The following is a 111,589-nucleotide window of genomic DNA, read 5'->3' on the forward strand; positions in this document are numbered from 1 at the left end:
GCTGGCAAACAGGCCATCGCCGGAGAGCGGCGCGGGGGCCATGGTGAAGCGGCCAAGCTGCGGGGCCATAGGCCATGCGCCCGCCTGCATCATCAGTTCGGGGATATCCCAGATCGCCTGCATCTCGGTGATGCGGCCATCCTCCAGCCGGAAGAACTCGTGATAGCGCATATGCGCGAGGTGGCCGGTAGGCGGGATATCCAAGAAAGGCGCGGTGAAGGTGCCGAGGTAATGGCCCATCGCGCCGATCCAGTGTTGGCCTTGGGGTGTGGTGCCTGCGAGCAGGATCTGATCGCGGCGTTCGAGATCGGGTAGCGCGGCAAGGAGCGGCGCGAAGGCGGCATCGTAGAGCGCGTCCGGGCCTGTTAGATCACCGAAAGGGTGACAGTGGTGCAGGAGCGCATCAGGGGCGATGAGGGAGCGCAACGCATCACGCACCGCGCTTTCGCTGAAATTGATGGCCGCCGCGCGGAAGGGGGCGAAGGCGGCCTTGAGCGCGTCGGGGGTCATATGCGCCTCATTCTGCCGCCGTGCCATAGGCCACATTGCGGTGGCCGTAACGACGGACGCGGATGTTGCACTGTTCGGCGTGGCCGACGAAGCCCTCAAGCATACACAGGCGCGAGCCGTATTCACCCACGAGGGCGGCGGCTTCGTCCGTTACCACGCGCTGATAGCTGTGTGTCTTGAGGAACTTGCCGACCCAGAGCCCGCCGGTGTAGCGGCCTGCCTTCTTGGTGGGCAGGGTGTGGTTGGTGCCGATGACCTTATCGCCATTGGCGACGTTGGTGCGGGGGCCGAGGAACAGTGCGCCGTAGCTGTGCATATTCTCTAGGAACCAGTCATCGCGGTCGGTCATCACCTGAACATGCTCGGAGGCGATATCATTGGCGACGGCGAGCATCTCGTCATAGGTGTCGCAGACGATGACCTCGCCGTAATCCTGCCAGCTGGTGCGGGCGGTTTCGGCGGTGGGGAGGATTTCGAGGATACGCTCGATTTCGACCAAGGTGGCATCGGCCAGTTTGCGGGAGTTGGTCAGCAGCACGGCGGGGGAGTTGTAGCCATGTTCGGCCTGCCCTAAGAGATCGGTCGCGCAAAGCTCTGCATCCACTGTGTCATCAGCGATGACCATGGTTTCGGTCGGGCCAGCGAAGAGGTCGATGCCCACGCGGCCGAAAAGCTGGCGCTTGGCTTCAGCGACAAAGGCGTTGCCGGGGCCGACGAGCATATCAACGGGTTTGACGCTTTCGGTGCCGATGGCCATTGCGCCGACCGCTTGCATGCCGCCAAGGACGTAAATCTCATGCGCGCCGCCCATATGCATTGCGGCGACGATCGCGGGATGCGGTGCGCCGTTGACCGGCGGAGCAGAGGCCACGATGCGCGGCACGCCCGCGACGGAGGCGGTGAGCACCGACATATGCGCGGAGGCGACCATCGGGAATTTACCGCCCGGGACGTAGCAGCCGACCGACTGAACGGGGATGTTCTTATGCCCCAAGATCACGCCGGGCATGGTTTCGATCTCGACATCGGTCATCGAGGCGCGCTGGGCTTGGGCGAAATTGCGGATTTGGGTTTGCGCGAACTTGATGTCTTCCATTTCGCGGGGCGTGACTTTCTGCATCGCGGCTTCGATCTCGGAGGCGGTCAGCAGGAAGTTCTCCGGTTCGTATTTATCGAATTTCGCAGACAGTTCGCGGACGGCGGCATCGCCACGGGTTTCGATGTCGGCGAGCGTGTCCTCGACGATTTTGCGGACCTGCGCATCCTGCGCGGCGACGTCGGCTGCCGGTTTTCCGGTCTTGAGATAGGTAACGGCCATGGGTCTCTCCTCGTGTGTGCGGGGCCGCGCTAGGCGGCGTCTTCGGCGATGAACTGACCGGCGCGGTGGCCGATCATCATGGATGGGGCGTTGGTGTTGGCGGAGGTGACGGCGGGCATGATGCCAGCGTCCGCCACCCACAGGCCCTCCGTGCCACGCAGGGCGAGGCGGGAGGTAACGGGTGCATCAGCGTCGTCGCCCATGCGGGTGGTGCCAACGGGGTGATAGGCGGTGCCGCAATGGGAAAAGATATGGGCGCGGGCGTCATCCTCGGTGGTGACGCGGGCGGCGGGGTAGGCCTCGGGCGCTTTGTGGGGGCCGAGATCGGCCTCTGCCATGAGCGTGCGGAGGCGAAGCCAGCCTGCGGTAAGGGTATCGAGGTCGCGGCTGTCCTGAAACAGGCCGAGGTCGATATCCAGCCCCTCGCGGGTGAGGCGGAGCGCCCCGCGCGACTGCGGGCGGCAGACGCAGACATCGGCAAAGTAGCCGCGACCATAGCTGTAGCGGGAGCCGCTCCAGCTGAGGTTGAACGGGATGAAATGGCTCTGCACATCAGGCGGGCCGTCTTCGCCACGGGCATTGAAGAACGCGCCACCCTCGACGGTGGGGGAGGCAAAAACACCGCGCCGCGAGAGCGCCCAGCGGAACGGGGCGGAGAGCCATTGCGGGGCCTGATCGAGGGTCAGGCCGTAGCCGGAACCTGCGCCCTGATAATGGATGCCCGCGCCGGGGTGGTCATGCAGATTGGCGCCGATGCCGGGCATATCCGCGCGGGGATCGACGCCGGCGGCGCGGAGATCATCAGCGGGGCCAAGGCCGGAGCGCAGGAGGATTTCGGGCGAGCCGATGGAGCCTGCGGACAGGACGATGCCTTTATGCGCGGTGACGCTGCTGCCATCGATGAAATGTACCGATGTAGCGCGGTCGCCAGTGAAGCCGAGGCGGGCGACCTGCGTGCCTTGCACGACCTGAACGCGGCCGGTTGCCAGCGCGGGGCGGAGGAAGGCATCCGCCGCCGACCAACGCCGCCCGTTGCGCATGTTATAGGCAAAGACGCCTGCGCTTTCGCGCTCTGGGGTCGGGATAGCTTGTGGCTCGTTCTGCGGGAACAAGCTGCCGAGTGCTTCGGTTAGCGGGTGTGGCGTGGCGAGGCGGTTGGGGGTGAGGTGGCTTTCGACCTCTTCAAAGGCGGGGCGGACGCTGTCCCATCCCCAGCCATCGACCTGCCATGCGGTGAAATCATCGGCGCGGCCACGGAACCAGACCATTGAATTGATCGAGCCGGAGCCACCGAGCATCCGGCCACGGGGGATTTTCAGCTGTCGCCCACCGAGTGCCTTTTGCGGGGCCGAGGTGAAACGCCAGTCGCGGGTCTTGCTGCCCATCGTCCAGACAAGGCCGAAGGGCATGCGCACCAAGGGCCAACGGTCGGAGGGGCCAGCCTCGATCACCAGCACCGATCCGGCCTCGCGCGTGGCAAGGCCGTGGGCAACGGCGCAGCCTGCCGAGCCTGCACCGATAACGATGAAGTCGTAGGACCGCGTGGCCATCGGGCTACAGCCTTTCGCCGCTTTCTGGGTGGAAGAGGTGACAAATCCCTGCCGGAATGCTGGCGGCGAAAGCGTCGCCGATCTCGGCGCGGAAGTCTTTGTCGGTCTTGATGGAGACAAGCCCGCCGCCGGCGCGCATGGTGATCATCGTGGCGTCGCCCAGAAGCTCGATGGAGTAGATCGGCGCGGCGATCTGGCCGGTATCGGCGGTCGCCATGCTCGCGTCTTCGGCGCGGAAGCCGAGGGTGACGGGGCCGGAATGGGTATCGGGCAGCCCGTCGATGCGGACGTTCTTGCCGGTGAATACGCCGCCGCTGATCTCGCCTTCGAGGAGGTTCATCGCCGGATTGCCGATGAAGCCCGCAACAAAGGTATTGGCTGGATTGTTGTAGATCTCGGTCGGGGTACCGACCTGCTGCACGACGCCTTTGTTCATCACCACGACACGATCCGCCAGCGTCATCGCCTCGATCTGGTCATGGGTGACGTAAATCGTGGTGACCTTCAGCTCGTGGCTGAGGTTCTTGATCTGGGCGCGGGTGGAGACGCGGAGCTTGGCGTCGAGGTTCGAGAGCGGCTCGTCCATCAGGAACACGTTCGGCTCGCGCACGATGGCGCGGGCGAGGGCGACGCGCTGGCGCTGGCCGCCGGAAAGCTCGGCGGGACGGCGGTGCAGGAAATCGTCAAGCTCCACCATCGCAGAGGCGCGGCGAACCTTCTCATCGTGGGTCTTTGGGTCGATGCCGCGGACCTTGAGAGGGAAGCGGATGTTTTCATATACGTTCATATTGGGGTAGAGCGCGTAGCTCTGGAACACCATGGCGACATCGCGGTCTTTAGGATCGAGGTCATTGATCCGCTTGCCATCGACGAGAATATCGCCTTCGGTGGCCTCCTCCAGACCGGCGATCATGCGCATCGTCGTGGTCTTGCCGCAGCCGGAGGGGCCGAGCAGGACGAGGAACTCTTCATCGGCGATCGTAAGGTCGAAATTATCGACGCCAACGAAAGACCCCCAGCGCTTGGAGATATTGCGGAGCTGAATTTCGGCCATAGTACGACTCACCCTATTGCATACGAATGCAAAAACAGTAGGCGCGATTCGTAGCGCTTCGCAAGTATAAATTGAAAGGTTATTTTCAACTTAGCAAATTTAGGGGCTTGCGTGGTGGGTGTTGGTCGGGGTTATTATTGCAAACGTATGCAAGCATTCCGATTCGGGTGCAGCGCATGCTGCGCAGCGTGATGACACGCCAATCAAAGCCCGGCCTGCCGGGAACAGGGAAAACACGGAGGTTCACGATGAACATGTGGAAATCAACTGTGCTGGGGTCGGCTATGGCCATTCTCAGCGGCACCACGGCCATGGCAGGCTGTGGTATTGAAAGCGGCTCTGTCCGCATTCTTTCTAACGACTTTCCGGCGCTTCATGCCGTGGCCGCAGGCGCAGAAGCCTGTGCGGGCGACGGTGTTGAGGTCACGAAGAACCAGACCGCCGATCACCGCGACATTCAGGTGGCCGCGCTGACCGCCAATCCGGCGCAGTATACAGTGGCGGTAGTTGCAAACAGCTCCATCGTGCCGCTGATGAATGACGGCCTGATCCGCCCGCTGGACGATCTGGTCGCGGAACATGGCGGTCAGCTCAACAAATCCCAGCTGATCACCATCGACGGCAAGATCATGGCGGTTGCTTTCATGGCGAACGCGCAGCATCTCTACTACCGCGCCGACATTCTGGAGCAGGTGGGTGTCGATGTGCCGACCACCTATGAAGAAGTTCTGGCTGGGGCTCAGGCGATCCGTGATGCGGGCATCATGGAAAACCCCTATGCGATGAACACCGCCGCAGGCTGGAACCTCGCGGAAGAGTTCGTGAACATGTATATGGGCACGGGCGCGCCGTTCTTTGAGGCCGGTTCTGCGGCTGTGTCGATCAACAACGAGCACGGTGTTGTTGCGCTGAACATGCTAAAGGCGCTCAACGAATATGCCGATCCTGATTTCCTGACGTTCGACTCGAACGCCACGCAGGCGCTTTGGGAAGGCGGGGAACTGGCGCTGTCCACCATGTGGGGCTCTCGTGGTGGGGCGATCCTCGATGACGAGGGATCGACACCGGAAGTGACCGGCACGACCGTACTCAGCGGCGCGCCGACCTTTGGTGGCGGCGATGTTCCGGCCTCGACCCTGTGGTGGGACGGATTCACCATTGCGGCCAACATCAGTGATGAGGATGCGGAAGCGTCCTTCATTGCGATGATGAACGGTATTTCCACCGAGATGGTTCAGGCGAACAATGACAAGGCTGTGTGGCTGATCGACGGATATCAGGCTGGTAAGCCTGCCGAGGGCATCATTGCCACGGCGAATGCAGGCGCGAAGCCGTACCCGATGCTGCCTTACATGGGCATCCTGCACACGGTTCTGGGCAACGAGCTTGCTGACTTCCTGCAGGGCAACGAGAGCGCCGAGCAGGCACTTGCCGACATCGAAGCGGCCTACACGGCTGCTGCAAAAGAGCAGGGCTTCCTGTAAGCTCCTCCCAACTGGAGGGCCGCGCGACAGTGTGGCCCTCCGCCCCCTCTAACTGAGAAGGGAGCCGCGCGATGCCGCATCGCACATTCCTCTGGTTTATTTTCCCCTCCCTGCTGGCGATGATCCTGTTTATCGCGTTGCCGATCGGATCGGTGATCGTGCAGTCGCTCTACATCGAGCACGAACAGGTAGTGAAAACTGTCGAAAATTGTGGCCCGTTCGGCTGCGAAGAGGAAACCACGGTCGATGCGGAAGCCACGGCAGCTATACGCGCAGCCGAGCCGCTTGGCCGCTTCAACGGGCTGGGCACCTATATGAACCGCAGCCATTTGGCGGTGGAAGAGGTGCGGCAAGCCTGGGCGGAGAGCGAGAGCCTTGGCGCATTCTTTGGCAAGTTAATGAACCTGCCGTTCTACAAGGCGCTGGCCTTCACCCTGACATATACATTCGTCGTGACGCCGCTGGTGCTGGTTGCGGGGCTGTTCATCGCGCTGGCGGTGAACTCGATCCCGAGCCGCCTGAAGGGGCCGACGATTTTCGTCTCGCTGCTGCCGATGATTGTGACGCCGCTGATCGGTTCGCTGATCCTGTTCTGGATGATCGACTCGCGCGGCATTATCGGCGCGAGTTTGCAGAGCTTGATGGATGATCCAACCCTGTCGCTGAAAGCATCTCCGACGCTGACATGGCTGACGTTGATCACCTATGGTGTCTGGCATTCGGCGCCGTTCAGCTTCATCGTGTTCTATGCCGGTTTGCAGACCGTGCCGGAGGAAACGCTTGAGGCGGCGATGATCGACGGCGCGAGCCGTTGGGAGCGGGTGCGCTATGTCGTCGTTCCCTATATGGCGCCGCTGGTCGTGTTTATCACGCTGATGCAGTTGATGGACAATTTCCGCGTTTTCGAGCCGATCGTGGGCTTTTCGGCGGCCGCGAATGCGACCTCGCTGAGCTACATCATCTACAATGATTTGCGGGGTGACTATCAGCAGTTCGGCTCTGCTGCCGCGACCTCGGTGCTGACGATCCTCGGTGTGGCGGTGCTGCTGACGCCGGTGCTGATCCGCACATGGCGCGACTTTAACCGCAAGAGGGCTTGATCATGGCTGCTGCTTCTCAACGACGCTCACGCGGGCTTGTCGCGCTGACCACCGGCTTTGTTTTGCTGTGGGTTGTGATCGCCTCTTTCCCCTTCCTGTGGACGCTCTGGGGCTCGTTCAAGGTGCAGGGCGACTTCTTCTCCAAGGCGGACTGGATGAATGCGCTTTGGGGTACGTTCACGCGGGCGGAAACCGGCGGGGCGTTTACCGGCGCGGGATATGAAGGCGCATGGATCGAGCAGGAGTTCTGGCGGGCGGTGCTGAACACGGCGATTGTGGTGTTCTTCACGGTGGTGATTTCGCTGACGCTAGGCACGCTAGGCGGGTTTGCGCTGGCGCGCTCGGGCTATCGCTATGCGTTCTGGCTGTTGATGATCGCGCTGGTGTTCCGCGCGATGCCGCATATCACGCTGGTATCGGGCTACCTGCTGCCGTTCTTTCAATGGAACCTCTGGGGCCATCTGCCGACAACGATCATCGTTCTGGTGGCGATCAACCAGCCGTTCACGCTGTGGATGCTGCATTCGTTCTTCCTCAACATCCCGAAGGACCTCGATGAAAGTGCGATGGTGGATGGCTGCACGCGGTTTCAGGCCTTCTGGCATGTGATCATTCCGGTGATGTGGCCGGGGGTGATTACGACGGGGCTGTTCTCTTTCCTGCTTGCCTATAACGACTTTGCAGTGACGGCGATGCTGCTCAGCCAAGACAACCAGACGATGGTGCCGAAGATCGCGAGCTTCCTTGGGACGACGCAGGTTGAGGGCAATGTGATGTTCGCGGTGGCTGCTGTGGTATCGGCGATGGTGCCGCTGTTCTTCCTGATCATGTTCTTCCAGCGGCAGATCGTCAGCGGGCTGACTGCGGGCGCAGTCAAAGGGTAATCACGCAAGCAAGGCTAACAAACATGAGCGGATTTCAGGCAGAGAAGGCGCTGGTGCGCGCCCATTATGACGCGATGGCGAAGGCCACCCCCGAAACGGTAGGCGCGGCATTGGCCGCGCGGACGGCGGCGGACTGGCATTGGCGGGGAATGCACCCGTTCTATGAGCAGACCGGCGCTGCGGCGGTGGCGGAGGTGTTCTGGGCGCCGTTGATGACAGCGCTGACGCGGATGCAACGGCGGGAGGATATCTTCTTTGCCGGTCGCAACGAGATCGACGGCGAGGCGAGCGTTTGGGTGATCTCGATGGGCCATCTGATGGGGTTGTGGGACAAGCCATTGCTGGGCCTTGGCGGGACGCGCAAGATCGCGATGCTGCGCTATGCGGAGTTTAACCGCGTGGAAGGTGGCGAGATCGTCGAAACGGCGATGTTCTGCGATATTCCGCATCTGCTGATGCAGGCGGGGATTAACCCGTTCCCGCCGCAAACGGCGGCGCATTTGGTGCAGCCGGGGCCGCTGACCCATGACGGGCTGCTATATGACGATGCACCCGCCGAAGAAGGCGCCAAGACGCTGGCGGCGATCAATGCGATGATCGGCGATCTGGGCACATGGCAGTTGGGCCTGCCGCTGGAGGAAGAACTGGCGCGGACGTGGAATGACGACATGATCTGGTGGGGACCGGCCGGTATTGGCGCGAGCTACACGATCGAACGCTATGCCAAGCAGCATTCCGGCCCGTTCCGCGCGGGGTTTACCGAGCGGTCATCGACGGGGCATTTGTGCCGCACCGCTGAGGGGCATTATGGCGGCTTCTTTGGCTGGCCCAATTTCACCGCGCGTTCGACCGGCGGGTTCATGGGGATGCCGGCGATGGAGGGCAAGGGCGAGTTTCGCGTGGTGGATATTTACCGGCGCGACGGTGATAAGCTGGCTGAGAACTGGATCTTCATCGACATTCTGCACTGGATGAGCACGCTCGGCGTGGATGTGCTGGAGCGGCTGCGCAAGGCGGTGTGAGGCATCTCGACAGGCGGTGACGCGGGCGGCATAGTCCCTGTGACAAACAGGGGAGGATGCTATGGCGGCCACTGCGGAGACTTGTGACTTTGACGCGCCTGCGCCGGATTTCACGCTACCAGCAACAGACGGGCGGGTGCTGAGCCGCGCGGATGTGGTGGGGCCGAATGGCCTGCTCGTCATGTTCATCTGCAATCACTGCCCCTATGTGCTGGGCATTCTGGACCGGCTGATGGACGATGCGCGGGCGGTGCAGGAGATGGGGTTCGGCGTGGTGGCGATCTGTGCCAATGATGCGACGACCCATCCGGCGGACAGTTTCGAGAATATGGCGAAGTTGGCGGCGGAGAAGGGCTTTCCGTTCCCGTATCTGCATGACGAGGGCCAGGAGGTCGCGCGGGCCTATGGCGCGGTCTGCACGCCGGATTTCTTTGGGTATAACGCCGAAATGGGGCTGCAATATCGCGGGCGGCTGGATGCTGCCGGCAAGAAGGCGCGACCGGATGACATGCCACGCGAATTGGTGGAGGCGATGCGGATGATTGCCGAAACCAGCCAAGGCCCGTACGATCAGGTGCCGTCGATGGGCTGTTCGATCAAGTGGAAGGCCTGAGCCCGTAGGCTCAGGCGCTGTGATTTAGGCGACAGCGGCGGCGAAGCTGGAGCGATAAATCGCGGCCAGTTCCGCCAGCGGGGCTGAAGTGCCGCCGAAGCTGACAGTATCGCCACCAAACTTGCCGACCATCGTAACTGTCACCCCTGCCTGTGCAGCGGCGGACATCAGCATTTCGGCGGAGTCAAAATTGCAGGCGATGAGGTAGCGGGCCTGATCCTCACCAAAAAGGGTGGGTGTATCGCCTGCGTCCAGCGTGACGCCGACGCCAGCGGCCTCGGCCATTTCGAAGGCGGCCAAGGCGAGGCCTCCATCGGAGAGGTCGGTGCAAGCGCGGATCATCGCGGCATTGGCGCGGATGAAATCGCCATTGCGCTTTTCAGCTTCGAGATCGACATGCGGTGCGTCGCCTTCGACGCGGTTGTAGACCTCGGCCAGAAGGGCGGACTGGCCCAAGTGGCCTTCGGTTTCGCCCACCAGAAGCGCGACATGGCCGTCGCGGGCCTGTCCGGTGATTGCCTCGTCCGCATGGGAGATAAGGCCAACAGCGCAGATCGTGGGCGTGGGCAGGATGCCTTGGCCGTCGGTTTCGTTATAAAGCGACACGTTGCCGGACACGATGGGCGTATCGAGCGCGAGGCAGGCCGCGCCGATGCCTTTGATCGCGCCGACGAACTGGCCCATGATCTCGGGCTTTTCGGGGTTGCCGAAGTTCAGGTTATCGGTGGTGGCGAGCGGTTTGGCACCAACGGCGGTGAGGTTGCGGTAGGCTTCGGCCACGGCTTGCTTGCCGCCCTCAACGGGGTTGGCCTTGACGTAGCGCGGGGTCACATCGGAGGAAAACGCCAGCATCTTTTCGGTGCCATGCACGCGGATAATGCCAGCGCCAAGGCCCGGTGCGCGGTTGGTGTCGCCCATGACCATGTGGTCGTACTGCTCGTAGACCCATTGCTTTGCTGCGTAGTTGGGCGAGGAGAGGAGCGCCTTCAGACCGTCGATCGGATCAACGCCCGGAACATCCGCCAGAGGTTCGGCGGCGGGAGTTTCGACCCACGGGCGGTCATATTCGGGGGCGGAGGAAGCCAGCGTCGAGAGCGGGAGATCGGCCATGATCGTGTTATTCAGAATGATCAGGAAGCGGTCTTCGGCGATGGTTTCACCGACGATGGCGAAATCGAGATCCCATTTCTCGAACACGGCGCGGGCCTCAGCCTCTTTCTCGGGCTTGAGGACCATGAGCATGCGTTCCTGACTCTCGGAAAGCATCATCTCATAGGCTGTCATGTTGTCTTCGCGCTGGGGTACCTGATCGAGGTTAAGGCGGATGCCGAGGTTGCCCTTGTCGCCCATCTCGACCGCGGAGCAGGTGAGGCCAGCGGCGCCCATATCCTGAATGGAGATCACGGCGCCGGTTTGCATCAGTTCCAGCGTCGCTTCCATCAGGCGCTTTTCGGTGAAGGGGTCGCCGACCTGAACGGTGGGGCGTTTCTCTTCGATTGTGTCGTCAAATTCGGCGGAGGCCATCGTCGCGCCGCCGACGCCGTCACGGCCGGTTTTCGCGCCGAGGTAAACCACCGGCATGCCAACGCCGGAGGCGGCGGAGTAGAAGATGCTGTCTGTCTCTGCGAGGCCAGCGGCGAAGGCGTTTACGAGGCAGTTGCCGTTATAGGCGGGATCGAAGCGGACCTCGCCGCCGACGGTGGGCACACCGAAGCAGTTGCCGTAGCCGCCGATGCCTTCGACCACGCCGTTCACGAGCTGGCGGGTTTTGGGGTGTGTCACTTCGCCAAAGGAGAGCGAGTTCATCGCGGCAATGGGGCGGGCGCCCATGGTGAACACGTCGCGCAGGATGCCGCCAACGCCGGTGGCTGCGCCCTGATACGGCTCGATATAGGAGGGGTGGTTGTGGCTCTCCATTTTGAACACGACCGCCTGACCGTCACCGATATCGACGATGCCTGCGTTCTCGCCGGGGCCGCAGATCACTTGCGGGCCTTCGGTGGGCAGGGTGCGGAGCCATTTCTTGGAGGATTTGTAGGAGCAGTGCTCGTTCCACATGGCGGAGAAGATGCCCAGTTCGGTGAAGGTCGGCTCGCGGCCGATGATCTCGAGAATCCGGTCATACTCATCAGACTTGAGGCCGTGGGCTGCGATGAGTTCTGGGGTGATGGCGGGATCCTGCATAATATCCTCTCCGAAAGCGGGGCCAATTGGCGCTCTCATAGGCGATCAGGACAAGCGGGGGAAGAGCAGCAATGCGCAAACTGGCGCGAAAGCGCCGCTCTGCGCTGTTTTTTCGCGCGGAACGTGCGGCCAGAGCCGGTGAGGCCGTTCTGCCAAAAAAAATGCCGGGCACGAGGCCCGGCAAGTCCAACAGGGAGGTATGAAGATGATGAGCGTTTCAGCATCACCGGCTTCATGTGCTCAGATAAGGTGCGCTTCGTGACCAATCAAGAGGAACTAGGGTGTTGTGGGGTCAAACCCGCTATGCGCAAAGTGCATGGCTCTTGTTGGAAGCGTCCCGCTTAGTCATTTTCTGAGGCGTCGCGGATCTTCCGGCGGTGGGTGAAGATCTCGTCTTGCACGAAATCACGGAAGGCGGCGATGCGCTTAGACTGGCGCAATTCCTCCGGATAGGCCAGGTAGACCGGCACTTCGCCGGATTCGACGTTGGGGAGGACGCGTTGGAGGCCATCGAAGTCCTCGGTCACGTAGTCGGGCAAGACGCCGACGCCCAGACCGGAGAGCACCGCCTGAAGCGTGCCGAAGTAGTTGTTCACTGTCAGCAGGCTCGGGATATCGTAGGTGAGGAGGTGTTGCACCAGTGTGGCACCAGCCGCGACCTGAAAGCTGTTGGGGCTTTGGCAGATGAGGCGATGGTTGGAGAGATCCTCCAGCCGTTCCAGCGGTGGATGGGTTTGAAGGTAGCTCTCAGTGGCGTAGAGACGCATCCGCACGCTCATCAGGCGTTTGCGGATCAGATCGGCCTGCGACGGCTCCTTCATGCGGATCGCGACATCGGCCTCGCGCATCGGCAGGTCAAGAACGCGCTCTTCGAGCATGAGGTCGATTTTCAGGTCGGGGTATTTTTCGTAAAGCTTGGGCAGACGCGGGGCGAGCCAGAGCGTGCCGAAGCCTGTGGTGGTGGTGATTTTCAGTTCGCCAAACACCTCCTCCTCGCTGTCGCGAATGCGGGCGGCGGCGGCTTCGAGGCGCTTGTTCATCGAGCGGGTGGCATCAAACAGCAATTCGCCCTGTTCGGTGAGAATCAGGCCGCGGGCGTGGCGGTGAAAGAGCGTGGTGTTAAGGCTTTCTTCCAGCGCGCGAACCTGGCGGCTGACGGCGGACTGGCTCAGGTGCAGCGTGTCGCCGGCATGGGTCAGGCTGCCCGCGTCCGCGACCGCGTGAAATATCCGAAGCTTGTCCCAGTCCATATCTTCTCCCATGCGCGAAAGCGCCGCCAAATTCAGTAAGTTACCCGCATTATTGCCGCAGTATGCAGATTTCAACGGGGTCTGTCAGGTATTTTGATTGCTTCTGCGCCGGTGGCTTAGCAGCGTTCTTTGTCATCTGGGTGACATGCTGCGCTGTTACAAGCGCCACGACGATAATTGCGGGCGGTGATGAGAGGCATCCCCGTACAAAGGATTGGAGGTTGCAAGATGCAACAGGTCGTGACCCAAGACCGACGCCGGATGCGGCAGGTCGCCCGTGATATCAGCTATGCCCATTCCGGCCAGACCCGCGCGGGGCGCGCGCTGATCCGCGCGATGGAGAATGCCACGGGGCGACTGCGTTTAATCCGACGGGCTGACGGCTATGACAAGGACGTGGCCGCAGGGCGCGACTTTTGGGAAGTGATTTGCGCGCGTTACGGGCTGACGCTCGACGTGACGCACGGTGCGCTGGAGGCGATCCCCGCCGAGGGGCCGCTGGTGATCGTGGCCAACCATCCGTATGGCATTCTGGATGGGCTGATGATGGGGCGGATTCTCTCAAAGCGGCGCGGAGGCGATTTCAAGGTGCTGGCCAATGACGTGTTCTGCCGTGCGCCGGATTTGCAGAAGGTGATCCTGCCGATCAATTTTGACGAGAGCAAGGAAGCCGCGCGGGCTAATCTGGCGAGTCGCGCCGAGGCGCTGCGCTATCTGGGCGCGGGCGGGGCGATTGGGGTGTTTCCCGGAGGGACGGTTTCGACGGCAGCGCGGCCTTTCTCGCAGCCGATGGACCCAAGCTGGCGGAATTTCACCGCGAAGATGATCGCGCGGTCGGGGGCGACGGTGGCGCCGATCTTTTTTGAAGGGGCGAATAGCCGCCTTTTCCAGTTGGCGAGCCATCTGCATTATACTTTGCGGATGGGGATGCTGATCCGCGAATTCCGCGCCCGCACCAACGGGCCGGTGCGGGTTGCGGTGGGTGAACCGATCGGGCCGGAAGTGCTTGCCCCGATGGCGAAAGATGCAAAAGCGGTGATGGATTTCCTCCGCAAAGCGACCTATGACTTGAGTCCTGTTCCAGTGGATGCGCGGCGCCTGGGACATGAGTTCGAGGCGAAATATAGGAAACGCGATGGCGGTCGGGGTATTTGATAGCGGATTGGGTGGTCTGACCGTCCTTGATGCGTTGCAGAAACGGCTCCCTGAGGTGCCGTTTGTTTATTTCGGGGACAATGCTCATGCGCCTTACGGCGTGCGGGATGCGGATGATGTTTACGCGCTGACCACCAAGGCCACCGAGCGGTTGTGGGAGGCGGGCTGCGATCTGGTGATTCTGGCCTGTAACACCGCCAGCGCCGCTGCGTTGCGCCGGATGCAGGAGAGTTGGCTGCCGACGGACAAGCGGGCGCTGGGGGTTTTCGTGCCGCTCATCGAGGCGTTGACCGAGCGGCAGTGGGGAGACAACTCGCCGCCGCGCGAGGTGGCTGTAAAGCATGTGGCGCTGTTTGCCACGCCCGCGACCGTTGCCAGCCGCGCGTTCCAGCGGGAGCTGGCCTTCCGCGCGATTGGCGTGGATGTGGAGGCGCAGGCCTGTGGCGGCGTTGTGGATGCGATTGAGGAAGGGGATATGATCCTTGCCGAAGCGCTGGTGCGGAGCCATGTGGACGCGCTGAAGCGCAAGATGCCGACGCCGGGTGCGGCGATTTTGGGCTGTACCCATTACCCATTGATGGAAGATATCTTTCAAGATGCGCTGGGGCCGGAGGTGAAGGTCTTTAGTCAAGCCAATCTGGTGGCCGAAAGTCTTGCCGATTATCTGGAGCGGCGCCCCAATATGCTGGGGGCGGGCACGGAGAGCGGCTATCTGACCACAGGTGATCCGCGGCGCGTATCGGACCGCGCGACGCAGTTTTTGCGACGCAAGGTGACATTCACCGCCGCGTGGTGAGACATTGGGCCGCTTGCGGCCATTGCCTGCGCATCCTAAGTATCCTTCCGACAGCGGAGACTGAGAATTCATGAGCTATAACGTCGCTATCCTTGGGGCATCGGGCTACACCGGTGCCGAGCTTGTCCGGATCATTGCCACCCATCCGCTGATGCGGATTGCGGCGCTCTCGGCTGACCGCAAAGCGGGGCAGAGCATGGCGAGCGTATACCCGCAATTGCGGCATCTGGACCTGCCAACTCTTTGCACCATCGAAGAGATCAATTTTGACGAGATCGACCTCGCTTTTGCGGCGCTGCCGCATGGGTTGAGCCAAGCGCTGGTGCGGGATTTGCCGCGGCATGTGAAGGTGGTGGATCTGGGCGCGGACTTCCGGCTGCGCGATCCGGCGGAATACGAGAAATGGTATGGCGCGCCGCATGTGGCGGTGGAGTTGCAGAAAGAGGCTGCCTATGGCCTGACCGAGTTTTACCGCGACGAAATTCGCAATGCGCGGCTGGTGGCGGGCACGGGCTGCAATGCGGCGACGGTGCAATATGCGCTGCGGCCGCTGATTGCAGGCGGGCTGATTGACCTTGATGACATCATCTGTGACCTGAAAAACGGCGTCAGCGGCGCGGGGCGGAGCCTGAAGGAAAACATGCTCTTTGCGGAACGTTCCACCGATGTGCAGGGCTATGCGCAGGGCGGAAAGCACCGGCATCTGGGCGAATTTGATCAGGAATTCAGTGCCTTGGCAGGGCGGAAGGTGGAGATCATGTTCACTCCGCATCTGGTGCCGGTGAACCGTGGTATCCTCGCTAGTTGCTATGTGAAAGGCGATGCGCAGGCGATCCATGCAGCACTTGAGGCGCAATATGCCGATGAGCCGTTCATCGTGGTACTGCCCTTTGGTTCCGCCCCCGGCATGGGGCATGTGACCGGTTCGAACTACTGCCATATCGGGGTGGTGGGCGACCGTGTGAGCGGGCGGGCGCTGGTGGTTTCGACACTGGACAATCTTAACAAAGGCTCCTCGGGGCAGGCGGTGCAAAACGCCAACCTGATGCTGGGGCTCGACGAAACGGCGGGGCTGATGCTCGCGCCAGTTTTCCCGTAACGGAGGCGAAATGGCGGGCCTGAAAAACCTCAAGAAGCGGCGGCGGGTGCAGGTGATCGTGCTGGCGTTTGTGGCGCTGGCGATCTCGACCGGCTTGATCGGCTATGCGATGCGCGACGGGATCAACTTTTTCCGGTCGCCCACCGAGGTGCTGGCGGAGCCGCCGTCGGAAACCGAGTTGTTCCGGATTGGCGGGCTTGTGGAAGTCGGCTCATTGGTGCGGGGCGAGGGCGAGACGATTGCGTTCAACGTGACTGATGGCGGCGCTGTGGTGCCGGTGACTTATACAGGCATTCTGCCGGACCTGTTTGAAGAGGGTCAGGGCATGGTTGGGCAAGGTCGCTACATCAACGGAACCTTTGAAGCTGTTGAAATCCTAGCGAAACACGACGAAACCTACATGCCGAAAGAGGTCGTCGATGTGCTCAAGGAACAGGGTGTCTGGGAAGGCGAAGGCGGCAGCTAAGCCGCGCGCGGACGGTTCGGGAAGGAGCCGTTAACGGCCTTGGGGTGATCCTGCTGGAAAGAGGCAGGAGACCCAAATGAGCAGTATCTTGGAAATGGCGGAAGCGATTGTCGCCCGTGAGGGCGGCTTTGTGGACGATCCCGACGATCCGGGCGGGGCAACGCAATATGGTGTGAGCCTTGCGACCTTGCGGCGCTTGGGCATCGACCTCACTGGCGATGGCGAAATCACCGTCGCCGATGTGCGCAAGGTCACGCGCAAGGAAGCGGCGGAACTGTTCCTGAAGGAATATTACGACCGCCCGCGTATCAATGTGCTACCCGAGATGTTGCAGGCCAGCGTCTTTGATATGCAGGTCAATTCAGGTGGCAATGCGATACGCATTTTGCAGAACCTTCTCAATGAGATGGGGCACAAACTTAAAGTCGATGGCGTGATAGGACCGCGTACCGCTGCGGCGGCGCGGAAGGCGGCGGAACTGGCGCCGGAGCATTTGTGCGATGCCTACGCGATTGCGCGGCGGAACTTTTACTACAGGCTTGGTGATGCGCGGGTGACGAGCCGCAAATATGTGCGCCGCAATGATGGCGGAAAGGGCGGCTGGATCGCGCGGGCCGAAAGCTTCATGTCCGCGCAGTACCGGCTGAGCGATGAGGAACATGCGCGGAGGGTGGCACAATGGGACTGATGAACGGGATGATGACGCTCTTGTTCGGGGACGGACGGAATGCACTGCGCGAGGCGGCGGAGGTGTTCCGCCCCAATGCGGAGGCGGATGCGCAGCGGGATGCGGCGGCGCGGGCTGCCGCGCTCCAGCAATTTGCCGCTGAGTTCGGCCAGCCGCAGCGCAGTGCCTTTGACCGGCTGATTGACGGGCTGAACCGGCTGCCGCGCCCTGTACTGGCTTTTGGTACGATCGGACTGTTCGGCGCGGCGCTGAGCGATCCGCTATGGTTCGCGGCGCGGATGCAGGGATTGGCGCTGGTGCCGGAGCCATTGTGGTGGCTGATGGGGGCGGTGATCAGCTTTTACTTCGGGGCGCGGCATCAGGCTAAGGGACAGGAGTTTCAGCGTTCGGCGGTTGAAACCGCAGCGCGGGCGCAGGACGTGGCGCAGCGGGTGCAGGCATTGACCGAGGCAAAGGCTGATGGTGCGAAGGCGCAACGCCAAGCTGATGCGACGCCATCACCCAATGCCGCATTGGAGGACTGGCGAGCGGTACATGGTGCGGACGCGGACGCCGGAGTGGCGCGGTGACAGAGGACTGGACGCAGCGGATCGAGCAACGGTTGGCGCAGATGGAGACGCGCCACGCGGTTGGGGACGTGCATCGCGGCAATGTGGAAAAGCGCCTTGCCGCGATTGAGGATAGCCTAAAATGGCTGGTGCGGCTGGTGATGGGCGCCGTGGTGATGGCGCTGCTGGCTTTTGTCATCTCGGGCGGCTTTGCCCTGCCAACACAGATGTGATCGGCCTGAGACGCTTCGTCGCTCCGAATTGGTTTGGCCCTGCCGCGCTATGCATTAAGAAAGGGGCATGATTACAGAACTTGGACATTTCGCGCTGATTCTGGCCTTTATTGTGGCCATTGTTCAGATGATCGTGCCGATGATCGGCGCTCACAAAGGCTGGCGGAGCTGGATGGCGGTGGGAGACACTGCTGCCGTGACGCAGTTTGGCCTTCTGGCGGTGTCCTTCGCGGCACTGACATATGCGTTCGTCGTCTCGGATTTTTCGCTTAATCTGGTGTTCCAGAACTCGCACAGCTCGAAGCCGATGCTCTACAAGGTGACGGGCGTGTGGGGGAACCACGAAGGCTCGATGCTGTTGTGGATTTTGACGCTGGCGCTGTTCGGTGCCTCGGCGGCATGGTTTGGTGGCAATCTGCCGGAGCGGTTGAAGGCGCGGGTGCTCTCGGTTCAGGCGGCGATTGGCGTGGCGTTTCTGGCGTTCATCCTTTTCACCTCCAATCCGTTTTTGCGGCTCGCCTATCCGCCGCTGGACGGGCAAGACCTGAACCCGCTGCTACAAGATCCGGGCTTGGCGTTTCATCCGCCGTTCCTCTATCTCGGTTATGTGGGGCTGAGCATGGCGTTTTCATTCGCTGTGGCTGCGCTGATCGAAGGCCGTGTGGATGCGGCATGGGCGCGGTGGGTGCGGCCGTGGACGCTGGCGGCGTGGTTGTTCCTGACCATCGGCATCGCGCTCGGGTCGTGGTGGGCCTATTATGAGCTGGGCTGGGGCGGTTTCTGGTTCTGGGATCCGGTTGAGAATGCGTCTTTCATGCCGTGGCTTTTGGCGGCGGCGCTGTTGCATTCGGCCATCGTCGTGGAAAAGCGCGAAACGCTGAAAAGCTGGACCATTTTGCTTGCGATTCTGGCGTTCGGCTTCTCGCTTTTGGGGACGTTCATCGTGCGCTCGGGCGTTTTGACCAGTGTGCATGCGTTCGCCAATGACCCTGAGCGGGGCGTTTTTATCCTGATTATTCTGGCGGTGTTTCTTGGCGGGGCGCTGGTGCTTTATTCCCTGCGCGCCGGTGCGATGGAGTCGAAGGGGGCTTTTTCGACGGTGAGCCGTGAAAGTGCGCTGGTGCTGAACAATATCCTGTTGGCGGTGAGTGCTTTTGTCGTTTTCATCGGCACGATCTGGCCCTTGATCGCGGAAATGCTCATGGGGCGGGTGCTGTCGGTCGGGCCGCCTTTCTTTGACGCGGCGTTTACGCCGTTTTTCGTCGGGCTGGCGGTGATCCTGCCGCCGGGGGCGATGCTGGCATGGAAGCGCGGCAATCTGGGCCGCGCGGTGGCGCAGTTGCGCTATGTATTATTGCTGGCGCTGGCGGCTGGTGCGCTGACATGGGCGCTGCAAACCGGCAAAAGCGCGTTGGGGCCGGTTGGCGTGATGCTGGGCGTATGGGTGGTGCTGGGTGCGGCATTCGACCTGTGGAGCCGCAGCGGGCGCGGCGCGGTTGCTGACAGGCTGGGCCGCTTGGTGCGGCTGCCGCGCGCGGATTGGGGCAAGTTCATTGCCCATGCGGGGCTGGGCATTACCATTTTTGGGGTCGCGGCGCTGACCGCTTGGCAGGTGGAGGACATCCGCGTGGCCAAGGAGGGCGAGCGTTTTGACGTGGCCGGTTGGGAGATAGAGCTGCGCGGCGTCGAGCGGGTGCAGGGACCGAATTACGTTTCGACGCAGGCGGTGATGGCTGTTTGGCGTGACGGGCGCGAAGTGACGGTGCTGCGGCCTGAAAAGCGTGTTTATCCGGTAGCCGGAATGCCCACCACGGAAGCGGCCATTCGCAACGGGATTTTGCGGGACATCTATCTGGTGATCGGTGATCCGCAAACCGGCGGCGGCTGGGCTGTGCGGACCTATATCAAGCCCTTCGCGAACTGGATTTGGGGAGGCGCGATCCTGATGGCGCTTGGTGGATTGGTATCGTTGAGTGACAGGCGTTTGCGGGTGGCGGCAGGCGCGGCGAAGCGGCCACGCAATGCGGTTCCGGCGGAATGAGGGCGCTGCTTCTGATCATCGCGTTGATTGCGACGCCTGTTTTCGCGGTGCAGCCGGACGAGGTGCTGGATGATCCGGCGTTGGAGCTGCGCGCGCGGGAGATTTCCAAGGGGCTGCGCTGCCCTGTGTGCCAGAACGAGAGCATCGACGAATCCAACGCGCCGATCAGCCGTGACCTGCGTATCCTGCTGCGCGAGCGTCTTGTGGAAGGCGACAGCGATCAGGAGGTCGTGGACTTTATCGTTGCTCGCTACGGCGAATTTGTGCTTCTGAAGCCCGATACGGGCGGTGCAAACCTGATCCTGTGGCTGGCGGCCCCTGCGATGCTGCTGGTGGCTTTGGGTATCGGATGGGGCACGATCCGGCGGCGCGGGCAGGCGCGTGGTGCGCAGCCGGACGCCTTGAGCGATGCAGAAAAGAAACGGCTGGAAGAAATTCTCGAGCCGTAACGTCACAAGGGCTTTTCTGAACCGTTTGGTTTACTACCTGTCACGCGAGCAAAGCGCATGGCATGGAAGGCGAACCAGTATGTATCAGGCAATCGGTTATGAAGTGCGGGACGACGTGGCGATCATAACGCTGAACCGTCCCGAAGTGATGAATGCGCTTTCCACGCAGATGCGGGCAGAGATTACCCATGCGGTGCGCCGTGCCGAGAAAGAGGCGCGGGCGCTGGTGATGACGGGTGCCGGAACGGCGTTTTGCTCGGGGCAGGATCTGGGTGATAGCGGGCGGTTGTCGAGCCTCGATCTGGAACGGGTTCTGCGTGACGAATATCTGCCGATGGCGCGCGCTTTGCAAAATTGTGAGATCCCCACGATTGCTGCGGTGAATGGCGCTGCGGCGGGGGCAGGAGCCATTCTGGCGCTGTTGGCCGATGTGGCAATTGCCAGCGAAGAGGCGTTCTTTGTTCAGGCGTTTTCGCGCATCGGGCTGATACCGGATTCGGCCGGAACGTATCTTTTGCCTCGCCAGATCGGGCATGCGCGGGCAATGGGCGCGATGCTGTTTGCAGACAGGATCACCGCGCGGCAGGCCTGTGATTGGGGAATGATTTACGAGGTTGTCGAACAAGAGGATTTTGCCGCCCATTGGTGGACCCGTGCGCGGCATTTGGCGGGCGGGCCGAGCGAGACTTACAAGTACATCAAGGAAGCGATGCGCGCGACGTGGAAGAACGATCTTGAGGAGCAGTTCCTGCTTGAAGCACGCTTGCAGGGCAAATGCGCCAAGACGCGCGACTTCAAGGAAGGTGTGCTGGCGTTTTCGCAGAAGCGGCCTGCCCAGTTCGAGGGGCGCTAGGCGCTCAGTTCATTTTAGGCATGGAATGGAGGCCCGCCGCGGGAGCGCCTGTCCGTTCTGGCGGGCTGGCGTTCACGCTCCTCTAGTCACGGTCCAGACGGTAGTAGACGCTATCACACCATTCGTCTCCCAGCAGGAAGGTACGGGAGGCGCGGTGGGTTTCGTGAAAGCCCAGCTTTCCCAGCACGCGGCGGGAGGCGGTGTTGCGGGGATCGACATCGGCTGTGAGGTGGTCCGTATCGGTGACGGTGAACACATGGGCGATGATGGCGGTCATAGCCTCGGTCGCGATGCCTTGGCCCCACGCAGCGGGGTGGAGGAGAAAACCCACCTCGGGCAAGCCGTAGGCGCCAGCCTTGCCAATGACCTGACCCCGATGCTCGATCACGAAATCAGGCTGTGTGCCGTGCCGCATACGGGTGAGCCAGTCGCGGCTGATGGCGAGGCTCTCATGCGGGAGGGTGGACCAGTAGCGCATGGCGCGTGGGTTCGAGAGGATAACGTGGAAGGCCGCGAGATCCGCCATTTCTGCTGGGCGTAAACGTAGGCGGGGGGTGTGGAGAACCGTCATTGGAAAAGGAAAGGGCCACCCGAGGGCGGCCCTGAAATCCTAGCGGTCTTCGATGTTGACGTAATCGCGCGCCGTGTCGCCCAGATAGAGCTGACGGGGGCGACCGATTTTCAACTGTGGGTCCGCAAGCTGTTCTTTCCACTGGGAGATCCAGCCGACGGTGCGGGCCAGAGCGAAGATCGGGGTGAACATCGAGGTCGGGAAGCCCATCGCATCGAGGATGATGCCGGAATAGAAATCCACGTTCGGATAGAGCTTCTTTTCAGCGAAGTAGGGGTCTTCCAGCGCGATGCGCTCCAGTTCCTTGGCGACCTGAAGCGTCGGGTTGTTCTCGATTCCTAAAAGCGCAAGAACTTCGTCGGCGCTCTCTTTCATCACCTTCGCGCGGGGGTCGAAGTTCTTGTAGACGCGGTGCCCGAAGCCCATCAGGCGGAACGGGTCGCTCTTGTCCTTGGCGCGGGCGATATATTCGGGGATGCGGTCCACGGTGCCGATCTCGCGCAGCATTTCGAGGCAGGCCTGATTGGCGCCGCCGTGCGCAGGACCCCAGAGGCAAGCGATGCCCGCCGCGATACAGGCGAACGGGTTTGCGCCCGATGAGGAGGCAAGACGCACGGTCGAGGTCGAGGCGTTTTGCTCGTGATCAGCATGCAGGGTGAAGATGCGGTCCATCGCGCGGGCGAGGATCGGGTTCACCTGATATTCTTCTGCCGGAACGGCGAAGCACATGTGCAGGAAGTTCGATGCGTAATCGAGATCGTTGCGCGGATAGACGAACGGCTGGCCGATGGAATACTTGTAGGCCATCGCGGCGATCGTCGGCATTTTGGCGATCAGGCGGATCGACGCGACTTCGCGCTGGTGCTGATCGTTGATGTCGGTTGAATCGTGGTAGAAGGCCGACATGGCACCGACGACGCCAACCATGGTTGCCATCGGGTGTGCGTCGCGTCGGAAGCCACGGAAGAAGTAGTGCATCTGCTCGTGGATCATCGTGTGATTGGTCACGAGGCTTTCGAACTTTTCCAATTCGTCAGCGCTTGGCAGGTAGCCGTAAAGCAGGGTGAACGCGACCTCGAGGAAATGCGATTTCGAGGCCAGCTGGTCAATCGGGTAGCCACGGTGCAGCAGCTCGCCCTTGTCACCGTCAATAAACGTTATGGTAGAATCGCACGACGCGGTCGAGGTGAAGCCCGGATCATATGTGAACACGCCCGCCTGCGCGTAGAGCTTGCGGATGTCGATGACATCCGGTCCCGCGGAAGGCGAATGGATGGGCAATTCGTATTCTTTGCCGTCAATCGTCAGCTTCGCGGTTTTGGTGTTTTCTGCCATCTCTATATCCCCGTCTCGTGCCTGCCCACGGGATGTGGCGCAGGGTGTTTCTGCATACTGCCTTAGCCCTTAACGTCTGATTAGGACGGTGTTCTTAGGCGGTTGCCTCCTCCAGCCGGGCGATTGTCTCCCCCCGCCCGAGGACTAGCATCATATCGAAAACGCTGGGGGATACTGAGCGCCCGGCCAGCGCGGCCCGTAAGGGACCGGCGAGTTTTCCAAGCTTGGTGTCGTGTTGCTCTGCAAGGGCGGCAACAAGCGCTTCCAACTCTTCGCGATCCCAGCTAGCACTTTGCAGCTGCGGCGTCAATTCCGACAGTATACCACGGGATACAGAATCCAGTTGCGCGGCCGCTTTCTCGTCGATCTCCAATGGCCGAGACGCGAGGATAAAGTGAGCCTTTTCAATGAGTTCAGGAAAGGTCTTGGCGCGGTCTTTGAGGCAGTACATCGCGCGAGACAACCCGTCGCGTTGGGCGTCGCTGAAGGGCGGGTTGCCGGTGGCGGCGTTAAATCCCTCCAATTCATGCAGCAGTGCAGCATCGTCTCCGGCGGCGATGTGCTGGCCGCAGATATTCGCGAGTTTCTTGAAGTCGAAACGGGCGGGTGATTTGCCGATGCCCTCAAGCCCGAACCACTCCTGCGCCTGCGCATCGGTAAAAAATTCGTCATCGCCGTGGCTCCAGCCGAGGCGGGCGAGGTAATTGCGCATCCCCGCCGCCGGATAGCCCATGTGCTGATATTCGGCGGCGCCGGTCGCGCCGTGGCGTTTGGAGAGCTTTTTGCCATCCGGCCCAAAGATCAGCGGGATATGGGCGAGCACGGGCTTTGCCCAACCCATAGCTTCGTAGATCAGGTTTTGGCGGAAGGCATTGGCGAGGTGGTCGTCGCCACGGATGATGTGGGTGACGCCCATGTCGTGATCATCGACCACAACTGCAAGCATATAGACGGGAGAGCCATCAGAACGCAGGAGAATCATGTCGTCGATCTGGTCGTTGGACCATGTGACATCGCCTTGCACGGCGTCGGACAGGGTTGTCTTGCCGTCGCGCGGGGCCTTGATCCGCACCGCGTAGGGCGCATCGGGGTGGGTGGATGGATCCGCGTCGCGCCAAGGCGAGCGGAAGAGCGTAGAACGGCCCTCGGCGCGCGCGGCTTCGCGGGCGGCGTCGATCTCCTCGGGGGTGGAGAAACATTTATAGGCTTTGCCCTCGGCCAGAAGCTGGTGCGCGACTTCGGCGTGGCGGTCGGCGCGTTCGGCTTGGCTGATCGGCTCGCCATCCCAATCGAGGCCCAGCCATGTCAGCCCGTCGAGAATCGCCTGACGGTTCTCGGGGGTGGAGCGGGATTTGTCCGTGTCTTCGATCCGCAACAGGAACTTGCCGCCGCGCCCGCGGGCGAAGAGCCAGTTGAACAGCGCCGTGCGTGCGCCGCCGATATGCAACGCGCCGGTCGGCGAAGGAGCGAAGCGGGTGACGACGGGAAGATCTGCGGACATGCGTTTACCTTTCGATAACTCTGCGCCGGATAGCATGGCGTTGATGCGGGATACTAGGCCGCGCAGGTAAGGACAAGGGCGCGCAATGAGCGGTTTGGCGGGCTGGATGGCGGTGCGTTTGGAAACGCAGCGCGGGCGGTTGCTGCTCTGGGCGCCGGTGCTGCTGGCCTGTGGGATCGGGGCCTATTTCGGGCTGGCGGAGGAGCCGTGGATTGCCGGTTGGGCTGGGCTGGTTGTGCTCGGTTTTGCCGTGGATCGGCTATTGCCAAGCCCGTGGTGCCTGTTGCCGCGGGCGGGGGCCGTGGTGGCGCTGGGGCTTGTTATCGCCGCGCTGCGGGCGCAGGCGGTGGCGGGGCCGGTGCTGGAGTACCGCTTTTACGGGCCGGTAGAGGGGCGGATCGTGGCGATTGACCGCTCCGCTTCAGATGCCGTGCGGTTGACACTGGATCGCGTGATCTTGGGCGATATGCCATTTGCCGACACGCCGGAACGGGTGCGGCTCTCGCTGCACGGGCAGCAGGGGTTCATCGCGCCAGAACCGGGGATGGTGGTGATCACGACTGCGCATCTATCGCCGCCCGCAGGGCCGGTAGAGCCGGGGGGATATGACTTTCGCCGCGCGGCGTGGTTCGACCAGTTGGGCGCGGTAGGGTATACGCGGGTGCCTGTCTTGATGTTGTGGCCGCCTGAAGGAGGGGCGAAGCTCTGGCTGACGCGGCTGCGCACGCGGTTTGCCGCCGCGATCATTGCAAACATGCCGGAGAGCGCAGGGGCCTTCGCCGCTGCGATCATCACGGGCGACCGTTCCGCCATCCCCACGGAGGCGACGGAAGCGCTTAGACGCTCAAATCTGGCGCATCTTTTGGCGATTTCGGGACTGCATATGGGGCTACTGACCGGAGGTGTCTTCGTCATGCTGCGGCGCTTTGTGCTGGCGGCGGCGCTGATATCTGGCAGGCGGCTTGGTGGGCCAGACCGGCAGCGAAAGGGCGCGGCGCTGGCGGCGGTGTTGGCGGGGGCGGGGTACCTCGTGCTGTCAGGCGGCAATGTGGCGACGGAGCGGGCCTTCGTGATGGTGGCGATCATGTTTGGCGCGGTGTTCGCGGGGACGCGGGCGATCTCGTTACGGGCGGTGGCGGTGGCGGCATTGCTGGTGTTGCTGCGGCGGCCAGAGGAGCTGCTGGGGCCGGGGTTCCAGATGTCTTTCGCGGCGACGGTCGCGCTGGTGGCAGGGTTCGAGCGGGGGCGGGGGGTGATGCAAAGGGCGGCGCGGTGGCCCTGGATCGTGCGATGGGGCGGCGGGGTTGCGGCCTCCTCGCTGATCGCGGGGCTGGCGACCGCGCCGGTGGCTTTGGCGCATTTCAATATGAGCGCGCAATATGGCCTGTTGGCGAATGTGCTGGCGGTGCCGGTGATGGGGGCGGTGGTGATGCCCGGTGCGCTGGTGGCGGGGTTCGGCGCGTTGTTCGGGGCCGAGGCGCTTGGCCTATGGGTCATGGCCATTGGCATTGATTGGATCTTGGCCGTGGCGCGGGTGTTTGCGGAGCTGCCGGGCGCTGTGCGGTATGTAAAGGCACCTGCGCCGGTTGTCTTGCCTCTGTTTGCCGCGGGTGCGCTCTGGTGGCTGCTGTGGCGCGGGCGTTTGCGGCATGCAGGGGTGTTGGTGGTGGCGGGAGCCGTGTTGATTTGGGCGCAGACGCCGCGCCCGCTGGTGCTGGTTTCGGATACGGGCGGGTTGATCGGCTGGCTCGGGCCGGAAGGGCGGGTGCTCTCCAAGCCGCGGGGCGACGGGTTTGCCGCCGATATTTGGTTAGAGAATGACGGCGCGCCGGTGCCGCAGGAACTGGCTGCGGGCCGTGACGAGCTACGACGGGACGGACGGCGGATCACGCTCGATATGGAGAGCGGACAGCGGATTGTTTTGGTGACGAGGAAGCAAGCCTTGGCCGCGCTGGACGGGGGGTGCGGCGGCGCGGATGTGCTCATCGCCAATACGGTTGATCCAATCCCAACACGGCCCTGCGACCGCTATGACGCGGCGCGGTTATGGCAGACTGGCGCACTTGCGCTGTTCCCCGGCGTGGAAGGGGTGCGGGTTATCACCGCCCGCGCGATGGCGGGGCGGCGGCTTTGGCATAATGATCAGCGAGATCAGTAGGTGCGCAATAATCCGACGAGGCGGCCCTGAATCTTCACCTGATCATCGCGCAGGAGGCGGGTCTCATAGGCGGGGTTCGCGGCCTCGAGCGCGATCATGCCATTGGCGCGGCGCAGGGTTTTCAACGTGGCTTCCTGCCCCTCGACCAAAGCGACGACGATCTGGCCGTCATCGGCTGTGCTCGTTTCGCGGATGATCACGACATCACCGTTATTGATGCCGGCGTTGATCATCGAGTCGCCCTTAACTTCGAGCGCGTAATGGTGGCCGCGCCCGATCATCGACTGGGGAACAGCGACATTGTGGGACACTTCGGAAATCGCCTCGATCGGGACACCAGCGGCGATGCGCCCCATGACGGGCAGCTCCAGCGCGCCGGCCTGCTCGACCGGCAGGGCGTTGGCGGGGGTTTGATCGGGGCGGTCGCCGTCGATCACGCGGGGGGTGAAGCCGCTGCCGAGACGCTTTTCCAGTGCTTCGGGCATGCGGATGATCTCAAGCGCGCGGGCGCGATGCGCAAGGCGGCGGATATAGCCACGTTCCTCAAGCGCAGTAATCAGGCGGTGAATGCCGGATTTGGACCGCAGGTCGAGTGCCTCCTTCATCTCGTCGAACGAGGGCGGCACACCATCGCGCTGGACGCGGCGGTGGATGAATTCGAGAAGGTCCAGTTGCTTCTTGGTTAGCATGGGCTGTCTCCGGCTGCTCGGGGCGCTTGGGCCATTGGTTTTGCAATTGTTCTACCCATGTTCCCGTTTTGTGTCAATCGGGTGGATAAAATTGCGCTAAAGCCGGATGATTGAAACGGGCGTGCCTGCGGGCTGAGCTGGATCGTGCGGCGGGCGGACAAGGAGGCAATCAGCCGTGGCGAGAACGGTGAGGAGTGCGCTGTCTTGCCGCTCGAACGGGATGACGCGGCCTTCTTCGAGGCGGGCGCGCATGTAGTGCTCGCGGGGGCCGTTGGCGGCGATGTCGCGGCCCACAGGAGCGGTTTGGCGCGGCAGCGCGGCGCGCGGCAGGCCCTGCATCGCGCGGATCACGGGGCGCAGGAACACATGGCCGCAGACCAGTGAGGAAACGGGATTGCCCGGCAGCCCGACCATCATCGCGCCGGACAGCGTTCCCGCCATCAGCGGTTTGCCGGGACGCATGGCGATTTTGTAAAATGCGCGGCCCATGCCGAGGTCGGACGCGACCTTGCCCACGAGATCATGATCCCCCACCGATGCGCCGCCGATTGTCACGATGAGATCGGCCCCTTGGGCCATCTCGAAGGTGAGGCGCAGGGCGCTTTCGGTATCGCGGGCGATCGGCAGGAGGCGGGGACGCGCCCCATGTTCGCGCAGGAGGGCGGCGAGGCCCAATGCGTTGGAGGCGATGATTTGGTCGGGGCCGGGGGTTTCGCCCGGTTGGACCAGTTCGTCGCCCGTGGCGATGATGGCGACCTCTGGCTGGCGGTAGACGGGCACGGTGGCGTGGTTCATCGACGCCAGAAGGGCGATATCGGCGGGGCGGAGGAGGTGCGGCGCGGCGAACGGGGTGCCCTCTGCGAAATCGGCTCCGGCAGGGCGGATGTTGGCGCCGTCGCCGATATCCGGCCCGAGGGTGATGCTGTCGCCTGTGCGGGTGACGTCCTCTTGCAAAACGACCTTGTCGGCGCCTTCTGGAACCGGCGCGCCGGTGAAGATGCGGACGGCTTTGCCGACGGTCACGCTGCCTGAAAAGCCATGCCCTGCGGCGCTTTCACCTATGACGGTAAGGGCTGCGCCGGTGGCAACGTCAGCGGCGCGGACGGCGTAGCCATCCATTGCCGAGGCTGGGAAGGGCGGTTGCGTCAGGCGGGCGGTCAGCGGGCGGGCAAGGACGCGGCCCGAGGCCTCGGCCAGTGGCACGTCCTCCACGCCCAGCACAGGGGCAAGGGCGAAAAGGTGATCAAGCGCCTGCGCGACGGAGATCATTCTGCTTCGAACCTTCCGGATTTGCCGCCTTCTTTCAGGCGGAGGCGGATGTCGCGGATGACCATGTCCTTTTGCACGGCTTTGACCATGTCGTAGACGGTGAGGGCCGCAGTGGAGACGGCGGTGAGGGCTTCCATTTCGACGCCGGTTTGACCGGAGGTTTTCACTGTCGCCGTGATGCGGATGCCGGGGAGGGCGGCGTCGGGCGTGAGGTCGAGGGCGACCTTGGTGATCGGTAGCGGATGGCAGAGCGGGATCAGATCGGCGGTTTTCTTGGCGCCCATGATGCCTGCGAGACGGGCGATGCCCAGAACGTCGCCCTTCTCAGCGCGGCCTTCGGTGACGAGCGCGAGGGTTTCGGCACTCATCTGGATCGCGCCTTCGGCCACGGCGATGCGGTTTGTCACCGGCTTGCCGGAGACATCGACCATATGTGCTTTGCCGCCATCGTCGAAATGGGTGAGCTTTCCGTCAGACATCACTGCCCCCCTGCGCGGAGTGGATTGGCGAGGAGGGTGCGGGTCGCCTCGGCCACGTCGTCCTTGCGCATCAGGCTTTCGCCGATGAGGAAGGTGCGCGCGCCGTAGCGGGCCATATCGGCAAGGTCATCGGGGGTGAAAAGCCCGCTTTCGCAGACGATTAGGCGATCTTCAGGCACGAGGCGCGAGAGGGTGCGCGTGGTGTCGAGCGTGACGTCGAAGGTTTTGAGATTGCGGTTGTTGATACCCATCAGCGGTGATTTGAGCTTGGCGGCACGTTCTAGCTCTTCGGCGTCGTGGACCTCGAGCAGCACGTCCATGCCCCATTCATAGGCGGCGGCTTCAAGCTCTGCGGCTTGGGCGTCCGAGACGGAGGCGAGAATGATCAGGATGCAATCGGCGTGCAGCGCACGGGCCTCGGCCACCTGATAGGTGTCATACATAAAATCCTTGCGCAGTGCAGGCAGGGAGACGGCGGCGCGGGCGTCTGTCAGGTAGCTGTCAGCGCCTTGAAAGCTGGGCGTATCGGTGAGGATCGACAGGCAGGTCGCGCCGCCTTCCTCGTAGGCGCGGGCCAATGCGGGCGGATCGAAATCAGGGCGGATCAGCCCTTTGGACGGGCTGGCCTTCTTGATTTCTGCGATAAGGCCGTAGCCGGTGCGGGATGCCTCCTGCAATGCATTGGCGAAGCCGCGCGGCGCTGAGGCTTCTTTCGCGCGGGCTTCGACCTCGGCCAAGGGCGTTTGCGCCTTGCGGGCGGCGACCTCTTCGAGCTTGTATGCTTTGATCTTGTCGAGAATGGTAGCGGTCATGCGGCCTCTTGGGTGATTTTCGCGAGGGTTTCAACGGCGCGGCGGGCAGCGCCGGAGTCGATGCTTTCGGCGGCGACGGCGACGCCTTCTGCCAGCGATGGCGCACGGTCTGCGACCACGAGCGCGGCGGCGGCGTTTAGCAAGACAGCGTCGCGATACGCGTTCTTGGCACCGTCGAGGAGGGCGGCGAAGGCTTTGCCGTTCTCCTCGGGGCTGCCGCCCAGAATAGCAGAAAGCGGGTGGACAGGGAGGCCAGCGTCTTCGGGGTGAAGTTCGCCTTCGGTCACGGTGCCGTTCTCCAGCTTGGCCACGGAGGTGGCGCCGGTGATCGAGACTTCGTCGGTGCCGTCATGACCGAAAACCAGCCATGCTTTTTCGGAACCAAGCGCCTTCAGGGTTTCGGCCATAGGCACCAGAAGATCGCTGGCGAAGGCGCCGGTGAGCTGGCGCTTGACGCCAGCGGGGTTGGTGAGCGGCCCGAGGATGTTGAAGATCGTTTTGCAGCCGAGTTCCTGCCGCGCGGGCATGACATGTTTGATCGCGGGGTGGTGCATCGGGGCCATCATGAAGCCGATGCCGGCCTCGCGGATGCCACGCTCGACCACATCAGCGCCGACCATGACGTTAATTCCCATCTGCCCGAGCGCATCAGCCGCGCCGGATTTGGACGACAGGTTGCGGTTGCCGTGCTTGGCCACCGGCACCCCTGCGCCTGCGACCACGAAGGCGGTGGCGGTGGAGATGTTAAGCGTACCGATCCCGTCTCCGCCAGTGCCGACAATATCCATCGCGCCAGCGGGTGCGTACACCGGCACGCATTTGGCGCGCATCACGGCGGCGGCGGCGGCATATTCAGTCACGCTTTCGCCGCGTGTGCGCAGCGCCATGAGCAAGCCGCCGATTTGGGCGGCGGTGGCGGTTCCTTCGAAGAGTTCTTCAAAAGCGGCTTCGGCCTGTGCGCGGGTGAGCGGCCCTTCGGAGGCGGCGGAGATCAGGGGTTTCATCGCGTCGCTCATGCCGGTTCCTTTGCGAGATCGAGAAAGTTCTGGAGAAGCTGGTGCCCGTGCTGGCTGGCGATGCTTTCGGGGTGGAATTGCACGCCGTGGATTGGCAGCTCTTTATGAGAGAGGCCCATGATGGTGCCGTCCTCCAGCCACGACGTGACCTCAAGGCAATCGGGCAGGCTGTCACGCTCGACGACGAGACTGTGGTAGCGGGTCGCTTCAAAGGGGCTGGGCAGGCCTGTGAACACGCTTTTGCCCGCGTGGTGCATCTGGCCCATCTTGCCGTGGACGATTTCGTGGCAGCGCACGACTTTGCCGCCGAATGCCTCGCCAATTGTCTGGTGGCCGAGGCAGACGCCCATCAGGGGGGTGCGGGTTTCGGCGGCGGCTTGGGTCAGAGCAAGGCAGATGCCCGCTTGCGCCGGATCGCAAGGGCCGGGGGAGAGGAGGATCATCTCGGGCTTCAACCCAATCGCATCTTGCACGGTCAGCGCATCGTTGCGGCGGACCACCACATCGGCGCCCAGCTCGCCCAGATAATGCACGAGATTATAGGTGAAACTGTCGTAGTTATCGATCAAGAGCAGCATAAGTGACCCTTCGAGAGAAATTGGGGGCTACCGTCGGACCGCCGGGCCGGATTATAGTCTGGGCATACATGGGCCGCGACGGGAACAAAGGTCAAGGCCAAGCGGTGAAAACACTGTAAGCAGGCAAGTGCAAGGGGCGAGGTCCGAAGCGTGTTGAGAGGACTGATCAGCGGAGTTTTCTTCGGGGCCGTGGTTGCGGTTCTGGGGGTGGTGGTGCTTTCGGTTGTGGCGCCACAGCCGCCGGGGCGGGAACCGCCGCAAGCGCCTCAGGTTGATGCGCCCGAGGTCATGGGCGCGCCGACGCCCGAGAGCGCGCCTGTCACGGCGCCTGCGCAACCGGACGCTGATCCGGTGCAACCCGCAACGATACCGGATGTTGTTGCGCCGGAGGCCGAAGCGGGTGCTCCGGTTGCGGATCAGGCCCCCGCGCCGGCGCCTGATCTGTCGCCCGAGCCGGAAAGCGCAAACGAGAATGGCTTAAGTGCCCCTGAAAGCGCTGCCGATGTGGGCGATTTGCCGGAGGCTGCCGCGCCTGTTGCCATTGCTGCGGGGCAAGCACCCGAAGCGCCCGCAGCCCCGGAAAATGAAGCTCTGCCTGATGCGGCCACCGAACCTGCGGCAGCGGCATCCCCGCCGCTGGCAGATGCGGCCGAGCCTGCGCAGCCCGCAGCGGAGGCGGTGATGTCCAGCCCATCCTTGGGTGATGCGCCGTCGATGGCGGAGGACAGCGCACCCGTGCTTGCGCCTGCTGCGACCCCCACCGCACCGACTGCGCCCGATGCGGGTGAGGGTGCCGCGCCGGAGGTGGATGCGACGAGCCGGCCCGTTGCCTTGCCCGGACTGGGCGGCGCGGATACGGCTGAAGAAATCACCGCGCCGGAACTTCCCGAAATCGCGGAAGAGATGGAAAGCCCGCTTGGGACCACCGCGCCGCAAGGCGGGACGCTGGCCGTCGTGACGCCGGAGGAGGATTCCCTTCCCGTGGTGCCGGAAGCCAGCGTTGCCGAGCCGGAGGTGGGCGCGGCGGCTCCTGTAGCGCCGGAAACCCCGCAAGAGCCTACAAATACCACCACCACCGGAGACGCGCCAGAAGTGGGATTGACGGGAACCGCCGCCAGCGTTTTGCCGGAGGGGTCGGGCGCGGTTGTCGTCAGACGGCCGGAAAGTGATGATGACAGCGCAGCAGCCGACGAAATGGCGGGCGTACCCGCGCCGCTTGAGCGGTACGCGGCCGCGGTGCCGCGCGATGCGGCGGGATTGCCGCGCATGTCCGTTGTGTTGATGGATGACGGGCGCTTGCCAAGCGCGGCAACTGTTGTTGGAGCGATCCCGTTCCCGATCTCGGTTGTTCTGAATCCCAGTGCCGCGGACGCCACGCGCCGCGCGCAAGCCTATCGGGAAGCGGGTATCGAAATTCTGGCGCTGGCTGACCTGCCTGAAGGGGCGGCCGTTTCGGACGGGATGGCGGCTGTCGAAACCGCCGACGCGGTGCTTGGTGAACACATCGGCTTGCTCACCCGTGGCAACGTGATGGGTGGGACTGTGACCGCTGATGTGAGCCGCTATTTGGCAGACCGGCTGGCCCGCGACGGACGCGGTTTGGTTGCGCTGAGCGAAGGGTTGGCAACGCCGATGCGCTATGCAGGGGAGGCGGGGCTTCCGGCTGTGGAGGTGTATCGTGATCTGGGAGAGACAACACAAGATGCGCGGGTGATCCGGCGGTTCCTTGATCAAGCCGCGTTCCGTGCGCGGCAGCAGAGCGGCATTGTTGTGCTTGGGCGGCTGAGAGCCGAAACGATCACGGCGCTGATGCTGTGGAGCGGATCGGACCGCGCCAACCAGGTTGGTCTGGTGCCGGTTTCGGCGGTGCTAAGGGGCGAGTAGGCGGGCGCCTACCAGTTCCCCCTGCGTTCGGCGCGGCGGTTGTGGATATCGCCAAGCCGTGCATCGGTGTCATCGGGTGTGAGCGCGATATCGCGCAACATCTCTTCTGAGAGGTCGGCCAGTGCTGTGCGGGTTGTGGCCCGTGCGCGGACGACGGCCAAAAGTGCCGCGCCGTGCGAGAGAACCATGCGCAGACGTTCCATGTGGAATGTGGGGCGGTTCGTATTCGGGATGCTGTGCTGGGTCATGATCTGTCCTTTCAACTGGAGTTGGGGGAATAAGGTCATGCGGACAGACTGCCGGATGCGCGATGCAACAGGGCAGTGTAGAAGGTGAACCAAACCTGATACAAAAGCTGTACTGGCCGCGTTTGCCTTGGGTCGTTAGGGTTGAAGCCCCGATCCGACCGAGGAGGCGTTCGATGAGTGACCGACCGTACGGACTGTTTTGCCCGACATCCAAGGCGACCGAAGTGCTGAACCCGCGCTGGACGATCCAGATATTGGGCGAGCTTTGGGATGGCTCGACACGGTTCAACGAGATCCGGCGCGGCCTGCCCGGAATTTCGCCGACGCTGCTGGCAAAACGACTGAAGGAAATGCAGGAGAACGGGTTGGTGGAGCGGGTCGCGGATCCGGCCAGTGGTGCCATTGACTACATCCGCACCAATAAGGCCGCGGAACTGGACCCGATCCTGCAAGGGCTGGCGCGGTGGGCGCAGCGGCATATTACGGCTGAGATCGCGCTGGAGGATCGCGATGCGGATGTGTTGATGTGGACCGTTCACCGGCGGATCAATCAGGCGGCATTGCCGAAACGCCGGATCGTCATGCGATTCAATTTTACCGATGCCACGTCGCCTGCCAGTACATACTGGCTGATGATCAAGCCCGATGCGCCGGTGGAGCTGTGTGTCTCTGATCCGGGGTTCGAGGTGGATCTGTTCATCGAAACATCGGTGCAGGTGCTCACGGGCATTTATCTGGGGCGGCGGTCTGCCGCGCGGGAGATTGCGGAGGACCGGCTATTTATGAGCGGGGAAGCGCGGCTCGAGCGGACATTCGAGCGGTGGCTACGGATCAGTACCTATGCCGATGTGGAAGGATTGCTGACGGCAGACTGATTTTTGGGGGCGACTCTTCGAAAGGGGCTTGTGCTTTCGATATTATTTCGGTAATTCGCGAAATATGGAAAATACACTCATCACACAGTTATCGACGTTGGGCCATGAGGGGCGACTCGCGGTCTTTCGCCTGCTGATGCGGCGCTACCCTGACGCGGTGCCAGCGGGGGAAATCGCGGCAGCGCTCGATCTACGGCCGAGCACTTTGTCTGATTATCTTGCGTCCCTCAGGGCGGCAGGGCTGATCGGGCAGAGGCGGGAAGCGACATCTCTTTTTTACAAAGTTGATCTAGACGGAGCGGACGGGATGGTTCGCGCGCTCTATCAGGATTGCTGCCGTGGCCGCCCGGACCTTTGTGCGACCGGATCTGATAAGACCGGCGCGGGGGCAGATGAGGGCACGGACATGGCTGGCGCGGTGTTTGACGTTTTGTTTTTGTGTACCGGAAATTCGGCACGGTCGATCATGGCCGAAGTCTTGTTGCGGGATTTGGGCGGTGTGTGGTTCAACGTGCATTCGGCAGGAACCCAGCCTTATTCAGAATTGAACCCAGATGCGCTGCGGCTGTTGGCCCTCAAGGGGCATGACGTGAGCGGCTTGCGGGCCAAGCATGTGGAGGAATTCCGTCGCGCGGGCGCGCCGCAGATGGATTTCGTGTTTACCGTTTGTGATCGGGCGGCGAATGAGGATTGCCCGGCATGGCCCGGTCAGCCGATTTCAGCGCATTGGGGGCAGCCCGATCCGGTGAAGGCGACAGGAACCGAGGCAGAGCGCGCGCTTGCCTTTCAGGAAGTTTATGGCGCGCTTCGCAGCCGGATAGCGGCCTTTACCGCGCTGCCGCTGCACCGGCTGGACCGGCGCACAATACAATACGAGCTGGATGCGCTCGCGATGGAAAAGGAAATGACGTGACCAAAATTGCACTGAACGGATTGGGCCGGATTGGAAAACTGGCGCTGAAGCAGCTGTTGGAAACCGGCGCGGAGATCGCGTGGATCAACGATGCGGTGGGTGATCCGGCGATGCACGCGCATTTGCTAGAGTTCGACACCGTGCACGGGCGGTGGGATGCCGAATTCGGCGCTGACGAGACGGGTATCACGATCAACGGGCGGCGGTTGCCGGTGCATAATGCGCGGCGGATCGAGGATTTGCCACTCGATGGCGTGGATATGGTCATCGACTGCACGGGCGTGTTCAAGACGGAAGCCGCGCTCGCGCCCTATTTTGCAGCAGGTGTAAAAAAGGTTGTCGTGTCGGCACCGGTCAAAGACGGCCCCACGGCGAATATCGTCTATGGTGTGAACAACGAGGTCTATGACACTGCCGCGCACCAGATCGTCACGGCGGCGAGTTGTACGACGAATTGCCTCGCGCCGGTGGTGAAGGTGATCCACGAGGGCTTGGGCATCACGCATGGATCAATCACCACGATCCATGATCTTACGAACACCCAAACGATTGTGGACCGCCCCGCAAAAGACCTGCGCCGCGCGCGTTCCGGCGTGAATGCGCTGATCCCCACGACGACGGGCAGCGCCACGGCGATTACGCTGATCTACCCAGAGCTTAAGGGGCGTTTGAACGGCCATGCGGTGCGGGTGCCGCTATTGAATGCCTCACTCACCGACTGTGTGTTCGAAGTGGCGCGGGAGACGACCGTTGAGGAAGTGAACGCGCTGTTCGAGGCCGCCGCTGCGGGTGAATTGAAAGGCATTCTGGGCTACGAGACACGGCCGCTGGTGTCGACCGATTATGTGAACGACGCGCGGTCGTCGATCGTGGATGCGCCCTCGACGATGGTGATCAATGGCACGCAAGTGAAGATCTATGCGTGGTATGACAATGAATGGGGTTACGCGCACCGCTTGGTTGATGTGGCGATGCTGGTGAGGGACAGCCTGTGACGGCAGCGCCGCCGAGGGCCGGGCTTGCCGCCTATCTGACGGTGACGGCGGCATACTGGGCGTTCATGCTCAGTGATGGCGCGTTGCGGATGTTGGTGCTGCTGCATTTCCATAAGCTGGGCTTTTCGCCGGTGCAGTTGGCTTACCTCTTTGTGCTGTATGAGATCGCGGGCATGGTGACAAACCTTGGCGCGGGGTGGCTTGCAGCGCGGTTTGGCATGGTGCGGACGCTTTACGCAGGATTGGGGCTACAGATCGTGGCGTTGGTGCTGTTGGCGCAGTTGGACGCGGGATGGAGCATCGGGGCATCGGTGATCTATGTAATGCTGGTGCAGGGGCTTTCGGGTGTAGCGAAAGACCTCTCCAAGACCAGCGCGAAATCGGCGGTGAAACTGCTGGCGCCGACGGGCGAGGGCGGGTTGTTCCGCTGGGTGGCCGTGCTCACGGGATCGAAGAACGCGGTGAAGGGGGCGGGGTTCCTCTTGGGTGCGGGGCTTTTGGCGCTGGCGGGGTTTGATGCCGCCGTATGGGGCATGGCGGCAGTGCTGGCGGCGATCTTGCTGGGCGTTGTGTTGTTCATGCCGGCGGGCCTGCCTGCGGGGAAGAAGGGGGTGAAGCTGAAGGAAGTGATCTCCAAATCCCGCGACATCAATTGGCTGAGCGCGGCGCGGCTGTTTCTGTTCGGCGCGCGGGATGTGTGGTTTGTGGTGGGCATTCCGATTTATTTCTATGTAGTGCTGTCGGATGGGACGCCGGAGGGCAACCGCGCGGCGTTTTTCATGATCGGTGGGTTTATGGCGGTGTGGACCGTGCTCTATGGCGTGGTGCAGGCCAATGCGCCGCGCTTGTTGCGGGCGCGGGAGCTGGGTGCTGATGCGCTGATCGCAACCGCGCAGCGGCTGGTCTTGGGGCTGGCCGTGGTGCCGATTGTGCTGGCAGTGCTGGTGTGGCTGGTGCCGGGCGCACCGCTGTGGCTGACGATGATACTGGTGCTGGGGCTTTTGGCATTTGGTGCCGCGTTCGCGCTGAATTCGGCGGTGCATTCCTACCTCATCCTCGCCTTTGCCGAGGCGGAGCGGGTGACGATGGATGTGGGGTTTTACTACATGGCGAATGCAGGCGGGCGGCTGGCGGGGACGCTGCTGTCGGGCCTGTGCTACCAGTGGGGCGGCGTGGAGGCGTGCCTCGCGGCTGCGGGTATCATGCTGATCCTCAGCCGCGTGATGGCGGGGCGGCTGGGAGCCGCCGCCGCCGCGTAACGTCTAAGCCTCGCCCATCAATCGCGGATCGAAGGGGTATTTTGTCAGGTTTTCGAAACCGTCCTCGGTGATCAAGACCTGATCTTCGAGCTTGATGGAGAAATCGCCGCCTTCGGGGCTGGCGAGCACCTCGACGCAGAGGGTCATGCCCGGTTCCAGTTCGTAGTCAAAGGCGCCTTCGACCATCTGATCGGGGTAGGCGACGAGGGGCCACTCGTCACAAAGGCCCACGCCATGCATAAGGCAGCCGTATTTCTGCTTTTGAAATTCGGGGCGCAGGCGGTGGCTGTTGCGGGAGAGGTCTTGGATATTCACGCCGGGGCGGAGCATTTGCATGTTGGTCATGATGTGCTCGTGGGCGTGTTTCATCGTGTCGACCATCGCGGGTGGTGGCGGGCGGTCGCCTATCCACCAGCTGCGGGAAATATCGACGCAGATGCCGTAGGAGCCGACGAGATCAGTGTCGAAGCTGACGATCTCGTTGTTATTGACGATACGGCCACCGCATTCCTGAAACCACGGGTTGGTGCGAGGGCCGGAGGTCAGGAGACGTGTTTCGATCCATTCGCCGCCGCGCCGGATGTTTTCGGCGTGCAAGACGGCCCAGATGTCATCTTCGGACACATTGCCGCGCGGCACCTCCTCGCGGGCGGAATGCTCCATCGCGGCGACGGCGGTTTCGCAGGCATGGGAGGCGCAGCGCATGGCCTTGATCTCGTCCGGCCCTTTGACGGCGCGGGATTTCTCGGTGACTTCCTCGCCTTCCATGATGGTGAAGCCTTGTGCCTCAAGCGCGCGCAGGCCGTGCAGCATGATCTTGTCGACGGCGAGGCGCATGTTGCCGCCGCCGTGTTCCTCGATCAGGAGCCGCACTTCGTTGGAGAAAGTATCGGCAGCCACGTCCACCTTATCGCCCCGATCGAAGTAGAAGAGATCCGCGCCGGAGCGCTGTTCGCGCACGAGCGGGTTGAAGGTGGAGAGGAAGGGCGAGTTCTTGTAATCCCAGATCACCATGTAGCCGTCAGCGCAGAGGAGCACGGCGCGGAACGGGTTGTGGGTGTTCCAGAGCTGCATATTGGTGGAATCGGTGGCGTAGCGGATATTCAGCGGGTCGAACATGAGAAGGCCGCCGTAGCCGCGGGCGACCACATGGGCGGTGAGCCGTTCCCAACGGTACCGGCGCATGGCCTGAAGATCGGGAAGCGCGAGGCCAGCGGCCTCCCATTCGCGGTAGGCAAGCTGGGTCGGGCCGATTTCGATGCGGTCGGCATCGTTGGGGGTGTTGTCGCCGAGCGTGTCGCCACGGGTCGGGTCGATCTTGCGCCGGTCACGATAGGGGCTGTTCATGGGAGCATCCGCTGATAGGAATATGCGGAAATGATGCGCGCGGATTTTGCGGGCGTCCTGCAAGAAACCGTCATTTCCTGTTCTGATTTGACACCAAAAGAGGAGGCCCGCCGTGACGCGCCCGCCCGTATTGCAACGAGAAATACCCGCCCAGCAACGCGAGGTCGCGGCGGTGGGCCTGCCGAAGATGCAGCAGGTTGCACCAGGGGAATGGCTGCGGGTAGACGAGGCGTATGAGGCGCAACTGGCCGAAAAAGCGCGGCTTTTGCGCAAGCGAGAGGCGGATGTTCTGGCGCTGCTGCCCGAGGCGCAGGATGCAGCGGCAGAGCTGCTGACGGTGGTGCTGGCCGAAATAGCGATGCGCAATGACTTCAAGCTGGAGGCGGGCGGCATTCGGCGCCCTGACGGGAAGCTTGTGGACCCTGACCCGCGCCGCCCGTTGCGGACGCTTGCGGCGCTTGTGCAGGAGGATTTCTGCCTCTTGATGAAAGAGGGTGATGAACATGTGCTGAAGGGGGCGCTGCTGTGCTTTCCGGCGAGCTGGACGCTGGCGGAAAAGATCGGCCGGCCCTTGCTGCGCATCCATGCGCCGGTACCTGACTATGATCCGTCAATCGCGGCGCGGGTGCAGAGGCTGTTTGATGGCGTGCAGCCGGGGCGGCCGATCTGGCGGGCAAACTTATTGGAATATCATGATCCGGCGCTGCATCATCCGCGCCGCGAGGGCGAGGGCGCGCGCGATACAAGCGGTGACCCGCAGTACGAGCGGAGCGAACGGCAGACGGTGCTGAAACTCCCCGGTACAGGAGCGGTGGTGTTCTCTATCCATACGACAATTGCGCGAAAAAAGGCGGGCTAGAGCGCCCGCCTTTGGTGACTTGGCGTGTTGAAGCTGGCTCAGGTGAGCATACTGATTAGTTGCGCGCCGATCTCTGTATTGGTGAAGCCGATCCCTGTGCCGGTCACGGCCATCGCGCGGGCGGCCATGTTGAGGCTTTCGCGGCCGAGCATGAAATAGGTCATCATCGCAGCGCCAACTGGCAGCGAGAAAGCCAGCACCGAGGCGCTGATCGAATAGATCGCAAGGCGGTGCGGGATGCTGCGCTCGTTGGCGGCTTCCGGCGGGGCGTCGTTATAGATTGCCTCGCGGAACATGGAGAGCGACGGATCGCGGCCATGCAGCACCGGACGGGCAACCGTGTTGGGCGAGATCGGCCCCTGACGGCGGGATTGGGGCATCTGCGGATGCGGGACGCCTTGGACATCGACGCTTGGTTGGGCGCGGTTGTCGAATGTGGGCAGCACGAGGCGGTTCCGGCGCGGGCGCGGGGTATTGGCCCATTCGGACTTGCGCCGTGGCTTCGGCATTTCGACGATATTTTTCTTGCTCTCTTCCGCGAAGAGATTGTGCATGTCCTCATCGGTGACAACCGGATGGTCGCCGCGAGCCTCTGCTTCGGCCTCGGCATCGGCAAGGGCAATGGATTCTTCGGTTTGGGCCTCGCGTTGGGCGATTTCGGCATCGAAGCGTGCGGCGAGCTCGTTGAGTTGATCATCAGGGCTCATGGCCTCGCGGAGGCGGCGGGTCTTCTCGGTTGCCTCTGAGGGGACGCTGGGAAGAGGCTGGTCGGGCCACAGATCACCGCAGATATTGCTGATCGCGGAGAGCGTTTCGGCGCGCTCGCCTGTCGGGTCTTGCACCTCCGCTACTTTTCCGGACAGTTCGTCCATATTGTCGCGTGCCATATCGAACACCTTTTCAAGAACCGTGTCGTAGACGTCTTCGGTGAAGACCTCATCGACATCGAGCCAGATCAATTCATCCCCGGGAGCGCGGCTTTCGACGCGGTCAACCAAGCGCTGGCAGAGACGACCGCGCGCCTTGCACAGGATCTCGTCCTTTGCGTAATCGCCGGTCAGCCCTACCGAGATCACAAGGCTTGCCGCCATCGGGGGGCGGGCCTCGGCATCAGGGAAGTCGGCCTCGACATCGCAATAGGCGAGGCAGATGCGCATAGGTGTCAAATCGTACACGGCGAAGTCTTGATAGCTGCTGGAGGCGGTGCAGTTGATGCGCGGGTCACTCTTGAGGGCCTCACCCAAATCGCGGGTGAGGTCGGGGAACTCGAAATCCGGCTTTTTGACAAAACATAAGGCCGCGATCGTACTGGTTGCGAAACTGCTCATCGGACTCCTCCGTGAAACGAGACAACCTTAGTAAACAATTCAAATTTGATGGGATTAGGCGCGAACTGTGGAAATTTCGAGAACAGTTGACCAAAAGAACAGGTTCAAGTTGGCGACAATCGGTTTGTCTGGCGCACAGTGTTTCCCGAATGAAATATAAGCATGGGGGCCGAATCCGGTTTTCGCGCGCGGTTTCGGTGCTGCGCAAAGGTGTTCAGAATGTGGCATGGGTGAGCGATCGTCGCAAATACACGCAAAACGGGAATACCTGTCGGTTTTTTAATATGATTGTCTGCGGAGGGGCGACAATACGCCGGTGGTGGGCTGTGAAGGGTGCGCGGCGGAGTGATTCTTTTCAGGTCGCGGTGGGCGCTTGGAGACGCGAATGTGACGACTGCGGGAGGCTAGAAACGACGGGTCCGTGGAGGGGCGTGATCGGACCGCGTTTGGCTGCTCAAGGCGCAAATTGAGATCTGCGATGGCGCGGGGCAGGGTGCCGTAAATTGAAAAAGGGCGCCCGAAGGCGCCCTTTTGTATGCGTATCCGCTGTGGAATTAGCAGCTGTAGTAAAGCTTGAATTCCATCGGGTGCGGAGTGTGCTCGTAGGCGTAGACCTCTTCCCACTTAAGATCGACATAGCCCTGGATCTGGTCCTTGGTGAACACGTCACCGGCCAGCAGGAACTCGTGATCCTTCTCGAGCTCTTCGAGCGCTTCGCGGAGGCTGGCGCAGACGGTCGGGATGTCTGCCAGTTCTTCCGGCGGAAGATCGTAGAGGTCCTTGTCGGAAGCCGGGCCCGGATCGATCTTGTTCTTGATGCCGTCAAGGCCAGCCATCAGGAGTGCCGAGAAAGCAAGATACGGGTTTGCTGCCGGATCGGGGAAGCGGGCCTCGACGCGCTTTGCCTTCGGGCTTTCGGCCCACGGAATACGGACGCAGCCGGAACGGTTGCGCGCGGAGTAGGCGCGCAGCACGGGGGCTTCGAAACCGGGGATCAGACGCTTGTAGGAGTTGGTCGCCGGGTTGGTGAAGGCGTTCAGCGCTTTCGCGTGCTTCAGGATGCCGCCAATGAACCACAGAGCCTCATCGGAGAGATCGGCGTATTTGTCGCCAGCGAAGAGCGGCTTGCCGTCTTTCCAGATCGACATGTTGACGTGCATGCCGGTGCCGTTGTCACCTGCGATCGGCTTCGGCATGAATGTTGCCGACTTGCCGTAAGCCTGTGCCACGTTGTGGATGACGTACTTGTACTTCTGAATCTCGTCTGCCTGCTTGGTGAGCGAGCCGAAGATCAGGCCCAGCTCGTGCTGACAGGAGGCCACCTCGTGGTGGTGCTTATCGACCTTCATGCCCATCCGCTTCATGGTGGAGAGCATTTCGGAGCGCATGTCTTGTGCATCGTCGATCGGGTTGACGGGGAAGTAGCCGCCCTTAACGCCCGGACGGTGGCCGGTGTTGCCCATTTCGTACTCGGTGTCGGAGTTCCAGGCGCCGTCGATGGCATCGACCTGGTAGGACACTTTGTTCATGGTGACGGAGAAGCGCACATCGTCGAAGACGAAGAATTCAGCTTCGGGGCCGAAGAAGGCTGCATCGCCGATGCCGGAGGACTTCAGGTAGGCCTCGGCCTTCATTGCGGTGCCGCGCGGGTCACGGTCGTAGGCTTCGCCGGTGTCGGGCTCGACCACGTTGCAGTGCAGACAGATGGTCTTTTCTGCGTAGAAGGGGTCCACATAGGCGCTTTCGGTGTCGGGCATGAGTTTCATGTCGGACTGATCGATGGACTTCCAGCCAGCGATGGAGGAGCCGTCGAACATGAAGCCTTCCTCGAGGAAGTCTTCGTCAACAAGATCAGACACGATGGTGACGTGCTGAAGCTTGCCGCGCGGGTCGGTGAAACGGATGTCGACGTATTCGACGTCTTCGTCCTTGATGAGATTGAGAACGTCAGCTGTGCTCATGAGTGTTCCTCTTGGCTGAATATCTGTTGAAGTTGTGCGGATCAGAGGGCGTCGTCGCCCGATTCACCGGTGCGGATGCGGATCGCCTGTTCGACGGGCGAAACGAAGATCTTGCCGTCGCCGATCTTGTCGGTCTTGGCAGCATTGATGATGGCCTCGATGGCGCCATCGACCTGATCGTCGGCCAGAACGACCTCGATTTTCACTTTCGGGAGGAAGTCCACGACATACTCGGCACCGCGATACAGTTCGGTATGGCCTTTCTGGCGGCCGAAGCCCTTGACCTCGATGACGCTAAGACCCTGAACGCCCACGTCTTGCAGCGCTTCCTTGACCTCATCAAGTTTGAACGGCTTGATAATCGCCTCGATCTTTTTCATGGCCGACTCCCTTTGTCCCATGGTTTCGCTCCTCTGACCACTTCCCTCAGGCAGGCACAATTGGATAGGCTTCGAGCGACGGGTACAGGGATCGGAAAATTGGGGTTGTGCCTAATTTTTGTGCAAGCTGCACCTTTCGTGCGCGTTTTGAAAACTTTTGGAGCCTAATTCATGATCGAGTCGCTCACCGCCGCCCAAATGCGCGCCATTGAGGCGCGTGAAATCGAGTCGGGGCGGGTCACAGGGGCCGGTTTGATGGAGGTGGCCGGCGAAGGCGTGGTCGCGGCTGTTTTTGCGGCTTGGCCTGATCTTGCGCAAAGCCCGCAGAAGGCGGTGATCCTCTGCGGGCCGGGCAATAACGGCGGTGACGGGTTCGTGGTGGCGCGGCTGTTGCGGGGCTGGGGCTGGGAGGTCGAGGTCTTTCTCTATGGAGAGCCGGGGCGGCTGCCGCCTGATGCAAAACTGAACCATGATCGGTGGGCGGCCTTGGGGCCAGTGCGGTTGCTTGGCTTCCCGCAGGTTATTGCGGAGGCGGCGCAGATGGTGCGGGCCGCGGCTGATGGTGCGGCACTGGTGGTTGATGCGTTGTTTGGAACGGGGTTGACGCGAGCGCTGGACGGGCTTGCGCCGGTGATTGACGCGGTGCAGGACGCGCGGGTTGTGGCCGTTGATATCCCGAGCGGGCTGTGCGCCGATAGTGGGCGGGTGATCGGTGGGCATGTGGTGCGGGCTGCGCTGACTGTGCCGTTTCATCGAGCGAAGCTTGGGCATTATTTGGCGCAAGGGCCGGAGATATGCGGTGCGCTTGATGTGCGAGACATCGGGCTGCGGCACACTGAGGACCGCCATGAGGTGCGACTGGCGGTGCCGGATGCAGAGCGTTTGGCGAAGGAGGCTGGTGCCCATAAATTCGGCCACGGGCATGCGCTGGTGCTGACGGGCGGCGCGGGCCGGACGGGCGCTGCCCGCCTCGCGGCGCGGGCGGCGTTGCGGGTTGGGGCAGGGTTGGTGACGCTCGGGGTGCCGGGCGCTGCACAAATGGAAGTGGCAAGCCAGATCACCGCACTGATGCTGACGCGGATCGATGATGCGGCTGCTATGGCTGAGGTGCTTGAAGATGTGCGGATCGGTGCGCTGTGCCTTGGGCCGGGATTAGGGCTGGAGCGGGCCGAAGCGCTGGTGCCGCAAGCTTTGGGCGCGGGGCGGAATGTCGTTTTGGATGCGGATGCGCTGACGGTTTTTGCAAGCCAACCGGATGCGCTTTTTGACAGGCTACATGATGGTTGCGTGCTGACGCCACATATGGGCGAGTTTGCGCGGTTGTTTCCTGACTTGGCGGCGGAGATTTCGGGTGCCGTCACGGTTGGGCCTGCGCCATCCAAGGTCGAGGCGGTGCGCAAGGCGGCCCATAGGGCGGGGGCGACGGTTCTTTTGAAAGGAGCGGATACGGTGATCGCTGCGCCGGACGGGCGCGCGGTGCTTTCAGCGGCCTGTTACGATCAGGCCGCGCCGTGGCTCGCGACCGCTGGCTCGGGCGATGTGTTGGCGGGGCTGATCACTGGATTGCTGGCGCGGGGCATGGCGCCGCTGGAAGCTGCGAAAAACGGCGCATGGTTGCATGCCGAGGCCGGGCGGGTGCTGGGCGCCGGATTGATTGCTGAAGATCTGCCGGAGGCGCTGCCAACGGTTTTAAAATCCATAGGGATTTAGCCGACAGATGCGCCGATTTCGAGGCCGTCTGCGTAGATGATTTCGGGCTTCTCGAAAACCAGATCATAAAGACGCATTGTGACTTCCTCCTCGGCGCGGGTGATGAACTCGCCGTCACAGAGGCGCGACACGGGCACCATTGCGGAGGGTTTGTCATAGAGCGCGCGGGCGCGCCAATCGCGAATATGGATGAAGGTATCTGGCCCGAGTGTCAGGGTTTCATCGGGGCGGTCATAGCCAAGAGCGCCGGCGCTGATCTTGACGGGGTGCATCGCCACCTCACGGACACGGATGGCGCGCAGCGTGGCGCGGCCACTGCCACGGGTGATGATCCGATCACCGGGTTGTAGATGCTCGACGGGGAGGATGCCTTCCATCGTCATGATGTTTGTGCCAGCGGTCAGACCCTTCTGTACAACATGTACAGGGGCCGTGACCGCGAAACGGTCGGTAACTTCAGTGTGCATGGCGGTTCCCGCTCTTGCTGTATCTGCCTCAATATTTTCAACCAGAGTATGTCAAAATTAGGTTCATGTCTCGCATTTTATTGGGCGGCTGTGGATAAATCCGTCTCTTGCAGCCGCGAAAGACGGTGCTATAGAGGCTCTCGGATCGCGGGTGTGGCGAAATTGGTAGACGCACCAGATTTAGGTTCTGGCGCCGCAAGGCGTGGGGGTTCAAGTCCCTCCACCCGCACCACAAAAACTTTCTAAATCTCATAATATCAATTACTTCAGGTATTGGTGGTTGCAGTTATCCACCTTATTATCCACCTTTGTGCTTTTGCTGCTTGAAGTGTTTCCTGTGCACGTATGCGCGAGCGTCATTAACACTTCGGTAGGTATAACGCCCTCTGCGGTCCAACTCACCCTACCGGAGATATAACGTGCCCCAAGGCAAAACCGCTGGCTAACGGCTCTTCGCGGTGCGAAACTAACCGCTGTAAAGGTTTCTCCAGAGGGCCTACCTACTCTAAAATCACCAAAAAACAATCGATGGGTAACTTATGAGAGCTTTTTCCTACGTTTTGATTCTCTTGGGGGCAATGGGGGTTGTGGTCGTCTGGTCCAGCTTGCCCTATGAATTGAGAAGAGTTGCTCTGGGCGAGGGTATTATAGGTGCAGGTGCTGCCGCTATGGTGCTTGGTCCATTGGCTTTATTGGGTTTGATTTTTAAAAAACGAAAAATAGGTTTTTGAAGTCAACAAATCAAAGCTCGAAATCAGATCAACTATTTGAAGCGCCGCATGAGCGAAAGTTGGAGGCTTGTGCTTCGTCCAATGGAAACGATTCCAGCATTGTAGAAGGTCAGCCGATTGGGGGGGAGCAGCTCAGTGCTTTGGGCTACCGCCCACCGGCACCAGAAACCATCGTTCCGATGGAAACCAGGCCGATCATGCACTAACATTCAAACTGGACCACTCTGGTGGGGCTGATCAGTGATGCAGCGAGTTTCGTCAAACTGGACACCGAGCGATATCTGGAATTCACTGACTGAATGCCAGAACAACAGGCAAGGCGACAGGCCTTTCACAATGATCAAACAGTCAATTTTTTACGGAAATCCTGCGGTAAGCAATAGTCAAAGGCTATACGCGAGGCGCAAACCAGTGTGGCTGGCGGCGGTGTCCGGGGCGCGGCCTGACCTGGCGGCGATGCGGTAGCGCCAGCAGTAGCTTGCGTGGCACAGGAATGAGCCACCCTTCAGAACACGTTCGCCATCTCGCTTGGCCTGTGCATTCCGGGCCTTCGCTTTTGCCTTGAGCGATGCAACACGATAGCAATCCGCCGTCCATTCCCAGACGTTCCCGGCGGCATTGAACAGGCCGACCGGGTTTGGATCGAATGCATGGACTGGCGCGGTGCCATAGTAGCCGTCGCGGCAGGTGTTTGTCTCGGGAAACGCGCCTTGCCAGATATTGCAATAGATGTCTTCATCGGCGGGCTCCATATTGCCCCAAGGGTAGCGCCGCTCATCCAACCCACCCCGCGCCGCGTGCTCCCACTCGACCTCGGTTGGTAATCGTCCACCGGCCCAGGTTGCGAAGGCTTGCGCATCATTCCAGGAAATCTGTGTCACCGGATGGTCAGGTTCGGCCGGGGCTTCCCCCTGACCCGTTGGGTGGCGCCAGTTGGCCCCCGTGATCGCCCACCACCAGCCCGCCTTGTCATAGCCGCCTAGAACATCCGCTGTAGCCGGGTCCGACAGAAGGCCACGAAAGACATAACTCCATCCGATCTGCTCGGCCTCGGTCACATAGGCGGTCTCGGACACGAAGGTGCCAAAGCGCGCAACGGAAACGCAATGCGCCTCCATACCAAAGGCCCGCAGGGATGCGCGGCGAATGATGCCTTCGCCGTCATCGGGGATCACCGGACTTGTCGTGCCGGCCCAGCTCTTGCCAGCGGGAAACCGGATGAGTGCAGGTTTTTCATCAGGCACTTAGCCATTCCTTCCTGTTCAACGGTCCGGTGCAGCAAAGGCCGGCAACGTTCGGACCAACTCCTTGGCGTGATTGACCAAAGCCTCGGCCACCGGGTGATCCCGGTTGGTGGTCAGCAACGCAATCCCGGAATCGAGCTCCCAAATCGGCTCGCTGGTGGCGTGAAGCCTGTAGCCACGCTTTTGTAACCAGTCCCGCAGGGCTGTCGGGACAGACATGACCATGCCTTCGCTCGACAGCATTTCTAGCCCAAGCTGGAGCGATGACGTGACCAAGCCGATCCGCGGCGGTGCAAGGCCAAGTTGATAGAACCTTTTTTCCATGCTCAATTTCAGCTGTGGTTCGATCTGGAACAACACCCAGGATTGATCTTCAAGCAGGTCCATTGGCATTTTCTCGTCGCCCGGAATGTCAGGCAACCCACCCGGCCAATGGGCCACGCCGTGTTCGATCCGGCACAGTTTTGTCACTTCGATCAGCGGGTCTTCGACCTTGTCGATGGCCGCCGTGATGACGAAATCAAGCTCCCCATCGCGCAGTGCACGGGCATGATCGTCGGCAGAGCCGGTATGAACCTGAAAAGAAGTCTGCGGAAATTCGCGCCAAAGCCTGCGAAGGATTTCGGGCATCAACAGCAATTGGTAGGTCAGCCCGCATCCGATGCGGACCACATCGTGAAAGCCGCGTTTTACGGTGTCCACGTCCCGCAAAGCGCGGTTATAGACCGCTTCCATTTCCTTGACATGTCGATAAAATACGCGCCCGGCCTCTGTCAGGACCATCCCGCGTGGCAGGCGCACGAAAAGTTTGGCCCCGAACATTTGTTCAAGCGAGGCGATTGTTCTGGTCAGGCTTGGCTGAGCGATGTGCAGCTCATTTGCGGCGGCTGTGACGTTGCCCAACTCGGCGACCTTGAGAAAAACAACGTGTTTACGATCCATTCATCTCTCGCGCGCATTCCGTAATTGCCGAAATCATAGCGAAAAGGCATGGAGGCTGCCAGCATTGATGCCTTGCGGCCTTGTTCCTCCTATCCAGTCGGTTCAACAACTTGTCTCGGGGCAGCCGCCGCACCCGAAAGCAAGGTGGGCCCCGCGTTTCGGGGCATAGGCAATCCAAGCCGGGCATAGAGTTCCGCGGGCGTATCATGCCGGAGCAGCTGCGTCCGCATCGCAATTGTCAGTTCCAGTTCGACGTCGGTGTTTCGATGCGGGTTTTCTTGCTTCGGATCGTTCAACAGATCGAAGAGAACCGTCTCGGTATCAAAAAACACCATCGGGCCAAAGAACGGGTTGAACGGCGACTTTTCCAATGCCGGCGTGCGAAGAAGGCGCGCGCCCTTAGTAAAATTGAACGGCGCAACCAATTCTGCCTGCGCCAGTTCGTCGACGTCGAACAGATCGTTCAGTGTCGTCGGCATGACCGTGTATTGGAACAGCCCCTCGGTCGTCACGTGTTCCGGATACAGCATGAAAACATGCCGCCCATCGCAAACATTCACCGCGCTACCGAAGGTGCCGAAGATGACGACATCACGCTCTGAAGGATTGCCCGCGAGCACAGGCAACAAGGAATGCCCGGTGACTTCGTCAGGCACATCGCAACCGTGCGTCGCGAGGAATGTCGGCATCAGATCGGTCGTCTGCGTCAGCCCGGCACGCCGCGTTCCGGCCTGATCCGCATAGGCAGGGTGGTGCACAAACAGGGGGATATGCGCAATTTCTTCATAGATCGGCATACGGTTTTTGGCCCACCAGTCATGTTCGCCCAGCAAAAACCCATGATCCGTCGACACGATCAATGTGGTGTCGTCCCACAGACCGTGCGCGTCGAAATAGTCGAGCAATTGTCCGAGCTGTTCGTCACAAAACGCGAGGTTCGCGCGGTAATGTGCATCCAGTTCTGCGCATTCCTCTGGGCTTTCCTGCACGCGGCCATAGGGTGGCCAGTCAAGAACCGGGCCATCATAATCGGTCGGGAAATCCTCTTTGAAACGCTCGGGCGCGTTGAAGGGTTCGTGCGGATCGAAGGTTTCGATCTGCAGGAACCAATCATCCGCCGCGCGGTTCCTGTCGAGAAATTCCCTGGCAGAGTCGAAGCATTTCGTCAGTGGATAGTCGCACTCTTGCTTCAGGTGCTGGCGATTGATGATGTGATGGTATTGATCGACGCCGCGGGTCTCGCTGTATTGCAACGGGTGATACTTCTGTTTCAACTTTGGCCAGTCTGGCGCGACATCGGCTTTCCACGCATCGCCATGCTGCCCGCGCAGGTATTCGTAAGTTGTATAGCGCGTGTGATATGTAGCCCCGCCATCACGAAAATACTGAAGATGGTCTGTGATCAGATGCGAATAGACCCCCGCGTCCTCTAGGATTTCAGGGAAGGAATTGTCGAACGGTTCCATCGGGCCCCAGGAGCGGTGCATGAAGTTGAGACGTCCGGTCTGCATGTCTCGGCGAGCGGGTATACAGGGCATCGATCCGACGTAGTGATTGTCAAAAGTCACTGAACGCGCCGCTAAACGATCGAAGTTGGGTGTCTTGATTGTTTTGGCGCCGTAGGGACCAAGCGAAAGGCGATTGAGGGAGTCAAAGAGTAAGAAAACTGTTCGCATGGGATCCTTTCCAACCAGTGACAGGTTGCGCCGAGGCATTTGCCCTGCAACGTAGCAATGCTCAAAATGCATGAATAATATCGTTTTTACATTCAGGCATGCCAAATAGGCATGATTTCCTAGCTAGAGCATTTCTTGAAACCAAGGCATGAGCGTCGAAGCGAGGTATGCAAAAAAGGTATGGATGTAGCGCAAACTGATATTTGTTTGACAGCTACCACGATGCCTAGTGTTGGCCAGCGGTGAATAGACGACGGATAATTCGTCCCGCCAAAAGTCAACACAAGCCCTACATGGGCATCCTATGGGAGGAAATGAAATGCCGATCAAGAATCTCAAGACAGCTTTGTCAGGGCTGGCCCTCGCCCTTGCGGCGACGGCAGCTCAGGCCGAATTCCCCGAGCGTGACATCGAAGTTATTTTTCCCTGGCCTCCGGGCGTGACAATGACATCGAGCCAGGTGATGGCCGAAGCCATGAGCGATGAACTGGGCGTCAATGTGACGGTGATCTCCACCCCCGGCGCGACCGGCGTCAAGGCAATGGAGACGGCGATGAACCGCCCGGCCGATGGTTATACGATTTTCGACGGCTGGGTGGCACCGATGGTTGTGCAATCGCTCCTCGGAAATGTGGACGGCGATCACACTGATTTCACCCCGCTCTACGCTCTTGGTGCGGTTCCGAACTCCGTAATCGTCCGCGCCGACGATGATCGGTTCCCGGATCTGCAATCGCTGATAGACTACATGACAGAGAACCCGGGTGACCTACGGTATACCTCAGGCGCTTACGGCAACCTGCCGCATGTGGACCTGGCGAACATGTTCCGTGCAACGGATACAGTCGCACAACACGTTCCCTATGACGGGCTGGAAGAAGCGCTGAAAGACATGCGCGGTGGCATCCTCGACTTCATGGCGGGCAACCCGGGCTTCGTGCGGGCCAATAGTGATCATGTGCGGGTTCTCGCGGCCTTCAGTGACCTGCAATCTGTCCAGGATATTTTCGGCGGGGTGCCGCTGATCTCTGAAATCGAAGGGATCGACTATCCTCTGACTGGCCTCGCCCCGATGGGATGGAGCTGGTACGTGGTACCAAACGGGACACCCGAAGAGCATGTCGAAGTGCTGCGCACAGCCATGGCAGCCGCGCTGCAAAAGCCAGAAGTTACAGAGTATTTCGAAAGCATCGGCCGTCCGCTTCTGGGCTACCCGCCAGAAGACTACATGTCGACCGTTGATGCAGTGCGCGAGCAGCTCTCCACAGCGACAGACGCCGTTGACTGGGAAGCCCAAAAGCTTGAAGCCCTGCAATAAAAGCGGCGAACTCCTCCGCGCCGTATGAATGTTGGCCCGATCGTTCCTCTTCCGGTCGGGCCAACATCCTGATTTCAGACACCCCGGCAGATGCTATGGTTTGACAAAGCCAATCCATGGCCACGACCGACACGCCGCCGCAGACCCTGCCCGTTTATTGCGCTTAACATCGAAGGACCTGCCCTGATGCCCCCACAAAGCGCCAGCTCCAATCCGAATAATACCGCGGTCGATACGCGCTGGCACCTCGTTTCACGGCACTTCCCGGTGATCCTCTTTGCGATATTGTCTGGCGTGGTGTTGTACGAAGCCGCCACGACGTTGACAGAACAGGGCCATGCCTCCGGCTCTGCAATCAGAAATGCCGCCCTCTATCCCCGGCTACTGGCGGGCTTGCTGTTGTTTCTCGTGTTCCTTCAGGTCATTTCCGACTTCAGACTGTCGGGACCGGTGCCCGGCGCCGAAGAGCCCGCGGAGCCCGGACAGGATCGACTGACCGTCTTCGCAGCACTGACGCTGGTGGCCTACATCATTCTATTGCCCATAATGGGCTTTCTCCTGACAACACCGGTTTTTGTACTGGCCTTCCTTTTGCTGCTTGGGGATCGCAACTGGAGGACACTGTCCTTTGTGCCGATGGCAACCACGGCCGGATGTTTTGTGGTCTTTCAGATGATGTTCAACGTGAACCTCCCGCGCGGCCTGTTTGGGCTGGCACTCAACTTTTAGCGAGGAGATCGGAATGGGTATCGACGCACTGATTGCCGGCTGGGATCTGTTTGTAACCCCGCTCGCGATCGCCATGACGGTCTTTGGTTGTTTCCTGGGACTGATCATCGGGGTGATGCCAGGGCTTGGCCCATTGATGGGGATCATCCTGCTCCTGCCGGCAGTGTTTCATCTGCCCCCCATCGCGGCCATGGGGGCCCTGATTGCGATCTTTGTGGGGGGATCATGTGGTGGGGCTGTCTCGGCCATCGTTCTGCGGATTCCCGGAACACCGATCGCCGCGGCCACGTTGCTGGATGGCTATCCCATGGCGCAGGCCGGCCGCGCAGGCGAAGCGATCGGGCTGGCGATTTCGGCCTCGGCCATCGGTGGCATCATTGGCGGGATCATCTTGATCACGATGGCGCCGGTTCTGGCGGACTTCGCGCTGCGCTTCGGGCCCCCGGAATACTTTGCCCTGACCCTGATGGGCCTGATCGCGATTGCCGTCGTCGGGCGTGAGGCGCCCCTCAAGGGGTTCATGACCGGGGTTCTCGGCCTGTTGATCGCCACAATCGGCACTGATGCCATCTCGAACGCGCAGCGCTTTACCTTCGGGCGTTTCGAGCTGTCCAGCGGCTTTCACGTCGTGGCGGTTGTCGTCGGGCTCTTTGCGGTCTCCGAAGTCTTGCTCCAGATCCGCGCCGGCAAGCTGCTCGATGCGCCGGACGTGCCGAAGGTCAGGATTTCGCTATTTTCGCTGGTTCTGCTGTTCCGTCATCCCGTCAATCTGCTGAGATCCAGCGCCATCGGCACTTTCTTCGGCTCCCTGCCTGGCGCGGGCGGCGTGATCAGTGCCTTCAGTTCGTACGCCGTCGCAAAGGCACAAGCACGGCCTCATGAACGCTATGGTGAAGGCGAAGAAGGCGGCGTGATCGCAACTGAGGCCGCAAACAATGCCTCTGCCGGCGGTACCTTGATCCCGACAATGGCGCTTGGCGTGCCCGGCGATGCCTCGGCGGCCGTTCTGATGAGTGCCTTGATCCTGTTTGGCTATTTCCCGGGGCCAGAGCTGTTCGAACAGCATCTGGACGTCGCGGGCGGTATGTTTCTGGCGTATATATTTGCCAATATCGCATTGGTGTTCCTGGGCTTCCTCATGACACCGGTGTTTCTTTCGGTGTTGCGCCTGCGTAAAGTCCATCTTCTTCCAATCGTCATGATGCTCAGCGTCATGGGGACGTTTGCCCTTCAATCTTCCATGTTCGATCTGTGGAGTATGCTTGGCTTCGGCGCACTCGGGTATTTCCTCCGTTTGCACGGTTATCCGCTCGCACCAATCGTGATCGGTGTCGTCCTTGGTCCGATTTGCGAAGCAAACTTTCGTCGCTCCCTGCTTATCTCGAGGGATGGTCTGTCGATCTTCTGGGAGCGTGAAATAGCGTTCACAATTCTTTCTGTCACCGCAATTCTCGTCATTTGGGGCTTGTTTGGCAAAGGCTTGTCCAACTGGCTAAAGACGCAGTTCCGGCGAACACGATAGACATCGTTAACGGGACGAGCTTCACGTTCTCTTGGCTCTTCAAATGGCGGGCTGCCAGCAAGCTGCGCAAACGACGCCGTGTCATCACCGCGAATTGCATGAACGTCTGGTTTTTCTGCCGCGACACAGCACCAATTTTATTGCACCTACGGTACTCTCGACTCTGCGAGCGCATGCAGCATGAAAATCGAACTCACAGAGTGGGCTCGTTCCGGCCGTTAGCTGCGTTTTGCGTTAAGGTCCGGTTCAGTTGAATGATCTGAGCAACGTGGTGGTTCGGTCCGCTCATCTTCATAAAGCGCTGCCTGCGTCTCGCCGTTGTCCCACCGATAATGCGGACCGAACCGGTCGATCTGGGGGCGATGATCCTCCCCCCATGAAGTGGTCCGCCCGTATATTTAGGAAACGGAGGATCAGATATGGGAATCAAACGACATAAGCCTGAAGAGATTGTCACGAAATTACGGCAGGTTGAGGTGCTTTGCGGCCAAGGGATGCCGCGCTTAGACGCCTTCAGGCAAGTGCAGATAACAGAACAGACCTTTTACCGCTGGCGTAAGCAGTATGGCGGAATGGGAACCGACCAACTGAAGGAACTCAAACGGCTTCAGAAGGAGAATGACCGGCTGCGGCGGGCGGTATCGGATCTGACGCTGGACAAGCTCATCCTATCGGAGGCCGCACGGGGAAACTACTGAGCCCCTCACGCCGTCGTGCCTGCATTGATCATGTGCGCAGCCAGTTCGACATCTCGGAGCGTCGTGCTTGTCGTGTCTTGGGACAGCATCGGTCGACACAAAGGCGGTTACCAGTTGGGTGTGCTGATGAAGACCGCCTGGTTGCCGATATGGTCGAGCTGACACGTCAGTATGGACGATATGGTTACCGTCGGGTTGCCGCTCTGCTGAGAGGCGCAGGTTGGCAAGTGAACGACAAACGTGTCGAGCGTCTATGGCGGCGGGAGGGGTTAAAGGTTCCAATGAAACAACCTAAGAAAGGGCGGCTCTGGATGAACGACGGATCATGTATCCGGCTGCGTCCGGAGTACCGCAATCACGTCTGGTCGTATGACTTCGTGCACCATCGAACCGATGACGGGAAAGCGTTCCGAACGCTCAACATCTTGGATGAACACACCCGGGAATGCTTGGCTATTCGGGTGAAACGGAAGCTGAACTCAACCGAGGTCATCGACGCGCTGACGGACTTGTTTATCTTGCGCGGCGTTCCTGCCTTCATTCGGTCAGACAACGGCCCAGAGTTCATTGCTCAGGCCGTCCGCGATTGGATTGCAGCGGTCGGCGCTAAGACCGCCCACATTGAGCCGGGATCGCCTTGGGAGAACGGATACTGCGAAAGCTTCAATGCAAGGCTTCGAGATGAACTTCTGAACGGCGAGGTCTTCTACTCGCTGAAAGAGGCACAAATCCTGATCGAAGAATGGAGAAAACACTACAACACTAAACGACCGCATAGTGCTTTGGGCTACCGCCCACCGGCACCAGAAACCATCGTTCCGATGGAAACCCGGCCGATCATGCACTAACATTCAAACTGGACCACTCTAGTGGGGCTGATCAATCTCCTATGGCGTAGGGGGCTGGACCGCCTTTGCCGCGTTGATTGCGGCGGGCCTGTTCGTGATGTGGATGGTTAACCTCTCCGGCGCAGCAGGGGAGAAATACGGCATTCCTTACCCCGTGTTCGCGCGGGCGAGCCTTGGCACCCAAGGGGCCAAGCTTCCGGCAATCTTGCGGGCGACGGTCGCGGTCTTTTGGTATGGCGTTCAGGTTTACTTCGCTTCGACCGCTCTTGCGCTGCTGATCCGCTCGCTCACTGGCATCGAAGGTGGCAGCGAGATCTTTGGCATGACCGGCATCGACTGGCTGTCATTCGTGATCGTTTGGGCGTTTCATATCATGATTTTCTGGCGCGGCATGAACTGGGTTGAGAGCTTTCTCAACATCGCAGGGCCGTTCGTTTACTTGGTGATGATCGGTCTTGTGATCGTGTTGTGGCAGCGCTCTGACGGGCAGCTTCTTTCAGCTACGGCGACGATCTTTGCCAATCCTGAAGGCACTTTTGCGACCGAATTCAAAGGCTTCATTGCCATTGTTGGCACGATGGTGGCCTATTTTGCGGCGGTGATGATCAACTTCAGCGACTTCTCGCGCTATGCGAAGGACGACCGGACCATGCGGTTGGGCAACCTTGCTGGTCTGCCGTTCAACATGATCCTGTTCTCGGCGCTTGCACTGCTGACCACAGGTGGCGCGGCTGTTGTGTTTGGCGAAGAAATCATCAACCCGACCGAGATCGTCGAACGGACGGACAGTGTGCTCTTGGGTGTGATTGCGGCTGTGACCTTCTTTGCCGCGACGGTGGGCATCAACCTTGTGGCCAACTTCATCCCTGCGGTGAACGGCATTGCCAACCTCTCGCCGGAGAAGTTGAGCTTCCGTAAGGCGGGCCTAATCACTTCGGTTTTTGCTCTGGTGATCGGTGGCTTCTGGAACAGCTTCATCAGCCAGTTCGGCATCAGCGGCTTTGTGAACACGCTCGGCGCAACGCTGGCGCCGATCTTCGGGATCATGATCGTGGATTATTACTGGCAACGTAAGCAGCAGCTGAATGTTGATGACCTCTACAACATGGATGGCGGCGCTTACCACTTTGACAATGGTTGGAACAGCGCGGCTGTGAAAGCCTTCGGTCTAGCGGCGATCTTCTCGGTTGCGACCGTGTGGGTGCCGTGGTTCGCCTTCCTGTCCGGTTACAACTGGGTGATTGGCGCGGTTCTTGGTGGCCTCGTCTATAACGCGATGGCGAAAAACAGCTAAGGCTGGACGTCTCTTCCAGCCTCAGGGGCCGGTGATGCAGGTAGCGTCATCGGCCCTTTTTTATGCCCGATCCGTGGGTTGTTGGCGGGCAATGGCATATTTGCCCAAGGAAACCGGGTAGGAACCGTTATATTGGGCATTTCAGGGTTGATCCCGCGTTCCGGCCAAATTAGGAAGACGCAAATTTTCCGGGCCACCAGAGGGTGGCCTGTCATCTTATGCGAGGACAAAATGGACGTCACCGAAACCCTGAACGAAGGCCTCAAGCGTGGATACAAGATCACCGTTACGGCGGCAGAGCTTGAAGCCAAGGTGAATGAAAAGCTGCTCGAAGCGCAGCCGGAAATCGAAATGAAAGGTTTCCGTAAGGGTAAGGTGCCAATGGCGCTGTTGAAGAAGCAGTTTGGTCAGCGCGTTTTGGGCGAAGCCATGCAGGAAGCCATTGATGGCGCGATGAACCAGCATCTGGAAGCATCGGGCGACCGTCCGGCCGCGCAGCCGGAAATGAAGATGGCTGACGAGAACTGGAAAGAAGGCGACGACGTTGTAGTCGATGTATCCTACGAGCGCCTGCCTGATGTGCCGGAAGCTGACTTCGGCAAAATCAAGCTGGAGAAGATGGTTGTGAAGGCTGACGATGAATCGGTCAACGAGGCGCTCGAAAACCTCGCCAACTCCGCGCAGAACTTCAAGGATCGCCGCAAGGGTTCCAAAGCGAAGGATGGTGATCAGGTTGTCATCGACTTCGTTGGTAAGATCGACGGCGAAGCATTTGACGGCGGCACCGCTGAAGACTACCCGCTGGTGCTGGGTTCCAACTCCTTCATCCCCGGTTTCGAGGATGGCCTCGTTGGTGTGAAAGCTGAAGAGGAGAAGGACGTTGAAGTGACCTTCCCCGAGAACTACGGCGCAGAAAACCTCGCAGGCAAAGCGGCTGTGTTCTCCGTCACTGTGAAAGCAGTGAAAGAGCCGGTGGCTGCCGAGATCGACGATGAGCTGGCGAAGAAGTACGGCGCAGAGGATCTCGACGCGCTGAAGGCGCAGATCACCGAGCGTCTGGAAGCAGAGTACAGCCAAGCCTCCCGCGCTGTTACCAAGCGCGCGCTGCTCGATGCGCTTGATGGCGCTGTAGAGTTCGACCTGCCGCCGAGCATGGTAGAAGCCGAAGCGGGCCAGATCGCGCACCAGCTGTGGCACGAGGAAAACCCTGAAGTGCAGGGCCATGACCACGGTGAGATCGAAACAACGGAAGAGCACAAGAAGCTTGCTGCGCGTCGCGTGAAGCTGGGCCTGCTGTTGGCTGATGTCGGCCAGAAGGCGGAAATTCAGGTGACTGACGCAGAACTGACGCAGGCTGTGATGAACCAAGCCCGCCAGTATCCGGGTCAGGAGCAGCAGTTCTTCGAATTTGTGCAGCAGAACGCGCAGTTCCGCCAGCAGATCCAGGCGCCGATCTTCGAAGACAAGGTTGTCGATCACATCATCGAGCAGGCAAAAGTCACCGAGAAAGATGCCAGCAAGGACGACCTCCAGAAGGCTGTCGAGAAGCTCGAAGAAGAATAAGTCCGGTCACATCACCGGAATGAGAAGGGCGCCCGTTGCGGCGCCCTTTTTTGCGTTTGCGGGTATGTGCGGGCTGGACGCGGCATGGACCCAATAAAAAAGGCCGCTCCGAGGAGCGGCCTTTTGAATGCTGTGAAAGCGGAAGCTTAAGCGTCGTCGTCTTCGTCGGAACCGGCGGCGCCGATGTCGTCGAACAGTTCCTGAATTTCGAATTCAGCGGCGGCTTCTTCCTCGGCGGCGGCGTCCTGAATGGATTTGCCGGAGGCCTGAAGCTCTGCTTCTTCGACGGTGCGTGCGACGTTGAGGTTAACCTGAACGGTCACTTCGGGGTGCAGCACCACGTCAACGGCATGAATGCCGAGTTCTTTGATAGTTGCACCGAGCACGACTTGCTTGCGGTCGACGGTGAAGCCGCCTTCGCTGGCCACGTCAGCGACATCACGCGGGGTGACGGAGCCGTAGAGCGAGCCGGAGTCGGACGCGGAGCGAATCACAACGAAGGTCTGACCGTCGAGCTTTTCGCCGAGGGATTCGGCTTCTTTGCGGGTTTCGAGGTTGGTCGCTTCAAGCTGCGCTTTTTGCGCTTCGAAACGGGCAAGGTTAGCGTTGTTGGCGCGCAGCGCTTTTCCCTGCGGGAGCAGGAAGTTGCGTGCGTAGCCTTCTTTAACGCTCACCACTTCGCCCATTTGGCCGAGCTTGGCGACACGTTCGAGAAGAATAACGTCCATCTCTAGGTCTCCTTACTTAACGGCATAGGGCAGAAGGGCCAGGAACCGTGCGCGCTTGATCGCCTGAGCGAGTTTGCGCTGGTTCTTGGCGCCGACCGCGGTGATGCGGGACGGAACGATCTTGCCGCGCTCGGAAATGTAGCGCTGCAGAAGCTTGGTGTCTTTGTAATCGATCTTCGGAGCGTTATCGCCCTCGAACGGATCGGACTTACGACGACGGAAAAATGGTTTGGCTGCCATGACTTAGCGTCCTTTCCTGATCAACTTAGGCGCGGCGCTCGCGGCGCTCGCCACGATCGTCACGTTTTTGCATTTGCACGGAGGGGCCTTCCTCGTGTGCGTCGACCTTGATGGTCAGAACACGCATGACGTCATCATGCAGACGCATCAGGCGCTCCATTTCCTGAACGGCGGCGGCAGGTGCGTCGCTGCGCAGGAAGGCATAGTGGCCCTTGCGGTTCTTGTTGATCTTGTAGGCCATCGTCTTGACGCCCCAGTACTCATTTTCAACGACCTTTCCGCCATTGTCCGACAGGACTGCGGAGAAGTGTTCGATGAGACCTTCAGCTTGCGCGTTGGACAGATCCTGACGCGCAATGAAGACATGCTCGTATAGCGGCATGTGCACTCCTATTTCTTCGCGGCGCATTTCAAAGGACAGGGTCTTGAAGCCTTCCGCACCCCGTCCACGAGAGTCTGCGCGGTTCATAATGTCCACGGAAGGATGCGGCCTTATACATGGCGTGCCTTTGTTGGCAAGGCGGAACGTGGTTTAGGTGCGGGAATTCAGGCCATCGGGCTGGGATGCACCCATTGGTTGCACATAATGGCCCTGTCCATGTGCGACGGGCGCCCGAGTTTTGCCATATTACCCAAGTTTACCTTCCGGCATGGGAAGTATGGAGAGCGTCATGACGATGCCAATACGCAAAATGACTGCCAACTTGCCGTTTGCAGCAGCGACCGCCAGCCCGCGTATCAGCGAGGTGGTGCCGGAGACTGCGGCGCATGAGTTCGTTGGAACGGCTGTCATCATCCCGACCTATTGGGGCTATCTGGTGCGGGATACCCGCCCTGAGGAATTGTTGGCGCAACTGGCGCAGGCCTCCGGCTGGGTGATTGGCATGCTGTTGATGATGTCCGCCTTCGGCGTTTGGTTGTTCCCCTCAGCGATTGCCATGGAGAGCGAGATGTTCGGCTTCCGCATGGCCGTGACGACAGCGCTCTTTGGCGGTGGTTTGCTGATGCTCTGGTACGCCAGCCGTGGTCGCCGTGCAGAGGTGCAGGTGGATACGTCCCTCGCGGAAGTGCGGGAAGTGCTGCGCCATAAAACCAACCGCGCGAACCTTTTGGGGCGGTTTCGATTTGAGGATATCGGTGGTGTTTTCATTGATCGGCGCTCTGCGGGAAAGGGCCACACAACGCTTGTCATGCGCGTGGGTAACAGCCATCGGCTGATCTATGTGGCGAAAGGCAGCGAAGCAGACATGATAACGCTGCGCGACAGGATCGGACGCGACCTAATCTCGGCGCAGATGCAGCGCCAAATGCCGCGCGTCGCGCCGCGCAGGCCGGTTTCAGGGCAAGGGCGGGCCGTCAGAGCCTCCTAACTCTTAAAAAATCTTTGACGGAAATGCCCGCTGTTCCAGCGGGTTTTCTTGTGATGGGCGGCATGACGCGCTAGAGCAAGGAAAACAGATCCGAAAGGGAGGGACTATGCACGCATTCGTGTTTCCGGGGCAGGGCGCCCAGACGATTGGGATGGGCAAGGCGTTGGCCGATGCATTTCCGGCGGCGCAGGCCGTTTTTGACGAGGTTGACGAGGCGCTTGGCGAGAAGCTTTCGAGCCTGATCTGGGAAGGCGAGATCGAAGAGCTGACGCTGACGAAGAACGCCCAGCCTGCGCTGATGGCGACCTCGATCGCGGCGCTGCGGGCGCTGGAATCGGAAGGGCTGAATGTGGCGGATGCCTCTTTTGTGGCGGGCCATTCGCTTGGCGAATACTCGGCCCTTGCTGCAGCTGGCGCGATCAGCATCGCGGATACGGCGCGCCTGTTGCGGACACGGGGAACGGCGATGCAGGAAGCCGTGCCGGTTGGCGTAGGCGCGATGGCCGCGCTGTTGGGGCTCGATTTTGAGGCGGCGCGTGCCGTGGCCGAAGAAGCTGCACAGGGCGAAGTCTGCCAAGCCGCGAATGATAATGACCCGAGTCAGGTGGTTGTATCAGGCCACAAGGGGGCCGTTGAACGTGCCGTCGAGATAGCGAAGGCGAAGGGTGCCAAGAGGGCGCTCTTGTTGCCGGTGAGCGCACCGTTCCATTGCGCGTTGATGGAACCTGCCGCGCGGGTGATGGCGGATGCGCTGGATCATGTGGAAATCCGCACGCCATCAGTGCCTTTGGTGGCCAATGTGGTGGCGCATTCGGTCGAGGAGCCGGCTGAGATTCGCTCCTTGCTCGTTGAGCAAGTGATGGGATCGGTGCGTTGGCGCGAGAGTGTCAGCTGGATTGTAGCGCAGGGCGTGACCGAGATGTGGGAAATTGGCGCGGGTAAGGCGCTCTCTGGCATGATCAAGCGGATTGATCGCAGCGTTGCGACGCGGGCTGTTGGCACGCCGGAAGATGTGGCTGCGGCGATTGCCGCGCTGAGCGCATAACGCGAAAAGCGAAAGGAAGAGGGATGTTTGATCTTACGGGCAAGAATGCACTGATTACGGGTGCGTCGGGTGGTATTGGCGGGGCTATTGCCAAGGCACTGCATGGCGCTGGCGCGACTGTGGCGCTGTCTGGCACGCGGGTAGAGCCGTTGGAGGCGCTGGCGGCGGAACTGGGGGATCGGGCGCATGTGCTGCCGTGTAACCTCAGCGACGCGGATGCAGTGAATGCGCTGCCGAAAGCGGCGGCGGATGCGATGGGATCGGTTGATATCCTCGTCAACAATGCAGGGATCACACGCGACAACATCTTTATGCGGATGTCGGAGGAGGAATGGTCCAGCGTGCTGGAGGTGAACCTCACATCGACGATGCGCCTGTGCAAAGGCGTGATCCGTGGGATGATGAAATCCCGTTGGGGGCGCATTGTGAATATTTCGTCGGTTGTGGGGGCCACTGGCAACCCCGGTCAGGCGAATTATGCCGCCTCGAAAGCGGGTATGGTCGGGATGTCAAAATCCATCGCCTATGAAGTGGCGAGCCGTGGCATCACGGTGAACTGCGTGGCGCCGGGATTCATCACCACGGCGATGACCGACAAGCTGAATGACGACCAGAAAGCCGGTATCCTTGGTCAAGTGCCTGCGGGACGGATGGGGGATGCAGACGAGATCGCGGCGGCGGTTCTCTACCTCTCCAGCCAAGAGGCCGGATATACCACGGGGACAACTTTGCATGTGAATGGCGGAATGGCGATGCTCTGAGGCTTTGCAAGCGCGAAGTTCTGGTGCATGTTAGCGGTACACGGCTGGATTGAACCGGTTTTGCCGTGAGAAATCGAAAGCGTTTGCCTAACGGGGAATCTCTGCTATAGGCGGCGCAGATTTGCCGGAAGGCGCCGTGGCGCTGGTCGGTTTGCCCATCGCGGGCAGTTGAGCCGCCCCGCGGGGCACGCAAAAAGAACGGGCAAAATGCCCAAAGGATCGTGAGGAATTTAATATGAGCGACGTTGCAGATCGCGTGCGTAAGATCGTTGTTGAGCATCTGGGTGTAGAAGAGGACAAAGTCGTCGACGGCGCGTCCTTCATCGACGATCTGGGCGCTGACTCGCTGGACACTGTTGAGCTGGTTATGGCCTTCGAAGAAGAGTTCGGCATTGAAATCCCCGATGACGCAGCAGAGACGATTCAGTCTTTCGGCGATGCGGTGAAGTTCATCAGCGAAGCTCAGTAATCTCCTAAGAGATTTTGACAGTTTGGCGGCACCCTTTTGGGGTGCCGTTCTCGTTTCTAGGGCTGTTCCGGCCTTGCCCCAGACGATTGCGCTGGGGTATCAGTACGGAAAGCAAACCATTAGGTGAGGGCAGATCATGCGGCGTGTGGTTGTGACAGGGTTGGGTCTTGTGACCCCATTGGCGGACGGCGTCGAAGCCACTTGGGAGCGGCTGTTGGCCGGTCAATCGGGGGCGGGGCCAATCAGCCTGTTTGATGCCAGCGGTTTGGCGACCACCTATGCTTGCGAAGTTAAGCGCGGCGACGGCAGCGACGGGACATTCAACCCTGACGCCTATCTCGCGTCGAAAGAGCAGCGCAAGGTGGATGAGTTCATCCTATTTGGAATCGCTGCCGCGCAGCAGGCGATCGAGGATTCCGGCTGGGTGGCTGATACGGACGAAAAACAGCACCGCACCGGCGTTATGATCGGCTCGGGCATCGGTGGCTTGCAGACGATTGCGGACACCGCCGTGATGATCAAGGAAAAGGGTCCGCGCCGTGTGTCGCCTTTCTTTATTCCGGGCGCGCTGATCAACCTGATTTCCGGTCAGGTGAGCATCAAGCACGGGTTCAAGGGGCCGAACCATTCGGTGGTGACGGCCTGTTCGACGGGTGCGCATGCGATTGGCGACGCGAGCCGCCTGATCAAATACGGCAGCGCGGATGTGATGGTCGCCGGTGGTGCTGAGGCTGCGATCTGTGAGATTGGCATTGCGGGATTCAATGCGTGTAAAGCGCTTTCGACAAAGCGCGGCGATGATCCGAAAGCGGCGAGCCGCCCCTATGATGCGGACCGTGACGGCTTTGTCATGGGCGAGGGTGCAGGTATTGTCGTGCTTGAGGAATATGAGCATGCCAAGGCACGCGGCGCGAAGATATATGCCGAGGTGATCGGCTATGGCCTGTCGGGTGATGCTTATCACATCACCGCGCCTTCCGAGGATGGCGAAGGCGGCGAGCGCTCCATGCGTGCAGCCCTTTCCGACGCGGGTATCGAGCCTGCCGATATTGATTACATCAACGCGCATGGCACCTCGACGATGGCGGACACCATCGAGCTGGGCGCTGTCGAGCGGATGATGGGCGATGCGGCTGCGAAGGTGACGATGTCATCGACCAAATCGATGACGGGCCACCTATTGGGCGCTGCGGGCGCGATCGAGGCAATTTTCTCGATCCTCGCGATCCGTGATCAGGTGGCGCCGCCGACGATCAACCTCGACAATCCGGCAGTGGAAACCAAGGTCGATCTGGCGCCGAATGCGAAGCGGGAGCGGGAGATCAACGTCGCGCTTTCCAATTCATTCGGCTTTGGTGGCACCAATGCGAGCGTGTTGTTCAGGAAAGTGAGCTGATGTGGCGGCATATCGCCTCTAATGCATTAACATTTTTCACGGTCGGCCTCTTCCTTTTGGGAGGGGTCGTTCTGTGGGCGGATCGTAGTTTTCGCGCGCAAGGGCCGCTTGAGCAGGCGATTTGCGTACAAGTGCCGCGCGGGGCGACGATGCGCCGGATGGCGGATGACCTCGTGGAAAAGGGCGCCATCACGTCGGCGGCCGTTTTCAACATTGGGGCGGATTATGCGGGGCTTTCCGACGATCTGAAGGCGGGGAATTTCCTAGTTTCGGAAGGTGCGTCGATGGAGCAGATCGTCGATGTGCTGACCCGTGGCGGGCAGAGCACCTGCGGCACGGAAGTCGTTTACCGTGTGGGCGTGGCGCGCACGGCGGTGCAGGTGCGGGAACTGGACCCAGTTTCGGGGCGTTTCGTTGAGCGGCTTGATTTTGTGCTCGGTGAGGATGAAGTGCCGGTCGATTACATTGAGGTGCGCGAGGAGCCGGATACGCGCTACCGCGTTGCCTTGGCAGAGGGTGTGACCAGCTGGCAGGTTGTTTCGGCGCTGAATTCGATTGATGCGCTCACCGAGTATACGGATTTGCGGCCTGACGAGGGCATGCTGGCACCAGATAGCTACGAGTTTGTCCCAGGCGATACGGTGACAAGCATCGTGGACGAAATGCAGCGGCGGCAGGCGTTGATCCTTGAGGAAGAGTGGCTCAATCGCGCCGATGATCTGCCAGTGACAACGCCAGAGGAGGCGTTGATCCTTGCCTCGATTATTGAAAAGGAAACCGCCGTTGCGGATGAACGCGGCTTGGTGTCGAGCGTCTTTGTCAACCGTCTGAGGCGGGGTATGCGCCTGCAAACAGACCCGACGGTGATTTATGGCGTCACGGGGGGCGAAGGCGTGCTTGGGCGCGGGTTGCGGCAAAGTGAATTGCGCCGCGAGACGCCCTACAACACTTATGTGATCGACGGATTGCCGCCAACGCCGATTGCAAACCCGGGGCGGGCGGCGATCCGTGCGGCGCTTAATCCGGATGACTCTGATTTCATCTTCTTTGTGGCGGATGGAACCGGCGGGCACGTCTTTGCGGAAACACTAGCCGAGCATAACCGCAACGTGGCGCTCTGGCGGGAAATCGAGGCTCAACAGCGCCGCGACGCTGCGGATGGTAACGAATAATTACCAAAATATATCAGTGATTTAATGCACCGGCTCGGTGTCAAATAAATTGACCGGCTCTGAATGGGCCGGCAACATCAGTCATTGCTAGACATGACATCCGACGGGCAAAGCCGCATCGGATGGCACGCACCTGCGACGGGTAACACGCAGGAAAGAACAGGCATGACACACACTCCAGAACCTGAACGGCTCGCGCCGGTGCTGGCGCATTTAAGGCGCTTCGTTGCGGATGAAGGCCAGCTAGAGGACCGCTTGGCGGTGATCGAAGCCATGCGCATGGCATATGAAATGGTGATACAGGCACAGGAGACACTGAACAATGAGCAGAACGCCAGATCCGCTGATGACGCCGACACTGGCGATGACCTCGACACATTGCGGGCCGATATCGGGCGCAAGCTGGATCGCCTCAGAAGCTGTGGCGGTTCAGGAGGCGTTTCTGGAGGACTTAAGCCCGAGTGAACTCCGCGCCTTACCGCATTTGTTCGAGTTCTGGGCGCTGCCGCATCAACTGCCGCCGAGAAATGAATGGCGGACATGGATCATTCTGGGCGGGCGCGGCGCGGGCAAGACGCGGGCCGGCGCCGAATGGGTGCGCGCAATGGTTGAGGGGGCGACGCCGCGCATGGCGGGGCGGGCGCGGCGGGTCGCCTTGGTGGGGGAAACCATTGATCAGGCGCGGGAGGTGATGATTTTTGGCGATAGTGGCATCATGGCGCTTGCGCCGCCCGACAGGCGACCGGAGTGGCTACCCGGTCGGCGGTTGTTGGTGTGGCCCAATGGGGCGACGGCGCAGCTGTTCTCGGCGCATGATCCGGAGTCGCTGCGCGGGCCGCAATTTGACGCGGCGTGGGCAGATGAGTTGGCCAAATGGAAGAACGGGCAGGAAACATGGGACATGCTGCAATTCTGTCTGCGGCTCGGCGATGATCCTCGCGCGGTCATCACCACGACGCCGCGTAAATCCCCAGTGCTGCGCGAAATACTGGCGCGACCGAGTACGGTAACGACCCATGCGCCGACCGACGCCAACCGCGCCAACCTTGCTGCCGGTTTTCTGGAAGAGGTGACACGCCGCTACGGGGGGACGCGGCTTGGGCGGCAGGAGCTGGAGGGCGAACTGCTCGATGATCTGGAAGGGGCGCTGTGGACCGCGCAGATGTTGGGGCAGGCGCGCGTTTCGGCGGCACCTCCCCTGTCGCGGATCGTGGTGGCCGTCGATCCGCCGGTCAGCGGGCATCAGGGATCGGATGATTGTGGAATCGTCGTCGCCGGGATCGTCTGCGAGGGGCCGCCGCAGAGCTGGTGCAGTTATGTGCTGGAGGATGCAACTGTCTCGGCGGCGACGCCGGAGGTCTGGGCGCGTGCTGCGCTTGAGGCGGTTGCACGACATGGTGCGGACCGATTGGTCGCGGAGGTTAATCAAGGCGGCGCGCTGGTTGAGACGGTGATCCGGCAGATTGATCCTTTGGTGCCGTTTCGCGCGGTGCGCGCAACGCATGGGAAGGCCGCGCGCGCCGAACCAGTTGCGGCGCTTTATGAGCAAGGGCGTGTGCGCCATCTGGAAGGGCTGACCGCGTTGGAGGATCAGATGGGCCAGATGTGCCGCACAGGCTTTGCCGGACGGGGTTCGCCGGACAGGGTGGATGCCTTGGTCTGGGCATTGCAGGAGTTGGTCATCGACCCTGCGCGCCAGTGGCGGCGGCCGCGCATGCGCGTGCTATAGAGGTGTTGCCGATCCCACCGCGCGGTGGGGTCGGATTATCGCAGGGATTGTCGGGCAATCTTTCCTCATCGACGGGCGCAAAGCGGTGCCTGTGCAGATGGGAGAGATGCATGTTTGACTTTCTGAAGAGGGCCGATGCCGAGGGAGATGGCAGGCCAGAAGGCGGTGCCGTGGAGGCGAAGGCCTCTGCCGCGGGGCGGGTGGCTGCTTGGGGCAGCAGCGGCCGTGTGGCATGGAGCCCGCGCGATGTGGTCACGCTGACACGGATTGGCTTTACCGGAAATCCTGTCGGTTACCGTGCGGTGACACTGATTGCCGAGGCGGCTGCGGCGGTTCCGCTGGTGCTGCAAACGCCTGAACGCCGCTATGAGACGCATCCTGTGCTGGCCCTGTTGGCCCGCCCGAACGCGGCGCAGGGGCGGGCTGCTTTGCTGGAAGCGATTTACGGGCATCTGTTGCTGACGGGTAGTGCCTATCTAGAGGCCGTCGGCGGGGACAGTGCTGGCGTGGCGCCCGATGAATTGCATGTACTGCGCGCAGACCGGATGCATGTGGTGCCCGGCGCAGAGGGATGGCCGGTCGCTTATGACTATGTCGTGAACGGGCGCAAGCACCGCTACGCAGTGCGGGAAAGTGCCAGCCCGATTTGTCATATTCGTGGCTTTCATCCACAGGATGATCATTACGGGCTATCAGCTTTGCAGGCAGCGGCCACGGCACTGGATGTGCATAACGCGGCGTCGCGCTGGTCAAAGGCTTTGCTGGACAATGCAGCGCGGCCATCGGGCGCGATTGTGTATCGCGGGGGGGACGGGCAAGCGCCGCTGAGCGCGGACCAATACGACCGGCTGCTCTCGGAAATGGAGAGCCAGCACCAAGGCGCACGCAATGCAGGCAGGCCCATGTTGCTGGAAGGCGGTTTGGACTGGAAGCCGATGGGTTTTTCACCCTCGGACATGGAATTTCAGAAAACCAAGGAAGCGGCGGCGCGGGAGATTGCCACGGCATTTGGCGTGCCGCCAATGCTCCTTGGCATACCGGGTGACGCGACCTACGCGAATTATCAGGAGGCCAATCGTGCCTTCTATCGCCTGACCGTTCTACCGCTGGCGGCGAAGGTATCGGCGGCGATCGGGACGTGGCTTGCTGGGTTCCTGAACGAAGATTTCGAGCTGCGGCCGGATCTGGATCAGGTGCCTGCCTTGGCGCCCGAACGGGAGGCGCAATGGCGGCGCGTGGCGGCCGTAGACTTCCTCAGCGAGGCTGAAAAGCGGGTTCTGTTGGGACTTCCTGCGCGGGAGGTTGGTGATGACCGGTGATGTCTTGAGCATGAGCCGGCAGGCGCGGGGCGGTGGCGATGGGCCAGTGACCGATTTCTGGCTTGCGACGGTGGATGTCCGGTTGAGCCGGATCGAGCGGATGATGGAGCGCATGGAAAGGCAGGTCTGGGCCTTGGCGGCGGTGGCGGGTGGCCTGCTGTTGGTCGACTTGATGCGGATGATCCTGCAACTGAGAGGGGGATTGTGATGCAGCTTGAGCGCAAATTTACGCAACTTACCAATGGCTTGGAGGTGAGTTCTGGCCACGAAATATCTGGCTATGCATCACACTTCGAAGCCAAGGATCAGGGGGGTGATCGCGTGGCGCGGGGTGCCTATGCGGCATCTCTCGCGCGGCTGGAAACGTCTGGCGGCAGGGTGAAAATGCTCTGGCAGCATGATCCGACGCGGCCCATCGGTGTTTGGGATGAAGTGCGCGAGGACGGGCGCGGTCTGTGGGTGAGCGGGCGCATCTTGACCAAGCTGGAACAAGGGCGCGAGGCAGCAGCGTTGATCGCGGAAGGAGCGATTGACGGTTTGTCGATCGGATACCGCACAGTGCGCGCGGAAAAGGCGCAAGACGGATCACGCCGGTTGCTGGAGGTGGACCTCTGGGAAGTGTCGCTGGTGACGTTCCCGATGCTGCGGGAGGCGCGGATCGACCGGAAAGAGGCGCCTTATATCAAACCACCGGAAACATGGGCAGAGGGATTGCGGATCGCGGCGGGGGTGATGGCCGAGACGCGCAGAGAACTTTCTTTTGAGCAAAGGAGCAGGACGAGATGAGCGACACAGAAGCGGCGGTGATTGCGACCGATCGAGATGCCGAGATCAAGGGTGCGATAGATGATTTCACACATGAAATCAGAGAGTTCACCAGTTCAGTTAAACAGAAACTTCAACATCAGGAAGAACGAATGACCCATTTGGACAAGAAGATGATCCGCGCAGCGCGGCCCGCTTTGGCGGTGAATGCGGAACCGGGACAGCCACATCAGAAGGCTTTTGCTGCCTATGTGCGAACCGGCGAGGATGATGGCCTGCGCGGGCTTGATCTGGACGCGAAGGCGATGTCCACGGCGGTGGCGGCGGATGGTGGCTATCTTGTTGATCCGCAGACATCCGAGACGATCCGCTCAACGGTCAGCGCAACCGCCTCGCTGCGGTCAGTGGCGAGCATCGTGTCGGTTGATGCGACCTCTTACGACGTTCTGGTGGATCATGCGGACATAGGCGCGGGGTGGGCTTCTGAAACAGCGAGCGCGACGGAAACCGCCTCCCCGCAGATTGACCGCATCTCCATCCCGCTGCACGAGCTTTCGGCGCTGCCGAAGGCATCCCAACGGTTGCTGGACGACAGCGCATTCGACATAGAAGGCTGGTTGGCGCAGCGCATTGCTGACAAGTTCGCCCGTTCGGAGGCGGCTGCTTTTGTGAACGGCGACGGCATCGATAAGCCGACCGGCTTCCTGAGCTATCCGACGGTGGATAATGATGTCTGGGCATGGGGTAATCTGGGCTACGTCACCACGGGCAGCCTTGGGGCGATTACCGATGGCGATCCAATCATTGAGTTGGTCTATGCCCTTGGGGCGCAATATCGCGCGGGCGCAAGTTTTGTGATGAACTCCAAAACCGCAGGCACCGTGCGCAAGCTGAAGGATGCCGATGGCCGCTTCTTGTGGTCTGATGGGCTTGCCGCGGGGGAGCCGGCGCGGCTGATGGGCTATCCGGTGCTGATCGCCGAGGACATGCCCGATATCGCGAATGACAGCTTCTCGATTGCTTTTGGTGATTTTGGAGCGGGTTACACCGTGGCCGAGCGGCCTGATCTGCGGGTTCTGCGCGATCCGTTCTCTGCCAAACCGCATGTGTTGTTCTACGCCACCAAGCGCGTGGGCGGGGCGGTAAGCGATTTCAGCGCGATCAAGTTGCTGAAGTTCGGCACCGCTTAAAGCGGACCGGACGGGGCGTCGCGCTGTATGGCCGTCGCTCCCGGGCGCGCACCAATTTGCGACCGTGGTGTCTAGCAACTCCTTCCGTCCGTGCGGCACGGCCGGTGCGCGCCCTTCCCAAATGCGGTCCTGACGGAGACCGAGAACCGGAGATGTCTATCAATGTTAGTTGAAGAAACAGTTGTGACCGATGCAGCCCTGCCGGTGGTCGCGTTCCGCGAGCACCTCAGGCTGGGGTCCGGTTTCGCGGAGGACGCGCTTCAGGACGGCTTGCTGGCGGGGTGTTTGCGGGCGGCGTTGGCGGCCATCGAGGCCCAGACGAACAAGGTCCTGCTGACGCGCCAGTTCAGCGCCACAGTTCAGAACCCACCGCGCGGTGCGGAGTACACCTTTGCGGTGGCGCCTGTTGGGCAAGTGTTGGCACTGACACAGTTGGCTGCCGACGGCAGCGAGACGGCGCTTGAGGTTATCGCCCACAGGCTTCTGCCCGACGCGCATGCGCCACGGTTGGTGCCGCACCCGCCAGTGCCGGTACGCGGGCAACTGAAGATCAGCTTTGAGGCCGGAATGGGGGCCGCCTGGGCTGATTTGCCTCATGATCTGGCACAGGCAGTGATGATGCTGGCGGCGCATTTTTACGAGACACGCAACGCCAGTGGCGGGGCGACGGCGGAAGCATTGCCTTATGGTGTGAATGCCTTGATCGCGCGCTACCGCGTGGTGCGCCTTTCGGCTGGCCGGAGATGGTCATGAGCAGGGCACCTGAGTTGACCAGAAAGCTGGTGCTGGAAGCGCCGCTTGAAACCGAGGACGGCGCGGGCGGGCGGCGGCGCGTTTGGCAGGAACTGGGTGTTCTATGGGCAGAGGTTGATGGGCGCAGTGGACGCGAGGTGCGGGGCGTCGCGGGGGCGCTAAGCCGCGCGCGCTACAAGATCACCGTGCGGGCGGTACCAGAAGGGCATTCAGGGCGACCGGCAGCAGGGCAACGCTTCAGGGAGGGGAGCCGAACTTTTGACATTCTGGCGGTGACGGAGCGGGATGCGGCAGCGCGCTTTCTCATCTGTCATGCGGAGGAGGAGTTGGCGACATGAGTTACGGGCAATCAGCAGCGTTGCAGGCGGCGGTCTACGCGCATCTCGCGGGCGACGCGACCCTTGCGGGGCTTGTGAACGGAGCGATCTATGACGCGCTTCCGAGCGGTACCTTGCCAACGACCTATGTGACGCTCGGACCGGAAGAGGCGCAAGCGCGCGGCGACAAGACGGGCAGCGGTGCCTTGCACCGGTTTGGCGTGACCGTGACGACCTCTGACGCGGGGTTTGCCGATGCCAAAACAATCGCTGCGGCAATATCCGACAGGCTGGATGGAGCGAAGCCTGCTCTGGTGCGTGGGGCCATCAGCTTCATGCGGTTCCGCCGCGCGAAGGCCGCGCGGCTGGGGAGCGGGAACCAGCGGCAGATTGAACTGATCTTCGAGGCAAGGCTGGACGACAGCTGAGGCCGGAAATGCAATGCAAATAAAGGACATGAACCATGGTGGCACAGAGCGGGAAGGACCTGTTGATCAAGGTCGATCTGACGGGTGGCGGGCAATTCGAAACGATGGCGGGCCTCAGGGCGACGCGGATCGCTTTCAACGCGGAGACAGTGGATGTCACCAGTTTGGAGAGCAGCGGAGGCTGGCGCGAGTTGTTGGCCGGAGCGGGGGTGAAAACGGCGGCAATCTCGGGCTCCGGGGTTTTCAAGGACGGTTCCAGCGATGCGCGTGCGCGGCAGGTTTTCTTTGACGGTGAAGCGCCGGCATTCCAGTTGATTATCCCCGATTTTGGCACGGTCGAAGGGCCGTTTGTCATCTCCGGTCTGGAGTATTCCGGCAACTACGATGGCGAGGCGACATACGAGCTGTCGCTTGCATCGGCTGGCGTGTTGACCTTCACGGCGGCCGTCTGATGGGGCGGGGCGGTCCTTTGGGAGGTGATGTCCTCATCGTAATTGACGGAGAGACATTGCCGGCACGGCTGACCCTGGGGGCATTGGCCGAACTGGAGGACCGCCTCGGCGAGGAAGGACTCGGTCCGCTTCTGGAGCGGTTCGAGGGTGGTGCGGTGCGAAGCAAGGACATTGCCGCGTTGCTGGCAGCAGGGCTGCGTGGGGGCGGCTGGACCGGCACGGAGGCGGATCTGATGCACGCGCGGCTGGGGGGCGGGGCAACAACGGCGGCGCGCCATGCGGCGGAACTGCTGATCCAGGCCTTTCGGTTGCCGGAGTGAACGGCGTGATTCTGGATTGGGAAGGCTTGATGCGGGCGGGCATTGGACAGCTGAAACTGCATCCCAAGGATTTCTGGGCGCTGACGCCGTTGGAGCTGATGTTGCTGCTGGGGTGGGAACCGCGCGCTGCGGGCGCCGGAGCAACCATGCGGGAACGGTTTGAGGCGCTATGCGCCGCCTATCCCGATGAGGAGAGACATGATGGAAAAATTTGAGGACGAGATGAACGCCTTTGAGGAGAAGCTTGCGCAGCTTGGCGAAAGCATGGCGGAGAGCGGAACGATTGCGCATGCTTTCCGCAGCGAGATGGACGGCATGCGCAGGAGTATGGCGCAGACGACCCGCGATCTGGGCAATCTAGAGCGCGGATTTTCCAGCGGGCTGCGCCGCGCGATTGACGGGCTGGTGATCGACGGGCGCGGCTTGGGCGATGTGCTCAAAGGGCTTGGAAATTCGATCTCGCAAACCGTTTATGCCGCGGCAATGCGGCCTGTGACCGATCATTTCGGGGGAATGATGGCAGAAGGGCTGAACGGGATCGTTTCATCAGTGATGCCCTTCGCGCGCGGCGGGGTCTTTCAAAGCGGGCGACCCTCCAGCGCGGGTGGCGGTGACGTGGTATCCGGCCCGCAGACGTTCGCCATGCGGGGGAGCAGAAGTGGGCTGATGGGGGAAGCAGGGCCAGAGGCGATCCTGCCGCTGACGCGCGGTGCGGATGGGCGGCTTGGTGTGCAATCCGCTGGGGGATCGGGCGCGGTTAATGTGACCATGCATATCACTACACCGGATGTTCAGAGCTTTCAGCGCAGCCAATCGCAGATTGCGGCGCGGCTCGGACGGGTCATCGGCCACGGACAACGGAACCGTTAGGGGGGTATGATGGGTTTTCATGATATTCAATTTCCGCCGTCGATCAGCTTTGGCGCGCTTGGTGGGCCGGAGCGCCGCACAGAGATCGTAGCGCTTGTTTCGGGGCATGAAGAGCGCAACACGCCGTGGGCCCATTCGCGCCGGCGTTATGATGCGGGTGTCGGATTGCGGTCGCTTGATGATGTGGCTTTGCTGATCGATTTCTTTGAGGCGCGGCGCGGTGCGCTGCATGGCTTTCGGTGGAAGGACTGGATAGACCACAAAAGCTGCGCGCCTTCGGCCACGCCAGAACCGCTGGATCAAATCCTCGGGTTTGGTGATGAAGTGCGAACTGACTTTCAATTGCAGAAACTTTATCGCTCAGGCGCTGATCACTACCTGAGGCCAATTTCAAAGCCAGTGGCGAGCTCGGTCATGGTGGCCGTGGGGGGCGTACAGGTTTGGCCAGAGGTTGATTTTACTCTCGATGCGCTCACCGGCATGGTGCATTTTTTCACGCCGCCGGACAACGGAGCAGAAGTCACGGCGGGATATGAATTTGATGTGCCGGTACGGTTTGACACGGACCGGCTGGAAACCTCGCTCGCGACGTTCGAGGCGAGCGCGGTGCCGGATGTGCCGGTGGTGGAGCTGCGCCAATGACCGGCTTGGTGGCACATCTGGCAGAAGGGGTGACGACTGTTTGTCGTGCGTGGGAACTTGCCCGTGCGGATGGGGTGAGGCTGGGCTTTACCGATCATGACGAGAGCCTGAATTTTGATGGGCTGACCTATTCGGCGCAGAGCGGGTTTGACGCGCGAGCGCTGGAGTATGGGCTGGGGCTCGCCGTGGGCAATAGCGAAGTGCTCGGTGCTTTGAGCGATGCCGCGATCCGCGAGGAAGATATCGCGCTTGGGCGCTACGATGGTGCGGAGGTGACCGAATGGTTGGTCAACTGGAACGACCCGACCATGCGGCGCATCCGGTTTCGTGGCCGTCTTGGTGAAATCCATCGCGAGGATGGACGGTTTCGCGCTGAACTTCGCAGCTTGAGCGCTGATTTGGGAACGCCCATTGCGAGGACCATTCAGCCCTTGTGCTCAGCACGGTTGGGCGATGCGCGCTGTGGTGTCGATCTCACTGCGGGGGAGCGGCAGGTTGAGGGCGCGGTTGTATCGGTTTTTGACGATCGCATCGCATTGAACCTTGACGCCGCGCCGGAAGAGGGTTGGTTCGCGCGTGGGGTGTTGCAGGTACTGAGTGGGGTGGCTGTTGGCATTGAAACAACTGTTCTGAGCGACAAGATTGCCGATGATGGGTTGCGCGAGATCGCGCTCGAGGATGCTTTGCCATTGGTGGGTGGAGATCGGCTGCTGCTAACGGCAGGCTGTGATGGTACCCCCGATAATTGCCAAGCCAAATTTGACAATTTCATCAATTTTCGGGGCTTTCCGTATGTGCCGGGTGAGGATTGGCGCATGCGTGTGCCGCGCGCGAGCGGCGCGAATGATGGCGGTGCCTTGCGATGACTGGGGCTTCCGAGCGCGGACATGAGGTTCTGAGTGAAGCACGTTCATGGCTGGGAACGCCGTACCGACATCAAGGGCGGTGCCGTGGTGCAGGCGCGGACTGCCTTGGCCTCGTGCTGGGGGTTTGGCAGGAGGTCATCGGACCGCTACCGGAAATTCCGCCCAGCTACAGCGCTGATTGGGGCGAGATGGGACGGCAGGAGGATTTGTGGGACGCAGCGCTCCGGCATTTGTGCTGTGTCGATCCCGCGGACGTGCAGATCGGGGACGTGCTGTTATTCCGCATGATGCCAAACGCCATTGCTAAGCACTTGGGCATCCAGAGTGCCGATGGCGCGATGGCGCAGTTCATTCACGCATATTCTGGGAGGGGTGTTGTTGAGTCACGTCTCTCCGGCTTTTGGGAGCGGGCGCTTTGTGCGCGCTTCCGTTTTCCCAAAGGGACGAAATAAATGGCGACGATACTTCTTTCTTCCGTTGGAATGGCAGCGGGTGGCGCGATTGGTGGCTCGGTTCTGGGGCTTGAAACCGCCGTGATAGGCCGGGCTATCGGTGCCGCGATGGGGCGCCGCATTGATCAAGGGATTATGCAAGGAAGAGCAGAGGCGGATGGCGATGGGCCGGACCGCTTCCGCCTCTCGGGCGCAAGCGAGGGGCAAGTATTGCCGCAGGTGTTCGGCCAAGCGCGGATCGCGGGAACGATTGTTTGGGCGAGTGATTTCAAACGTGACCTTGACGGCAGCGCAGGCGGTAAAGGGGGCGCATCTGCGGCCAACGACGGGAGCTATTCGGTGAGCCTCGCATTGGCGCTGTGTGAGGGCGAGATCAGCCGCGTTGGCAGGATCTGGGCCGAAGGGGAGGAAATTGCCCCCTTGAGCCTGAATATGCGGGTTTATACGGGTTCTGAGACGCAGTTACCCGATCCGTTAATAGAGGCGGTGCAAACAAATGCGCCGGCCTTTCGCGGTACGGCTTATGTAGTGATCGAGGATTTGAACCTTGGCCGGTTTGGTAACAGGGTGCCTTCGTTCTCGTTCGAAGTGACACGGCCAAGCCCCGCCGCGCTTCCGCTGTCACAATCCGATCCGGCACGCTTTATCGAAGGCGTGGCGCTGATCCCCGGAAGCGGGGAATACAGCCTTGCATCAACGCCACTCTACGGTGCGGAGGGGTTTGGTGAGACACGTCCGCTGAACGTCAATACGGCCGCTGATGAATCCGATTTTTCGACCTCGCTTAGCGCACTTGATTCCGAGTTGCCGCGCTGCAGCTCAGTGTCGTTGGTGGTGTCCTGGTTCGGGACAGATTTGCGCTGCGCAGACTGCCAAATCGCGCCGCGGGTCGAGCCCGAAGGTATTGACGCTGAGACAATGCCATGGCGCGTTTCGGGTTTGTCGCGGGGAGTGGCGGATGTTGTGCCGGTGGAAAATGGCGTTGCGCTCTATGGGGGAACGCCAACGGACCAGAGCGTTATTGAAGCGATTGTTGCGCTGAAGGAAAAGGGTAAGGCCGTTCTTTTCTATCCGTTCATCCTGATGGCGCAAACTGAAGGGAACGGCCTGACCGACCCTTGGACGGGACAGGCCGGGCAGCCGGCTCTGCCGTGGCGCGGGCGAATTACGACGAGCCGCGCGCCTAATGTGGCAGGCTCACCTGACGGGACTGCGGCGGCGGCGGCCGAAATATCTCAGTTTCTGGGGGCGGCGCAGGCTGGCGATTTCGTATCAGGTGCTGGTACGGTGGACTATAGCGGCGCGGCGGATTGGGGTTATCGCCGTTTCATTCTGCATTACGCGCATCTTTGCGCGCTGGCGGGCGGGGTCGATGCGTTTTGCATTGGCTCAGAAATGCGCGCCCTGACCCAAACGCGCGACGACACGGGAAGTTTCCCATTTGTTGAGGGTTTGCGGGCGTTAGCGGGGGAGGTCAGGTCCATCCTCGGGCCAAATTGCAGGATCAGCTATGCAGCGGATTGGTCGGAGTACCACGGCTATCAACCGGCGGGCACTAGCGACAAGCTTTTCCACCTCGACCCGCTCTGGGCGGATGAGAATATCGATTTCATCGGCATCGACAATTATATGCCGCTTGCGGACTGGCGGGCGCAGACTGACCATCTGGATGCGGCAGCGGGCGCGATCCACAACTTGGATTATTTGACGGAGAATGTGGCCGGTGGCGAGGGGTATGATTGGTACTACCACTCTCCCGAGGCGCGCGGCGCGCAGATCCGTTCGCCGATCAGCGATTATTGGGGAGAGGATTGGGTCTGGCGCTATAAGGACCTTAAAGGTTGGTGGCAGGCTCAGCATTTTGACCGGATCGGCGGCGAAAAAGCGGCGGTTGCGTCTCCTTGGGTGCCGGAGAGTAAACCGATATGGTTCACCGAACTAGGATGCCCTGCGGTGCATCTGGGAGCCAATCAGCCGAATGTTTTCGTTGATCCGAAATCGTCTGAATCTGCGTTGCCGTACCAGTCGGACGGGACGCCGGACGCCTTCATGCAGGCGCAATATCTGCGGGCAGTCATTGGCTATTACGCTCAACCTGAGCACAATCCCATTTCCTCTTTGACCGGCGCGCCGATGCTGGCATTGGATCGGTGCCATGTTTGGGCGTGGGATGCACGGCCTTATCCGGCTTTTCCGGCGCAGGGGGATGTTTGGTCGGATGCGGCGAATTACCGGCTAGGGCATTGGATCAACGGGCGCACCAGTGCGCGAGGGATGGCAGGGATCGTTGCTGAGCTTTGTGACAGGGCAGGGATCACACGGTATGATGTCTTTGGTCTATACGGGCAGGTCATTGGTTTTGTCGCTGATCGCGGGCAATCGGCGCGGGAGATTTTGGAGACCTTAGCGGTGCTTCAGCCTTTTGACGTGTTGGAGCGTGAAGGGGTGCTCGTCTTTCGCAGTGCGGCGCATCGGGAACATTATGCCATTGCGCGTGAGGCGGTGGTGGATATGGGCGCTGACGCGCCAGCAATTACCCGTCGGCGCGGCGCACAGGAGGAGGGGCTTGGTGCTTTTCGGTTGACCCACTGGGAAGGGCAGGCCGAATACGCAACGCGGGCGGTTGACGTGCGCAAATCACGCGGCGGGGGGGCGGCTGGGCGCGCCGCGCTCACCGCGGTGCTTACGGCGGAGGATGCCTATCGGTGCGCCGAGCGGCTTCTTGCCGAGGCCAGTGCCGGGCGCGAGGCATTGGCGTTGGCATTGCCGCCCTCTGCCTGCGTGGTGAACACTGGCGATGTTCTAACCCTCGACGGGGATCAGTCGCGAGAATATCAGGTGACTTCGGTTCTGGATGAAGGGCACCGGACGATTGAGGCGCTGGCGGTCCATACGGCGCAGGCATCTGAAAGAACGCCCGCGATGCCAGCGCCTGTCGTTGCGAAACGGGTGACAGCGCGGCCTGTGGACGGGGTTTTCCTTGATTTACCTTTACTGCGGGAGGGAGACAGCGCCCATCAGCCGTGGTTTGGCGCGACGAATGCACCTTGGCCCGGGGGAGTGGGGCTGTGGGCATCTGATGCAGGGGATCAGGATTATGCCCTTGTGCGCGCGGTGGATCGCCCTGCGATTATCGGCAAGCTGCTCGACCCTTTGCCCCGTTCCGAGGCGGGACTTTGGGATCGGGGCGCTGCGGTGCGGGTTAAGTTGGTGAGCGGTCATTTGTCTAGTGTTCCGGCGGCGCAGCTTCTGAGCGGGGCGAATGCGGCGGCGATTGGGGACGGGCAGAACTGGGAGGTGATGCAGTTCGCGCAGGCCGCGTTGGTCGGGGTAAATACCTATGAATTGGCCGAACGGCTGCGCGGGCAGGCCGGCACTGATGGTGTGCTGCCGGAGGCTTGGCCCGTTGGCAGCTATTTTGTGCGGATCGATGACAGGCTCGCACAGGTGCCTATGGCGCGGGACTGGATCGGCGTGACACGAAATTACAGATATGGGCCTGAAGCATCAGGGCTTGCCAGCCCTGCGATGCGCCATGAGGTGCGAGCGTTTTCTGGTGTTGGTTTGCGGCCGTATCGCGTTTGTCATTTGCGCGCCATGCGCGATGGCAGCGGAGACATCCGGTTGAGCTGGATCCGGCGCACGCGTAGCGGCGGTGATCACTGGTCCGAGGCCGATGTGCCATTAGGCGAAGAGCGCGAGGAATATATTATCGAGGCGGTCACTGGTTCGACTGTTTGGCGTCGTTGGGTCGTGGGAACATCTCAAACCACTTACAGTGCCGCGCAGATGGCTGAGGACGGTGCGAGCGGCGCAATGCGCTTTCGGGTCGCGCAAATGTCCGCGCTTTTTGGCGCGGGGCCAATTTCCGAGGTGGCCGCGCCGTGAGGCAGTGGTCGGTTTCGATCTGTGATCTGGATTTCCTAGTGCGGGCTGCGCTCTGCTGGCAGGAACAAGACCGTGAGGCGAGGATTGAAGAAACAGTCGCATCAGCCGCTGAGGCGCATCTCTATCGTTCGTCGCGGGGCAGGCCGCATCCGGCATTTGGCAGCGGCGCAATTATGGATATTCTAGGCGCTTGTCCCCGAAAACCAACGCAGGTTGGGCTTGATTTCGCTTATCTGGAGATAATGCAGCGCGTCATTGGAACGGTATTGGAGCACTATCCGCGGGTACAAGACATGCAGCGCGGGATGGTTGGATCAACGGATAGGCGCGCTGGTTCGAGATCCTCGCCACAATCGGAGCAGTAACCGAATTCATCGCTTTCGATCCGTGCAAGGGCGGCCATGAGCCTTTGCCGCTGCGCCGCGCGGCGCGTGGCTTGTGCCTTCGCCATTGCTTGGTTTTGCAGCGCATCCATGCGCGATAAGCGCCCGACAGCTTGTTGATCCAGCTCGACGGTTTTTTGTGCATCCTTGCCACGCGCGTCTTCAACCTTCAGTTCCTCAAGGCGTTGGTGAATTTCGGCGCGGTAGACTTCGAGATCAGGAGCGGGCATTTGGATTTATCCGCTTTTCGGTTTAAACTTTCATTTCACACCCTATCTGCGATAGACAGCAGGCGAAAGAGAGGGCCGAACGATGGCAAATCTGCATAGCAAATTGGCAAAAGTGGACCCGGTGTGGGATCGCATCTGCTCTGAGGCAGAAGCTGCCATTCGTGAGGAGCCGCTCATGGGGAGCCTTCTGCATCAGGGTGTGCTGCATCATGGCAGCTTTGAATGTGCGCTTGCCTATCGGATCGCCATGAAGCTCGCTTCTGAAGAGATGTCAGGCCAGATTCTGCGCGAAATTGCAGATGAGTTGTTGAAGGATGACCCCTCGATTTCGGCAGCAGCGCGGGCCGATCTGGTCGCGGTGAATGAGCGCGACCCTGCCTGCCATCGCTTCATGCAGCCGCTGCTCTATTTCAAAGGATATCAGGCTGTGCAGGCCTACCGTCTTGGTCATGCGTTGTGGAAGCAGGGGCGCAAAGACCTTGCATATTTCATCCAGATGCGGGTGAGCGAAATCTTTGGGATCGACATCCATCCTGCCGCGAAGATCGGCAAGGGGATCATGATTGATCACGCACACTCGATCGTCATCGGCGAAACGGCGGTTGTCGGTGATAATGTCTCGCTCCTGCATTCAGTGACGCTTGGCGGAACTGGAAAAGAGGACGAGGATCGTCACCCCAAGATTGGCGACGGGGTACTTATCGGTGCCGGTGCGAAAGTGTTGGGCAACATCACCATTGGCTGCTGTAGCCGTATCGCGGCTGGCTCTGTGGTGTTGAAGGATGTCGCGCCGAATACGACCGTCGCGGGGGTTCCTGCGCGGGTTGTTGGTGCGGCAGGTTGCGACCAACCGTCGGTCGCGATGGATCAGCTTTTCAAAGATCAGACCTAAGACAGCTTCGTCATTCTGTGTTATCGTCTCGAAAGTGCAAAAAATTTCGGGAGAGACGAATGACTGGATTTTCGACAAATGGGCGCGGGCAGAAATATGCGTCGATCGTTGAGACGGTCGGCGATACGCCTGTTGTACGGATCAACAAGATCGCCCCGAAAAATGTTACGATTTATGTGAAAACAGATGCCACCAATCCCGGTGGCTCGGTGAAGGACCGCCTTGCGCTGTCCATCATTGAGGCTGCTGAGCGAGAGGGCGCGCTCAAGCCCGGCCAGACCGTTGTTGAAGCAACATCGGGCAACACCGGCATCGGTCTGGCGATGGTATGCGCCGCGAAGGGGTATCCGCTCGTGATTACGATGGTGGAAACCTTTTCAGTAGAGCGGCGCCGGCTGATGCGCTTCCTTGGCGCGAAGGTGATCCTGACCCCGAAAGAGCAAAAGGGTTTTGGGATGTACCGCAAAGCGGAAGAACTGGCCAAGGCAAATGGCTGGTTCTTCGCGCGGCAGTTCGAGACAAAAGCAAATGCCGATATTCACGAGCGCACGACCGCGCGCGAGATTGTCAAAGACTTCGAGGGTGAGCGCCTCGATTATGTGGTGACCGGCTACGGGACCGGCGGCACCGTGACCGGCATCGGGCGCGTGTTGCGGAAAGAGCGACCCGAGACAAAGATCATTCTTACCGAACCTGCAAATGCCGAGATCGTAGGCTCGGGTTCAGCGCAAGAACGGCTTGATGATGGCTCTCCTGCTGGCAGTCACCCAAGTTGGCAGCCGCATCCCATTCAGGGGTGGACGCCTGATTTCATTCCGCTCGTGTTACAGGAAGCGATCGACAAAAATTACTACGATGAGCTGCTGCCGGTCGCTGGGACGGACGGCATGGCGTGGTCGAAACGTCTTGCGGCGGAGGAGGGCATATTCACGGGTATTTCGGGCGGATCAACCTTTGCAGCGGCTATCAAGGTTGTCGAGGATGCGCCGGATGGCTCGGTGATCTTGTGTATGCTGCCCGATACCGGCGAGCGCTACCTTTCAACTCTCCTATTCGAAGATGTCGAAGCGGTTATGACGGAAGACGAAATAGCGTTGATGAAATCAACGCCCGGGTATCACTTCGGCGGTTAAATATCTGACTCAAAAAGAAAAAGGGCGCCAAAAAGGGCGCCCTTTTTCTTTTTATAACGGTTTTTAGGCCAACATGGCCATTGGATTTTCAAGCCCGTCTTTGATCGCTGCCAGAAGCTGTGCGCCTAGTGCACCATCGATCACACGGTGATCGACCGAGAGCGTAACCGACATGACCATAGCGACGGTGAGATCACCATCCGGCCCGACAACGGGTTTTTTCACACCTGCGCCGACGGCGAGGATCGCGCCATGCGGCGGGTTGATCACCGCGTCGAAATTGTCGACGCCGAACATGCCGAGGTTGGAGATTGCAAAGCTGCCGCCTTGGTATTCGTGCGGCGCGAGCTTGCGATCGCGTGCGCGGGAGGCGAGGTCTTTCATCTCTGCGGACAAGACGGAAAGTGATTTTTGATCTGCGTCCTTCAGGACCGGGGTGAAAAGGCCGCCTTCGATCGCGACAGCAACTGCGACGTCGGAGGGCTTGAGTTTCAGCACACGATCACCCGCCCACACGGCGTTCGCTTCGGGCACCTGTTGCAGAGCCAGCGCACAGGCTTTGATCACAAAGTCGTTGACCGAAAGTTTGACACCGCGCACTTCGAGTTGCTTGTTCAACTGGCCTCTGAAAGCGAGGAGATTGTCCAGTTGGATGTCGCGCCGTAGGTAGAAATGCGGGATCGTCTGCTTTGCCTCTGTGAGGCGCGCCGCGATTGTCTTGCGCATCCCGTCAAGCTTGCTTTCCTCGTATTCCCGTCCTTCGTACATCTTGAGGACGGCGTCGGTGGACGGGCCTGCCGGGAGTGCGGCGGGTGCGGTTTGTGCGGCTGGAGCCTCGCTTGCGGCGGCTTGCGGGGATGCGGTCGCGCCTTCAACGTCCACTTTGATGATCCGGCCGCGCGGGCCAGAGCCTTTCATCGACGCAAGATCAAGGCCCTTTTGAGCAGCGATCCGACGTGCCAGCGGAGAGGCAAAGACCCGCTCTCCGTCCGCCGAGACCGGCGCGGCGGGTGCAGGAGACGCAGCAGGTGCGCTTACTGCGGCTTCGGTTTGGGGTGCCGGTTCAGCGGGCGTTTCTGGTGCGGTGGGAGCCGCCGTTGCTGACCCGATATCATCAGCGCTTTCGCCGTCTTCGAGAAGTACAGCGATGACGGTGTTAACTTTGACGTTTTCGGTGCCCTCTGGGATCATGATCTTACCGACGACACCCTCATCGACGGCTTCAAATTCCATCGTGGCTTTGTCGGTTTCGATCTCGGCAATCAGGTCGCCAGAGGAGATGGTATCTCCTTCCTTTACGAGCCATTTTGCCAGAGTGCCTTCCTCCATCGTCGGAGAAAGAGCGGGCATCAGAATTTCTGTTGGCATCTCCGGTTCTCCTTAGCGGTAGGTCACTTGTTTGACGGCAGCGATGACCTCGTCCGTAGTGACGAGCGCATGTTTTTCGAGGTTAGCGGCATAGGGCATCGGTACATCCTTGCCGGTGCAGTTCAGGACCGGCGCATCGAGGTAATCGAATGCGTTGGTCATGATGTAAGCCGACAGATGGTTGCCGATGGAGCCGACGGGCCAGCCTTCCTCGACGGTAACGACGCGGTTTGTCTTCATCACGGAGGCGATGATCGTGTCGTAGTCGATCGGACGCAGGGTGCGCAGGTCGATGACCTCGGCGTTAATGCCTTCTTCGGCCAGTTTTTCTGCGGCCTCAAGCGCGTAGGTCATGCCGATGCCAAACGAAATGATTGTGACATCCTCGCCTGCGCGCGCGATGCGGGCCTTTCCGAACGGAACGGTGAAATCATCGAGAACCGGAACGTCGAAGCTCTTGCCGTAGAGGATTTCATTTTCGAGAAAGATTACAGGGTTCGGGTCACGAATGGCGGATTTCATCAGGCCTTTGTAATCGGCAGCTGTGTAAGGCATGACGACCTTGAGGCCGGGGATTTGGGCATACCACGCGGCATAATCCTGGCTGTGCTGCGCGCCGACGCGCGCTGCGGCACCGTTCGGGCCACGGAACACCATCGGCGCCCCCATCTGACCACCGGACATGTAGAGCGTTTTGGCGGCCGAGTTGATGATGTGGTCAATCGCCTGCATGGCGAAGTTGAATGTCATGAACTCGACAATTGGCTTCAAGCCGCCAAAGGACGCCCCAACAGCGATACCGGCAAAGCCGTGTTCGGTAATCGGTGTGTCGATAACGCGCTTGGAGCCGAACTCATCAAGCAATCCTTGTGAGATCTTATACGCGCCCTGATATTCGGCGACTTCCTCGCCCATCAGGTAGACGTCCTCGTCGCGGCGCATTTCTTCGGCCATTGCGTCGCGCAGCGCTTCGCGGACGGTTTGGGTTTTCATTTCCGTGCCTTCGGGCCAGTCGGGGCTTGTGTCTGGGCTTGGCGCGGCAGGAGCGGCTGCGACCTTCGCTGGCGCGGGCTCTTCGGCGGCCGGAGTTGGCTCCGACGCGGGAGCAGCAGGTGCTGACGATGTTTCCGCGGGGACGTCTTCACCTTCCTCGACCAAAACGGCGATCGGGGTGTTGACCTTCACGCCTTCGGTGCCTTCCGAGATCAGGATCTTGCCGACCACGCCCTCATCGACGGCTTCGAATTCCATCGTGGCTTTGTCGGTTTCGATCTCGGCGATGATGTCGCCAGAAGAAATGGTGTCGCCTTCCTTGACGAGCCATTTTGCGAGGGTGCCTTCCTCCATCGTGGGGGAGAGGGCGGGCATAAGAATTTCAGTCGCCATGTCTTAAGCCTCCTGCGGGATTTCAGCGGCGTAAATATCAGTCCAAAGCTCTTCGAGCGCAGGCTCGGGGCTCTCTTTCGAGAACTCGGCGGCTTGGTTGACGATATCTTTGATTTCTTTGTCGATCGCCTTCAGATCTTCTTCGGAGGCATGTTTGCCGGTGAGGAGGATCGAGCGCACATTTTCAATTGGATCACGTTCTTCGCGAATCTTCTGAACTTCCTCACGAGTCCGGTATTTTGCAGGGTCGGACATCGAGTGACCGCGATAGCGATAGGTTTTGACCTCGAGGATGTACGGGCCTTTGCCGGAACGGCAATGCGCAACAGCGCGTTCGCCGGCGTCTTTCACCGCGAGCACGTCCATACCGTCAACCTCTTCGCCTTTAATCCCGTAGGCGGCGCCACGTTCCCAGAGGGATGGCGACTTGGTTGAGCGCTGGACGCTGGTACCCATGGCGTAGTTGTTGTTTTCAATGACGAAAACGACCGGAAGATCCCATAGTTGGGCCATGTTATACGTCTCGTAGACCTGACCCTGGTTGGCAGCGCCATCGCCGAAATAAGCGAAGGTGACGCGGTCGTTGCCTTTGTATTTGTCCGCAAAGGCGAGGCCCGCGCCGATCGGCACCTGCGCACCGACAATGCCGTGGCCTCCATAGAAATGCTTCTCTTTCGAGAACATGTGCATGGAGCCGCCTTTGCCCTTCGAGTAACCGCCTTCGCGGCCCGTCAACTCGGCCATGACCCCTTTAGCGTCCATGCCGCAGGCAAGCATATGGCCATGGTCGCGGTAGGAGGTGACGCGCTTGTCGCCTTCCTCGGCTGCGGCCTCAAGCCCGACAACAACGGCTTCCTGACCGATATAGAGGTGGCAGAAACCACCGATAAGGCCCATGCCATAGAGCTGGCCTGCCTTTTCTTCAAAGCGCCTGATAAGAAGCATCTCACGGTAATAGGTGAGTAATTCATCCGCAGATACATTAGGTTTTTGCGCTGGTTTCTTCGCGGCCATAGGTCCTCCGTCTGTCGCTAGAAGAATTGTTTAGCGTTAAACTATCTCATAAAGCATTCAGTTTCAAAAAGCGAGAGGCAATGACATTTTGATGTTCATAGGTGGGTTGCGGCAATTGCAACCCTGCGTGTTTAGATGAAATTGATCTGTCGCAATGCCGGTTTTGGAGGCGTAGGCTAGGTTCGTGATGCTGAATAGACTGGAGGGCCGACATGAAAGTTGCAATCGTATTTGGAACAATCGAGGGGCAAACAGGAAAGATTGCGCGCTTTGCGAAACAGCATTTGCGGGCATTGGGGCACGAGGTCGCGACGTTCGATGTCGCTGATCATACCGCTGTGATCGATATCGAAAGTGCCGATAAGGTCATTCTCGCCGGATCGGTGCATGAGCGGCGACATCCGGAAGATTTTGAAGTTTTTCTTCTGGCGCAAAGGGACGCCCTAAACGCAAAAGGGCCGTTATTGCTGTCGGTGAGCTTGAATGCTGCCTTCACGGCGGGGCGAGAAGAGGCGCAAGAATACGTCACCGAATTGACTATGCGAACGGGCTTGGAGCCAAGGCAGGTCGCGTTGGTAGCGGGCGCGGTGCGGTCAGGTAAGTACGATTATTTTGCATCGATGGTGTTGCGGCACGTCGTTTTGAAAGATCGACCGAGCGTTCCCGCCGATGAAACACATGAGTTCACGGATTGGGACCAGTTGCGGGCGGCAATTGACCTATTCGTCGAGGGTTAACACCTTAGCGGATGATGATTTCGTCCGTGCGGATGAGGCCCAAAACGTCACGCGCTTGCTGATCCAGAAGATCGAGATCCAGATACTTATCTGAGAGACGCAAGGTGAGGTTTTCCATTTCGGCAACCTCCGACTGAAGCTTTGATAGCTCGTCTTGCAGGTCTGTCTTCTCTGCGCCGACCTCAAGATGACGCAGTACGCCGAAATCACCCTGAATGGCCGAGTAGATGAAATAGAGGCCCAAGCAAAATGCTCCTGTAAAATACAGGGCTGCACCAAAGCCGTTCTTACCGAAAACACTCATCTCTCTGCCTCACTGGGCCTCTTCGTGCCCTATGAGACAGAGAATCGCACATTAGCGCGGACTTGTGAATCCCCTAAACGTATATAGAGGCTATTTGTTTCAGGCGCGCCCGCGATAGATGTCGACCAGTTTGCCGAGCATATCCAGTGCGTCCTCGCGGGACCGCTGGAACGAGTTGCGTCCGATGATCGAGCCGTTGCCGCCGCCGTCACGGATCGCGCGCGCGTCGTCATAAACGCTATCTGTGCCCTTTTTGGCCCCGCCAGAGAACACGACGATGCGGCGACCGCCGAACGAGGACTCCATGCAATGACGCACCCGTGCGGCTTGGGTGGCGATGTCGATGTTCTGGGCTTCGTAAACCTTTTTCGCTTCGCCAAGTTCAAGGTGATCGGTCGACAATTTGATCTTGATGATATGTGCGCCGAGAAGGGCGGCGATCTGGGCGGCATAGGCGGCGATATCGACGGCGGTTTCGCCATCATTGGAAATCGCCTCACCACGCGGGTAGGACCAGATCACGGTAGCGACGCCTTTGGCGGCGGCTTCCTTGCGCATCTCGACAATCTCTTCAAACATATCGAGGGCCATGTCAGAACCCGGATAGATCGTGAAGCCGATGGCGGCACAGCCGAGGCGCAGCGCGTCATCGACGCTTGCAGTCACGGCTTGGTTCTTGCCAGCGGTATCCGACATGAGCGAATTGGCAGAGTTCGCTTTCAAAATGGTTGGGATTTGGCCTGCGAAGGTATCTGCGCCCGCTTCTATCATTCCAAGCGGGGCGGCGTAGGCATTCAGCCCTGCGTCGATTGCCAATTGGTAATGGTAATGCGGATCATAGCCTGCTGCGTTAGGCGCGAAGCTGCGGGCAGGGCCATGCTCGAACCCTTGATCGACGGGGAGGATGATCATTTTGCCGGTGCCGCCAAGCTTGCCGTTCATTAGCATGCGCGCAAGATTTGCTTTCACGCCAGGTGTTTCGCCTTCGTAGTTAGCGAGAATTTTCTGAACGGTGCGGGTGGTTTTCATGGCGTGCTCCTCGAGTCGCGGGGGTGTTTCGTCCCGCATATGACGAGGAGGGCAAGGGCGCAAATGTGTTAGCGCCAACGACCCCTATGTTAGCGCAACCGGCGCGATAACCACCGCACCGGAGCTTGTTTTATCAACATTTTCAGTTGCTTTGGAGTGCTGCGACCCCAGGCAAGGTTTTGCCTTCCATCCATTCGAGGAAGGCGCCGCCAGCGGTGGAGATGTAAGTGAAATCTGACGCGACACCGGCTTGGTTCAGAGCGGCCACGGTATCGCCTCCACCTGCGACGGAGATCAGTGCACCTTTGACCGATTGCGCGGCGGCAAATTTGGCGGCGGCATTGGTGGCGGCATCGAACGGGGTCAGTTCGAACGCGCCGAGCGGTCCATTCCAGATGAGCGTGCGGGCCGATGCAATGACTTGCGTGATGTAGGTCACGGTATCTGGCCCTGCGTCGAGGATCATCGCGTCGCTGGGGCAGGCGGTTGCTGCGACGACCTCATGGTCCGCGTTGGCTTTGAACTCACGCGCAACGACGACGTCGCGCGGGATAATGATCTCGCATCCGGCCGCGTTGGCTTTTTTCAGGATCTCAAGCGCTGTCTCCGCCAAATCGTGTTCGCAGAGCGATTTGCCGACGTCGATGCCTTGGGCGGCAAGGAATGTGTTCGCCATGCCGCCACCAATTACCAGATGGTCCACCTTGCCGACGAGGTTGCCCAGAAGATCAAGTTTCGTTGAAATTTTTGCACCGCCGACCACGGCCACCACGGGCCGCTGTGGGGTGCCGAGGGCCTTTTCGAGTGCCGCGAGCTCTTCGGCCATCAAGCGGCCCGCGCAGTTTGGAAGGAGGCGTGCGACACCTTCGGTAGATGCATGGGCACGGTGCGCTGCTGAGAAAGCGTCATTGACAAAGACATCTCCCAGCGAGGCCAGAAACCCTGCCATTTGCGGATCGTTCTGCTCTTCCATCGCGGTGAAGCGGGTGTTCTCTATCAACACGACAGAATCTTGGGGCAGAGCGTCGATCATTTCGCGGCTTGGGCGTTCGATGAAGGTAACATCGCGGCCGAGCGCGGCTTCAAGCGCTGGCAATGTGACCCGCAGGCTCATCTCGGGTACGACCTGCCCCTTGGGACGGCCGAAGTGGGCCAGCATGATCGGCGTGCCACCCTTTGCGAGAATGTCTTTAAGCGTCGGAATGATGCGTTCGATCCGGGTGGCGTCCGTTACGCGGCCATCCTCTACCGGAACGTTGATATCGACCCGGACAAGCACCCTTTTGCCGTTAAGATCGAGGTCGTCGAGGGTCTTCCAGCTCATGGTGATGCTCCGTGTAGGTGAATTAACGCTTAGGTGCGGGATTATCGACGTAAGGTCAACATCTCGTGGCTTGCATTTCGGGTTTCGCAAATTAAGAAAGGGGTCTCATTCCCAAGGAGGAAACGCACAGTGGCCGAAATTAAAGATCCAGAGAACACCGTTATTATCGAGCTGAAAGATGGCAAAGTGGTCATCGAACTTCTGCCAGATGTGGCGCCGCATCATTGCGAGCGGATGAAAGAGCTTGCGCGTAGCGGGCAATATGACAACGTGTGTTTCCACCGCGTGATCGACGGGTTCATGGCCCAGTCTGGCGACGTTGCTAATGGGAATATGGAAAGCGGTTTTGACCTGCGCCGTGCGGGGACGGGCGGGTCTGACCTTCCTGATCTTCCGGCAGAGTTTTCGAAGCTACCCCATGACCGCGGCACCTTGGGCGCAGCCCGTTCCGCGAACCCCAATTCGGCGAATTCTCAGTTCTTCATCAATTTCAAGGACAATCACTTCCTAAATGGTCAGTATACCGTTTATGGCCGCGTGATCTCCGGCATGGAATTTGTTGACAATATCAAGCGCGGCGAGCCGCCTGCGGAGCCTGATCGGATGATCAGCGTCAAGGTTGCCGCCGATGCGTAGCGCGTTCTTGGCGCCGCTGCTTCTCGCGGCTGCACCCGCTTTCGCGACCGGGTTGGAAATCCGCGTTGCTGGTGAGGCCAATGGCGTGATCAAGATCGACTTGTTTGAAGATGTTGCGCCTTTGCATGTTGAACAGATCACGACGCTGGCCTCTGAGGGGGCATATGATGGCGTGGTGTTCCATCGTGTGATCGAGGGCTTCATGGCCCAGACCGGCGATGTTGAATTCGGTCGTATCGGTCAGGACCTGTCCATGGCGGGGCGCGGAGGATCGGCGTTGGACGATCTGCCGGCCGAGTTTTCGGATCTCCCCTACGAACGTGGGACCGTCGGCATGGCGCGGTCGCAGTCACCTAACAGCGCGAACAGCCAGTTCTTCATCATGTTTGCGCCTGCACCGCATCTGAATGGTGGCTATACAGTGGTTGGTGAGGTTACCGAGGGCATGGAAATCGTCGATGCGATCAAGCGCGGCGCCGGGTCAAACGGTTCGGTTATCGGCAGACCAGACGTCATGGAGGCGGTTACAGTTACCGAATAAGCTTTCACGCGCGCTCACATCTCAGAGAGCGTGGATATGAAAGTGGACGCAGGTGAGGCACCCTTCGCCACGGGGGGTGCCTTATGCGTTATATAATCGGTTTTCTTGCTATTGCTCTGTTTGGCAACGTAGCTGCCGCTGAACCACGGTTCTGGGTTCATGAGTGGCCAAATACAGATTTCGCGAGAAGTGCTGTTCAGAGTTGGGTTGAAATCCGCTCCGGAGGGCCGCCGAAAGACGGAATTCCTGCACTCCTTTCTGTAGACTTTGGCCCTGCCGCGCAGGAGCGTAGTTTGTCGCCGCGCGAACCTGTCATTACAGTCGAACTGGAGGGTCAAGCCCCAAGGGCGTATCCGGTGCGTTACTTGATGTGGCATGAGATCGCCAATGATACGATTGGCGATGTGCCAGTTGCGGTGACGTTCTGCCCGCTCTGCAATTCCGGAATTACCTTTGACCGGCGCACCGATGCAGGGGTTCTGAGTTTCGGGGTGTCAGGCAAGCTGCGTAATTCCGATATGATTATGTATGACCACCAAACTGAAAGCTGGTGGCAGCAGGCCATCGGTGAAGGGATCGTTGGTGAACTTACCGGCATGGAGCTGCAATCTCTACCGAGCTGGATGGAGAGCTGGGAAGTTTTCGTGTCTCGTAATCCGGAAGGGTTGGTGATGCAGCAGCCGGAGGGGCATCTGCGCAACTATGGCGAGAACCCTTATGTGCGGTATGACAGTTCGGTGCGACCGTTCCTCTATAATGGTGAAGTTCCGCCGCATGATATTCCGGCACTGGCGCGGGTCGTGCGGGTAGGGGAACGCGCATGGCCGCTCGAGCGGCTCTCGGAAGAGCGGGATATTCGAGAAGAAGGCGTCGTGCTCACATGGGAGATGGGCCAAGCCTCGGCTCTGGATACCCGTTCGATTGGCGAGGGGCGTGAGGTGGGCAATGTAAGGGTGAAGGATGGCGCAGGAAACGATCTGGCGCATGACATTCTCTTCGCCTTCGCCTTTCACGCTTTTTGGCCGGACGGGAAATGGATGATCGGCGGCGGCAAACGTGATTGACAATCGGTTGTGGCGGCAGTCTTGTCGCCGCGATGAGCCGTAAGACAGAAATAGACCTCTTTGGTGCAACAGCGCTGACTGGATTCGCCATTTTGCTGGCGTTCAATCAGGTTGTTATCAAAGTCACCAATGGCGGCATCCAGCCAGTATTCTTTGCGGCCCTCCGTTCGTTTGGCGCCTTGTTCTGCCTCTTGCTCTGGCTCCGTTGGCGTGGGGTGAGCCTGCATTTCCCCAAGGAAACACTGCTCCCCGGTGTGGTGACGGGTGTATTCTTTGCGCTGGAGTTTTTCTTTCTTTTCATTGCCTTGGATTATACGACCGTGGCGCGGTCTGGGATTATCTTTTATTCGATGCCGGTCTGGCTTGCGCTGGCGGGGCATTTCTTTCTGGCAGACGACCGGCTGACGCCTGCAAAGCTGATCGGATTGATCGTGGCCTTGTGTGGGGTTGCGTGGGCGCTTTTCGGGCGCGACCCCGAAACCGGCGGGAGCATTTGGGGTGATCTTGCTGCGCTGATAGCAGCCTTTGGCTGGGCTGGTTTGACCTTGGTGACGAAAGGCTCTGCGTTGAACAAGGTGCGCCCTGAATTGCAGCTCTTGGTTCAGCTGGCCGTCTCAGGGCCGCTTCTACTTTTACTGTCCTTCTTCATGGGCGATCTCATCCGCGATTTGGGGCCGATCCATTTGGCAGGGCTGGCGTTCCAGATCATTGTGGTGGTGGCGGCGGGTTATGTTTTCTGGCTTTGGTTGCTGTCGATCTATCCGGCGTCGCGCGTGGCATCGTTCAGCTTTTTGTCGCCGGTCTTCAGCGTGATCATGGGCGGGGGGCTTTTGGGTGAGGCGCTGTCGGGGGACATCCTCTTTGCGCTGGTTCTTGTCGCGATCGGGATATTCTTGGTGAACCGCCCGCGCAAGAAGACCTATGTGCCGCAGAACGTTTGAGTGACCCTTTCTTCACGGAGAGGAATAGCGGCGAAGGGGCGGGTTGCGTCGGTCAGTTGTGAAAAAGGGGCCGTTACAGCAGCGAGCATGTTTCTGAACGGTTCGAAATCGCCCGCGACACCTGATTGGATAATCTGTTCGAGCAGATGATTGCGTGGGATGAGCTGCGGATTTGTCCCCTGCATTACGGTTTCATCAGGTCTAAGGGCGCGCCAACGGGCCTTCCAATCCTCATAGCTGGCATGTCGGTCCAATGGGGCAACGCTTGCGTCGGTTGAAAGGGCGGCAAATGTCTGAGTGAAATCGGCTTCGGAGTCTGCCATCAAGGTGAGAAGCTCATTAGAAAGCCGCTCGGTGGCGTCGTCTGCGGCGGAGAAACCCAACTTCGCGGCAAAGATCTTGCGGCGTTCTGCATCGTAGATGCCGCCAAAGCCATTGATAATCAGCGTAAATTCCTCGACGGCGGCATCCTGATTATCTTCCAGCGGTATGAGGGCCGTGGCCAATTGGGCGAGGTTCCAAACCGCAATGCGCGGTTGATTGCCGTACGCATAGCGGCCTTGACGATCAATCGAAGAGAAGACCTTCGCGACATTGTATTCGTCGAGAAAAGCGCAAGGGCCAAAATCGATTGTCTCACCCGACACGGTCATGTTGTCGGTGTTCATGACGCCGTGAACAAATCCCACACCGATCCATTTGGCGATCAGCTTGGCTTGGCGTTCGACGATCATGCGTAGGAGATCCGCGACAGTGCCTGCCGATGGATAATGGCGTGCGGTTACATGGTCAGTTAGTGCTTGAAGGGCTTCTCTGTCTTGGCGCGCTGCAAAATACTGGAATGTACCGACCCGGATATGGCTGGACGCGACGCGCGTGAGTATGGCCCCGGGCAATATGGCATCCCTATAGACCGGATCGCCTGTCGTCACAGCTGCCAAAGCGCGGGTTGTGGGAATGCCGAGAGCATGCATCGCTTCGCTGACGATGTACTCGCGCAGTACCGGCCCGAGCCATGCTCTCCCGTCTCCCGAGCGCGAAAACGGGGTGCGGCCGCTGCCCTTGAGCTGCATATCGAAGCGCTGGCCGTCCGGCGCGACGACTTCACCCAGAAGCACAGCGCGCCCGTCGCCGAGTTGAGGGTTCCAATTGCCAAACTGGTGGCCGGCATAGGCTTGGGCCAATGGCGGATGGGTTCCATCGACCTGATTGCCCGAAAGGAGCACCAAGCCATCGGGGCTTTGGAGTGTTTCTTTATCGAGCCCGAGGCGCTCTGCCAATGCGTCGTTAAACTGGATAAAAGCCGGTTTCGAAACCGGCGTCGGCGCGACGAAGGCAAACATCTGCTCCGGCAGGCGGGCATAGCTTGTATCGAATGGAAGGGGCAATGTCATAAAGCAGAAATGGGGTCATGCGCAGCGTTTTCTAGAGCAAATCGGAAAGAATGCGGGTCTGATCCTCAATTTTCCAGCCAAGCTTTTCGCAAAACCGGCGCGCTCGGACGTCTTGGATATTGACCCGCGCATGAAATGCTTTCAGCCCTGCCTTCGTGAGGCTGACGGCAATCGCATTGGTTACCTCCTTGGCAATGCCGCGATTGCGCACCGAGGGGCGAATGAAAATCTCGTCAAGCCACGCTTCGCGGCCGCCGAGCGAACGGCTCCAGCCAAAGGTCACGAGCACATAGCCAAGCGGCGAGCGGCGCGGGCCGATGAGCCAGATTGCCCCATGCGGTTGACCTTCCAAGAGCGGCTGGACGGATTCTGCGAGCTGCACGTTATCAGTGGAATTCCGGCGCTCTTCGTCATGACGTTGCAGGAGCGGGAGTAGGGCGTCGATATCCGCAGTCGTGGCTAGGCTGATTGCTGTGCTCAAAGCCGTCCTATCCTTTCAACGAGGAGATCATAAAATCCATCTGCGTCCAGATCCCCTATGAACAGCGCATTTTCGGGTTTGCCGGTAACGCGCCACCAATCTGCAACCGTCATTCCCCGCGTCAAAGGCGAATTGGTTTCAATCTCGACGTTGATATTTCTGCCTGAGAATAACTCGGGCCGGAGCAGGTAGGCGATGACGCAGGGGTCATGCAGCGGAGCGCCTTCGGAGCCATATTTCTCCATATCGAAACGTTCAAAAAAATCGGTCCACGCTGCAACCATGTCGCCAGCCTTGGTCCCAAGTGAACGGAAGCGATCGATGCGGGCACGCGTTGTCAGCGCCTTATGCGTAACGTCGAGCGGCATAACGGTAATCGGGCGGCCGCATGCGAAAACTACTGCCGCGGCTTCCGGATCGACATAGATGTTAAATTCGGCTGCTGGCGTAATATTGCCTACCTCGAAATAGGCGCCACCCATCAAGACGATTTCTTGCACGCGCGGAACGATGTCCGGTGCCTTGCGGAAGGCCATTGCGATATTTGTCAGCGGCCCGAGGGGGCAGAGTGTTACCGTGCCTGACTGTTCATTGCGTAATGTGTCGATAATGAAGTCAACAGCATGCTGTTGCTGTAAAGGCATCACGGGGTCATCGAGTTTTGGTCCGTCCAACCCGGTTTTACCGTGGACATGCTCTGCCGTCACAAGCGGTTGCATCATCGGTGCCTCGCAACCCGCAAAAACGCGCGTTTCAGGCTTTCCGGCGAGCTCGCAAATAATCCGCGCATTTTTCTGAGTGAGCGCGAGAGGTACATTTCCTGCCACGGCTGTTACGCCGAGAACGTCAATCTCCTCTGGGCATGCGAGCGCAAGGAGAATGGCTACGGCATCGTCCTGTCCGGGATCGGTGTCGATAATGATTTTGCGGGGGGTCATGACTCGCTCCGTTTGGTTGGAGCGAGAGTGCTGGACTGGCGCGTCGGACGCAAGGGCGCGATCGCTAGATCCTGTCGTGCTGGCGCAGTTCCGCGTGCAGTTTGGGCGTCAGCGGATGGTTCATTTCCAAGCCGAAGATGTAGGCATGGGTCAAGTAGAAGCAGGACGCATCAACGGAATTAGCTGTGCGTCCTGCCTCGGCATATAATTCGACCAAGGCATGCCGATCGTCGCGCACATGCGCGTCCAGCAGGCGTTCGTCGAGATCACTCATACGGATTGCCGGTGCTCCTCAAACTTGCCTGCGACCCAGTCATGGAAACAATGCGTCGGCCCATCCATCGCAGGGCTGAAGCGCCCGCCATCGAAATGCGGCGCAAGGCGGCCTTTCTGCATTCCCTCAACGACAAAAACATCCTCTTCGAAAACGGTTTTCCAAAGGGCTGCGTTCTTGGCGCGCATGCCTTCGTCAGTGTTCGGTTGCGAATAGTAGAGGTGGATATGTTCTACGGTTCTGTCCTGCGCTTTGGGCTCAAGGATGATTGCGAATGCGTGATCGCGCTGAACGCCGAGAAGCACGTTGGGATACACAGCGACATATTCTGCGCCTTCATCCCATTTCTCAGAAAGGTTCGGGAAATCAGGGAACACTTCTTCGTTCACGCCGCGTAACTGGCGGTAAACAAGCGTGCCTTGACCGGAATACTGACCTTTCGCCTCGATATGATAGTGGTCTTCAAGGCGGGAATAGCTGTTCAAACCGGGATGTACCCAAGGAAGGTGATAGCTTTCGCAGTAGTTTTCGACCGCGAGCTTCCAATTCGTTTGAACATCAAGGTGGAAGAAGCTGTCTGCGCCGCCGTGGTAGAGTGGTTGTTCATGTTCGGACCAGCGGGCGATGAGATCGGCATGGACCTCTTCAAATGGTGCGGCACTGCCATCGACATTGATGAAAACGACATCTCGCCAGATATGACTGCGCACCTCAATCAGGCCCAGATCTTCTTTGACGATTGCTTCGTGTTTATTCTGACCCGGTCCTCCAACATGGGGCGTCGAGACGAGACGACCATCCGTGCTATAGCACCACGAGTGGTAGGGGCAGCGGATGGCGCCTTCGATCTTTCGTGGCTCCTGAACAAGGATCATACCGCGGTGGCGGCAAATGTTTTGAAAGACGCGAACTTCGCCGCTGCGGTCGCGCACGAGCAGAAGTGGCATGCCCAGGAATTCGATCGGCTTCGCATCGCCATTTTCAGGCACATCGGCGGCGACGGCGAGGCCGGCCCAAGAGGCAAAGAGAACAGCCTTTTTCTCCTCCTCCCAAACGGTCGGGTCGACGTAATATGCGTTTGGCAGTCCTTGCGCGGTATCAACGCTGCGGCGAACCGCTGACAGATCGCTATCAGGAATATCTTTTGCCATCGAAGCCTCCGGAAATTGAGTCTCTCTCAACTATCACGGAGGGTGCGCGTTCTATATTCCAGTCGCGACCTGCACTTTCATTACCGCGACCTGTCGTTTGGCTTATTCAGTGCCCCGCGAAAGGGCCGCGACGCCGGTGCGGGCTGTCTCAACGAGGCCAAGTGGCCGCATGAGTTCCGCGAATGCGTCGATTTTGTCTGAGGGGCCGGTGATTTCGAATACGAAGCTCTCAAGCGTCGAATCGACAACATTTGCGCGGAAAATTTCTGCAAGCCTGAGGGCTTCAATACGCGCGTCGCCGGTGCCGGCAACTTTCAGCAAGGCAAGCTCACGCTCGACTGCTGGGCCTTCTGCGGTGAGATCGTGAACATCGTGCACAGGAACAATACGGCCGAGTTGCGCATGAATTTGCGCGATCACTTGCGGTGTTCCGGTGGTCACGATTGTGATGCGGCTGAGGTGGCCTGCGTGATCCACCTCGGCAACGGTCAGGCTTTCGATGTTGTAGCCACGCCCAGAAAAGAGGCCAATGACACGCGCGAGCACGCCGGGCTCGTTTTCGACCAGGACCGCGAGTGTATGGCGCTCTACTTCTTCGCTAAAATTGGGGCGAAGATTATAGGCTGAATGGCTCGTGGAGCCTTTTTTGATACGGAGTGCGGACATCTTATCTGCCTTATCTAGTCAACTCTTTGGAGGAAGGGCGCGCGGGTTAGACCAACACCGCGCCTCCAGCCTGAATAGCGCCTTCTGTGGACGCATCGCCCAACAGCATTTCATTATGCGGCTTGCCTGATGGGATCATCGGGAAGCAATTTTCATGTTTTTCGACGAGGCAGTCGAAAAGAACCGGACCGTCATAGTCCAACATTTCCATGATCGCGTCATCGAGGTCTTTGGGATCTTTGCACAGGATACCCTTCGCTCCGAATGCTTCCGCCAGTTTGGTGAAATCGGGCAGAGCCTCCGACCATGATTGCGAATAGCGCTCGCCGTGCAGCAGTTGCTGCCACTGACGTACCATGCCCAAACGCTCGTTGTTAAGGATGAACTGTTTCACCGGCAGGCGGTACTGCACAGCGGTGCCCAACTCTTGCATATTCATGAGCCAAGACGCTTCGCCGGCGACGTTGATCACCAATGCGTCGGGATGGGCCAGTTGCACACCGATGGACGCGGGGAAGCCGTAGCCCATCGTCCCGAGGCCGCCGGAGGTCATCCAGCGGTTCGGGTCTTCAAAGCCAAGATATTGAGCCGCCCACATCTGGTGCTGACCCACCTCTGTGGTGATGTAACGGTCGTGTCCTTTGGTCAGTGCTTCTAGCCGTTGCAGCGCATATTGCGGCTTAATGACCGTGTCCGAGTTGCGATAGTTCAGGCACTCGACTGCCTTCCACTCGTTGATTTTCGCCCACCATTTCGCGAGGTTTTCTTTGTCGGTGACGCGCCCGCGCGATTTCCAGACCTTTAACAAGTCTTCGAGCACATGAGCGACGTCGCCGAGGATCGGGATGTCCACATGGATGACCTTGTTGATCGACGATGCGTCGATGTCGATATGCGCTTTCTTGGATTTCGGCGAGAATTCAGAAATCAGGCCGGTGATACGGTCGTCAAATCGCGCCCCGATGTTGATCATCAGATCGCAGTCATGCATCGCCATATTGGCTTCATAAAGCCCATGCATGCCCAGCATGCCGAGCCATTTCTCACCAGAGGCGGGGTAAGCACCCAAGCCCATCAGGGTGGACGTGATCGGGAAGCCTGTTGCGTCAACGAGTTCGCGCAGCAGTTGGCTCGCTGCATCACCGGAATTGATGACGCCGCCACCCGTGTAGAATATTGGGCGCTTCGCCTTTTCCATTGCCTTGGCCAGCTCGGTGATGGCGTCGATATCGCCCTTCAGTTGTGGTTGGTAATGGCTCTTGGTTTTGGTCTTTTCGGTGTAGGTGCCAGTTGCGAACTGAACGTCCTTGGGGATGTCAACAAGAACAGGACCCGGCCGCCCCGACGTGGCCACATGGAACGCTTCATGAATGACCTTGGGGAGGTAATCAGTTTCTTTCACGAGCCAGTTATGCTTTGTGCAAGGGCGGGTGATGCCAACGGTATCGGCCTCTTGGAACGCATCCGAGCCGATCATGAACGTGGGAACCTGACCAGTAAGAACGATGATCGGGATCGAGTCGAGGAGCGCATCCGTCAGGCCTGTGACTGCATTCGTCGCCCCCGGACCGGAAGTAACCAAAGCAACGCCCGGCTTGCCGGTCGAGCGGGCATAACCTTCTGCCGCGTGAATGGCGCCTTGTTCATGGCGCACCAATACATGCTTGATGTCATTTTGCTGAAAGATCTCGTCGTAGATAGGTAGGACAGCACCGCCGGGGTATCCGAATACCGTGTCCACACCCTGATCTTTCAGGGCTTGAACTACCATTTTCGCTCCGGTCATCTGACGTGTCATCGCTCTTTTCCTTATCTTGACGTCGTCTTTACTAACAAAAAAGCCCTCGGCGGTTGTCCGAGGGCGCATGGGGTTCCGAATGGAATACCGTTACCGGCCCATGCGCCATTTTCCCACTACTAGGAGTACGTCTGTCATCCCCGAAAGCCTTCAGTTTGTCGCGAAACCTTATGCATGTGCAGCGAGGAGCGTCAACACGACTTTTGGAGAAAATGTCGTGAAGTGAGCTTTTTTTGGAATTTTCTTTCTGAGGTTGCGATTTAACGTCGCGCTGGTTGCGCGCCAGGCAAAGAGATCTTGGCAACTTGTTCAGCGATGGGGTCCACGTTCAGGGGGTGTACGCTTCTGTGATAAGCTTCAGGATCACCAAGCGGCTGCCATGCACTGCCAAAATACACTTCCACTGCCTTGAACTTGGCCTTGTAATTCATCTTGCTGCTGCCCGGGACCCAGTACCCAAGGTACACATAGGGCAGGCCAATCTCAGCTGCCAAGGCGATGTGATCCAGGATGATGTAGCTACCAAGGCTATTCTTGGCGAGGTTTGGGTCGAAGAAGGAATAGACAAGCGAAAGTCCGTCTTCGAGTATGTCTGTCAAGCAAACCGCTGCAAGTTCTTCGTCACCATCATCAGTGGTCTTCGCATATTCAATGACGCGCGAACGGATCGGGGTCTCTTCTATCATTGCGGCGAACTCAAAAAGATCCATGTCCGCCATGCCGCCTTCAGCATGTCGGTCATCGAGGTAACGCCGGAAGAGGTCGTATTGCTCTTCTGTCGCCCAAGGAGAGCGGCTCTGCCGTCTGAGATCCTTGTTCTTTTTCAGAATGCGCTTTTGGCTCTTGCTCGGGGTAAAATCCGCAACGCGAATGCGTGCTGAAAGGCACGCCGAGCAATCGGGGCAAGAAGGCCGATAAAGCACATTTTGCGAACGCCTAAATCCTTGCTGGGATAGCGTATCATTGAGCTGGTCGGCGCTATCTCCTTGCAGTGCGGTAAACAGCTTTCTTTCCATGCGCCCTTCGAGATAGGGGCAGGGCTGGGGAGCCGTCACATAAAACTGGGGCGCGATGGGAAGTGTATGACGCATGAAGGCAGTAACGTGGTTAACCCGAAAAAGGTTAGCATTCACGCACTGTTTGGCAAGCTTCAAATCGGGATTGGCGCCCGATGCGCGCTAATCCCCCTGTGATTAGAGCGGTTTCCGGATCATCGCCGTCCCGAGTATGTGGTCGGTCAGGCCTTGTTTGCGCGTTGAGATCAGCATCAATAGAGCGGATACCAGTTGAAGCGGTGAAACGAGGACCGAAACCGTGTAGCCTGCGGTGTGCAAGAGTGCGGTCTGGTTGTCGAACCGTGATCCATCCTGAGAGCGCAGTTCAATTGCAAAGATGCGCATGCCCCATGTAGAGGACGAGGCCGCCAGCGTCCACCAGCGATACAGAAAACCAGTGACAAGCATTAGAAACGGGAAGAAAAACAATCCTGTGAACGCGGTGAACGGAACGATCATTGCGCTTAAAACCGCGATCAGGATGCTGTCGACAATCCAGGCCAGCAGGCGCTTCGTTCGCACACGTTCGTAGAACTGTGGCTCGGTAAACGGGTCTGGCAGACCGGAGAAGTGTTCTTGCGCGGTCATGGTCATGTTCTCTACCTTGGTTGATCGTGTGGCGCCCCTCAGGGCGCCCCACTGATCAGACTTCTTCAGTTGTATTTGAAGCCGGCGTTTTTCGCTCCGCCATGAATTGATCAAACTCGCGTTTGTCTTTAGCCTCTCTCAAGCGTTCCATGAACTCTTCAAAGCTTTTTTGCTCTTCTTCGAGCCGGCGCAGTGTGTCGGCTTTGTAGGAATCAAAGGCCGAATTTCCCGACGACCTCATCGCTGATGAGAAATGGCTGCGGGCACACCGTGTTCTTTGGCTGTGTGTATTGAACATGCGTTTGCTCCAAATCATGTAAGCAAGGAGAGCGAGGCCAATGGGCCAGAATATGATCAAGCCAAGGATGGTCGCACCTATCCATGCATATTTACCGCGGGCGTCGAGCCATGCCTCGGCTTGCGAAAATGGCCCCGGCCTGTGGCGCTCTCTACTTGAATGAAAATTTGTGGCCGCGTCAGTCATTGTAAACTCCCTTTCTATAATGTGAATACCTTTCACATGACCAATATCGGAATTCATATCCGGCATTCAAGGGGGTATGTTAAGATTTTTTACATTACGAGTTGGCAACCTGCAATGTCTTTAGCGGACTCGATTTTTCTAAACGGCTATTGGTTCGCCCCGTCGATAAATTCTGCTGTTCCTAATGCCGGCCGGGCGTGCAAAGTTTGAAGAACGCAAAGACCTGTTCATTTAGGAAGACGACAGAATGACTTTCTCTGACCGGATCAGACGGGCTCCATACAGTTTTGATGCAGAACGCGGTGCTGAGTGCGCGGCTTTGTTTACCGATTTTGATAAGAATATGAGGGATCTGGTGTCAGGCGCGGCGGGGTGCAGCCCTTTTTTGGCGGGTTTGCTTGCTAAAGAGCGGGATTGGTTGGCGAGCCATATCGATGCTCCGGAAGCGGCCCTGGCCAGCATTTTAAAAGAGGTGGCGGAGCTTTCGCCTGATGCATTGTCGACGGGGCTCAGAGTGGCAAAGCGGCGTGTGGCACTTTTGACCGCCTTGGCCGATTTGGGAGGGGTTTGGACGCTCGAAGAAGTAACACGCGCGCTGAGCGATTTTGCGGATGCTGCAGTTGATGTGATTTTGAAATCGTTGGTGGCCGCGGACATTCGAAGGGGAAAAATTCCTGGTCTTGTTGAAAAGGACGCAGCGGTCGCAGGCGGGCTCGTTACGCTTGCCATGGGCAAGATGGGGGCAGGGGAGCTCAACTACAGTTCCGACATTGATTTGATCATCTTGTTTGATGAGAGCCGCTTTGACGAGGACAGCTATCACGACGCGCGTGCCTCTTTCATTCGTATCACGCGCAAGATGACGGGGCTGCTTTCGGACCAGACCGCTGATGGCTATGTGTTCCGTACCGATCTGCGCCTCCGGCCGGATGCTTCGGTAACGCCGGTTTGCCTCTCAATGGGGGCGGCTGAATCTTATTATGAAAGCGTCGGGCGAACATGGGAACGCGCCGCCTATATCAAAGCCCGTTCCTGCGCTGGTGACATTGCGGCCGGGGAGCGGTTCTTGGAGACGCTCCGGCCGTTTGTATGGCGCAAGCATTTGGATTTTGCCGCCATTCAGGATGCGCATGATATGCGCCTGCGCATTAGGGATCACAAGGGGCTGCACGGACCGCTCAAGCTTACCGGTCATAATGTGAAATTGGGGCGTGGTGGCATTCGCGAGATCGAGTTCTTCACCCAGACCCGTCAATTAATTGCAGGTGGCCGTGATCCGAGCCTGCGTGTGCGCGATACCAAGACCGGACTTGCGCGTCTGGCAGAGGCTGGGTGGGTTCCAGAGGACACCGCGAACGCGCTTTATAAACACTATGCAGCGCACCGCGAACTTGAGCACCGATTGCAGATGATCGGCGATCAACAGACGCAAACCATGCCCACCACAGATGAGGGGTTGGCACGACTTGCTGCGTTTTGCGGCCGCGACCTCAACGGATTTTTGGACGACCTTGAGGAGCGGTTTGAAGAAGTTCACGAACTGACTGAAGGGTTCTTTGCGCCCGGGCAGGGGCAAGCCGAGCCTGTTGATGATTTCGGCACCGATATAACTGCGCGATGGCCGTCTTATCCTGCGCTGAGGTCAGCACGGGCTGGTGAGATATTCAAGCGGTTGCGGCCAGAAATCATGTCGCGTTTGAAAGAAGCTGCAAAACCCGACGAAGCGCTTCAGCAATTTGATGCGTTTCTTTCTGGCTTACCTGCTGGCGTGCAGTTGTTTTCACTGTTTGAGGCCAATCCGCAATTGACGCAAATGGTCGTCGATATATGCGGCACTGCACCTGCGCTTGCGCGCTACCTTTCTCGAAATGCAGGGGTTTTTGACGCGGTTATCGGCGGGTCATTTTTTGCGGAGTGGCCTTCGATGGCTGGACTAACGACATCGCTGGCGGAGGTCATGACCCTCGCTGACGATTATGAACTTAAGTTGAACGCTGCGCGCCGCTGGCTGAAGGAATGGCATTTCAGGGTCGGCGTCCATCATTTGCGAGGGTTGATAGACGCGGAGGAAGCAGGGCAGCAATATGCTGATTTGGCCGAGGCCGTTGTGTCTGGGGTGTGGACCGAAGTTGTAGCTGAGTTCAGCCGGAAACACGGGAAACCGCCAGGGAGGGGTGCTATCGTTGTTGGTATGGGGTCTTTAGGGGTGCGCAGATTGAATGCTGCGTCCGATCTCGACCTGATCATGATTTATGATCCGGACGGAGCTGAGAGCTCAGACGGACGGCGCCCGCTGGCGGTACGGACCTATTATGCGCGACTGACGCAAGCTTTGGTAACCGCGCTGACCGCCCCGATGGCGGAAGGGAAGCTTTACGAAGTCGATATGCGCCTGCGACCATCGGGCCGCCAAGGGCCGGTCGCGACGGCGTTGGCCAGCTTCGAGAATTATCAAATGCACGAAGCCTGGACATGGGAGCACCTTGCATTGACACGCGCCCGCCCGATCGCGGGAGCGGTCGCGCTCATGGCCGAAGTTGAGCGGATCCGGCAAGAGGTGATCAAGGCAAAGTCGGGCAGGGCAGAGATCTTGTCAGATGTGGCTGAGATGCGCCGACGGATCGCTGAGGCCAAGCCTGCTGAGGGTGGTTGGGATGCCAAGGTCGGGCCAGGCCGGCTGCAAGATGCCGAGTTGATTGCGCAGACGGCAGCATTGCGCGCCGGAAGTCCTGCGCAAACGGTTTCGGATCAGATCGCGGCAGGTGTCGCCTCTGGCTGGTTTGATGCCGCAGATGCAGCAGCGTTGGAGGCAGCGCTGGGGCTTTTCTGGCGCTTGCAGGCCTCGGCGCGACTCCTGACCGGAGGGCGACTTGATCCTGAAGAACTTGGCGAAGGCGGCCGCCGCTTTATCTTGAGGGAAACCGATCATGATACGATCAACGCACTCTCAAAGGCGATGGACGAGATCAGCGCGGCGGCGGAGCAGGTGGTCAACCGGCTGTTGTAGAACTAGGGCGAACAGAAGGCGGATGATTATGGTACGAGACCCATCGGATCTCAGAGGGTTAATCCGGGAAGCCTATCGCATCGAGGGGATCGGTGCGTCGGAATGCCGGTCAATTTTCCTCGATTGGGCTTTGGGTGTCCCTGCTGGCGAAGACCCGAAAGAGCATGTGCGGCGGCTGCTGGGGAAATATGGTTCTGATTTTCCAGATCATCCAATGACGGAGACGCTGCGCGCTGCTTTGGATGAGATTGCGGCTCCGCGCCGCCGCGGTGGGCGGGCGCGGAGGATCAGTCCAGACGGTTAACGCGCTAGTGTGGCCGCTGCACTTGCGAGCGTTTCGATGCCTTTCCAATCTTCTGCCGCGATAAGGTCTTTCGGGGCGACCCAGCTACCTCCGACGCAAAGCACATTGGACAGGGACAGGTAATCACTTGCATTCCTTGGACTGACCCCGCCAGTGGGGCAGAAGCTGACCTGCGGAATAGGGGCCCCGGTGGATTTCAGTGCAGGCGCGCCGCCGTTCGTTTCAGCGGGAAAGAACTTTTGTACCGTGTAGCCGCGCTCCAAAAGACGCATGGCTTCGGTTGCGGTCGCGCTGCCGGGGAGAAGAGGCAGGTCATTTGCTTCGCAGGCATCAAGGAGGCGGTCGGTCGCGCCGGGAGCGACGCCGAATTTGGCACCGGCGGCTTTTGCGTTTTCTACGTCTTTGGTGGTCAGAAGTGTGCCGGCCCCAACGACCCCGCCTTCAACCTTGGTCATCTCGCGGATGACATCCAGCGCGGCTGGTGTGCGCAGGGTGACTTCGAGCGCAGGAAGGCCGCCACGCACGAGAGCAGCGGCGAGTGCCTCTGCCGTCGCGGCGGAATCAATGACCAAGACAGGGATAACGGGCGCCAGTAGGCAAATTTTCCGATTGAGCTCTGAAGCGTGTTCTGGTGTCATCACCAGCTCCTTTTCGTTTGATTAGACGACGACCGCAGCGCCGTTGGAAGATTGTCCGACGGTTTGACGGAACATCTCAAACAGTTCGCGACCGACGCCGTTTCCATTGCCTGTCAAATCGGCGACTGCTGGTGTACGGGTCGACAGATCGACGTCGCATACTTGCAGAGTTCCGGTTGTTGCATCCAGTTCGATGACGTCACCATCGCGGAGATAGGCAAGCGGGCCATTATCAGCGGCCTCTGGCGAAACATGGATCGCTGCGGGAACTTTGCCTGAGGCGCCAGACATGCGCCCATCTGTAACCAATGCAACTTTCAGTCCGCGATCTTGAAGCACAGCGAGCGTCGGCGTCAGGGAATGCAGCTCAGGCATTCCGTTGGATTTTGGGCCCTGAAAACGCACCACGATGATAGTGTCTTCGGTGATTTCGTTTGCGCGGAAGGCGTCCTTGACCGCTTCCTGATCAGGGAAGATGCGGGCGGGTGCCTTGATGATGTGGCGCTCCGGAGCCACTGCAGAAACCTTGATGACGCCGCGCCCGAGATTGCCGCTGAGCTGGACGAGGCCGCCTTGTTTCTGGAAAGGGTCAGATGCGGGGCGCAGAATCTTGTCGTTCAGGCTGTCTGTCGGGCCGGCGACATAGGTGACTTTGCCATCGGTGAACTTCGGCTCTTGGGTGTAGAGCGCAAGGCCGTCACCTGCAACGGTCTTCGTGTCGGGGTGGAGAAGACCCGCATCAAGCAGCTGACCGATCATGTAGCCCAAGCCTCCGGCGGCGTGGAAGTGGTTCACGTCAGCAAGTCCGTTCGGATAAACCTTTGCCATCAAAGGGGTGACAGCCGAAAGATCGGAGAAATCCTGAAGATCGAGGGCAATACCGGCCGCACGCGCCATAGCTGGGAGATGCAGCACAAGGTTCGTCGATCCCCCCGTTGCCATCAGACCGACCATTCCGTTTACGAAGGTGCGTTCGTCGAGGATGTCGTAGACGGGGCGATAATCATTCCCCAGCGCGGTTATGGCCAGCGCGCGTTCAGTTGCTGCGGTGGTGAGCGCCTCGCGCAAAGGCGTGTTCGGGGTGATAAAGCTTGCACCCGGCAAGTGGAGCCCCATAAACTCCATCAACATTTGGTTGGTGTTGGCAGTGCCGTAGAATGTACATGTCCCCGGCCCGTGGTAGGAGGCCATCTCCGCCTCCATCAACGTATCGCGACCAACCTCGCCGACCGCAAATTGCTGGCGGACCTTGGCTTTTTGATCGTTGGGAATGCCGCTGGTCATTGGCCCTGCGGGAACGAAGACGGAGGGTATATATCCAAAGGTCGCGGCAGCCATAACGAGGCCCGGGACAATCTTATCACAAACGCCGAGATAAAGAGCGGAGTCGAATGTGTTGTGCGAGAGGCCTATGCCAGCCGCCATCGCGATGACGTCGCGCGAGAACAGCGACAATTCCATGCCCGTTTGTCCTTGGGTCACGCCATCGCACATGGCGGGCACGCCGCCTGCAACCTGTGCTGTCCCACCGGTTGCGCGGGCGGCTTCACGGATCAGGGCGGGATATGTCTCATAGGGCTGATGCGCCGACAGCATATCGTTATATGCGGTGATGATGCCGATATTCGGTGCGCGGCCTTCTGCGAGCGTGCTCTTGTCATCGCCCATTGCAGCATAGGCGTGGGCTTGGTTGCCACAGCTAAGATGCGCGCGGCGCGGACCTTCCGCAGCGGCGGCTTTCATACGTTCGAGATAAGCTGCGCGGGTCGCTTCGCTGCGTTCGCGGATGCGATCGGTGACGGCGTTAATGGTACGGTGCAGAGACATATCATGCTCCTAAAGCTCGAATCTTGGATGTGCCCTAACATGTTGAGTTAGCGCTAACAATGGGGGCTTGCACATATTCCCGCTCAGATTGTTCCCCCGAAATGACCACAACCTGCCATATTCACGCCCCAGTTTGGCGCAATCTTTCGAACATGAATTCGTTTGGCTGAAGAAAACGCAGCCTGAAAGGATCGACGAAATGGTACGCATCATCGCTCTCCTCACTTTGGCGCTTGGCATCGCTGGTTGCACGTCAACTGTCGACACGGCATCGCGTGCGACGCCGCTCGATATGCCACTCACGGCAGAGACGACGGCTTTCCAGCATTCGTATGCGGTAGAGGACGTACAGGTGTTTGTACCTGAGTCATTGTCAGTATCTGAGGCAAACAGCTTCTATCCGATCGCTGATATCGTTTGGCGCGGTGATCTCTTTGGTGATCGGCACCAGCAGGTAGAAATGCTGTTTGAGGAAGCAGCCTCCCTTGGTGCAGAAACCTTGGAAGGGGATATCCCTGTCTATGTGCAGCTGGTCGTAAATCGGTTTCATGGCGTCACAGAACGCACCCGTTATTCGGTCGGTGGTAGCTATCACATGGTCTTTGAAATGACGGTGTATAACGCCGAAACAGGCGTTGCGATTGAAGGACCGCGTATGATTGACCTAAACCTGCCCGCCCCGGGTGGCCAAGCGGCAATCGAGCTGGAACGCATGGGCCAGACCGAGAAAGTCCGTGTTGTCAGCTACCTGACCCAACAGCTTTTTGAACAGCTTGGTGGAAACGGAACGGCGCCTGCGATCATGGCGGCGAGCAGTTGACAGATTTCGCTTCCGAAATTCCGGTTTAAACTTTAGGAGGACGGCATGACGCTGTCCTCTTTGCCTATTGTCCGCCTTATGCCCAAAGCTGATGTTCGTGCCATCCGTCACGGATTTCCTTGGGTGTATTCCAATGAAGTTGTTTTGGATCGCCGCACAAAGGCGCTCCCCGCCGGAACAATCGTTTTATTGCAGGATGCCGAACGGCGCGATCTGGCTGTTGCTACTATCAACCCAGCTTCGAAGATTGCTTGCCGTGTACTGGATCTCGACCTAACAGCGCAAATTAATGCCACTTGGATTGCAGACCGGATTTCGCGTGCCTTGGCGCATCGGGAGGGGATGTTCGCAGAGCCATATTACCGCCTGATCCATGCAGAAGCAGACGGTTTTCCCGGTGTGATTGTTGATCGTTTCGGTGACGTTGCGGTGTTGCAGCCAAATGCGGCATGGGCTGACGCTATGGCGCGTTCGTTCGCCGAGGCGCTGCGCGATATTGCCGGCGTTACGACGGTTATTCTCAATGGCAGCGGGCGAGCGCGTGGTCTTGAGGGACTGGATGACCGTACGGAAATCCTCCTCGGTACAGCGCCGCAGGCTCCGATTCACGTTCCAATGAACGGAGCCACTTATATGGCGGATGTCATGGGCGGGCAAAAGACGGGGCTGTTTTTTGATCAGCGTCCCAATCATGCGTTTGCGGCGAGCCTGGCAAACGGAGCGGAAGTGCTTGACGTTTTTAGCCATGTGGGCGGTTTTGGGTTGGCTTGCCTCGCGTCGGGGGCGAAATCGGCGCTTTGCGTTGACGGCTCAGAACAGGCGCTGTCATTGGCCCAAAAAGGGGCTGAGGCGTCGGGCATGGCGGAGCGCTTCGCGGTACGGCAAGGGGATGCGTTTGAGGTGCTCGCGGCGCTTGCTGTGGAAGGCGCCAGTTTCGACGTTGTGATTTGTGATCCGCCTGCGTTTGCACCGTCCAAGAAAGCATTGGACGCGGGATTGCGGGCTTATGAGCGCATTGCGCGACTGGCCGCGCCGTTGGTGCGGGAAGGTGGCTACCTCGGTCTATGTTCCTGTTCGCATGCGGCCGACCTGAGCAAATTCCGCAACGCGAGCGCGCGTGGAATTGGCAAGGCCGGTCGGCGTGGGCAGATCATCTACACCGGGTTTGCAGGCCCCGATCACCCACAATTGCCGCAGCTTGCGGAGTCCGGCTACCTGAAGTCGGTGTTTTTCCGGCTATGAAGCTGGTCCTAGATGCCTGTGTCATGTTTCCGACCGTGATGCGGGAGGTTCTTCTCGGTGCGTCGGAGGCGGGGTTCTTTGAGGCGCTTTGGTCACCGCGGATCCTGGAGGAATGGGCACGGGCCGCCGCGCGATTGGGACCAGAAGGTGAGGCCGTCGCGCGCGGGGAAGTGGCGTTGCTGGCGGCACGGTTCCCAAATGCGAGCATTTTGGTGCCTGATGGCTTCGAACGGCGGTTCTGGCTACCTGATCCGGCCGATATTCATGTGCTTGCGGCGGCGGTCTTTGCATCGTCTGATGGGATCGTGACCTTGAACCGCGCCGATTTTCCGAAGTCGATACTGGCGGAGGAAGGGCTTCAACGGTTGGAGCCTGACGGGTTGCTCTATGGCTTTTGGTTGAAGGATGCCGCAGGGATGGAGACAGTCTGCGGTAGAGTGCTGGAAAAAGCGCGTGCTCTTTCTGGCGCCGAATGGACAAGCCGGAGCCTTTTTAAAAAGGCGCGATTGCCCCGATTAGCAAAAGCGTTGAGTGCGAATTAGTCAAGCCAGCGGGCTTCGTTTTTCTCGATAGCGGCAATACGTTCGGCTGTTTTCGGATGACTCAGAAGCCAAGCTGGCGCTGCGCCGCCTGCGCCGCCCGTTAATGCCTCCAGCTTTTGAAACAAGGACTTTTGCGGGGCGGTTCCGATGCCCGCTTTGACAAGCAGGGCGGAGGCGTAAGCGTCCGCTTCATATTCGTCAGAACGCGAAAGGCGGGCCATCAGAAGGCTGGAGAGGCCATTGGCTATATAGACGCCAATGCCGGGGAGGAAGCGGCTCAAGACCATTGCCAGTGCGGTGCGCAAGGCGTTCTGACCGGAAAAGTCGATCATCCGCCGCCGGCCGTGACCGAGCGCAACATGGCCGAGTTCATGTGCGACGACGGAGGCCAGTTCATCGGCTGTGACATGGCCGCTGCTGTATTTGCGGTAGAAGCCGCGGGTGATGAAAATGCGCCCGTCTGGTGCCGCGAGGCCGTTGACGGGGTCGATTTCATAAAGGTGCACTTTTATGCGCGGAAGATCGAGCGCGGTAGCGAGCCTTTGGAAGGTGTTTTGAAGCGTCGGATCGGCCAGCTCGGATGAACGGCTGTCGAGCTCCTTGCCAAGCCGCCATGATGAAAAGCGGTACATCGCGACGGCGTAGAGTATGGCGAGAAGGATCGGCGTGAATTTCAACATGAAGGTGATATGGGGCTGTTAGCGCGGTTTGCCAAGCGCCGAGGGGCGGCGACGACGGCCCAAGCGGCGGGCGCGCATGGCGTGGCGAAGCCAGAAGGCAAGAAGCGCGGTCACGGCAAGCCCAGCCAGCAGGCCGGAGATATCGGAGGCGAGTTCGGCTACGAGGCCGATATTGCTGGTGAAAGCGGTGCCAAGCGTGATGTAGAGGAGCACCCAAACCACCTCACCCGCTGCGCCCCAGATGGTGAACTGAAGCCAGCGCAGCCGTGTCGCTCCAGCAACAAAATTTGCATAGGGGCCAAGAGGTGACACCAGCCATCGGCTGAAGAAAACACCCGGCCCACCGTAGCGGTTGATCTGAACTTGGGCCTTTTGCATCAGTCGTGCGCTGCGCGGGTGTTTTGCGAGATACTGATCCAACCACCTGCTGCCCCAACGACCGATGCCATAGCCCGCCTGATCGCCCAGTATTGCTCCGCTGAGGGCGGCGGCAACTGCTGTGGAGAAGGGGATATCGCCTGCTGCAACGAAGGCACCGCTTGCCAACATCACCAGTGAGGCCGGAATTGGCATTGCAATGCAACTGAGAAAGGTCGTGATGAACAGCAGCGTTGCGCCGTAGTAGGAAAGCTGCGGGAGGATCCAGTCGGTCATTGCTGGCGCTCTTGCTCCGCAAGGATTTGCGCAACATCTTCAAGCAGTTCATCAGTTGATATATTGAGGAGCGTGGCCAGTTCTTCTAAGCGCATTCGAGGTGTGACCCTCGCGTCTGTGCTCAATGCGTCAATCAAGACATCGGGCGGAATGCGCCAGCTCTTTGAGATGAAGCCAATGGTCATCCAGCCGGCCGGTTCTTCCTGCCAATGGCTCGGATCGCTCCAGAACAGCGTGGCGACAACCATCCGTGTGCCGAAGCCTGCCGTCAGAACCAGCGCCAGCAATAGGCCGATGCTGGCGATGCGATGACGCGCCCATAACTGACGAATGATCCGGCGTCGTGCCATTGATCTTTCCTCCTTCAAGGATGGCTAGCGCAACAAAGCCATGCCG

Annotated in this window: 114 protein-coding genes, 1 tRNA gene and 1 pseudogene (2 of these 116 only partly in view); 66 read left to right on the forward strand and 50 right to left on the reverse strand. The window is 59.9% G+C overall.

The window, feature by feature from the left end:
• The 4 genes in view from AB1E42_RS06950 to AB1E42_RS06965 are tightly spaced (at most 29 nt apart) and all read right to left on the reverse strand, a layout consistent with a single transcriptional unit that may run on beyond the window.
• Positions 1-510 carry the beginning of an ester cyclase gene (locus AB1E42_RS06950; protein WP_368346259.1) on the reverse strand. 531 nt of this gene lie to the left of the window's left edge, so only the first 510 of its 1,041 coding nucleotides appear in the window; it begins with the start codon at positions 508-510; its stop codon lies beyond the left edge, outside the window.
• 7 nt (positions 511-517) lie between these two features.
• Entirely contained in the window at positions 518-1,828 is a 1,311-nt protein-coding gene (hisD, locus tag AB1E42_RS06955; RefSeq protein WP_368346260.1) for a histidinol dehydrogenase, read from the reverse strand.
• 29 nt (positions 1,829-1,857) lie between these two features.
• Positions 1,858-3,378, reverse strand: a complete 1,521-nt coding sequence (locus AB1E42_RS06960; RefSeq protein ID WP_368346261.1) for a GMC family oxidoreductase — start codon at positions 3,376-3,378, stop codon at positions 1,858-1,860.
• Positions 3,379-3,382: 4 nt separating this feature from the next.
• Positions 3,383-4,432, reverse strand: coding sequence for an ABC transporter ATP-binding protein (locus tag AB1E42_RS06965; RefSeq protein WP_368346262.1), 1,050 nt, complete (start codon positions 4,430-4,432; stop codon positions 3,383-3,385).
• A gap of 248 nt (positions 4,433-4,680) precedes the next feature.
• Between AB1E42_RS06965 and AB1E42_RS06970 the strand changes: the two genes are divergently transcribed.
• The 5 genes from AB1E42_RS06970 to AB1E42_RS06990 all read left to right on the forward strand — a co-directional run bounded on the left by AB1E42_RS06970 (position 4,681) and on the right by AB1E42_RS06990 (position 9,535).
• Complete coding sequence (locus AB1E42_RS06970; RefSeq protein WP_368346263.1) at positions 4,681-5,916, forward strand: ABC transporter substrate-binding protein; 1,236 nt, start codon at positions 4,681-4,683, stop codon at positions 5,914-5,916.
• 71 nt (positions 5,917-5,987) lie between these two features.
• The gene (locus AB1E42_RS06975; RefSeq protein WP_368346264.1) at positions 5,988-7,016 is read left to right on the forward strand and encodes a carbohydrate ABC transporter permease; all 1,029 of its coding nucleotides are present in this window, start codon (positions 5,988-5,990) and stop codon (positions 7,014-7,016) included.
• Between the two features lie 2 nt (positions 7,017-7,018).
• Entirely contained in the window at positions 7,019-7,900 is an 882-nt protein-coding gene (locus tag AB1E42_RS06980) for a carbohydrate ABC transporter permease (protein ID WP_368346265.1), read from the forward strand.
• A gap of 23 nt (positions 7,901-7,923) precedes the next feature.
• The gene (locus AB1E42_RS06985) at positions 7,924-8,922 is read left to right on the forward strand and encodes a nuclear transport factor 2 family protein (RefSeq protein WP_368346266.1); all 999 of its coding nucleotides are present in this window, start codon (positions 7,924-7,926) and stop codon (positions 8,920-8,922) included.
• A 61-nt stretch (positions 8,923-8,983) separates the two neighbouring features.
• Positions 8,984-9,535, forward strand: coding sequence for a thioredoxin family protein (locus tag AB1E42_RS06990; protein WP_368346267.1), 552 nt, complete (start codon positions 8,984-8,986; stop codon positions 9,533-9,535).
• 24 nt (positions 9,536-9,559) lie between these two features.
• On the opposite strand, the gene purL is transcribed toward AB1E42_RS06990, so the two are convergent.
• Positions 9,560-11,719, reverse strand: a complete 2,160-nt coding sequence (gene purL, locus AB1E42_RS06995) for a phosphoribosylformylglycinamidine synthase subunit PurL (protein WP_368346268.1) — start codon at positions 11,717-11,719, stop codon at positions 9,560-9,562.
• Positions 11,720-12,060: 341 nt separating this feature from the next.
• Positions 12,061-12,969 carry a LysR family transcriptional regulator gene (locus tag AB1E42_RS07000; protein ID WP_368346269.1) on the reverse strand — a complete coding sequence of 303 codons (909 nt, stop codon included), beginning with the start codon at positions 12,967-12,969 and terminating at the stop codon, positions 12,061-12,063.
• A gap of 228 nt (positions 12,970-13,197) precedes the next feature.
• Between AB1E42_RS07000 and AB1E42_RS07005 the strand changes: the two genes are divergently transcribed.
• From AB1E42_RS07005 to AB1E42_RS07050, 10 genes are all read left to right on the forward strand, one after another.
• Positions 13,198-14,124, forward strand: a complete 927-nt coding sequence (locus AB1E42_RS07005; protein WP_368346270.1) for a lysophospholipid acyltransferase family protein — start codon at positions 13,198-13,200, stop codon at positions 14,122-14,124.
• Positions 14,105-14,920: a glutamate racemase gene (locus AB1E42_RS07010; protein ID WP_368346271.1), complete on the forward strand. Its 816-nt coding sequence runs from the start codon at positions 14,105-14,107 to the stop codon at positions 14,918-14,920. The genes AB1E42_RS07005 and AB1E42_RS07010 overlap by 20 nt, the downstream gene beginning before the upstream one ends.
• Before the next feature lie 70 nt (positions 14,921-14,990).
• A complete protein-coding gene (argC, locus tag AB1E42_RS07015; RefSeq protein ID WP_368346272.1) occupies positions 14,991-16,019 on the forward strand; it encodes an N-acetyl-gamma-glutamyl-phosphate reductase in 1,029 nt (342 codons plus the stop codon).
• Between the two features lie 19 nt (positions 16,020-16,038).
• A complete protein-coding gene (gene ccmE / locus AB1E42_RS07020; protein WP_368346385.1) occupies positions 16,039-16,485 on the forward strand; it encodes a cytochrome c maturation protein CcmE in 447 nt (148 codons plus the stop codon).
• Positions 16,486-16,561: 76 nt separating this feature from the next.
• Positions 16,562-17,173 carry a holin-associated N-acetylmuramidase gene (locus AB1E42_RS07025; RefSeq protein WP_368346273.1) on the forward strand — a complete coding sequence of 204 codons (612 nt, stop codon included), beginning with the start codon at positions 16,562-16,564 and terminating at the stop codon, positions 17,171-17,173.
• The gene (locus AB1E42_RS07030; protein WP_368346274.1) at positions 17,164-17,742 is read left to right on the forward strand and encodes a holin family protein; all 579 of its coding nucleotides are present in this window, start codon (positions 17,164-17,166) and stop codon (positions 17,740-17,742) included. Before AB1E42_RS07025 ends, AB1E42_RS07030 begins: the two co-directional genes overlap by 10 nt.
• A complete protein-coding gene (locus tag AB1E42_RS07035; RefSeq protein WP_368346275.1) occupies positions 17,739-17,954 on the forward strand; it encodes a pseudouridine synthase in 216 nt (71 codons plus the stop codon). Before AB1E42_RS07030 ends, AB1E42_RS07035 begins: the two co-directional genes overlap by 4 nt.
• 67 nt (positions 17,955-18,021) lie before the next feature.
• Complete coding sequence (locus AB1E42_RS07040; RefSeq protein WP_368346276.1) at positions 18,022-19,995, forward strand: heme lyase CcmF/NrfE family subunit; 1,974 nt, start codon at positions 18,022-18,024, stop codon at positions 19,993-19,995.
• Positions 19,992-20,444, forward strand: coding sequence for a cytochrome c-type biogenesis protein CcmH (locus tag AB1E42_RS07045; RefSeq protein WP_368346277.1), 453 nt, complete (start codon positions 19,992-19,994; stop codon positions 20,442-20,444). The genes AB1E42_RS07040 and AB1E42_RS07045 overlap by 4 nt, the downstream gene beginning before the upstream one ends.
• A gap of 79 nt (positions 20,445-20,523) precedes the next feature.
• A complete protein-coding gene (locus tag AB1E42_RS07050; protein WP_368346278.1) occupies positions 20,524-21,297 on the forward strand; it encodes an enoyl-CoA hydratase-related protein in 774 nt (257 codons plus the stop codon).
• Positions 21,298-21,379: 82 nt separating this feature from the next.
• Here the strand turns inward: AB1E42_RS07050 and AB1E42_RS07055 are convergent, their stop codons facing one another.
• From AB1E42_RS07055 to gltX, 3 genes are all read right to left on the reverse strand, one after another.
• On the reverse strand, positions 21,380-21,823 hold the full coding sequence (locus tag AB1E42_RS07055) for a GNAT family N-acetyltransferase (protein WP_368346279.1): 444 nt from the start codon (positions 21,821-21,823) through the stop codon (positions 21,380-21,382).
• A gap of 84 nt (positions 21,824-21,907) precedes the next feature.
• The gene (locus AB1E42_RS07060) at positions 21,908-23,203 is read right to left on the reverse strand and encodes a citrate synthase (RefSeq protein WP_368346280.1); all 1,296 of its coding nucleotides are present in this window, start codon (positions 23,201-23,203) and stop codon (positions 21,908-21,910) included.
• Between the two features lie 94 nt (positions 23,204-23,297).
• Complete coding sequence (gene gltX / locus AB1E42_RS07065) at positions 23,298-24,704, reverse strand: glutamate--tRNA ligase (protein ID WP_368346281.1); 1,407 nt, start codon at positions 24,702-24,704, stop codon at positions 23,298-23,300.
• An 85-nt stretch (positions 24,705-24,789) separates the two neighbouring features.
• Here gltX and AB1E42_RS07070 point away from each other — a divergent pair, with 85 nt between their 5' ends.
• Positions 24,790-26,862 (forward strand): ComEC/Rec2 family competence protein, encoded by a 2,073-nt coding sequence (locus AB1E42_RS07070; protein ID WP_368346282.1) that lies wholly within the window; start codon positions 24,790-24,792, stop codon positions 26,860-26,862.
• On the opposite strand, the gene lexA is transcribed toward AB1E42_RS07070, so the two are convergent.
• The 6 genes from lexA to AB1E42_RS07100 all read right to left on the reverse strand — a co-directional run bounded on the left by lexA (position 26,856) and on the right by AB1E42_RS07100 (position 31,705).
• Positions 26,856-27,551, reverse strand: a complete 696-nt coding sequence (lexA, locus tag AB1E42_RS07075) for a transcriptional repressor LexA (protein ID WP_368346283.1) — start codon at positions 27,549-27,551, stop codon at positions 26,856-26,858. The genes AB1E42_RS07070 and lexA overlap by 7 nt on opposite strands.
• A gap of 96 nt (positions 27,552-27,647) precedes the next feature.
• Complete coding sequence (glp, locus tag AB1E42_RS07080) at positions 27,648-28,820, reverse strand: gephyrin-like molybdotransferase Glp (protein ID WP_368346284.1); 1,173 nt, start codon at positions 28,818-28,820, stop codon at positions 27,648-27,650.
• Complete coding sequence (gene moaC, locus AB1E42_RS07085; RefSeq protein WP_368346285.1) at positions 28,817-29,299, reverse strand: cyclic pyranopterin monophosphate synthase MoaC; 483 nt, start codon at positions 29,297-29,299, stop codon at positions 28,817-28,819. Before moaC ends, glp begins: the two co-directional genes overlap by 4 nt.
• On the reverse strand, positions 29,299-30,111 hold the full coding sequence (trpC, locus tag AB1E42_RS07090) for an indole-3-glycerol phosphate synthase TrpC (RefSeq protein WP_368346286.1): 813 nt from the start codon (positions 30,109-30,111) through the stop codon (positions 29,299-29,301). Before trpC ends, moaC begins: the two co-directional genes overlap by 1 nt.
• Positions 30,108-31,127: an anthranilate phosphoribosyltransferase gene (gene trpD, locus AB1E42_RS07095; RefSeq protein WP_368346287.1), complete on the reverse strand. Its 1,020-nt coding sequence runs from the start codon at positions 31,125-31,127 to the stop codon at positions 30,108-30,110. The genes trpC and trpD overlap by 4 nt, the downstream gene beginning before the upstream one ends.
• Complete coding sequence (locus AB1E42_RS07100) at positions 31,124-31,705, reverse strand: aminodeoxychorismate/anthranilate synthase component II (RefSeq protein WP_368346288.1); 582 nt, start codon at positions 31,703-31,705, stop codon at positions 31,124-31,126. The genes trpD and AB1E42_RS07100 overlap by 4 nt, the downstream gene beginning before the upstream one ends.
• 150 nt (positions 31,706-31,855) lie before the next feature.
• Here AB1E42_RS07100 and AB1E42_RS07105 point away from each other — a divergent pair, with 150 nt between their 5' ends.
• Positions 31,856-33,589 (forward strand): divergent polysaccharide deacetylase family protein, encoded by a 1,734-nt coding sequence (locus tag AB1E42_RS07105; RefSeq protein WP_368346289.1) that lies wholly within the window; start codon positions 31,856-31,858, stop codon positions 33,587-33,589.
• Between the two features lie 8 nt (positions 33,590-33,597).
• Here AB1E42_RS07105 and AB1E42_RS07110 read toward each other — a convergent pair whose 3' ends face one another.
• Positions 33,598-33,837, reverse strand: coding sequence for a DUF1127 domain-containing protein (locus AB1E42_RS07110; RefSeq protein WP_368346290.1), 240 nt, complete (start codon positions 33,835-33,837; stop codon positions 33,598-33,600).
• 173 nt (positions 33,838-34,010) lie between these two features.
• On the opposite strand from AB1E42_RS07110, the gene AB1E42_RS07115 reads away from it, so the two are divergent.
• The 4 genes from AB1E42_RS07115 to arsJ all read left to right on the forward strand — a co-directional run bounded on the left by AB1E42_RS07115 (position 34,011) and on the right by arsJ (position 37,879).
• Entirely contained in the window at positions 34,011-34,712 is a 702-nt protein-coding gene (locus AB1E42_RS07115) for a winged helix-turn-helix transcriptional regulator (protein ID WP_368346291.1), read from the forward strand.
• Between the two features lie 64 nt (positions 34,713-34,776).
• Positions 34,777-35,625 (forward strand): helix-turn-helix domain-containing protein, encoded by an 849-nt coding sequence (locus AB1E42_RS07120; protein WP_368346292.1) that lies wholly within the window; start codon positions 34,777-34,779, stop codon positions 35,623-35,625.
• A complete protein-coding gene (locus AB1E42_RS07125; RefSeq protein ID WP_368346293.1) occupies positions 35,622-36,620 on the forward strand; it encodes an ArsJ-associated glyceraldehyde-3-phosphate dehydrogenase in 999 nt (332 codons plus the stop codon). Before AB1E42_RS07120 ends, AB1E42_RS07125 begins: the two co-directional genes overlap by 4 nt.
• Positions 36,617-37,879, forward strand: a complete 1,263-nt coding sequence (arsJ, locus tag AB1E42_RS07130; RefSeq protein ID WP_368346294.1) for an organoarsenical effux MFS transporter ArsJ — start codon at positions 36,617-36,619, stop codon at positions 37,877-37,879. The genes AB1E42_RS07125 and arsJ overlap by 4 nt, the downstream gene beginning before the upstream one ends.
• Before the next feature lie 3 nt (positions 37,880-37,882).
• Here the strand turns inward: arsJ and dddP are convergent, their stop codons facing one another.
• Positions 37,883-39,226: a dimethylsulfonioproprionate lyase DddP gene (gene dddP, locus AB1E42_RS07135; RefSeq protein WP_368346295.1), complete on the reverse strand. Its 1,344-nt coding sequence runs from the start codon at positions 39,224-39,226 to the stop codon at positions 37,883-37,885.
• 112 nt (positions 39,227-39,338) lie between these two features.
• Here dddP and AB1E42_RS07140 point away from each other — a divergent pair, with 112 nt between their 5' ends.
• Positions 39,339-40,085, forward strand: a complete 747-nt coding sequence (locus AB1E42_RS07140; protein ID WP_368346296.1) for a DUF3445 domain-containing protein — start codon at positions 39,339-39,341, stop codon at positions 40,083-40,085.
• A 38-nt stretch (positions 40,086-40,123) separates the two neighbouring features.
• On the opposite strand, the gene AB1E42_RS07145 is transcribed toward AB1E42_RS07140, so the two are convergent.
• From AB1E42_RS07145 to AB1E42_RS07155, 3 genes are all read right to left on the reverse strand, one after another.
• Entirely contained in the window at positions 40,124-41,413 is a 1,290-nt protein-coding gene (locus tag AB1E42_RS07145) for a hypothetical protein (protein ID WP_368346297.1), read from the reverse strand.
• A gap of 554 nt (positions 41,414-41,967) precedes the next feature.
• Complete coding sequence (glnA, locus tag AB1E42_RS07150) at positions 41,968-43,374, reverse strand: type I glutamate--ammonia ligase (RefSeq protein WP_368346298.1); 1,407 nt, start codon at positions 43,372-43,374, stop codon at positions 41,968-41,970.
• A 41-nt stretch (positions 43,375-43,415) separates the two neighbouring features.
• Positions 43,416-43,754, reverse strand: coding sequence for a P-II family nitrogen regulator (locus AB1E42_RS07155; RefSeq protein WP_368346299.1), 339 nt, complete (start codon positions 43,752-43,754; stop codon positions 43,416-43,418).
• 171 nt (positions 43,755-43,925) lie between these two features.
• Between AB1E42_RS07155 and AB1E42_RS07160 the strand changes: the two genes are divergently transcribed.
• Positions 43,926-45,464, forward strand: a complete 1,539-nt coding sequence (locus AB1E42_RS07160) for an NAD(P)H-hydrate dehydratase (RefSeq protein ID WP_368346300.1) — start codon at positions 43,926-43,928, stop codon at positions 45,462-45,464.
• On the opposite strand, the gene AB1E42_RS07165 is transcribed toward AB1E42_RS07160, so the two are convergent.
• Positions 45,461-45,931 carry a Hint domain-containing protein gene (locus tag AB1E42_RS07165; protein ID WP_368346301.1) on the reverse strand — a complete coding sequence of 157 codons (471 nt, stop codon included), beginning with the start codon at positions 45,929-45,931 and terminating at the stop codon, positions 45,461-45,463. The genes AB1E42_RS07160 and AB1E42_RS07165 overlap by 4 nt on opposite strands.
• Before the next feature lie 147 nt (positions 45,932-46,078).
• On the opposite strand from AB1E42_RS07165, the gene AB1E42_RS07170 reads away from it, so the two are divergent.
• Together AB1E42_RS07170 and AB1E42_RS07175 are read left to right on the forward strand one after the other, a co-directional pair.
• Positions 46,079-46,163: transfer RNA gene (locus tag AB1E42_RS07170), tRNA-Leu, on the forward strand.
• 307 nt (positions 46,164-46,470) lie between these two features.
• Positions 46,471-46,662 carry a hypothetical protein gene (locus AB1E42_RS07175; RefSeq protein WP_368346302.1) on the forward strand — a complete coding sequence of 64 codons (192 nt, stop codon included), beginning with the start codon at positions 46,471-46,473 and terminating at the stop codon, positions 46,660-46,662.
• Positions 46,663-47,045: 383 nt separating this feature from the next.
• Here the strand turns inward: AB1E42_RS07175 and AB1E42_RS07180 are convergent, their stop codons facing one another.
• From AB1E42_RS07180 to AB1E42_RS07190, 3 genes are all read right to left on the reverse strand, one after another.
• Positions 47,046-47,906, reverse strand: a complete 861-nt coding sequence (locus AB1E42_RS07180) for an SUMF1/EgtB/PvdO family nonheme iron enzyme (RefSeq protein ID WP_368346303.1) — start codon at positions 47,904-47,906, stop codon at positions 47,046-47,048.
• A gap of 18 nt (positions 47,907-47,924) precedes the next feature.
• On the reverse strand, positions 47,925-48,848 hold the full coding sequence (locus tag AB1E42_RS07185) for a LysR substrate-binding domain-containing protein (protein ID WP_368346304.1): 924 nt from the start codon (positions 48,846-48,848) through the stop codon (positions 47,925-47,927).
• A gap of 89 nt (positions 48,849-48,937) precedes the next feature.
• On the reverse strand, positions 48,938-50,596 hold the full coding sequence (locus AB1E42_RS07190) for a sulfatase (RefSeq protein WP_368346305.1): 1,659 nt from the start codon (positions 50,594-50,596) through the stop codon (positions 48,938-48,940).
• A 247-nt stretch (positions 50,597-50,843) separates the two neighbouring features.
• On the opposite strand from AB1E42_RS07190, the gene AB1E42_RS07195 reads away from it, so the two are divergent.
• From AB1E42_RS07195 to tig, 6 genes and pseudogenes are all read left to right on the forward strand, one after another.
• On the forward strand, positions 50,844-51,842 hold the full coding sequence (locus tag AB1E42_RS07195) for a Bug family tripartite tricarboxylate transporter substrate binding protein (protein WP_368346306.1): 999 nt from the start codon (positions 50,844-50,846) through the stop codon (positions 51,840-51,842).
• Between the two features lie 186 nt (positions 51,843-52,028).
• Positions 52,029-52,571 (forward strand): tripartite tricarboxylate transporter TctB family protein, encoded by a 543-nt coding sequence (locus AB1E42_RS07200; RefSeq protein WP_368346307.1) that lies wholly within the window; start codon positions 52,029-52,031, stop codon positions 52,569-52,571.
• Positions 52,572-52,584: 13 nt separating this feature from the next.
• Positions 52,585-54,093, forward strand: a complete 1,509-nt coding sequence (locus AB1E42_RS07205; RefSeq protein WP_368346308.1) for a tripartite tricarboxylate transporter permease — start codon at positions 52,585-52,587, stop codon at positions 54,091-54,093.
• A gap of 419 nt (positions 54,094-54,512) precedes the next feature.
• A protein-coding gene (locus AB1E42_RS07210) for an IS3 family transposase (RefSeq protein WP_368346309.1) occupies positions 54,513-55,639 on the forward strand; the annotation gives its coding sequence in 2 pieces (ribosomal slippage) (positions 54,513-54,777 and positions 54,777-55,639; 1,128 coding nt in all).
• Between the two features lie 34 nt (positions 55,640-55,673).
• Positions 55,674-56,933, forward strand: a pseudogene (locus AB1E42_RS07215) (NCS1 family nucleobase:cation symporter-1); the annotation flags it as partial.
• Between the two features lie 231 nt (positions 56,934-57,164).
• On the forward strand, positions 57,165-58,496 hold the full coding sequence (tig, locus tag AB1E42_RS07220; RefSeq protein ID WP_368346310.1) for a trigger factor: 1,332 nt from the start codon (positions 57,165-57,167) through the stop codon (positions 58,494-58,496).
• Between the two features lie 146 nt (positions 58,497-58,642).
• Here the strand turns inward: tig and rplI are convergent, their stop codons facing one another.
• Genes rplI through rpsF form a run of 3 tightly spaced genes read right to left on the reverse strand, consistent with a single transcriptional unit; the run spans position 58,643 to position 59,846 of the window.
• Positions 58,643-59,224 carry a 50S ribosomal protein L9 gene (gene rplI / locus AB1E42_RS07225; RefSeq protein ID WP_368346311.1) on the reverse strand — a complete coding sequence of 194 codons (582 nt, stop codon included), beginning with the start codon at positions 59,222-59,224 and terminating at the stop codon, positions 58,643-58,645.
• Between the two features lie 12 nt (positions 59,225-59,236).
• Positions 59,237-59,464: a 30S ribosomal protein S18 gene (gene rpsR, locus AB1E42_RS07230; RefSeq protein WP_368346312.1), complete on the reverse strand. Its 228-nt coding sequence runs from the start codon at positions 59,462-59,464 to the stop codon at positions 59,237-59,239.
• 25 nt (positions 59,465-59,489) lie between these two features.
• A complete protein-coding gene (gene rpsF / locus AB1E42_RS07235; RefSeq protein WP_368346313.1) occupies positions 59,490-59,846 on the reverse strand; it encodes a 30S ribosomal protein S6 in 357 nt (118 codons plus the stop codon).
• A gap of 289 nt (positions 59,847-60,135) precedes the next feature.
• On the opposite strand from rpsF, the gene AB1E42_RS07240 reads away from it, so the two are divergent.
• From AB1E42_RS07240 to AB1E42_RS07350, 23 genes are all read left to right on the forward strand, one after another.
• Positions 60,136-60,834 (forward strand): hypothetical protein, encoded by a 699-nt coding sequence (locus AB1E42_RS07240; RefSeq protein WP_368346314.1) that lies wholly within the window; start codon positions 60,136-60,138, stop codon positions 60,832-60,834.
• 106 nt (positions 60,835-60,940) lie between these two features.
• Positions 60,941-61,879, forward strand: a complete 939-nt coding sequence (fabD, locus tag AB1E42_RS07245; protein ID WP_368346315.1) for an ACP S-malonyltransferase — start codon at positions 60,941-60,943, stop codon at positions 61,877-61,879.
• Between the two features lie 23 nt (positions 61,880-61,902).
• Complete coding sequence (gene fabG, locus AB1E42_RS07250) at positions 61,903-62,640, forward strand: 3-oxoacyl-[acyl-carrier-protein] reductase (protein ID WP_368346316.1); 738 nt, start codon at positions 61,903-61,905, stop codon at positions 62,638-62,640.
• 235 nt (positions 62,641-62,875) lie between these two features.
• Positions 62,876-63,109: an acyl carrier protein gene (locus AB1E42_RS07255; RefSeq protein ID WP_368346317.1), complete on the forward strand. Its 234-nt coding sequence runs from the start codon at positions 62,876-62,878 to the stop codon at positions 63,107-63,109.
• 136 nt (positions 63,110-63,245) lie between these two features.
• Complete coding sequence (fabF, locus tag AB1E42_RS07260) at positions 63,246-64,505, forward strand: beta-ketoacyl-ACP synthase II (RefSeq protein ID WP_368346318.1); 1,260 nt, start codon at positions 63,246-63,248, stop codon at positions 64,503-64,505.
• On the forward strand, positions 64,505-65,677 hold the full coding sequence (gene mltG, locus AB1E42_RS07265) for an endolytic transglycosylase MltG (RefSeq protein WP_368346319.1): 1,173 nt from the start codon (positions 64,505-64,507) through the stop codon (positions 65,675-65,677). Before fabF ends, mltG begins: the two co-directional genes overlap by 1 nt.
• Before the next feature lie 165 nt (positions 65,678-65,842).
• Entirely contained in the window at positions 65,843-66,142 is a 300-nt protein-coding gene (locus AB1E42_RS07270; RefSeq protein WP_368346320.1) for a hypothetical protein, read from the forward strand.
• Positions 66,042-67,406 (forward strand): DNA-packaging protein, encoded by a 1,365-nt coding sequence (locus tag AB1E42_RS07275; RefSeq protein WP_368346386.1) that lies wholly within the window; start codon positions 66,042-66,044, stop codon positions 67,404-67,406. The genes AB1E42_RS07270 and AB1E42_RS07275 overlap by 101 nt, the downstream gene beginning before the upstream one ends.
• 110 nt (positions 67,407-67,516) lie before the next feature.
• Positions 67,517-68,725 (forward strand): phage portal protein, encoded by a 1,209-nt coding sequence (locus AB1E42_RS07280; protein ID WP_368346321.1) that lies wholly within the window; start codon positions 67,517-67,519, stop codon positions 68,723-68,725.
• Entirely contained in the window at positions 68,715-68,933 is a 219-nt protein-coding gene (locus AB1E42_RS07285) for a hypothetical protein (RefSeq protein WP_368346322.1), read from the forward strand. Before AB1E42_RS07280 ends, AB1E42_RS07285 begins: the two co-directional genes overlap by 11 nt.
• Complete coding sequence (locus AB1E42_RS07290) at positions 68,933-69,511, forward strand: HK97 family phage prohead protease (RefSeq protein WP_368346323.1); 579 nt, start codon at positions 68,933-68,935, stop codon at positions 69,509-69,511. The genes AB1E42_RS07285 and AB1E42_RS07290 overlap by 1 nt, the downstream gene beginning before the upstream one ends.
• Positions 69,508-70,680: a phage major capsid protein gene (locus tag AB1E42_RS07295; protein ID WP_368346324.1), complete on the forward strand. Its 1,173-nt coding sequence runs from the start codon at positions 69,508-69,510 to the stop codon at positions 70,678-70,680. Before AB1E42_RS07290 ends, AB1E42_RS07295 begins: the two co-directional genes overlap by 4 nt.
• Positions 70,681-70,842: 162 nt before the next feature.
• Positions 70,843-71,433, forward strand: a complete 591-nt coding sequence (locus AB1E42_RS07300; protein ID WP_368346325.1) for a head-tail connector protein — start codon at positions 70,843-70,845, stop codon at positions 71,431-71,433.
• Positions 71,430-71,771: a head-tail adaptor protein gene (locus AB1E42_RS07305; RefSeq protein WP_368346326.1), complete on the forward strand. Its 342-nt coding sequence runs from the start codon at positions 71,430-71,432 to the stop codon at positions 71,769-71,771. Before AB1E42_RS07300 ends, AB1E42_RS07305 begins: the two co-directional genes overlap by 4 nt.
• Positions 71,768-72,178, forward strand: coding sequence for a DUF3168 domain-containing protein (locus tag AB1E42_RS07310; RefSeq protein WP_368346327.1), 411 nt, complete (start codon positions 71,768-71,770; stop codon positions 72,176-72,178). Before AB1E42_RS07305 ends, AB1E42_RS07310 begins: the two co-directional genes overlap by 4 nt.
• A 35-nt stretch (positions 72,179-72,213) precedes the next feature.
• On the forward strand, positions 72,214-72,630 hold the full coding sequence (locus tag AB1E42_RS07315) for a phage major tail protein, TP901-1 family (RefSeq protein WP_368346328.1): 417 nt from the start codon (positions 72,214-72,216) through the stop codon (positions 72,628-72,630).
• The gene (locus AB1E42_RS07320) at positions 72,630-72,950 is read left to right on the forward strand and encodes a gene transfer agent family protein (RefSeq protein WP_368346329.1); all 321 of its coding nucleotides are present in this window, start codon (positions 72,630-72,632) and stop codon (positions 72,948-72,950) included. Before AB1E42_RS07315 ends, AB1E42_RS07320 begins: the two co-directional genes overlap by 1 nt.
• Before the next feature lie 11 nt (positions 72,951-72,961).
• Positions 72,962-73,165, forward strand: coding sequence for a phage tail assembly chaperone (locus AB1E42_RS07325; RefSeq protein WP_368346387.1), 204 nt, complete (start codon positions 72,962-72,964; stop codon positions 73,163-73,165).
• Positions 73,152-73,820, forward strand: coding sequence for a phage tail tape measure protein (locus AB1E42_RS07330; protein WP_368346330.1), 669 nt, complete (start codon positions 73,152-73,154; stop codon positions 73,818-73,820). Before AB1E42_RS07325 ends, AB1E42_RS07330 begins: the two co-directional genes overlap by 14 nt.
• Before the next feature lie 9 nt (positions 73,821-73,829).
• Complete coding sequence (locus tag AB1E42_RS07335; protein ID WP_368346331.1) at positions 73,830-74,462, forward strand: TIGR02217 family protein; 633 nt, start codon at positions 73,830-73,832, stop codon at positions 74,460-74,462.
• Positions 74,459-75,328 carry a DUF2163 domain-containing protein gene (locus tag AB1E42_RS07340; protein ID WP_368346332.1) on the forward strand — a complete coding sequence of 290 codons (870 nt, stop codon included), beginning with the start codon at positions 74,459-74,461 and terminating at the stop codon, positions 75,326-75,328. Before AB1E42_RS07335 ends, AB1E42_RS07340 begins: the two co-directional genes overlap by 4 nt.
• Complete coding sequence (locus tag AB1E42_RS07345; protein WP_368346333.1) at positions 75,325-75,780, forward strand: NlpC/P60 family protein; 456 nt, start codon at positions 75,325-75,327, stop codon at positions 75,778-75,780. Before AB1E42_RS07340 ends, AB1E42_RS07345 begins: the two co-directional genes overlap by 4 nt.
• Complete coding sequence (locus AB1E42_RS07350; protein WP_368346334.1) at positions 75,781-79,668, forward strand: glycoside hydrolase/phage tail family protein; 3,888 nt, start codon at positions 75,781-75,783, stop codon at positions 79,666-79,668.
• Positions 79,669-79,942: 274 nt separating this feature from the next.
• On the opposite strand, the gene AB1E42_RS07355 is transcribed toward AB1E42_RS07350, so the two are convergent.
• Positions 79,943-80,281 carry a TraR/DksA family transcriptional regulator gene (locus AB1E42_RS07355; RefSeq protein ID WP_368343603.1) on the reverse strand — a complete coding sequence of 113 codons (339 nt, stop codon included), beginning with the start codon at positions 80,279-80,281 and terminating at the stop codon, positions 79,943-79,945.
• Positions 80,282-80,363: 82 nt separating this feature from the next.
• Here AB1E42_RS07355 and cysE point away from each other — a divergent pair, with 82 nt between their 5' ends.
• Positions 80,364-81,173 (forward strand): serine O-acetyltransferase, encoded by an 810-nt coding sequence (gene cysE / locus AB1E42_RS07360; RefSeq protein WP_368343604.1) that lies wholly within the window; start codon positions 80,364-80,366, stop codon positions 81,171-81,173.
• A gap of 59 nt (positions 81,174-81,232) precedes the next feature.
• Entirely contained in the window at positions 81,233-82,306 is a 1,074-nt protein-coding gene (gene cysK, locus AB1E42_RS07365; protein WP_368343605.1) for a cysteine synthase A, read from the forward strand.
• A gap of 63 nt (positions 82,307-82,369) precedes the next feature.
• Here the strand turns inward: cysK and AB1E42_RS07370 are convergent, their stop codons facing one another.
• Genes AB1E42_RS07370 through pdhA form a run of 3 tightly spaced genes read right to left on the reverse strand, consistent with a single transcriptional unit; the run spans position 82,370 to position 86,074 of the window.
• Positions 82,370-83,674 carry a pyruvate dehydrogenase complex dihydrolipoamide acetyltransferase gene (locus AB1E42_RS07370; RefSeq protein ID WP_368343606.1) on the reverse strand — a complete coding sequence of 435 codons (1,305 nt, stop codon included), beginning with the start codon at positions 83,672-83,674 and terminating at the stop codon, positions 82,370-82,372.
• A 12-nt stretch (positions 83,675-83,686) separates the two neighbouring features.
• Positions 83,687-85,060 (reverse strand): pyruvate dehydrogenase complex E1 component subunit beta, encoded by a 1,374-nt coding sequence (locus tag AB1E42_RS07375; RefSeq protein ID WP_368343607.1) that lies wholly within the window; start codon positions 85,058-85,060, stop codon positions 83,687-83,689.
• A gap of 3 nt (positions 85,061-85,063) precedes the next feature.
• The gene (gene pdhA, locus AB1E42_RS07380) at positions 85,064-86,074 is read right to left on the reverse strand and encodes a pyruvate dehydrogenase (acetyl-transferring) E1 component subunit alpha (RefSeq protein WP_368343608.1); all 1,011 of its coding nucleotides are present in this window, start codon (positions 86,072-86,074) and stop codon (positions 85,064-85,066) included.
• Positions 86,075-86,286: 212 nt separating this feature from the next.
• Here pdhA and AB1E42_RS07385 point away from each other — a divergent pair, with 212 nt between their 5' ends.
• A complete protein-coding gene (locus AB1E42_RS07385; protein WP_368343609.1) occupies positions 86,287-86,811 on the forward strand; it encodes a flavodoxin domain-containing protein in 525 nt (174 codons plus the stop codon).
• A gap of 4 nt (positions 86,812-86,815) precedes the next feature.
• Here AB1E42_RS07385 and AB1E42_RS07390 read toward each other — a convergent pair whose 3' ends face one another.
• The 3 genes from AB1E42_RS07390 to pgk all read right to left on the reverse strand — a co-directional run bounded on the left by AB1E42_RS07390 (position 86,816) and on the right by pgk (position 89,468).
• Positions 86,816-87,115 (reverse strand): septum formation initiator family protein, encoded by a 300-nt coding sequence (locus AB1E42_RS07390; RefSeq protein WP_368343610.1) that lies wholly within the window; start codon positions 87,113-87,115, stop codon positions 86,816-86,818.
• Between the two features lie 99 nt (positions 87,116-87,214).
• Complete coding sequence (locus tag AB1E42_RS07395) at positions 87,215-88,144, reverse strand: class I fructose-bisphosphate aldolase (RefSeq protein WP_368343611.1); 930 nt, start codon at positions 88,142-88,144, stop codon at positions 87,215-87,217.
• 142 nt (positions 88,145-88,286) lie between these two features.
• Positions 88,287-89,468, reverse strand: a complete 1,182-nt coding sequence (gene pgk, locus AB1E42_RS07400) for a phosphoglycerate kinase (RefSeq protein ID WP_368343612.1) — start codon at positions 89,466-89,468, stop codon at positions 88,287-88,289.
• 129 nt (positions 89,469-89,597) lie between these two features.
• On the opposite strand from pgk, the gene AB1E42_RS07405 reads away from it, so the two are divergent.
• The 4 genes from AB1E42_RS07405 to AB1E42_RS07420 all read left to right on the forward strand — a co-directional run bounded on the left by AB1E42_RS07405 (position 89,598) and on the right by AB1E42_RS07420 (position 92,650).
• Positions 89,598-90,104 carry a peptidylprolyl isomerase gene (locus AB1E42_RS07405; protein WP_368343613.1) on the forward strand — a complete coding sequence of 169 codons (507 nt, stop codon included), beginning with the start codon at positions 89,598-89,600 and terminating at the stop codon, positions 90,102-90,104.
• Positions 90,097-90,645 carry a peptidylprolyl isomerase gene (locus AB1E42_RS07410; RefSeq protein ID WP_368343614.1) on the forward strand — a complete coding sequence of 183 codons (549 nt, stop codon included), beginning with the start codon at positions 90,097-90,099 and terminating at the stop codon, positions 90,643-90,645. The genes AB1E42_RS07405 and AB1E42_RS07410 overlap by 8 nt, the downstream gene beginning before the upstream one ends.
• 83 nt (positions 90,646-90,728) lie before the next feature.
• On the forward strand, positions 90,729-91,709 hold the full coding sequence (locus tag AB1E42_RS07415; RefSeq protein ID WP_368343615.1) for a DUF3179 domain-containing protein: 981 nt from the start codon (positions 90,729-90,731) through the stop codon (positions 91,707-91,709).
• A complete protein-coding gene (locus AB1E42_RS07420; RefSeq protein WP_368343616.1) occupies positions 91,706-92,650 on the forward strand; it encodes a DMT family transporter in 945 nt (314 codons plus the stop codon). Before AB1E42_RS07415 ends, AB1E42_RS07420 begins: the two co-directional genes overlap by 4 nt.
• Here AB1E42_RS07420 and AB1E42_RS07425 read toward each other — a convergent pair.
• The 10 genes from AB1E42_RS07425 to AB1E42_RS07470 form a co-directional block, all read right to left on the reverse strand.
• Complete coding sequence (locus AB1E42_RS07425) at positions 92,629-94,044, reverse strand: YdiU family protein (RefSeq protein ID WP_368343617.1); 1,416 nt, start codon at positions 94,042-94,044, stop codon at positions 92,629-92,631. The two genes, AB1E42_RS07420 and AB1E42_RS07425, sit on opposite strands and share 22 nt — an antisense overlap.
• A gap of 31 nt (positions 94,045-94,075) precedes the next feature.
• Positions 94,076-94,525 (reverse strand): GNAT family N-acetyltransferase, encoded by a 450-nt coding sequence (locus tag AB1E42_RS07430; protein WP_368343618.1) that lies wholly within the window; start codon positions 94,523-94,525, stop codon positions 94,076-94,078.
• Positions 94,522-95,463 (reverse strand): nucleoside hydrolase, encoded by a 942-nt coding sequence (locus AB1E42_RS07435; RefSeq protein ID WP_368343619.1) that lies wholly within the window; start codon positions 95,461-95,463, stop codon positions 94,522-94,524. Before AB1E42_RS07435 ends, AB1E42_RS07430 begins: the two co-directional genes overlap by 4 nt.
• Before the next feature lie 64 nt (positions 95,464-95,527).
• Positions 95,528-95,737 carry a hypothetical protein gene (locus tag AB1E42_RS07440; RefSeq protein ID WP_368343620.1) on the reverse strand — a complete coding sequence of 70 codons (210 nt, stop codon included), beginning with the start codon at positions 95,735-95,737 and terminating at the stop codon, positions 95,528-95,530.
• Positions 95,734-96,888, reverse strand: a complete 1,155-nt coding sequence (locus AB1E42_RS07445) for an aromatic ring-hydroxylating dioxygenase subunit alpha (RefSeq protein WP_368343621.1) — start codon at positions 96,886-96,888, stop codon at positions 95,734-95,736. Before AB1E42_RS07445 ends, AB1E42_RS07440 begins: the two co-directional genes overlap by 4 nt.
• A gap of 102 nt (positions 96,889-96,990) precedes the next feature.
• The gene (ilvN, locus tag AB1E42_RS07450; protein WP_368343622.1) at positions 96,991-97,554 is read right to left on the reverse strand and encodes an acetolactate synthase small subunit; all 564 of its coding nucleotides are present in this window, start codon (positions 97,552-97,554) and stop codon (positions 96,991-96,993) included.
• Between the two features lie 46 nt (positions 97,555-97,600).
• A complete protein-coding gene (locus AB1E42_RS07455) occupies positions 97,601-99,352 on the reverse strand; it encodes an acetolactate synthase 3 large subunit (protein ID WP_368343623.1) in 1,752 nt (583 codons plus the stop codon).
• A 260-nt stretch (positions 99,353-99,612) separates the two neighbouring features.
• On the reverse strand, positions 99,613-100,443 hold the full coding sequence (locus AB1E42_RS07460) for an arginyltransferase (protein WP_368346388.1): 831 nt from the start codon (positions 100,441-100,443) through the stop codon (positions 99,613-99,615).
• Positions 100,444-100,545: 102 nt separating this feature from the next.
• Positions 100,546-101,001 carry an RDD family protein gene (locus tag AB1E42_RS07465; RefSeq protein WP_368343624.1) on the reverse strand — a complete coding sequence of 152 codons (456 nt, stop codon included), beginning with the start codon at positions 100,999-101,001 and terminating at the stop codon, positions 100,546-100,548.
• A gap of 49 nt (positions 101,002-101,050) precedes the next feature.
• Entirely contained in the window at positions 101,051-101,479 is a 429-nt protein-coding gene (locus AB1E42_RS07470) for a DUF2852 domain-containing protein (protein ID WP_368343625.1), read from the reverse strand.
• Between the two features lie 247 nt (positions 101,480-101,726).
• Here AB1E42_RS07470 and AB1E42_RS07475 point away from each other — a divergent pair, with 247 nt between their 5' ends.
• Both AB1E42_RS07475 and AB1E42_RS07480 read left to right on the forward strand, forming a co-directional pair.
• Positions 101,727-104,486, forward strand: a complete 2,760-nt coding sequence (locus AB1E42_RS07475; protein ID WP_368343626.1) for a glutamine-synthetase adenylyltransferase — start codon at positions 101,727-101,729, stop codon at positions 104,484-104,486.
• A gap of 28 nt (positions 104,487-104,514) precedes the next feature.
• Positions 104,515-104,790, forward strand: a complete 276-nt coding sequence (locus tag AB1E42_RS07480; RefSeq protein ID WP_368343627.1) for a hypothetical protein — start codon at positions 104,515-104,517, stop codon at positions 104,788-104,790.
• Here the strand turns inward: AB1E42_RS07480 and eda are convergent.
• Together eda and edd are read right to left on the reverse strand one after the other, a co-directional pair.
• Positions 104,787-105,428: a bifunctional 4-hydroxy-2-oxoglutarate aldolase/2-dehydro-3-deoxy-phosphogluconate aldolase gene (gene eda, locus AB1E42_RS07485; RefSeq protein ID WP_368343628.1), complete on the reverse strand. Its 642-nt coding sequence runs from the start codon at positions 105,426-105,428 to the stop codon at positions 104,787-104,789. The genes AB1E42_RS07480 and eda overlap by 4 nt on opposite strands.
• A gap of 21 nt (positions 105,429-105,449) precedes the next feature.
• Positions 105,450-107,255, reverse strand: a complete 1,806-nt coding sequence (gene edd / locus AB1E42_RS07490; RefSeq protein ID WP_368343629.1) for a phosphogluconate dehydratase — start codon at positions 107,253-107,255, stop codon at positions 105,450-105,452.
• A gap of 199 nt (positions 107,256-107,454) precedes the next feature.
• Between edd and AB1E42_RS07495 the strand changes: the two genes are divergently transcribed.
• From AB1E42_RS07495 to AB1E42_RS07505, 3 genes are read left to right on the forward strand one after another with little or no spacing between them, the layout of a single operon-like run.
• Positions 107,455-108,075: a DUF6778 family protein gene (locus tag AB1E42_RS07495; RefSeq protein ID WP_368343630.1), complete on the forward strand. Its 621-nt coding sequence runs from the start codon at positions 107,455-107,457 to the stop codon at positions 108,073-108,075.
• A gap of 45 nt (positions 108,076-108,120) precedes the next feature.
• The gene (locus AB1E42_RS07500; protein ID WP_368343631.1) at positions 108,121-109,317 is read left to right on the forward strand and encodes an RSP_2647 family RNA methyltransferase; all 1,197 of its coding nucleotides are present in this window, start codon (positions 108,121-108,123) and stop codon (positions 109,315-109,317) included.
• A complete protein-coding gene (locus AB1E42_RS07505; RefSeq protein WP_368343632.1) occupies positions 109,314-109,859 on the forward strand; it encodes an RSP_2648 family PIN domain-containing protein in 546 nt (181 codons plus the stop codon). Before AB1E42_RS07500 ends, AB1E42_RS07505 begins: the two co-directional genes overlap by 4 nt.
• Here AB1E42_RS07505 and AB1E42_RS07510 read toward each other — a convergent pair.
• The 4 genes in view from AB1E42_RS07510 to AB1E42_RS07525 are tightly spaced (at most 24 nt apart) and all read right to left on the reverse strand, a layout consistent with a single transcriptional unit that may run on beyond the window.
• Positions 109,856-110,539 carry a M48 family metallopeptidase gene (locus tag AB1E42_RS07510; protein WP_368343633.1) on the reverse strand — a complete coding sequence of 228 codons (684 nt, stop codon included), beginning with the start codon at positions 110,537-110,539 and terminating at the stop codon, positions 109,856-109,858. The genes AB1E42_RS07505 and AB1E42_RS07510 overlap by 4 nt on opposite strands.
• A gap of 18 nt (positions 110,540-110,557) precedes the next feature.
• Positions 110,558-111,193 carry a DedA family protein gene (locus tag AB1E42_RS07515; RefSeq protein ID WP_368343634.1) on the reverse strand — a complete coding sequence of 212 codons (636 nt, stop codon included), beginning with the start codon at positions 111,191-111,193 and terminating at the stop codon, positions 110,558-110,560.
• Positions 111,190-111,543, reverse strand: a complete 354-nt coding sequence (locus AB1E42_RS07520) for a hypothetical protein (protein WP_368343635.1) — start codon at positions 111,541-111,543, stop codon at positions 111,190-111,192. Before AB1E42_RS07520 ends, AB1E42_RS07515 begins: the two co-directional genes overlap by 4 nt.
• Before the next feature lie 24 nt (positions 111,544-111,567).
• Positions 111,568-111,589 carry the 3' portion of a VWA domain-containing protein gene (locus tag AB1E42_RS07525; RefSeq protein ID WP_368343636.1) on the reverse strand. Its footprint extends 1,163 nt past the window's final position, so only the last 22 of its 1,185 coding nucleotides appear in the window; its start codon lies beyond the right edge, outside the window; the stop codon is at positions 111,568-111,570.

This window comes from Pelagovum sp. HNIBRBA483 (genome assembly GCF_040931995.1).
In the GTDB taxonomy this organism is placed as follows: domain Bacteria; phylum Pseudomonadota; class Alphaproteobacteria; order Rhodobacterales; family Rhodobacteraceae; genus JAEPMR01.

Coding starts and splice junctions, on each gene's coding strand:
- hisD (WP_368346260.1), bottom strand. CDS start 1,828: ATGGCCGTTACCTATCTCAAGACCGGAAAACCGGCAGCCGACGTCGCC.
- AB1E42_RS06960 (WP_368346261.1), bottom strand. CDS start 3,378: ATGGCCACGCGGTCCTACGACTTCATCGTTATCGGTGCAGGCTCGGCA.
- AB1E42_RS06965 (WP_368346262.1), bottom strand. CDS start 4,432: ATGGCCGAAATTCAGCTCCGCAATATCTCCAAGCGCTGGGGGTCTTTC.
- AB1E42_RS06970 (WP_368346263.1), top strand. CDS start 4,681: ATGAACATGTGGAAATCAACTGTGCTGGGGTCGGCTATGGCCATTCTC.
- AB1E42_RS06975 (WP_368346264.1), top strand. CDS start 5,988: ATGCCGCATCGCACATTCCTCTGGTTTATTTTCCCCTCCCTGCTGGCG.
- AB1E42_RS06980 (WP_368346265.1), top strand. CDS start 7,019: ATGGCTGCTGCTTCTCAACGACGCTCACGCGGGCTTGTCGCGCTGACC.
- AB1E42_RS06985 (WP_368346266.1), top strand. CDS start 7,924: ATGAGCGGATTTCAGGCAGAGAAGGCGCTGGTGCGCGCCCATTATGAC.
- AB1E42_RS06990 (WP_368346267.1), top strand. CDS start 8,984: ATGGCGGCCACTGCGGAGACTTGTGACTTTGACGCGCCTGCGCCGGAT.
- purL (WP_368346268.1), bottom strand. CDS start 11,719: ATGCAGGATCCCGCCATCACCCCAGAACTCATCGCAGCCCACGGCCTC.
- AB1E42_RS07000 (WP_368346269.1), bottom strand. CDS start 12,969: ATGGACTGGGACAAGCTTCGGATATTTCACGCGGTCGCGGACGCGGGC.
- AB1E42_RS07005 (WP_368346270.1), top strand. CDS start 13,198: ATGCAACAGGTCGTGACCCAAGACCGACGCCGGATGCGGCAGGTCGCC.
- AB1E42_RS07010 (WP_368346271.1), top strand. CDS start 14,105: ATGGCGGTCGGGGTATTTGATAGCGGATTGGGTGGTCTGACCGTCCTT.
- argC (WP_368346272.1), top strand. CDS start 14,991: ATGAGCTATAACGTCGCTATCCTTGGGGCATCGGGCTACACCGGTGCC.
- AB1E42_RS07025 (WP_368346273.1), top strand. CDS start 16,562: ATGAGCAGTATCTTGGAAATGGCGGAAGCGATTGTCGCCCGTGAGGGC.
- AB1E42_RS07030 (WP_368346274.1), top strand. CDS start 17,164: ATGGGACTGATGAACGGGATGATGACGCTCTTGTTCGGGGACGGACGG.
- AB1E42_RS07040 (WP_368346276.1), top strand. CDS start 18,022: ATGATTACAGAACTTGGACATTTCGCGCTGATTCTGGCCTTTATTGTG.
- AB1E42_RS07045 (WP_368346277.1), top strand. CDS start 19,992: ATGAGGGCGCTGCTTCTGATCATCGCGTTGATTGCGACGCCTGTTTTC.
- AB1E42_RS07050 (WP_368346278.1), top strand. CDS start 20,524: ATGTATCAGGCAATCGGTTATGAAGTGCGGGACGACGTGGCGATCATA.
- AB1E42_RS07055 (WP_368346279.1), bottom strand. CDS start 21,823: ATGGCGGATCTCGCGGCCTTCCACGTTATCCTCTCGAACCCACGCGCC.
- AB1E42_RS07060 (WP_368346280.1), bottom strand. CDS start 23,203: ATGGCAGAAAACACCAAAACCGCGAAGCTGACGATTGACGGCAAAGAA.
- gltX (WP_368346281.1), bottom strand. CDS start 24,704: ATGTCCGCAGATCTTCCCGTCGTCACCCGCTTCGCTCCTTCGCCGACC.
- AB1E42_RS07070 (WP_368346282.1), top strand. CDS start 24,790: ATGAGCGGTTTGGCGGGCTGGATGGCGGTGCGTTTGGAAACGCAGCGC.
- lexA (WP_368346283.1), bottom strand. CDS start 27,551: ATGCTAACCAAGAAGCAACTGGACCTTCTCGAATTCATCCACCGCCGC.
- glp (WP_368346284.1), bottom strand. CDS start 28,820: ATGATCTCCGTCGCGCAGGCGCTTGATCACCTTTTCGCCCTTGCCCCT.
- moaC (WP_368346285.1), bottom strand. CDS start 29,299: ATGTCTGACGGAAAGCTCACCCATTTCGACGATGGCGGCAAAGCACAT.
- trpC (WP_368346286.1), bottom strand. CDS start 30,111: ATGACCGCTACCATTCTCGACAAGATCAAAGCATACAAGCTCGAAGAG.
- trpD (WP_368346287.1), bottom strand. CDS start 31,127: ATGAGCGACGCGATGAAACCCCTGATCTCCGCCGCCTCCGAAGGGCCG.
- AB1E42_RS07100 (WP_368346288.1), bottom strand. CDS start 31,705: ATGCTGCTCTTGATCGATAACTACGACAGTTTCACCTATAATCTCGTG.
- AB1E42_RS07110 (WP_368346290.1), bottom strand. CDS start 33,837: ATGACCCAGCACAGCATCCCGAATACGAACCGCCCCACATTCCACATG.
- AB1E42_RS07115 (WP_368346291.1), top strand. CDS start 34,011: ATGAGTGACCGACCGTACGGACTGTTTTGCCCGACATCCAAGGCGACC.
- AB1E42_RS07120 (WP_368346292.1), top strand. CDS start 34,777: ATGGAAAATACACTCATCACACAGTTATCGACGTTGGGCCATGAGGGG.
- dddP (WP_368346295.1), bottom strand. CDS start 39,226: ATGAACAGCCCCTATCGTGACCGGCGCAAGATCGACCCGACCCGTGGC.
- AB1E42_RS07145 (WP_368346297.1), bottom strand. CDS start 41,413: ATGAGCAGTTTCGCAACCAGTACGATCGCGGCCTTATGTTTTGTCAAA.
- glnA (WP_368346298.1), bottom strand. CDS start 43,374: ATGAGCACAGCTGACGTTCTCAATCTCATCAAGGACGAAGACGTCGAA.
- AB1E42_RS07155 (WP_368346299.1), bottom strand. CDS start 43,754: ATGAAAAAGATCGAGGCGATTATCAAGCCGTTCAAACTTGATGAGGTC.
- AB1E42_RS07160 (WP_368346300.1), top strand. CDS start 43,926: ATGATCGAGTCGCTCACCGCCGCCCAAATGCGCGCCATTGAGGCGCGT.
- AB1E42_RS07165 (WP_368346301.1), bottom strand. CDS start 45,931: ATGCACACTGAAGTTACCGACCGTTTCGCGGTCACGGCCCCTGTACAT.
- AB1E42_RS07175 (WP_368346302.1), top strand. CDS start 46,471: ATGAGAGCTTTTTCCTACGTTTTGATTCTCTTGGGGGCAATGGGGGTT.
- AB1E42_RS07185 (WP_368346304.1), bottom strand. CDS start 48,848: ATGGATCGTAAACACGTTGTTTTTCTCAAGGTCGCCGAGTTGGGCAAC.
- AB1E42_RS07190 (WP_368346305.1), bottom strand. CDS start 50,596: ATGCATTTTGAGCATTGCTACGTTGCAGGGCAAATGCCTCGGCGCAAC.
- AB1E42_RS07195 (WP_368346306.1), top strand. CDS start 50,844: ATGCCGATCAAGAATCTCAAGACAGCTTTGTCAGGGCTGGCCCTCGCC.
- AB1E42_RS07200 (WP_368346307.1), top strand. CDS start 52,029: ATGCCCCCACAAAGCGCCAGCTCCAATCCGAATAATACCGCGGTCGAT.
- AB1E42_RS07205 (WP_368346308.1), top strand. CDS start 52,585: ATGGGTATCGACGCACTGATTGCCGGCTGGGATCTGTTTGTAACCCCG.
- tig (WP_368346310.1), top strand. CDS start 57,165: ATGGACGTCACCGAAACCCTGAACGAAGGCCTCAAGCGTGGATACAAG.
- rplI (WP_368346311.1), bottom strand. CDS start 59,224: ATGGACGTTATTCTTCTCGAACGTGTCGCCAAGCTCGGCCAAATGGGC.
- rpsR (WP_368346312.1), bottom strand. CDS start 59,464: ATGGCAGCCAAACCATTTTTCCGTCGTCGTAAGTCCGATCCGTTCGAG.
- rpsF (WP_368346313.1), bottom strand. CDS start 59,846: ATGCCGCTATACGAGCATGTCTTCATTGCGCGTCAGGATCTGTCCAAC.
- AB1E42_RS07240 (WP_368346314.1), top strand. CDS start 60,136: ATGACGATGCCAATACGCAAAATGACTGCCAACTTGCCGTTTGCAGCA.
- fabD (WP_368346315.1), top strand. CDS start 60,941: ATGCACGCATTCGTGTTTCCGGGGCAGGGCGCCCAGACGATTGGGATG.
- fabG (WP_368346316.1), top strand. CDS start 61,903: ATGTTTGATCTTACGGGCAAGAATGCACTGATTACGGGTGCGTCGGGT.
- AB1E42_RS07255 (WP_368346317.1), top strand. CDS start 62,876: ATGAGCGACGTTGCAGATCGCGTGCGTAAGATCGTTGTTGAGCATCTG.
- fabF (WP_368346318.1), top strand. CDS start 63,246: ATGCGGCGTGTGGTTGTGACAGGGTTGGGTCTTGTGACCCCATTGGCG.
- mltG (WP_368346319.1), top strand. CDS start 64,505: ATGTGGCGGCATATCGCCTCTAATGCATTAACATTTTTCACGGTCGGC.
- AB1E42_RS07270 (WP_368346320.1), top strand. CDS start 65,843: ATGACACACACTCCAGAACCTGAACGGCTCGCGCCGGTGCTGGCGCAT.
- AB1E42_RS07275 (WP_368346386.1), top strand. CDS start 66,042: ATGACCTCGACACATTGCGGGCCGATATCGGGCGCAAGCTGGATCGCC.
- AB1E42_RS07280 (WP_368346321.1), top strand. CDS start 67,517: ATGTTTGACTTTCTGAAGAGGGCCGATGCCGAGGGAGATGGCAGGCCA.
- AB1E42_RS07285 (WP_368346322.1), top strand. CDS start 68,715: ATGACCGGTGATGTCTTGAGCATGAGCCGGCAGGCGCGGGGCGGTGGC.
- AB1E42_RS07290 (WP_368346323.1), top strand. CDS start 68,933: ATGCAGCTTGAGCGCAAATTTACGCAACTTACCAATGGCTTGGAGGTG.
- AB1E42_RS07295 (WP_368346324.1), top strand. CDS start 69,508: ATGAGCGACACAGAAGCGGCGGTGATTGCGACCGATCGAGATGCCGAG.
- AB1E42_RS07300 (WP_368346325.1), top strand. CDS start 70,843: ATGTTAGTTGAAGAAACAGTTGTGACCGATGCAGCCCTGCCGGTGGTC.
- AB1E42_RS07305 (WP_368346326.1), top strand. CDS start 71,430: ATGAGCAGGGCACCTGAGTTGACCAGAAAGCTGGTGCTGGAAGCGCCG.
- AB1E42_RS07310 (WP_368346327.1), top strand. CDS start 71,768: ATGAGTTACGGGCAATCAGCAGCGTTGCAGGCGGCGGTCTACGCGCAT.
- AB1E42_RS07315 (WP_368346328.1), top strand. CDS start 72,214: ATGGTGGCACAGAGCGGGAAGGACCTGTTGATCAAGGTCGATCTGACG.
- AB1E42_RS07320 (WP_368346329.1), top strand. CDS start 72,630: ATGGGGCGGGGCGGTCCTTTGGGAGGTGATGTCCTCATCGTAATTGAC.
- AB1E42_RS07330 (WP_368346330.1), top strand. CDS start 73,152: ATGGAAAAATTTGAGGACGAGATGAACGCCTTTGAGGAGAAGCTTGCG.
- AB1E42_RS07335 (WP_368346331.1), top strand. CDS start 73,830: ATGGGTTTTCATGATATTCAATTTCCGCCGTCGATCAGCTTTGGCGCG.
- AB1E42_RS07340 (WP_368346332.1), top strand. CDS start 74,459: ATGACCGGCTTGGTGGCACATCTGGCAGAAGGGGTGACGACTGTTTGT.
- AB1E42_RS07345 (WP_368346333.1), top strand. CDS start 75,325: ATGACTGGGGCTTCCGAGCGCGGACATGAGGTTCTGAGTGAAGCACGT.
- AB1E42_RS07350 (WP_368346334.1), top strand. CDS start 75,781: ATGGCGACGATACTTCTTTCTTCCGTTGGAATGGCAGCGGGTGGCGCG.
- AB1E42_RS07355 (WP_368343603.1), bottom strand. CDS start 80,281: ATGCCCGCTCCTGATCTCGAAGTCTACCGCGCCGAAATTCACCAACGC.
- cysE (WP_368343604.1), top strand. CDS start 80,364: ATGGCAAATCTGCATAGCAAATTGGCAAAAGTGGACCCGGTGTGGGAT.
- cysK (WP_368343605.1), top strand. CDS start 81,233: ATGACTGGATTTTCGACAAATGGGCGCGGGCAGAAATATGCGTCGATC.
- AB1E42_RS07370 (WP_368343606.1), bottom strand. CDS start 83,674: ATGCCAACAGAAATTCTGATGCCCGCTCTTTCTCCGACGATGGAGGAA.
- AB1E42_RS07375 (WP_368343607.1), bottom strand. CDS start 85,060: ATGGCGACTGAAATTCTTATGCCCGCCCTCTCCCCCACGATGGAGGAA.
- pdhA (WP_368343608.1), bottom strand. CDS start 86,074: ATGGCCGCGAAGAAACCAGCGCAAAAACCTAATGTATCTGCGGATGAA.
- AB1E42_RS07385 (WP_368343609.1), top strand. CDS start 86,287: ATGAAAGTTGCAATCGTATTTGGAACAATCGAGGGGCAAACAGGAAAG.
- AB1E42_RS07390 (WP_368343610.1), bottom strand. CDS start 87,115: ATGAGTGTTTTCGGTAAGAACGGCTTTGGTGCAGCCCTGTATTTTACA.
- AB1E42_RS07395 (WP_368343611.1), bottom strand. CDS start 88,144: ATGAAAACCACCCGCACCGTTCAGAAAATTCTCGCTAACTACGAAGGC.
- pgk (WP_368343612.1), bottom strand. CDS start 89,468: ATGAGCTGGAAGACCCTCGACGACCTCGATCTTAACGGCAAAAGGGTG.
- AB1E42_RS07410 (WP_368343614.1), top strand. CDS start 90,097: ATGCGTAGCGCGTTCTTGGCGCCGCTGCTTCTCGCGGCTGCACCCGCT.
- AB1E42_RS07415 (WP_368343615.1), top strand. CDS start 90,729: ATGCGTTATATAATCGGTTTTCTTGCTATTGCTCTGTTTGGCAACGTA.
- AB1E42_RS07425 (WP_368343617.1), bottom strand. CDS start 94,044: ATGACATTGCCCCTTCCATTCGATACAAGCTATGCCCGCCTGCCGGAG.
- AB1E42_RS07435 (WP_368343619.1), bottom strand. CDS start 95,463: ATGACCCCCCGCAAAATCATTATCGACACCGATCCCGGACAGGACGAT.
- AB1E42_RS07440 (WP_368343620.1), bottom strand. CDS start 95,737: ATGAGTGATCTCGACGAACGCCTGCTGGACGCGCATGTGCGCGACGAT.
- AB1E42_RS07445 (WP_368343621.1), bottom strand. CDS start 96,888: ATGGCAAAAGATATTCCTGATAGCGATCTGTCAGCGGTTCGCCGCAGC.
- ilvN (WP_368343622.1), bottom strand. CDS start 97,554: ATGTCCGCACTCCGTATCAAAAAAGGCTCCACGAGCCATTCAGCCTAT.
- AB1E42_RS07455 (WP_368343623.1), bottom strand. CDS start 99,352: ATGACACGTCAGATGACCGGAGCGAAAATGGTAGTTCAAGCCCTGAAA.
- AB1E42_RS07460 (WP_368346388.1), bottom strand. CDS start 100,443: ATGCGTCATACACTTCCCATCGCGCCCCAGTTTTATGTGACGGCTCCC.
- AB1E42_RS07465 (WP_368343624.1), bottom strand. CDS start 101,001: ATGACCATGACCGCGCAAGAACACTTCTCCGGTCTGCCAGACCCGTTT.
- AB1E42_RS07470 (WP_368343625.1), bottom strand. CDS start 101,479: ATGACTGACGCGGCCACAAATTTTCATTCAAGTAGAGAGCGCCACAGG.
- AB1E42_RS07475 (WP_368343626.1), top strand. CDS start 101,727: ATGACTTTCTCTGACCGGATCAGACGGGCTCCATACAGTTTTGATGCA.
- AB1E42_RS07480 (WP_368343627.1), top strand. CDS start 104,515: ATGGTACGAGACCCATCGGATCTCAGAGGGTTAATCCGGGAAGCCTAT.
- eda (WP_368343628.1), bottom strand. CDS start 105,428: ATGACACCAGAACACGCTTCAGAGCTCAATCGGAAAATTTGCCTACTG.
- edd (WP_368343629.1), bottom strand. CDS start 107,255: ATGTCTCTGCACCGTACCATTAACGCCGTCACCGATCGCATCCGCGAA.
- AB1E42_RS07495 (WP_368343630.1), top strand. CDS start 107,455: ATGGTACGCATCATCGCTCTCCTCACTTTGGCGCTTGGCATCGCTGGT.
- AB1E42_RS07500 (WP_368343631.1), top strand. CDS start 108,121: ATGACGCTGTCCTCTTTGCCTATTGTCCGCCTTATGCCCAAAGCTGAT.
- AB1E42_RS07505 (WP_368343632.1), top strand. CDS start 109,314: ATGAAGCTGGTCCTAGATGCCTGTGTCATGTTTCCGACCGTGATGCGG.
- AB1E42_RS07510 (WP_368343633.1), bottom strand. CDS start 110,539: ATGTTGAAATTCACGCCGATCCTTCTCGCCATACTCTACGCCGTCGCG.
- AB1E42_RS07515 (WP_368343634.1), bottom strand. CDS start 111,193: ATGACCGACTGGATCCTCCCGCAGCTTTCCTACTACGGCGCAACGCTG.
- AB1E42_RS07520 (WP_368343635.1), bottom strand. CDS start 111,543: ATGGCACGACGCCGGATCATTCGTCAGTTATGGGCGCGTCATCGCATC.